Consider the following 89,678-nt stretch of genomic DNA (forward strand, 5'->3'; position numbering starts at 1 on the left):
TGGTACTGCTCGATCCCAGGCTCGGGCAGGGTCACGCTCCAGCCGAGCACGCCGAGGAAGGGCAGTACGTAGAACAAGATCAGAACCACCGGCAGCGGCAGCAGCAGGGCGCCCAGCTTGAGCCGCGAGGGGGCGTTATCGGCCATGACCTGCGCTCCGCGTCACTTGGAAATGTGGGTCAGGTACTGCTCCAGCGTCGCCCCGTAGTGGTCGGTGTACCACTCGTGGCTGAGCATCACCTGCTTGGGCAGGTTCGCAGGATCGGTGCAGTTCAGGTGCTTGCGGTCGTCCGGGATCAGCGCCGCGGCGGCGGGGTTGGCCGGGCCGTTGCCGAACATCTTGAACAGCTCCACCTGGGTTTGCGGGTCCTGGGCGTAGGCGATGAACTTCATGGCCGCCTCGGTACCTGCCGGGTTGCCCTTGAGCACGCCCCAGTTGCTGCAACCCAGCAGGGCGTTGTCGAAGGTCCACTTGATGCGGCCCTCGCTGTCCTCGGTGATCACCTGGGCGCGGGTGTTCCAGATGGCGCCCATGGACACCTCGCCCTCGATCAGCAGCTGCTGGGTTTCCGCGCCCGAGCCCCAGAAGGACAGCACGTGGGGCTTGAGCTCCTCGATCTTCTTCAGCGCGCGCGGCACATCCAGCGGGTAGAGCTTGTCCGGCGTGACGCCGTCGGCCAGCAGGGCGGCCTCCAGCATGCCGTTCATCCACTTGTAGAGGGTGCGCTTGCCGGGGAAGGTCTTCACGTCCCAGAAGTCCGCCCAGGTCCTGGGCGCCTTGTCGCCGAAGCGCTCGCTGTCGTAGGCGATCACGTAGCTGAGCATGTAGTCGGCGATGCCGTATTCGTAGGCAAAACCGGGCAGCACCTTGTCCTTGGACACCACGTTGTAGTCGATGGGCTGCACCAGGCCTTCCTTGCCGAGGATCTGCAGCACCGAGCTCTCCGCGTCTACTACGTCCCAGCTCACCCGGCCGCTGGACAGCTGGGTACGGATGGCGCCTTCGGTGGGGCCGCTGCCGTCGATCTTGGTGGGGATGCCGGTGGCCTTGGAGAAGCCCTCGGTCCAGGCCTTGCCGAACGCCTTGATGGCGTCGCCGCCCCAGTTCACCACCACCAGCGGCTTGTCGCCGGCGGCAAAGCTCACGCCGCTGCGCAAGGCCAGCGGCAGGGCGGCCATCAAGCCCATGCCCTTGAGGAAGGTGCGGCGGTCGATCTGCCCGCGACGGGTCTTTTCAATGAGGACTTCGATGCAGTCTTGCTGGTGCGGATTGAACTCTTTCGGATTGAACATGGAGGCAGCTCCCGGTCAGGTGGGATGGCGAAAAGGGGACGAACGCGTTCGGCGACTCAGGCGATCAGCAGGCTTTTTTCGATGGGCCAGCTCAGCCAGACCTTCGCGCCCTGTTCCAGACGCGAGGCCTGGTGGTCGGCGTGCACGGCCAGGCTCATCGGTTGCTTGCCCTCGGTGCCAGCCCCCAGGCACAACTCGGTGCTGGCGCCCTGGTAGGTCTTGGCGGTGAGCACGGCCTGAACCACGTTGTGGCCGTTCACCTGCGGCGGGGCGCTGTGCAGCTGCATGTGCTCCGGGCGCACCGCCAGCAGCGGCGCCTCGGCCTGCATGGCGCTGGAATAGCCGGCGCGCAGCTCGGCCTCGCCGAAGCGTCCGCAGGCCAGCTCCCCAGCGCGGCCCACCTGGCTGAGCGGGAACAGGTTCATCTTGCCGAGGAACTCGGCGACGAAACGGTTGCTCGGCTGGTTGTAGATGGTCTGTGGATCATCGACCTGGGCCAGTTGGCCGCGGTTGAAGATGGCGATGCGGGTGGACAGGGCGAGGGCTTCGTTCTGGTCGTGGGTGACGAAGACGAAGGTGGTGCCGACCTGGCGGTGGATGCGCTGCAGCTCGGCCTGCAGCTGCTCGCGCAGGTTCTTGTCCAGCGCCGAGAGCGGTTCGTCGAGCAGCAGCATGTCCGGTTCGAACACCAGGGCGCGGGCGATGGCCACGCGTTGCTGCTGGCCACCGGAAAGCTCGCCGGGGCGCTTGCCCAGGTGCTCGCCGAGGCCTACCACGTCGAGCATGTGGCGCACGCGGCGGTTGCGCTCTTCGGCCTTCACCCCACGGATCTTCAGCGGGAAGGCGACGTTATCCTCGATGCTCATGTGCGGGAACAGGGCATAGCCCTGGAACACCATGCCGAAGTTGCGCTTCTCGGCGGGGCGCCGGGTGATGTCGGCGCCGCCCTCTTCGAGCTTGCCGCGGGACGGGTCCTGGAAGCCGGCGAGGATCATCAGGAAGGTGGTCTTGCCGGAGCCCGAAGGCCCGAGGAGGGTGAGGAACTCGCCCTGCTGGATGTCGATGGACACGTTGTCCAGCGCGTTGAAACTTCCGTAGCTCTTGCCGATGCCGATGGCACGGAGTTGGGGCTGTCGCTCCACTGCACTTACCTCGATTTCTTGTTCTTGTTCGAGTGGCCGCCGGTGAGGATCGGGTAAAGATCAGCGGCCTTTTTTTAATGCAGTATTGTCAAATCCCTCTCCGCTTCAATCGCGTTTTTTCGCCCTTATTGTTCGAATTCATTCACCAATCACAGCGGTTCTTCCGCTGTGGCGGAACTGTTCGGACATCCGCAGTTCGGCCTTCATCCAGGCCTTGAAGGCCCGCACGTCAGGGCGCTCGGACTTGGCCGGGTCGGTGACGAAGTAGTAGCGGTTGGGCGGTTCGATGGCGACGTTGAACAGCCGCACCAGCTGTCCCTTGGCCATGGCGTCGCCGCTGACCAGCGCATCGCCCATGGCGACGCCCTGTCCGGCGATGGCCGCCGACTGGACCAGGTGCGCGTCGGAAAAGACGATGCCGTTGCGCACGTTGAGGTCGCGCACCCCCGCGGCAGCGGTCCATAGCAGCCAGTCGGAGTGATCGACCATATGCAGGAAGGGCAGGCTGGCGAGGTCCTCCGGCGAGTCCAGGCCACCCACCGAGTTGATCAGCGACGGGCTGCACACCGGGAAGGTGTCCAGGGTGGCGATCAGGTCGACGTGCAGGTCGGTCCAGTCGCCCACGCCGTAGGCGATGAACAGGTCGACGTCGCGGTCGCTGACGTCGTCGGGCACCCGTGGTGAGACAAGGTTCAGCTCGACCTGCGGATGGGCGCGCTGGAACTTGCCGATCTGGTGACACAGCCAGTAGGTGGCGAAGCCCGGCGTGCAGCTTACGCACAGGCGACCGGAGACTTCCTCGGCATTGGCGAAGCGTCGCGCCTCGTTGAGGATCGCCAGCGCGCGCTGGGTCTCGCGGGCGAAGCATTCGCCGTGGTAGGTCAGCGCGATGCCACGGCCGACCCGCTCGGTGAGAGGGATGCCCAGGCAGTCTTCCAGGCTGTGCAACTGGTGGCTGACGGCACTGCGGGTCAGGCTCAGCTCGCTGGCCGCACCGGACAGGCTGCCCAGGCGGGCGACGGCGTCCAGCACGCGCAGGGCGGTCATCGAGGGGAAACGCATGGCTCACTCCAACGGCGAAGTGGAGCCTTTATCCCTGAGCGCGGCGGTGGTGTCGAGTGGCTGCGGGTACGGGCGGAGAGGGTGGGTCTTGCGGGGCACAGTCTACAGATCAACTCGGGCGCTTGTGCATGCGCGGGAGCGGACTCTGTCCGCGATGTGTCTGCTTCGCACCTTTGTTTCCAGCGTCGCGCCAGAGTGCGCGTGGACTTCTTGTTTCGCCCCCTCGGGCGACCTACTTTGCCAAATGACGCAAAGTAGGCAAAGGTCTTGCCCCAATCATCCGGTTTTTCGCTTGGAGCGAAAAATACCCTCGTTGAAGCGCAGTTTCAGGGGCACGCCGCGAAGGGCCATCCCTGGCCCATCGCGGCTCTCGCGACATCCATGTCGCTCAACCCCTGAAACTGCGCTTCAACGAGGCCTCCTGAACGGGGCAGTTCGGAGTGCGCGGGTGTTCCTCTGGAAGACTTCAAGAGCCAGAGCCAGAGCACTGCTTTCCTGTAGGAGCGAGCTTGCTCGCGAATGGGCTCTGCGGCGGGGGCGGGTTTGCGAGCAAGACTAGGCGTCCCCCTCGGTCCTACGAAAAGCCGTGCCGTCGCTGATCCGAATGATCGTAGGGCGAATAACCCGGAACAGGTTATCCGCCGCTGCTCACGTCACGCATAACGCTGGCGCGTTATGCGCCCTATGCCAACCTCCGCATCGGACGCCTATCAGCGCAGCTTCTCCATCATCTGGTAGTACCACATGCCCGCCGCCAGCATCGGGTTGCCGAACACGTCGCCCATGGGCACGCGGATGTGCTTGCACTGGGCGAAGGTGTCGAACTTCTCCAGGTCTCCAGTCATCGCCGTGGCCATGATCTCGCCCATGATGTGGGTGGTCGCCACACCGTGGCCGGAATAGCCCTGGCAGTACCAGACGTTCTCCGACAGCTTGCCCAGCTGCGGGATGCGGTTCATCACGATGCCCATGGCGCAGCTCCACTGGAACTCGATGTCCACGCCCTTGAGCGCCGGGAAGGTGCGCTCGATGCACGGACGCAGCTCGCCAGCGATGTCGCGGGAATCGCGGCCGGAGTAGTTGGCGCCGCCGCCGAACAGCAGGCGGCCATCGCCGGTCAGGCGGTAGTAGTCGAGTACGAAACGGCAGTCGTAGACCGCCAGGTCCTGCGGGTTGATGCGCTTGGCCAGTTCGCCCAGTGGCTTGGTGGTGACGATGCCGCCCATGGCCGGGAAGATCATGCCCTTGAGCTGCTTGCGCTCCAGCTTGTGGTAGACGTCGCCGGCCAGCATCACCTGCGCGGCGTTGATCCGCCCGCCGGAGGTGACCACCGCCGGGCGCGGGCCATGGATGATGTCCAGCACTTCGGAGTGTTCGAAGATCAGCGCACCCAGGCTGGCGGCCGCCTTGGCTTCGCCGATGCACAGGTTGAGCGGGTGCAGATGCATGTTGCGGGTGTTCTTGATGGCGCCGCAGTACAGGTCGCTCTCCAGGTGCGCGCGCACGCCGGCGCCGTCCAGCAGGCTGATCTCGTCGCCCATGCCGCGACGCTTGGCGTCGTCGAAGGTGGCCTTCAGCTCGTCCATGTGCGAGGGCTTCATCGCCGCATGCAGGTGGCCGAACTTCAGGTCGCACTGGATACCGTACTTCTCCACGCGGCTCTTGATGATCTCGTGGCCGCGCCAGCGCAGGTGCCAGATGAAATCGTCGACATCGTCGCCCAGCCACTGGCGCATCTGTTTTTCCATGGCGGAGTCGCCCGAGAGGCTGCCGGTGACCTGCCCGCCGTTGCGCCCGCTGGCGCCCCAGCCGACCTTGTTGGTCTCGACGATGGCGACCTTGTAGCCGCGCTCGGCCAGCTCCACAGCGGTGGCGACGCCGGTGAAGCCGCCGCCGATGATGGCGATGTCGACGTTCACTTCGCCCTGCAACGTGGGATAGCGGGTCTCTTCGTTCAGGCTCGCGGAGTAATAGGACTTCGCGCGCTCGGGCGCGGGCGTGGCGGGGTTCAGTGCAGCGTTCATTCCGGTGTTCCTGTTGTTGTTCGGTTTCCCTCTCCCCAGCCCTCTCCCTGAAAGGAGAGGGAGCTGATCGGAGCGGGCAGAAAATTCGGTTTCATCCTGGGACTTCAGTGAGCGAAGAACTCGTCTCGGCACATTCGGCCCCCTCTTCCTCTGGGAGAGGGCTGGGGTGAGGGGCTCCCGAGTCTACGACTCAACAGGGCGCCCTCACGCCTGCGTCAGATACCAGCGCCAATCCTGCTCGCCGACCTCGCCCATGAACTGGCGGTACTCGGCCTGCTTGACCTTCAGGTAGACGCCGAGGAACTCATGCCCCAGCGCATCGCGCGCCCAGCTGGAACGCTCCAGCGCGCGCAGCGAGGTGAGCCAGTCGGTGGGCAGCAGTTCCTTGGCCTGGGCGTAGCCGTTGCCTTCCACCGGCGCGCCGGGGTCGATCTCCTCGCGGATGCCGCGATGGATGCCGGCGAGAATGCCGGCGGCGGCCAGGTAGGGGTTGGCGTCGGCACCGCAGATGCGGTGTTCGACATGCCGGGTATGCGCCGGACCGCCGGGCACGCGCAGGCTCACGGTGCGGTTGTCGCAGCCCCAGGTCGGCGCCAGCGGCGCATAGCTGTTGGCCTGGAAGCGGCGGTAGGAGTTGGCGTTGGGGCAGAACAGCAGCAGCGAGTCGAGCAGGCTTTTCAGCATGCCGCCCACAGACTGGCGCAGCAGGGGAGTGCCCGCCGGATCTTCGCTGGCGAACAGGTTGTTGCCCTCGGCATCGGCCAGGGACACGTGCATGTGCATGCCGGTGCCGGCCAGGTCATCGAACGGTTTGGCCATGAAGCACGCCTGCATGCCGTGCTTGTGCGCCACGCCCTTTACCAGACGCTTGTAGCGCACGGCCTGGTCCATGGCGAGCAGCGCGTCGCCGTGTTCCAGGGTGATTTCCACCTGGCCCGGCGCGTACTCGGAGATGGCCGTGCGCGCCGGAATGCCCTGGGCCTTGCAGGCGGCATAAAGGTCGGCGAGGAAGGGCTCGATCTGTTCCAGTTCGCGCAGGCCATAGACCTGGGTGGCGCGCGGGCGGCCGCCGTCGGCATCCAGCGCCGGCTGCGGACGGCCGTTGGCGTCGCGCTTGGCGTCCAGCAGGTAGAACTCCAGTTCGCAGGCCATCACGGGGTGGTAGCCGGCGGCTTTCAAGCCGTCGATCACATGGATCAGCACATGGCGCGGGTCGGCGATGTCCGCCGGCTTGCCTTCCACGGGGTGCATGCTGACCTGCACCGCCGCCGTGGGAATCTGCCGCCAGGGCAGGCGTACCAGGCTGCCGGCCAGCGGATAGGCACGGCAATCGATATCGCCGACGTCCCAGACCAGCCCGGAATCCTCCACATCCTCGCCATGGATCGTGAGGCCGAGGATGGTGCTGGGCAGCGGTCGGCCGGACTGGTACACGGCGAGCAGTTCCTCGCGGTGCAGCAGCTTGCCGCGCGGCACGCCGTTGGCGTCGAGGATGAACAGCTCGACCATCTCGATATCGGGGTTGTTGGCCAGGAAATCCTGGGCTTCTTGCACGGAGGCGAAATTCATGGGGCTCTCGATAGCATCCAGTCGGATGCGCTGACGACCTGCAGGCCAGGGCCGCACCGGGTGTGCGGGGATAAAGGCAGGCAAGCGATGCAACGGGCTACGTCTTGTTCGAGGAGCGCGTGGCCATCCTTGAGCGTAGTTCCGTCGATGGAGTTCGGGCGCGGTGGCCCGTCAGCGGCTGGCGCTATCCGGTGGACGCGCGTGGCGGCAATGCCAGAGCGCCCAGAAGGCCAGTTCGAGAGGCAGGGTCAGCGGTTGCAGTTCGAGCCAACGGGCATGTTTGCGCGGCAGACGGATAGCGCTGCCGGCCTTGAGGGCGGCGACGGTATCCAGCGGTGCGGGCGAAACGAGCAGGTGCATGTTGGGCGGGATGGCTGACGATGCAATCAGCCTCGCACAGGCTCATGAGTTTATTAAATGTGATTTTCAAGATGCTTGGATTTGAAAAATCGAAACTGAATGCTTGGGGTCTGCGCCGGGATCGCCGATCCAGAGGTGCTACAGGTGATTGAATGCAGCCGGTCGCGTGCGTCGATGGGGGATCGAGCCTCCCCTACACTGGGAACAACTTTCGTCAGAACCGGGCTCGCCCATGTGCCGTATCGTCTTCGCCCCCTCGATCCAGCGCCACGTAGTGCTGGAGGAGCGGGAGCTGTCGGCGCCGACGCTGAAGGTGGCGCTGGAGATGGTGTTTACCGAGGCACCGGCCCTGCGCGGTTACCTGCTGGACGACCAGGGCGGGTTGCGTCGGCACCTGACGATCTTCATCGACGGCCTGCGCCTGCGCGACCGTGTCTGCCTGAGCGACGCCCTGGCGGCCGATAGCGAGGTCTATGTGGTGCAGGCCCTGAGCGGCGGCTGAGGAGGCGGCTATGGACGATCGACTGCTGGTGGCGACCCGCAAGGGGTTGTTCACCTTTCTGCGCGATGTGAATGGCTGGCAGGAATCTCGCCGCGAATTTCTCGGGGAGCCGCTGAGCGTGGTGCTCGCCGACCCTCGCGACGATACCCTCTACGCCGCACTCAACCTCGGGCACTTCGGCTGCAAGCTGTGGCGCCAGCGCTCCGGAGAGGACTGGCAGGAAGTCGCCGTGCCGGTCTACCCGCCGCAGCCCGACCCGCTGCCGACGCCGAAGGACGGCGATGCCCCGCCCGCGCCCTGGAGCCTGCAGCAGATCTGGTGCCTGGAAACCGGCGGCGCCAGCGAGCCGGGCGTACTCTGGGCCGGGACCATTCCCGGCGGGCTGTTTCGCAGCGCTGACGGCGGCGACAGCTGGGCATTGAACCGCCCGCTGTGGGACCGCCCCGAGCGCGCCCGCTGGTTCGGCGGTGGCTACGACTGGCCGGGCATCCACTCGGTCAGCGTCGACCCGCGCGACAGCCAGCACCTCACGGTAGGCGTGTCTTGCGGCGGGGTCTGGCAGAGCGACGACGGCGGCGCCAGTTGGCGCAACACCACGGCAGGCATGTACGCCGACTATATGCCGCCGGAGCTGCGCGAAGATGGCGCCATCCAGGACCCGCACCGCCTGGTGCACTGCCCGGCGCAACCGGACCGCCTGTGGGTGCAGCACCACAACGGTATCTTCACCTCCACCGATGGCGGCGCGAGCTGGCACGACGTGCAGGTCGAGCCGTCCAGCTTCGGTTTTGCCGTGGCGGTGCACCCGACCCGACCGGACACTGCCTGGTTCGTGCCGGCGGTGCAGGATGTCTGCCGGGTGCCGGTGGACGGCCGCTTCGTGGTCACCCGCACCCGTGATGGCGGTGTCAGTTTCGAGGTACTGGACAGCGGTCTGCCGCAGGGCCCCGCCTTTGACCTCGTTTACCGCCACGGCCTGGCGGTGGACGACGAGGGCACCTGCGTGGCGATGGGGTCCACCACCGGCGGCCTGTGGCTGTCGGAGAACGGCGGCGACCACTGGCAGTGCCTGTCGGCCAACCTGCCGCCCATCTACTGCGTGCGTTTCGGTTAGGTTCCGCGTCCGGCATTGCAGCGCCAGGGCTGGGGAATGCCCGGCGCGGCCCGCATTAAAACCCACCGCTGATCTGATGGGCTGATACCGGGCTGGTCATGCTGTGAAAAACAATATATAAAAAGATAGATTGTTTATTTGTAGATCGTTGCCATGACTGCTACCACGCTCGACCCCGCCGACGCCCAGCGTCTGCATCAGTCCGCCGAATCCGCCTGCCAGTTGCTCAAGGCCCTGGCCAATGCGGACCGCCTGATGCTGCTCTGCCAACTGGCCCAGGGCGAGCTGAACGTCGGCGAGCTGGAAGCCCGCACCGGCATCAGCCAGCCAACGCTCTCGCAACAGCTGGCGGTGCTGCGCCGCGAGGAACTGGTGGAAACCCGCCGCGACGGCAAGCAGGTCTACTACCGCATCGCCAGCCACCAGGCGCTGGCGGTGATCGAAACCCTGTATCGCCTGTTCTGCGCGGAGGAAGCGAAATGATCGACTGGACTCACTTCACGCCTTGGAGCGCCCTGGCCGGCGGCGCGCTGATCGGGCTGTCGGCTGGGGTGTTCGCCATGTTCGATGGCCGCATCGCCGGTATCAGCGGCTTGCTCGGCGGGCTTTTCAAAGGCGCCGGCTGGCGGGGCGAGGCGCCGTTATTCCTGCTCGGCCTGCTGGCGGCACCCTTGCTGTGGGCGATGTTGCGGCCGTTGCCGGACATTCATTTCGAGGCGGGCTGGGCCGCCTTGCTGGTGGCGGGATTGCTGGTTGGCGCCGGCAGCCGTTTCGGTTCCGGCTGCACCAGTGGCCACGGCGTCTGCGGCCTGTCGCGGCTGTCCGGCCGTTCCCTGGTGGCAACCTTGTCGTTCATGGTCACCGGCTTCATCACCGTGTTCATCCTGCGTCACCTGCTGGGAGCCTGAGACATGGGCAAGATCGTCGCGTTTCTGGCCGGACTGCTGTTCGGCGCCGGCCTGCTGTTGTCGGGCCTGGCCAACCCGGAGAAGGTACTGGGTTTCCTCGATCTCGCCGGGGCCTGGGACCCGTCGCTGGCGCTGGTGATGGTCGCCGCCATTGGCGCGGGGATGCCATTCTTCAGCTGGGCGCGGCGGCATGATCGCGCGCTGCTGGGCGGCATCATGCAACTGCCCAAGCGCCGCGACCTGGACGGCCAACTGGTCGGCGGCAGCCTGCTGTTCGGCGTCGGCTGGGGCATCGCCGGAGTTTGCCCGGGACCGGCCCTGGTGACCCTCGCCGCCGGCTACTGGCAGGGTGCGCTGTTCTGCCTGGCCATGCTGGTGGGCATGGGCTTGCACGCCGCATACGAATGGCAGCGCGACGCGAAGAGGAAACCGGCATGAGCGCCACCATCCAACCCTTCTTCGATCCGGCCACGTCCACTTATAGCTATGTGGTGGCCGACCCGAATACCAGACGTTGCGCCATCATCGACCCGGTGCTGGACTACGATGCCGCCGCCGGGCGCCTTGGCTACGCCAACGCCGAACGCATCGCGACTTATGTGCGCGAGCAGGGCCTGAGGGTGGAATGGCTGCTGGAGACCCACCTGCATGCCGATCACCTGTCCGCCTCTGCCTGGCTCAAGGGCGAACTGGGCGGCCGGCTGGCCATCGGCGCGGCCATTGCGCCCGTGCAGCAGACCTTTGCCGGGTTGCTGAACCTGGGCGCGGAGTTTCCTTGCGACGGCAGCCAGTTCGACCACCTGTTCAATGACGGCGAACGCTTCTTCATCGGCGATCTGGAGGCCGAGGCGCTGCACACCCCGGGCCACACGCCGGCGTGCATGACCTATCGGATCGGGGATGCCGCCTTCGTCGGCGATACCCTGTTCATGCCCGACTACGGCACCGCCCGCTGCGACTTCCCCGGTGGCGATGCGCGGCAGTTGTACCGCTCGATCCAGCGGCTGTTTGCGTTGCCGGACGAGACGCGGCTGTACATGTGCCACGATTACCTGACCGCCAATCGCGACCAACACGAGCATGAAACCAGCGTGGCGCAGCAACGCAGGGAGAACGTGCACGTGCATGACGGCGTGGATGAAGAGACCTTCGTCGCCATGCGCCAACAGCGTGACGCGGGGCTGCATGCGCCCGCGCTGATCTGGCCGTCGATCCAGGTGAACATGCGTGGCGGCGAGTTGCCCGAGACGCAAGCCAACGGCGTGCGCTACCTGCGGATTCCTTTGGACCAGATGTAAAAAAGCTGCCCATCAAGGGCGGCAAGCACCGAGGAAGGTGGAGTTCCCCGCGCCAGGCGCGGGGAGGGTGGATCAGAAGCGCCAGTCCAGCGACAGGTTGCCCGACACCGAGTTGTAGCCGGTGCGGAACAGGTCGCTCGCGACCCCTGCGCCGATATCGACGTTCTCGCTGATCTGGTAGCGCACGCTGCCGCGCAGACCCATGGAGTCGCGGTCCATCACGGTGTTCTTGCTCTTGAACTTCACGCCCTGGTAGTTGGCGAAGGTCGCGTCCTGGATCAGGTTGGTGTCGAGCAGCTCATGGTTCCAGGTGATCTGGCCCTCGGCCTTGATGGCCTTGCCGCCATCGAGCGGGAAGTTCATGGCGCTGTTCAGGCCGATGCTGGAGCGCAGCGAATCGAACTGCTGGGACTTCAGCTTCAGGGTCGAGCCATCGGCGCCCTTCTCGTGGGTGCCGTCGCGCCACAGGCTGGTGTAGGTGAGGGTGGCGATCGGGCCGAGGCTGACGTTCTCGTTCAGCTTGAAGCGATAGCCACCGCCGCCGACCAGGGAAGCGCTCTTGCCGGTCCAGTCGGCCTTGTTCTCGGCGGAGTAGTCGGCGAAGTCGAGCTTGCGCTTGAGCTCGCCGGTCTCGTAGCCGATGCGGGCGCTGCCGAGCATGTAGCTGCCCGCCATCGGGTCCGCCGCATAGCGGGCGTGCACGCCCAGTTCCAGGGCCGTGGTATCGCCGTCGCCGTGCAGCGGATCCTTCAGGTTGACCTTCTGCTTGCTGGCCGCACCGTGCAGGCCGACGATCAGGTTGCCGTCGCTGGTGGCGGCGGTCTCGGCGCCGAAGATCACGCCGGAACTGTCGCTGTTGAAACCGACGGTGTGGCTGTCGCTGTTCTGCCGGGTGTTGCCGCCAAAGGGCTGGATAAAAGCTTGCCACTCATCGTCGCGCAGCTTGCCGGGCTCGCGGGCGCTGATGGCGTCGGCGACCTGCTGCTCGCGCTGCAGCGAGCTGGCCACCATGGCGCTGTAGGCTGACGGCGAGAGCTGTTCGAGGGCGTGGCCGATGGTGCTGCCGTCCGCTTCGGAGAAGTCCAGGGCGGTGTAGAGCTTCTGGCGGTCGGTGTCGCCGGCTTTGACCTGGGAGGCGGTTTCGCTCAGGGCCTCACCCACTTCGCGGCCGTTCTTGCTCAGGGCGTACTGGGCGTAGGCATCGCTGCTGCGCTCGAAGTTCAGCAGGTAGCTGCCGTCGGCCTTCGGGGTGGCCAGCAGGGACAGGGTGGGGGAAACCGGCAGGCTTTCTACCGTGTCGAAGCTGCCGGTGGTGCTGGTGCTCCTGAGCAGTTGGCTGGAGCTGACCGTCCACTGCGGCGAGTACCAGCCGCGCGCGGGCGCCACGGTCAGGCGACCGGCGAGATCGGCATTGCCCTTGACCACCAGGCTGTCGTGGGCGCCCTTGTCGTTCACCTCCACCAGCAACTGGCCGGTGCCGGTCTGGCGATAGTCGCCATCGACGGTGATGCGACCCAGCGAGTTGCCCGGCGCGACGGTGCCGCGGTTGACGAACTCGCCGTTGGGGTTGAGCTGGAACTGACCGTTGCCGCGCAGGGTGGCGCCTTCTTCGACGTTCACCGCGTAGAGCTGGTTGTTCTGGCTGTTGAGGCTGGTTTCGCCGCCGCGCAGGTTCAGCACCAGGCTGCGGATGCCCTGGATATCGCCGTCATAGGTCATGCGGAAGTTCGGGTCTGCCTGATCCAGGGCGCGGCCCTGGCCGTCGTTCAGCAGGCCGAAGTTCAGCTGCGTGAAGCGCTGCTCGATGCCTTGCCAGCGGTTGTAGTCCGAATGGATGCCGCCTTCCAGTTGAGCACCGGCCAGGATATTGATCTGGTTGACCAGTGCGGAGTCGTCGACCTGGATCGCTGCCGTCGAGCCGGCCAGACGGCCGCTGATGTTGACCGTGTCGACCAGCGCACCCATGAGTTCCGGCAAGGGAGTATCCAGGACCCTGTTACCCTGAAACTGGAAATAGGAGCCCCGGTACTCCGTGGCATTGCCCAGCAGGTTATTACCGAAGCTGAACTTGGCGCCGACGCCGTTTTCTCCCAAGGCCTCTATATCGCCGCGCTGGACGAAATCGTGGTCTTTGCCATAGGCAAACAGTACGCCGACGCCATTCAAACCGTTGGCATGGATGCGTGTCCCAGGCTCGACGACCAGGGTGTTGCCTTCGCCGTCGACGCGCACCCCGGCGGCGCCGGCACCTTGGGTCAGCAGGTCGGCCTGTTGGAAGATCAGGTTGTCGCTGCCGTAGACGTGCAGGCCGACACCAAGAGGCGTTTCGTTGTAGGCGCCGGCAAGGTAAGCGGTGCCAGTCTCGTTGCGCTTGAAGTAGCCGTTCTGGTTATAGAGCGTCTGGCCGTTGCCATAGATCGAATAACCGAAGGCGTTGCGCCGGTCGATCTGGTAACCCAGGTCCTGCAATACCGCCAGTTCCGCTTCCATGAAGGTGGTGTAGTTGCGGTAGTTCTGGTGGCTCATCAGGCTGTTCTTCAGCTCGATGTGGCTCATGTAGTCTTCATCTACGCCGCCTTCCACGTCCAGTATCTTCACTGGAATACCTGGCATGGCACCGGCCAGGACTTCTGTCACATGGTCGCCGGTGAAGTAGCCCTGATCCTTGCGGACATCGAAAGCGTTGCTGGAGTAATCATTCTTGCAACCCGTGCACAATACGTACTGACCCGGTTGCGCCGCATTGCCATTGTCATCCCGCAGATGTTGGGCCCATGTACCAATCTGGTTCGCATAGGCGGGAGTCGTTGCGCCGGATTTATTTTCGACCGAGTTCAGGACGCCCAGGCCGTGGGCCAGTTCGTGAATTGCTGTGGCAGTAAGATCAAATTTTCCCGTTCCGGGTTGTTGCAATGGTGTGTAGGGTGTGGTGTCGAAGTCCAGTTTTCCCAGGACGAACTGGCCATGCGAGCCAAAGCTGAGCTCTCCCGGATTCACCCCAAGAAAAGCAGCTTGTAATTGGGAGATGGTGAATGCTGAATCGTTTTTTACATTTTCGCTGGTTCCGCCCGCATTTTCATCGTTGAAGCTGCCCACATTGATGATGGCAGGGCTCATGCCTGGGGGAGGCTGGATTATTGAGGCCCAGTAACCTAGAGCGCTCTGAACTTTTTTCTTCTGATCTGCATTCAGGTTCCAGGTCGATGATATATCTTTCTCACCGTTATTCAGGAAGGGGCCGTCGCCGACATTGAAGTATCGTATTTCGAAGACTGGAGCGCCCTGTTGGTTATAGATGAAGTGGTTTTCCTGGGCCGATAGGGCGAAGCTGGCGGTAGCCAGGGATATTGCCAGTGAAACCTTGTTTCGGATGAAGGATCTTGATTGTTTCATTTTTAATCCTGTCAGCAGATGTCTGCCGAAAAATGTATTTCGGCAGGACTGTCGTGGTGTTCTCTCTCTTGCCAAAAGCCCCTGTTTAGACGCTGTTGGCTTGTCTGGAGAGCGAAAGCTGACTGGATTCTTGAGAAAGATCCATAAATAAATCAATTTCGATTTAACGATTTGCTGGGTAGGTGTTTTCCTGCCGGTTAATAGGTGTGAGTGATTTGGCTTAATGAGGTTATGCCTCTGCTTGAGGCCTATTATTTAGTGTTGAATGATAGAGTGCGCTGGTTTTTCTTGAACGCTGGATGGTCGGTTTTTTATCGGGATTCAGTTTTAGTGGAAGTTATATTGCCCGGTAGCATGAGGCGTACCGGGCAATATATTGGTTTTCAGAAAAGCAACTACAGTAAAAGACTTCGGATCTCCCCCAGCACTTCACCCAGCCGTCGGGTAAACCGCGCCGCCGCCGCACCATTGATGACGCGGTGGTCGTAAGACAGCGACAACGGCAGCATCAGCCGAGGCTGGAAGGCCTTGCCGTCCCACACCGGTTGCATCGTCGCCTTGCTCACACCGAGGATCGCCACCTCCGGCGCGTTGACGATGGGCGTGAAGCCGGTGCCACCGATGTGACCCAGGCTGGAAATGGTGAAGCAGGCGCCCTGCATGGCGTCGGCGGACAGCTTCTTGCTGCGTGCCTTTTCCGCCAGTTCGGCGGCTTCGGCGGCGAGTTGCAGCAGGCCTTTCCGGTCGACATCGCGGATCACCGGGACCAGCAGGCCATCCGGCGTATCCACGGCAAAGCCGATGTGCACGTAATGCTTGCGGATGAGTGCCTTGCCGCTGGGGGCCAGCGAGCTGTTGAACTCGGGCAGCTCGCGCAGCAGGTGGGCACAGGCCTTGAGCAGGATCGGCAGGATGGTCAGCTTGGTCCCGGCCTTCTCCGCCGCGGCCTTCTGGGCGATGCGGAAGGCTTCCACCTCGGTGATGTCGGCGGACTCGAACTGGGTGACGTGGGGTACGTTCAGCCAGCTTCGGTGCAGGTTGGCAGCGCCGACCTGCATCAGGCGGGTCATCGCCACTTCCTCGATTTCGCCGAATTTGCTGAAGTCGATTTCTGGAATCGGCGGAATGCCCAAGCCTGCGCTGGCGCCTGCTGCAGCGCCAGATTTGCCGCGCTGCAACTGTTCCTTCACGAACAGCTGTACGTCCTCCTTGAGGATGCGGCCCTTGGGACCGGTACCCTTCACCTCGGCAAGGTCGACGCCGAATTCGCGGGCAACCCTACGCACCGCCGGCCCGGCATGGACCTTGGTGCCGTCACGGCTGGGCGCGCCCACGGGGGCAGCTTCCAGTGCCTTCGGCTGCTCGGCTCTCGGGGCGGGTGTCGCAGCAGCGTTCCCCGTGCTTGGGGTTGGCGCTGATGGCGGCGCTGCGCCGCCTGCCACCTCCAGCTCAAGGATGTCATCGCCTTCCTTGAGGGTATCGCCGATCTTCACCTTGATCGCCTTCACCACACCGGCCTTGGGCGCGGGAATTTCCATGCTGGCCTTGTCCGATTCCAGCGTCAGCAGGCTCTGGTCGGCCGCGATGGAATCGCCGACCTTGACCATCAGTTCGATGATTTCGCCCTGGCCGTTGCCAATGTCCGGTACCTTGATGGTCTCTGTCCCGCTACCGCCTTTGCCTGGGGCGGGCTCAGCGGTGGAAGAGGGCGCCGTTTTCACGGGGGCTTCGGCAGCCGGCTCGGCCGGCTCCTCGGGTTCGGCTTGAGGACTGGCCTGCCCGGCGGCGCCTTCGGCCTCCAGCTCGAGGATCTCATCTCCCTCCTTGAGGGTGTCGCCGACCTTCACCTTGATGGCCTTCACCACGCCGGCTTTCGGCGCGGGAATTTCCATGCTGGCCTTGTCGGACTCCAGCGTCAGCAGGCTCTGCTCGGCTTCGATGCGGTCGCCAACCTTGACCAGCAGTTCGATGACTTCGCCCTGGCCGTTGCCGATGTCGGGTACGCGAATGGTCTCGCTCATCGTGCCTCTCCTCAGCAGTCCAGCGGGTTGGGTTTTTCCGGGTCGAGGCCGAATCGGGCGATGGCCTCGGCCACCACCTTCGGCTCGATGTCGCCGCGGTCGGCCAGGGCCTCCAGCGCCGCGAGCACCACCCAGTGACGATCCACTTCGAAGAAGTGGCGCAGTTTTGCGCGGGTGTCGCTGCGGCCGAATCCATCGGTGCCCAGAACCTTGTATTCCTTGCTCGGCACCCACTGGCGAATCTGCTCGGCGTAGACCTTCATGTAGTCGGTGGAGGCGATCACCGGTCCCCGGCGCCCGCCCAGGCATTCCTCGACATAGCTGGACCTGGGCTTCTGCCCCGGGTGCAGGCGGTTCCAGCGTTCCACTGCCAGGCCGTCGCGGCGCAATTCGTTGAAGCTGGGCACCGACCAGACGTCGGCGCCGATGCCGAAGTCCTCACGGAGGATTTTCGCGGCGGCTTCGACCTCGCGCAGGATGGTGCCCGAGCCGAGCAACTGTACGTGGTGCGCGGCCGAGCGGCGGTCCTCGTCGAGCAGGTACATGCCCTTGATGATCCCGGCCGCGGCGCCCTCGGGCAGCGGCGGGTGTGGGTAGTTCTCGTTCATCACGGTGATGTAGTAGAAGACGTCCTGCTGCTCCTCCATCATCTGCCGCACGCCTTCCTGGATGATCACCGCCAGCTCGTAGGAGTAGGTCGGGTCATAGGTGCGGCAGTTGGGGATGACCGAGGCCAGCACGTGGCTGTGGCCGTCCTCGTGCTGCAGGCCTTCGCCATTCAAGGTGGTGCGCCCGGCGGTGCCGCCGAGCAGGAAGCCGCGGGTCAGGCTGTCGCCGGCCGCCCAGGCCAGGTCGCCGATGCGCTGGAAGCCGAACATCGAATAGAAGATGTAGAACGGCAGCATCGGCTGGCGGTAGTTGCTGTAGGCGGTGCCGGCGGCGATGAAGGAGGACATGGCACCGGCCTCGGTGATGCCTTCCTCGAGGATCTGGCCCTTCTTGTCCTCGCGATAGAACATCAGCTGTTCCTTGTCGACCGGCTCGTACAACTGGCCCACCGAGGAGTAGATGCCGAGCTGGCGGAACATGCCCTCCATGCCGAAGGTACGGGCCTCGTCGGGGATGATCGGCACGATGCGCTGGCCCAGTTCCTTGTCCTTGACCAGCTGCGAGATGATCCGCACGAAGGCCATGGTGGTGGAAACCTCCCGGTCGCCGGACCCGTCGAGCAGCGCCTTGAGCGTCTCCAGCGGCGGTGCCGGGATGCGCTGGCTGTTGCCGTGGCGATGAGGCATGAAGCCGCCGAGGGAGGCGCGGCGCTCCTTCAGGTAGCGCGCCTCGGCGCTGCCTTCCTCGGGCCGATAGAAGGGCAGCTTGGCCAGGTCCGCGTCCTTGATCGGGATGTCGAAGCGGTCGCGGAAGGCGCGCAGGCTTTCGACGTCGATCTCGTGGATGTTGTGGGCAATGTTCTTCGCCTCGCCGGTGCCGGTGCCGTAGCCCTTGATGGTCTTGGCCAGCACCACGCTGGGCTGCCCCTTGTGGTTCACCGCCGCGTGGTAGGCGGCGTAGACCTTGTACGGGTCATGGCCGCCCCGGTTGAGCTTCCAGATTTCCTCGTCGGAGAGGTCCTTGACCATCTCCAGCAGCTCCGGCCGTGCGCCGAAGAAGTGTTCGCGAACATAGGCGCCGTCCTTGGCCTTGTAATTCTGGTAGTCGCCGTCCACCGCCTCGTCCATGCGCGCCTGCAACAGGCCGGCGTGGTCCTTGGCGAACAGCGGGTCCCAGAAGCGGCCCCAGATCACCTTGATCACATTCCAGTTGGCGCCGCGGAACACGCCTTCCAGCTCCTGGATGATCTTGCCGTTGCCGCGCACCGGGCCGTCCAGGCGCTGCAGGTTGCAGTTCACCACGAAGATCAGGTTGTCGAGCTTCTCGCGCCCGGCCAGGGAGATCGCGCCGAGGGATTCCGGCTCGTCGGTCTCGCCGTCACCCAGGAAGCACCAGACCTTCTGCTTGCCGGCGGGAATGAACCCGCGGCTCTCCAGGTACTTCATGAAGCGCGCCTGGTAGATCGCCTGGATCGGCCCCAGGCCCATGGACACCGTCGGGAATTGCCAGAACTTCGGCATGAGGCGCGGGTGCGGGTAGGAGGAGATGCCCTTGCCGTCCACCTCCTGGCGGAAGTTCTCCAGTTGCTCGTCGGTGAGCAGGCCCTCGATATAGGCGCGCGCGTAGAAGCCCGGCGAGGCGTGGCCCTGGAAGTAGATCAGGTCGCCGGCGTGCTCCTCGGTGGGGCCGTTGAAGAAGTAGTTGAAGCCGATGTCGTAGAGCGTTGCCGAGGAGGCGAAGGTAGAAATGTGCCCGCCCAGCGACGGGTCCTTGTGGTTGGCGCGCATCACCATGGCCAGCGCGTTCCAGCGCACCAGCGAGCGGATGCGTCGCTCCATGAACAGGTCGCCCGGCATGCGGGCCTCATGGCCCACGGGAATCGTGTTGCGGTAGGGCGTGGTGATGGCGTAGGGCAGTTGCGTGCCGGTGCGGCTGGCCAGCTCGCCTAAGCGAGTCATCAGGTAGTGGGCGCGCTCTTCGCCTTCTTTTTCCAGTACGGATTCCAGCGCGTCCAGCCATTCCTGGGTTTCGACGGGGTCGATATCGTGCATGGTCAGGGGTCCTGGTTACGGGGTCGGCTCTACGCAATGCCGGCTCCGGGCCAGGGGTTCCATCGGGTTGGCGCAGTGGGCGGCGTCCCTCGTGAGGCCGCCGCGCTGCCGCCGGCACGCGCGTGTGGCTATAGAGCTTAGTCAGCTCTGACGATGACGCCTGCCCGGATGGTCGAGTCAGGTCGTCGCAGCCGTGTCAGTGCGGTGGGTCACGTCGCAGGTCGTCGCCGCGGTTCCACTGCGCGGCCACCAGCCGGTCGCGCCCGGCCAGCTTGGCCTGGTAGAGCAGGCGGTCAACGGCCGCGACGAAGTCCAGCGGGCGGTCGCTGGAGGACGGCACGGCGGTGCCCACGCCCAGGCTGATGGTCAGCAGGTCGGATACGGCGGACTTCTCATGACAGATGCGCTGTTCGCGCAGCACGCTGCGGCAACGCTCGGCGACCTGCCGGGCGGCCTCGCTGTCGGTCTCCGGCAGCACCAGCACGAACTCCTCGCCGCCGAAGCGTGCGATGAAGTCCCTGGGCCGATGCAATGCACCGGCCAGCGCCTTGCCCACCGTGCGCAGGCAGTCGTCGCCCTGGATGTGCCCGTAGTGATCGTTGAACTGCTTGAAGTAGTCGATATCCAGCAGCACCAGGGACAGCGGCTGGCCGCTGCGCTGCGCGCTGCCCCATTCGGTGTCCAGCACCGAGTCGAACATGCGCCGGTTGGCCACGCCGGTCAGGCCGTCCTTGTACGAATACTCCTCCAGCTGGCGCTGCAGCATGATCAGCTGCTCTTCGGCACGCTTGCGCTCGCTGATATCGAACATGAAGCCGACCAGCGAATCCACCTCGCCGTTTTCGTCACGCACCACGTGCACCACATCGCGGATCCACACGTAGTCGCCGGATGAGGTGAGGGCGCGGTAATCCGCCTCGTGGTCGGTGCCTTCGCGGGACTGCGACACGCAGAAGTTCACCACGCGGTCGCGGTCCTCGGGGTGCATGCGTTCGGCCCAGTCGTTGGCGCTGACCCAGCTGGCCTGGCTCCAGCCCAGCAGCTCCTCGATCTGCGGGCCGATGTAGGCAAAGGTCATGGATCGCCAGTCGATTTTCCACGGGATGGCGCGGGTGGATTCGAGGAGGGTCTGGTAGACGGTATTTTCCGGGGAGGCGTCGTACGGCATGGCGGCGGCTCTCTGATGGCACTGTGCCGCTGTTTCTATCACGAAAGCGATGACGCCAACCCGGCCAAACGCGTCAGTTGGGCTCGCAAAAAGCGGCGGGGCGACAGACGGTCATTTCTGGCGGATACGGATTCTTCAGCAATTCATAACGGGTTCTTCACGAACGCGGCGATAGGGTTTGCTTGCCCGCCATCTGACAACCCGCAGTGCGATGGATACCCCAGGGATGGGTCGGGCCTTCCCTCTATCTGCAGTTCGGCCGAGCCCATGCCCATCCCGAAGTTCATCCGTTCCCTGTCTCGCGGTTGGCTGTCATTGCTGGCGATCCTCCCGCTCATAGCCTTGCTCAGCGGCTTCCTGCCCCTGGACTTCTCGCGTCCCGCACCGCTGGTGGGTGATGCCAAGCGCCAGGCCGAATTGCGCGAGCACTGGCAGAACGGCGACCTGATCGTGCTGGTGCGCCACGCCGAGCGTTGCGACCGCTCCAGCGCACCGTGTCTTGGCAATATCGACGGCATCACTGTGCGCGGCGGCCAAAGCGCCCACGCAATCGGCCAGGATTTCGCCGCGCTCGGGCTGGCCAACGCCGATATCCTCAGTAGCGAGCAGCTACGCGCCGTGCAGACCGCCACCTCGATGTTCGGCCAGGAACCGCAGGAAGAGGAGTGGTTGTACGACTGCGAAGGTTCGATGCTGAGCAAGGCGCTGCAGCACAAGGTGGCGCACCGCAACCTGATCCTGGTGACCCACAGCGAGTGCATCGAAGACCTGGAGCATTCGGTCAGCGTGAAGGACCCGGCGACTCCGGACTACGCCTCGACGCTCTTCGTCCTCAGTGAGACGGACCAGGCGCCGCGCCTGCTCGGTTACCTCGACGCGGACCAGTGGCCGCTGAACATCAGCGGGCGCTGATCTGGCTGGGCGTGGCGCCCAGCCGGTAGCGTTGCAGTTCCTGCGGAGTCAGCACGCGCATGCGCTGCGGATCGATGCTCTGCATGGTGTCGGCCAGCTCCGGCGGAATATCCATGTCACGCAAGTAGGTGCGCGCGTTGTAGCTGCCCGCCGCCTGGGACGAATCCCCAGCGGGGTAGTAAGGACGGTGCAGGCCGACGTAACCACGCACGGTGCGATGCTTGCCGGCGGCCAGCAGGTAGACGCACGAGCCCTGGCAGACGCTGTTGGTCGGCACCAGGGTTTCGAAGCCGGATTCGCGCAACAGGCGCCCCATCTTGATCGCTTCCGCGGCGCTGCCACCGATGCTGTCCAGCAGCGCCACCTTGCGGGCGAACTTGCCGGGGTTGGCGATCAGCCCCTTGAACAGGCGTTCGTAATCGCCCGGCGCAATATCCTCGCTGATCCGCACCGCCAGCACTTCCCCCACCTTGGAATGCTGCACCGGCTTCACCTCGACCTGGGCAAGGGCAAGGCTGGAAAACAGTACGGTGGCACAGAGCAGGGCGGCGCGAAGCATCGAGGCACGATTCCTGGGAAGGGTGTTGTAGGAAGGTGCTGAAGATACCCTGATGCGCGCCGTCCGTCAGCCCATCAGCCAGCCTTCAGGCACGAGCGCAGCAGGCGACGTACTGACTTGTTGATGTTGCGCTTGCGCGCCTCTTCGGGGGTGAACCAGCGGCAGTCGGCGATTTCGTTCAGCGGGGTGGGCTGTTGCGCCGGGTCGACCGGCGTCTCGAACACATAGTGCAGCGTCTGGTACAGCTCCAGCGGCGCCACGTAGTTCATCTGCTCGATGGCCAGCCCGGTTTCCTCGATCAGCTCGCGCATGGCGGCTTGGCCAGGGCGTTCGTCGGCCTCGATGCGGCCGCCGGGGAGGTTCCATTTCGACTTGGCCTTGCGGACGAACAGAATCTTGTCGTCGAGCCGGCAAATCACGGTTGCGCGCTCTTTAACGGTCCTGGCCATGGCGCTGGTTCCCCCACATGCTTCCTACAGTTTTCAGCTTAGACATTTAGCGAATATTTCCATTGGGAAGAACTGGTTACAGCAACAATGTCGACGGATGGTAAGGAACTGTCGCTGGATAGATCTGTAAGGGAAGTCTGAAGCGTGAGTCGTCATCATCCCTTCGCCAAATTCCTTCACCGTGGACCGGCAGAAGGAGTCCAAGTGCAATCTTTTTGTACCCGCGTACCGGACTCCATGTCCTACGCTTGTTTCCCGCCATTGCACCGGCTCACGCGCATGAACTGAGCGAGCACGCAGTACCGCTGACTCATTACCGGCCCGGCGCCGCACGCCGGGTGACCTTCATCCAGAGGAAACGCCATGAGCAAGCCCTATATCCGTCTCGACAAGACCCAGGCCGCCGTACTGCTGGTCGATCACCAGGCCGGTCTGCTCTCGCTGGTACGTGACATCGAACCGGACAAGTTCAAGAACAACGTCCTGGCCCTGGCCGACCTGGCCAAGTACTTCAAGCTGCCGACCATCCTCACCACCAGCTTCGAGAGCGGCCCCAACGGCCCGCTGGTGCCGGAGCTGAAGGACCTGTTCCCCGACGCGCCCTACATCGCCCGCCCGGGCAACATCAACGCCTGGGACAACGAGGACTTCGTGAAAGCGGTGAAGGCCACCGGCAAGAAGCAGTTGATCATTGCCGGCGTGGTCACCGAGGTCTGCGTGGCCTTCCCGGCGCTGTCGGCGCTGGAAGAGGGCTTCGACGTCTTCGTCGTCGCCGACGCCTCGGGCACCTTCAACGAAGTCACCCGTGACGCCGCCTGGCGCCGCATGGAAGCCGCCGGCGCGCAGATGATGACCTGGTTCGGCGTGGCCTGTGAGCTGCACCGCGACTGGCGCAACGACATCGAAGGCCTTGCCGCGCTGTTCTCCAATCACATCCCCGATTACCGCAACCTGATCACCAGCTACAGCACGCTCACGGCCAAGAAGTGAGGCACCGCTCGCCGGGCCGGCACTTCGGGCCGACCCGGTGGCGAAACTCACCCCTCCATCGGCCCCGCCTGGCAGCCGGGGCGCTCCAGGGCCAGCTCGTAGAGCTGGCGGGCCTCGCTGACCAGCGGGGCCAGAGCCGAGGCAAAGCGGGCGGTGGCGCGGATCAGGCCACTGTCGCTGTCGTCTTCCATCAGTTGCAGCAGGTCCTCGACCGCCGTGATGCGGCGCAGGGCGGCTTCGCGCAGGTGCTCGACCGGGGCCAGGGCGTTGATGAAGAGGACTTCCTCGCCGAACTGGCCGGTCAAGGCAACAGGGAGAAATTCACGCATGGGGCACCTCCGTGGGGAGGGTTGAATCCTGGCGTGATGAGGGGCGGTGCGCGGGGGAGAAAGGGGGATAGTTCATGTCGGCTCTCTTTAGGGATCGAGTAGCCGCCAATCGACCTTCCTACGGGTAGAGAGGCGGACCGTGCGAGGGTAGGAAACCCGTACAAAGGAGCCAAAAACGGGCAGGCCGAAGCCTCCTAACACGGCCGCCATAGAGGCACGAGTCACCAGACAACTTCCGTGAATCGTGGCTACAGAGCTACCGCTTTCTGACTCCTTACCGGGTTCCTACACCCGACCGCGATGACGCTGCGGCGAACCAGAGGCTAGGGACGGCGCTCGTAGGCCCGCAAGGCTAATGGCCCGTGAGATTTTTCGGTTGGTAACGGCGATCCCGAGGCAGGACGTTGCCGACAGAGTGAAATCTGCCTCATCTGGCTTCCCAATCTGTAGGAACGAGAGTGCTCACCTGTAGGGCGCTGGTGGTGTTTCGTAGGAGCGGACTCCGTCCGTGATGTGTTTGCCTCGTCTCAGGTTTTCCCCGCGCCGCTGCGGCGTGCGCGTTGACTTCTTGTTTCGCCCCCTCGGGCGACCTCCTTTGGAGAGACCCAAAGGAGGCAAAGGTCTCGCCCCAATCATCCGGTTTTTCGCTTAGGCGAAAAATTCCCTCGTTGAATTGAAGTTTCAGGGGCCCGCGGCGAAGGGCCGTCCCTGGCCCATCGCCGCTCTCGCGACATCCATGTCGCTCAACCCCCGAAACTCCAATTCAACGAGGCCTCCTGAACGGGGCACTCCGGAGTGGGCGGGTGTTTCTCTGGAAAACTTATCAAGTCAGAGCCGGAGCCGTGCGGTTGCTATTGGATTTCGCCTGTGCCCGGAGCTTCCATCCACCTCGAAATCACGGCGTGACAAGAACGTAGGATGGCGTGGAGCGCAGCGATACCCATCAATGCCCGCGCAAGTTCGCTCCTGCAAAGTTGCCGGCTCCGGTTCGCGCTGTGGCTTTTATGAGTCTTCCAGCGAAACATCCACGCACGCCCGAGCGGCGCAGAAACACCCAAGCCGAAGCAACAGACCAACACCGGCGCCGGCCCTGCCAGCGGATCGCGCAGGGCCCGCTCAGGCACTTCAGAGAATCGAGAAGTTGTAACTCGCGATCAGCCGCACCTCATCCACGTCACGCGCCGACTGTTCGTAGTTGGTGCGGTAGGTGGCATTGCGCAGGCGCAGGTTGAGGTCCTTGAAGGTGCCGGCCTGGATCACGTACTTGAACTCCACGTCGCGTTCCCATTCCTTGCCTTCGTCGCCGTTGGCCAGGGCGATGTGGTCGCCGTTGACGTAGCGGGTCATGAGGCTCAGGCCGGGCACGCCGACGCTGCGCAGGTCGAAGTCGTAGCGCAGTTGCCAGGAGCGCTCCCGGGCGTTGGCGAAGTCGTTCACCTGCACGTAGTTGGCGAGGTAGGGATTGCTGCCGTCGAGGTAGGGCATGGAGGTATCGCCGTTCATGCGCTGCCAGCCGGCGCTGAACACGTGGCCGCCCTGGGCGTAGGACAACAGCAGGCTCAAGGCGCGGTTGTCGATCGCGCCGGCGCGGGCCGAGCCGTCGTCGTCGCTGTCGAACCCGCGCAGGTCGGCGGTGAGCTGGCCGGCGCCCACCGCCTGCTTGCCGACGATGCCGACGTAGCGCTGGCGGTAGACGTTCTCCAGCCCGCCCTGGGCGTATTGCAGCAGGAGCTGGTCGTTGATCTGGTAATCCGCCTGGTAGGAGTCGAAGCGGTTGCCGGTGGTGTCGCAGGCGTAGCGCTTGTTCTTGCAGTTCAGGCGCACGTCCTGGGCATCGGTGGAGTCGCGCGCGGTGTAGCGCTCCAGGCGCGTGGCGGTGAGCTTGAGGTGGGCGATCTCCTCGCTGGTCAGCTGCGCGCCGTGGAACATGTTGGGCAGCAGGCGGCCGTCGTTGTACTTGAGCAGCGGCATGTCCGGCAGCATCGCGCCGTACCTGAACTGGGTATGGGAGACGCGCAGCTTGCCGGCGACGCCGGCCTTGGCGTACTGGTCGGCAGAGTGGCGCGGGTCGTGGCCGCTGGAGGGCAGCAGCCCGCTGTTGCTGTTCGCGGGGCTGGAGTCGAGCTTGACGCCGAGCATGGCCAGAGCGTCCACGCCGAAGCCGACGGTGCCTGCGGTGTAGCCCGATTGCAGATTCAGGATGAAGCCCTGCGCGCTTTCCTCGCGCTTGGAGGCACCCTGCGGATTGGACGAGCTGCCATCGCGGAAGTCGCGGTTGAAATAGAAGGTGCGCGATTCCAGGCGTGCGCTGCTGTCCTCCAGGAAGTCGGCGCTGGCCGGGGCGGCGATGCCGCCGAGCAGGGCGAGGGCGCTCAGGCGCGCGAGCGGGCTGGAGGAGAGAGGCGAGGGCATGCGGTGACTCCGGGGGTGCTAAAAAAGCGCGCGAAGGTGTCACAGATGAAGGCAGGGGTCTTTGCGACCATGGTCTAGAGTGCCGGCTTTCGCGGCGAGCATTCTCACCCTGCGCACCGCCCGGCAATCGGCTGAAACCTTCCCGCCGGCTTCGCGTCCACCGCAGGACATGGATCAACCCAGGAGGTGAGCATGAAAGGCCACGGTGAAATCAGAGAACGCCCGGGCGTTGCCCCTGAACGCTGGCCGGACAGGTCCGGCCCCGGCGACAAGCGCGGGTTGCCCGGTTACCCGCAGCGTCAGGTGCCCCTTGGCGGTTCGCGGCATATCGATCCGGAGCTGGGTTTCGACCCGGATTCGCCAGACCTCGCCGATCCGCAGATCGACCCGCCGCATCCGCCTCGCGCTCCCCATGGCGGCCCTGACCCGCAGGGCCAGCGGCGGGTGCCGGGGGACAAGTATCCGCCGTATTCGGGGCACTGAAGAGCGCCGTACAAGCTCTCGATTCGATGTGTCCGGCGAGCTGTTTGTAGGATGGGTGGAGCGCAGCGATACCCCTGCTGATGGTGCGAGGGGGCGATGGGTATCGCTGCGCTCCACCCATCCTACGCCCAGTTCAGCCGGCGAATGATCAGCGGCCCGGTGTTCGGGACACCCTCTACAGGATGGGGCCAGCGGGTGGGAGCTCAGCAGGCCTGTGGCATTTCCCCCCGCGCCAGGCGCGCATTGATATCGGCGATCACCGCCGGCAGGTCGACAATGGTGTCGATCAGGTAGTGCGGCCGCGAGCCTTCGAACATCTGCTCGATGCGGCGGCGCTCCTGCTCCAGCTTCCCGGCCGGCAACGCCTTGTACTGCTCGTAGGTCAGGCCCAGGGCGTTGCCCGAGCAGGTCAGCGCCACGGTCCACATGCCGGCGCTGCGGCCTTCGAGGATGCCCGGCCAGGTGTCGTCGACCTTCACGCAGGCGGCGACGTCATTGATGCCCAGGGCGATCACGTTGGCCAGCGCCTGCGCGGGGTGCGGGCGGCCGTTGGGCACTTCATCGGTGGCGACCACGTGGTCGGCGACAAAGCCGTTGGTCTTGGCCAGGGCGACGACCTTCTCCATCACCACCGCTGGGTAGCCGGAGCAGGAGCCGATCTTCAGCCCCTGTTTGCGCAGTGTGGCGATGGCGTCCAGCGCACCGGGGATCAGCGCCGAATGCTCGGCGATCTTCTCGATCTGCAGCGGCATGAAGCGTTCGTAGATGGCGGTGACGTCGTCATCGGTGGGCAGGTGGCCGAAGGCCGCGCGGTAGCGTTCGCCGATGGCGGGAATGTCGCACAGGGTGCGGATGTGGTCCCACTTGCCCATGCCCATCGGGCCACGGGCTTCTTCCAGGCTGACCTGCACGCCGAACTCGGCGAAGGCTTCGACGAAGATCTGGGTCGGCGCGAAGGAGCCGAAATCGACCACGGTGCCGGCCCAGTCGAGGATGGCCGCTTGCAGTTGCTGGGGTTGCTGGTAATGCATGGTGGTGCTCCTGTGAGGGGGATTTGTGAAAAGCAGCGTGAGCGCGGCCCGCCCGGCGTCGTGGCAGGCTCGCGGTTTCACGCAGTGTTCGGGGTGAGGATCAGACCGTGGTGTCGAACAGCTCGGCGATGATCGGCCGCTTGCGGCGGATGCCCAGGCAGCACAGGTAGTAGCTGATGTGGAACGGGTCCTCGGCGAAGGCGATGGAGCGCGTGCCCGGCCGGTCGGCGTATTCCACCGCCGAAACGAAGCCCACGCCGATGCCGTGCACCACCGCATGGACGATGGCCTCGCGGCTGTTCAGCTGCATCGCACAGTCCAGTTCCACGCCATGCCGGCGGCAGCCTTCTTCCACCAGCTGGCGGGTGCGCGAAGCCGGTTCGCGCAGGACCACGCGCTCCCTGGCGATCTCCTGCACGCTGACCGATGCCTGCTGCGCCCAGGGGTGATCGTCGCGCACCACCGCAAGGATCGGGCAGGTGCGGTAGAGCTGCGTGCTCAAGCGCTGGTCGAACTCCGAGAGGGCGAGGATCGCCACATCGATGTCGAAGTTGTACAGCCGTTCCAGGGTGCCGGCTTCGCTGGTGAAGGAGGTCTCCAGCTCGATGTGCGGGTAACGCTGCATCAGCGAGTAGGTCAGGCTCATGGCAATCGGCGGCGACACCGCACCGAGGCGCAGCATGCCCTGCTTGCGCTGCTGGAAGCTCTGCAGCAGTTGCAAGGCTTCGTCCTCCTGGCCGAACAGGCCCTGGGTGATCGCGTAGAGCTGTTGCCCGGCCGGGCTCAGCTCGATGAAGCGCCCGCGCCGGTGGAACAGCTCCACCGAGAAGCGCTTCTCCAGGCCGCTGACCTGCTCGCTGATGGTCGGCTGGCCAACGCTCAGCAACGCCGCCGCCTGGGTGAAGCTGCCAGTGCGGGCTACAGCGTGAAAGGAGCGCAACCACTTGTGGTACTGGTACATGAGGTCTCTCTATGACGAGGGCTTGCCACATGGCCATGCCCTCAGCGCCGGACGAACAGGGCGACCACCGCGCTGCACACGCAGGCCGCGGTGACCACGATGAAGATCAGGGAAGTATTGCCTGTCGTGTCCAGCATGCGACCGATCAGGGGTTCGGCCAGACCCGCGAAGAGGTAGGAGGAGAAGTTCATGATCCCGGTGGCGGTACCGGCGCGACGCGCGCCGACCAGGTCCGGGCAGAGCGCCCAGAAGCTCGACGCCGGGCCGTAGACGAAGAAGCCGCAGAGGAACAGCGCGAGCAGGCCGATGCTGCTGTGCGCCGGCAGGCTCCACATCCACAGGCTGGTGAGGGCACCGAGCACCATGTAGAGCATGATCGCGCGGTAGCGCTTGCTGCCGAACAGGCGGTCGGACACCCAGCCGTTGCTCAGGGCGCCCACGGCCATGCCGACCGGCAGGGCGATGGTGATCCACTTCGGGTCGATGAAGCTCTGGCCCTTCTGCCAGTCGGCGCCGAGGAAGTGCACCGGCACCCAGACGATCAGCCCGTAGCGCGCGGCGTTCTGGAAGCCCAGCGACAGCGCGGCGACCAGCAGGCGCGGGTTCTTCAGCACGGCGAGGTAGCGCTGGGTCGAGGTTTCCTCTTCACCGTGGGCTGCCTCGCTGGAGCGGTCTTCGGCATTCGCCACGCCGGTGTCGGCCAGCGGTTCGAAGCCCAGGTCCTGCGGGCGTTCGCGAGCGACGAGGTAGAAGACGATGCCGCCAGCGAGCATCAACAGTACCGGCAGGCGGAAGATCCAGCGCCATTCCAGGTGCAGCACGTCAATCACGACCACCGAGGTGACGTAGGACAGCACCGAGGCGCAACCGGCGGCGAATACGTAGAAGCCGTAGACCTTGCCGCGCTCGGCGGCGCTCCACCAGTTCGACAGCAGGCGACTTCCCGGCGCCCAGCCCAGGGCCTGGAAGTAGCCGTTGATGCTCCACGGCAGGATCAGGCTGCCGAAGCCGCTGGCGAAGCTGGCGACCCAGTTGGCGCCGCAGGACAGCACCGCACCCAGGCTCATGATGCGCCGGCCGCCGAATTTGTCGGCGAGGTTGCCGTTGATCGCCTGGCCGATGGCATACATCCAGAGCATGGCACTGGAGGCCCAGCCGAGGGTTTCCTTGCTCAGGCCGAACTCGGCCTGGATGCCGGGGATGGCGAATCCGAAGGTCTGGCGGCCGGTATAGAAGAACAGGTAGCAGAACATGGCGGCCAGCAGCATGCGCCATTGGGCAAGACGAAACGGGGTGACGGCTGAGACGGGACCAGACAGGGTTTGTGCACGGTTCATGGCGGTTTTCCTTCTTGTTCGCTCGCGCCGGCTGAAAGCTCGGCGTGTCGGCACTCTTGTTCGGTGCGATAGGTCTTCGGAGCAACAGGAAAAGGCGGCAGCCAGGACCGCCCGGTGAAGGACGGCGTCAGGCGGCCTGCGAGCCGATGAAGTTGCGCCCGCGGGCGCCCTGCATGGCGAAATCGATCATCGCTTCGGCTTCGGCGGCAGTCACGCCGTAGTCGCCGAACTCGGTCTTGACCCCGAGGCGATGGAGGAATTCGCGCAGGCGCTGCTGTGCGCCCTTCAGGTCGCTGCCGAAGACGCGTTGCAACACGCGGTCGCGGTCGGCGTCGCGGCCCCAGGCCAGCCCCAGCACCAGCGGCAGGGTGAAGGAGCAGGCGATGCCGTGGGGCAGGCCGTGGCGCAGGGTCATCTCGTAGGAGATGGAGTGGGCCAGTGCGGTCTTGGTGTTGGAGAAGGCCATGCCGGCCTTCAGCGCGGCCAGCGCCATGCGTGAGCGTAGTTCGCGGTTGCCGAGGTCCTGTTGCAGGCGCGGCAGGCAGTCGAGGATGTCCTCGATGGCAGAGAGGGCGAAGGTGTCGGAAATCGGGTTGGCGTTGTGGTTCCAGATCGATTCCAGCGCGTGGGACAAAGCGTCCAGCCCGGTGGACACCGTCACCCCGGCGGGCACGCTGAGCATCAGGTCCGGGTCGATCAGCGCGACCCTGGGCCAGGTGCAGTCCAGGTGCAGGGAGTACTTCTTCTGCTGCTCGGCGTCCCAGAGGGTGGCCCAGGGCGTCACTTCGCTGCCGGTGCCGGCGGTGGTCGGCGCGGCGATCAGTGTCTTGTGGCGTGCCGGGACGAAGGGCTTGCCGGCGGCCAGCAGGTCGAGCAGTTCGTCGAAGCGGCCGGAAGCGGTGCCCACGATCAGCGCCTTGGCGGTGTCGATGGCGCTGCCGCCGCCGAGAGCGAAGACGGTGGTGCAGTCGGCTGCTTCACGCCAGAAGCGCTCGTGCACGTCGCGCAGCCAGGCCACGTCGGGATTGGGCTGCACGTCGTTGATGACATGGGCGAGGCGGTCGCCGAGCAAGTCGCGAACACGGTCGATCAGCCCCAGTTGCGCGGCTTCGGGGAAGGTCACCAGGGCGACCTTGCCTTCGCACAGGTCGGCGATGCGCTCCAGGCTGCCGCCACCGAAAACGGTGGCGACCGGATTGTGGAATCGGGCAGGCATGGGCAGTTCCTTGTTGTTGTTTGAACGTGGGGCCATGCTCGGGGCCTCGTCGGTTTCGTTCCAATCGATTGTTCGCAGGTGGGCATCGGCCAGACCGATAACGGCGGGTGCGGGCATCCTGGGCAAACTCCGGGCATGCGCCTGCCAAGCGTGTGCCAGGCAGGCACACGCGGCAGGAGGCTGGGGCGGAAGGGGGAAAGGGCGGGGCCGGGTCGGTCAGTGCCGGCCGTTACCCTGGATGGCGTGGCGCAGGCGGTTGGAGAGCAGGTCGGCGAGCACCACCATGAGGGTGATGACGACGATGCAGGTAGCGGTCTCCTGGTACTTGAACAGCTTCAGGCTGCTGACCAGCTCGAAGCCCAGGCCGCCGGCACCGACCATGCCGAGCACGGTGGCCGAGCGCAGGTTGACCTCGAAGCGGTAGAGCACTACGGCGATCCAGGCGGTGATCACCTGCGGCAGCACGCCGAAGACGATCACTTGCAAGGGGCGTGCACCGGTGGCCTGCAGTGCCTCGATGGGGCCCTGGTCGATCTCCTCGATGCTCTCGGCGAAGAATTTGCCGAGCATGCCCACGCCGTGCAGCGCCAGGGCCAGCACGCCAGGGAAGGGCCCGAGACCGACCGCCGAGACGAACACCAGGGCGAGGATCAGCTCGTTGATGCTGCGGATGACGTTGAGCAACTGGCGCGTGGCCAGGTACAGCCAGCGGTTGCCGTGCAGGTTGCGCGCGGCGAGGAAGCCCAGCGGCACGGCCAGGACAATGCCCAGCAGGGTGCCCCAGAGGGCGATCTGCAGGGTCTCCAGCGCCGGGCCCCAGAGGCTCGGCAGGATGCTCAGGTCCGGCGGCAGCGAGCGGCTGAGGAAGTCGCCGATCTGTGGCAGGCCGCTGGCCAGTTCGCTCCAGCTCAGCTGCGCGCCCTCGGCGCTCCAGTGCAGCAGGTAGAGCACCGCCAGCACGGCGGCGCCGGTGGTCAGCCAGCCGCGTTTGGTTTGCGGTGTTTCGACCATCCAGTGGTGGCTGCGCAGGTTCATGCTCCGGCTCCTGTTTCGCTGGCGTAGACCGCGCGGGCGGCAGTCTGGTAGGCGGTCGCCTCGCTGCTCGGGCGTTGCTGGTAGATGCGTCGCAGGGCCGAGTCATCCAGTTGCTCGCGGGTGCCGTCGAACACCAGGCGACCGTTGGCGAGGCCGACGATGCGGTCGCCGAACTCGCGCGCCAGGTCCACCTGGTGCAGGTTGCACACCACGGTGATGCCCAGGGTGCGGGTGGCTTCGCGCAGGTAGTGCATGACCAGCTGCGCGGTCTTCGGGTCGAGGCTCGCTACCGGCTCGTCGGCGAGGATCACCTGCGGTCGCTGGGCCAGCGCGCGGGCGATGCCCACGCGCTGCATCTGCCCGCCGGACAGTGAGTCAGTGCGCGCCTCGGCCTTGTGCTCCAGTTCGACGCGGCGCAGGCATTCGCGGGCCAGGGCGACGTCCTCGCGGCTGAACAACTGCAGCACCGAGGCGAGGGTGCCGACGCAGCCCAGCCGCCCGGTGAGTACGTTCTTGAGCACCGACAGGCGCGGCACCACGTTGTGGTGCTGGAAGATCATCGCCACCCGCCGGCGCAGTTCGCGAGTATCGCGGGCCTGCATGGCGTCGACGCCGGCCACCTGCAATTCGCCGCCATCGGCCTGGGCCAGGCGGTTCATGCAGCGCAGCAGGGTGGACTTGCCGGCGCCGGACTGACCGAGGATCACCACGAACTCGCCGGCCTCGACGCGCAGGTCGATCCCGCGCAGCACCGGGTTGTCGCCGTAGCCCTTGGTCAACTGGGCGACGCGGATCATTTCAGGCTCCGAAGGTCGAGGTCGAGCACCTTGGCGGTGTCGCGCACGACGTTGTAGGCAGCATCGTTGGTGGGCTGGAAGCCATTGAGCATGCCCTGGTCGCCCCACGGCACATCCTTGATCGAGGCGAACGCGGCGACCAGCTTCTGCTGCAGCTGCGGGTCGAGGTTCTTGCGCCAGACCATGGGCGACTCGGGGATGTCGTCGGATTTCCAGACGACCTGGAAGTCGTCCTGCTGCACCTGTCCGGCACTGATAGCGCCGGCGAGGATGCGGTCGGCCACGGCGGCGGCATCCACCTTGCGGTTCTCCACGGCGAGGATGCTGGCGTCGTGGGAGCCGGAGAAGATCACCCGCGAGAACAGGACCTTCGGGTCATGGCCGGATTGTTCCAGGCCGGCCTTGGGGAACAGGTGGCCGGAGGCGGAGCTGGGATCGACGAAGGCGAAGGTATGGCCCTTGAGATCGTCCAGGCTGCGGATGCCGCTGTCCTTACGGGCGATGATCAGGCTGTGGTAGGCGCTGGTGCCGGTCTTCTTGGTCACCGCCACGGCGAAGGCGTCGGCGCCGGCGACCTGGTTCGCCAGCACGTAGGAGAACGGACCGAGGTAGGCGACGTCCAGCTTGCCGGCGCGCAGCGCTTCGATCACGCCGTTGTAGTCGGTGGCCACGAAAGGCTTCACCGGCATGCCCAGGCGCTCCTGCAGCTGGTCGAGCACCAGCTGGCTGCTCTTGATCATGGCCTGGGAGTCCTCGGAAGGGATCAGGCCGACAGTGAGGGCGTCCTGCGCCTGGGCGCTCGGCAGCAGGGCAGAGGCGAAGGCGAGCGGCAGCACGGCGCAGCGGAGCAGTCTGGTCAGCGAAGTCATGGCGTTACCCGGAGGTTGTGTTCGGTAGCGCCCAAGCTAGGGCTGTCATGTGACAGTCACGCCATCAAATCAATATGGGTTTTCCGGGAAAACCATTGATAGGAGCTATGGATGTCCACCGCCCGCCTGCGTACCTTCCTCGCCGTGGCCCGCCACGCCAGCTTCAGCGCCGGGGCGCGGGCCATCGGCCTCAGCCAGCCGACGGCGACCACGCAGGTGCAGGGCCTGGAGCGCGAATTCAACGTCGAGCTGTTCCATCGTCGTGGCCGGCGCATCGAGTTGACCGCCGTGGGTCGCGCGTTGCTGCCTATCGCCCAGCAGATGTCGAGGCTCGAATCCGAGGCGACCAACCTGCTGCGCGATTCCGGGCAGCTCAACCGGGGGCAGTTGAAAGTCGGCGCGGTGGGGCCATTCCATGTGATCGAGATGGTCGACCTGTACCGCCGTGACTACCCACAGATCGACGTGTCGATCCGCATCGGCAACTCCGCCTCGGTGCTCGCCGACCTGGAAAACTACGTCACCGACGTTGGCGTGCTGGCCGGGCTGCATGACGACCCGGCCTTCGTCGCGCAGCTGTATGCACGGCACCCGGTGATCCTCTTCGCCCATGTCGACCACCCCTTCGCGCGCCACGACGAAGTCCGCCTGCAAGCCTTGCAGGGCCAGCCGCTGCTGCGCCGCGAGCAGGGTTCGACTACGCGCGTGGCGCTGGAGCGCGAGCTGGACAAGGCCGATGTCACGCCGCGCATCGCCATGGAGATCGGCAGCCGCGAGGCCCTGCGCGAGGCGGCGATCCGTGGCATCGGCATCGGTGTGGTGTCCGAGGCAGAGTACATCGCCGACCCGCGCCTGAAGGCCATCCGCATCAGCGGTGACCCGGTGTGCACCGAGACCTACCTGTACTACCTGGCCGAGCGCCGCAGCAGCCAGGTGATTGCCTCCTTTCTGCGCTCGCTCGCGCAATAGCACAGCTCGCGGCGTCGGCGTAAGGCTTGTCCTGCGGGGCGGGGCGCGGGTTATCCTGCGGCCCCGTCTTTGTCACGAGGCTGTCATGTCGTCCGCTTACGCGCCTGCCCTGCAGCGAGCCGACCGGGATTCGCGCAACTCCGCCCAGGTGCTCAGCCTGTGCCTGCCCGCCGACGTGCTGCTGTACCTGCTGCTGCCGATGTACGCGGCGGACTTTGGCGTGACCCTGGTGGAAGCGGGTATCCTGCTGGCGGCTAATCGTCTGGTGCGCATCGTGGGTTACGGTTGGGTGGTTCGTTTCTACGCCCGCCATGGCGATCGAGCCGCCTGCAGCCTCGCCGCGCTGGCGACGGCAGCCTGCGCGCTGGCCTCGGCGACGCTCTCCGGATTTGCCACGCTGCTGGTGTTCCGGCTGGTCTGGGGCTTGTGCTTCGCCACGTTCAACCTCAGCACCCAGACCCTCGCTACCGCCGAGGCGCAAGGCGCCGCGCGCCGCGCCGGACGCTCGCGGGCGACCCTTTCCATCGGACCGATGCTGGCGCTGCCGCTGGGGGCGGTGATGGCCCAGGCGTTCGGGCCGCGCAGCGTATTCTTCGTGCTCTTTGTGGCGGCCCTTTGCGGCCTGTGGCGCGCCCGCGCTTTACCCGCAACGGGCCATGATATTCCGGTCAGCAGCGGCCGCCGCCTGCGCCTGCCGGACAGCATTGCTACCTGGTCCTTCATCGAAGGCGTGACCCTCGACGGTCTGTTCGTGTTCGGCCTTTCGCTCTACGCGCAGACTCACCTGGGTGCTACCGGCGTATTGGTGGCGGGCATCCTGATGGCAGTGCGTTATCTCAGCGAGATGCTCTTCAGCCCGTTCGGCGGTCGCCTGGCGGATCGCTTCGGTGCATTGCGCATGCTGGTCGTGCTGTCGCTGGCCACCTCGCTGGCGCTGCTGATGTTCGGCAGCTACTGGCTGTTCATCGGCGCGTTCTTCGTGCTGGTGTTGCGGGCACTGCAACTGCCGCTGGTGGTGACGCTGGTGGCGCAGCGCAATCCGCAGGCGCGCATCCAGGCTCTGGCGGGCAATGCCGTTTGGCGTGATATCGGAGCAGGGCTCGGGCCTATCCTGGCCGGCGTGCTGCTGCCGCAGGTGCCGGCGCTCTGGGCCTATGCGGGGGCGGCAGCGATACTGGCGCTCAGCGCACTGGGGTGTGCCTGGCGGCGCTGACTGAATCAGGATTGATAGGCACGGCAAGGAAGCAGGAAAGTGAAAGCATTGTTCATCGCTCTGACCGGGGGTCTTTTGCTCGCACAGATGACGCCAGCCCTGGCGGATAACCTCAACGGCAAGAACCTCTTTACCCAGCGCTGTGCGGTCTGCCACGGCGCGGACATGAAGGCGACCGGGCCGCTGGCCCACAAGAGCAGCCCGCCCACGCCCGACCTTACGACGACCGCTTTCAGGAAGCGCCTGAGCGATTATCCGGGCGTCATCGTGTCGTCGGTGGTGCTGCGCCCCAACGGCAGCCTGATCCCCAGGACACTGCGCGAGAACGGCGTGAAAATTCCGCCGCACGCCTGGAGCCTCGATGATCTGCGCGATCTGAACCAGTACATGGTCGGGGTGATTTCGAAGAGTCGCTGAGGCTGCCCTTGGGACGCGGAAATCCGCACGCGATGGCAGAGCCGAATGCGCGGATTGTTCAAGCGCGGCTGACGGCCTGGCAGGAAAACTGGCGGCTCTCACTGCACCGGAGCTGCCCCATGCGCTATCTCTACGCCCCCGCGTTCTTCCTCGGCTTCATCGGCCTGGCCCTGTACCTGGTCGGTGAAGGCGTATCGCTGTTGTGCCTGCCGGCGCTGTTGCCGCTGGCGATCCTGCTGGCCTTCCTCGCCGAGCGGCTCTGGCCCTATCGAGCGGGTTGGAACGAGAGCCATGGCGATGGCGCCCGCGATCTCCTCCATGCGCTGGTCAACGAGACGCTGAACGCCCTGGGCATTGCAGCGATTCCGGTGATAGCCCTGTGGCTGCCGCATTTCGCGCTGTGGCCAGTGGATTGGCCGCTGGCGCTGCAACTGCTGATAGCGCTGCTGATCGCCGACCTCGGTATCACCCTGGTGCACTATGCCAGCCACCGTTCGCCGCTGTTGTGGCGCCTGCATGCGGTGCACCACAGCGTCACGCGCATGTATGGGTTCAACGGGCTGATGAAGCATCCGTTGCACCAGATGCTGGAAGCGCTGGGCGGCACGTTGCCCTTGCTGTTGCTGGGGATTCCCGTGGAGGTTGCCGCGCTGCTGGCGTTCGCCATCGCCATCCAGTTGCTGCTGCAGCACAGCAATGTGGACATGCGTATCGGCGTGCTGCGCCACCTGTTCGCCTGGGCGCCGCTGCACCGCCTGCATCACCTGAAATACGGCACGGCGGGGGACGTGAATTTCGCGCTGTTCTTCAGCTTCTGGGACCGCCTGCTGGGCACGGCGCTGCACCTGCCGGACTACGCGCTGGCGGAAGATGACCTGGGCATAGGTGACCGCCCCGACTACCCGGTGGCGTACCTGGATCAGCTGGCTGAGCCGTTCCGCCACATCGATTCAGCGCATCCGCCGGCACCGTTGCCCATGGAGCTGCGCCGCCTGTTAGTCGAGTAGGCGCAGCTTCAATTGGCGCAGCGTGAGGTCGGCGCGGATGCCGAACTGGCTGCGCACGCTGCGGGAGAAGTGCGCGGAATCGGCGAAGCCCGCCGTGATGGCGGCGCTGGTCAGGCTCTCGCCCGCCATGGCCAGCCGCAGCGCCTGGCGCAGCCGTTGCCAGAGCACCAGGCGGCGCACCGACAGGCCCAGCGTGCCGCTGAACAGCCGTTCCAGCTGGCTCAGCGAGAGCGAGGCTTCCTCTGCCAGGGCGTGGGCGGGCAGGGCGCTGTCGTCCAGCGCGCGGATGCGCTGCAGGGCTTTCTCCAGGCGCGGGTCGAGCTGTCGGCGCGGCAGTTCGCGCAGGCCTGATGCGAGCCGTTGCAGGTCTGGCCCGACCTGCCGGCAAAGCCACTCGAGATCGGCCAGCTCGAACGCCAGCGGCTCGGCGAACAGGGTGACGGCGCGCTGGTCGCTGTCGAGGATCGCGTGGCGCTGGTTGGAGGCAATCACCAGCAGCCCCGCCTGCTGCGGCTGTTCGTCGATCAGCGCGCTCACCTCGCCCTCACGGGCCATCAGCAGCTGGTGCGCATAGTGGGCGTGGGTGCGCGCGTGGCCGGTGGTGCCGACGACCAGGCAGCAGTCCGCGCCCAGCCAGAGTTCGCCCTGCCAGGCCTGCTCAGTCGTCTGCATGGCGTGCCAGCCACTCTTCCCGCGTCAGCTCCCAGGTTTCCCGCGGCAGCACGCCGCTGACGAAGTGTCCTTCGTCGCGGCCCACCAGGCGCATGCCCTCGCGTTCGGAGATGCGCCGCGAACCTTGGTTGGGCACGGCCTTGGGCACCTGCATCAGCGGCCGGCCCAGGGTCAGGAACCAGAAGCGGCTGATCGCTTCGCAGGCCTCGCTCATGTAGCCCTGGCCCTGCCAGGCGGGCGCCAGCCAGAAGCCGCGGTGATTGCCCGGCTGATCGAACAGCGAGATGTTGCCGATGGCCTCCTCGGGCGCGCTGGCCAGGCGGATCATCCAGTGCCATTCCTCGCCACGGGCCATGGCCGGCAGCACCACGTCGCGTACATAGACCAGTGCGCCATCGGCCGGGTAGGGCCAGGGCACGCGGCGGTCCAGGTAGCGCACCACTTCCCAGTGCGGGAACAGGCGCTGGATGGTCGGTGCGTCGGTGAGTTGCACCGGCGTGAGCAGCAGGCGTTCGGTGCGCAGGATGGGTGGGCTTTGGCTATCCATGTCGGCTCCTGATTCTTCCGCGACAGTCTGCCGTTTCCCGGCGGTGGCTGGCCAGCCTTGCGCAAGAACGGCCTGCAGCGGCTGCACAGCCTCGGACCAGACGCCCGAACGCGGCGATGGCGAGATAGTCGTCACGGTCCGAGGCGGGCCGCAAGGCCACGGCTGCCCGGTCGCAATGCCGGGCGCCCGTGCTGGCGACCGGTCGGCTGGTCCGCCCCTTCGCCGACAAGGGCCTGGAATACTCCCTGACCCAGGCCTGTTACGTGGTCTACCGCCCCGAGTGCGCCGAGCTGCCCAAGGCGCGGGCATTGCGCGACTGGCTGTTGGCCGAAGCGGGCGGTGAGGCGCCTCGCTCAGGGGGGGCCCGATTGCCAGGGGGGGCCGCCGGCGAACTGCTGCTCGATCCAGGCCTTGAACGCTTCGCTGGCGGCCGAGCTGTAGCGCGCCGAAGGGCGCACGAAATAGATACCGGCGGAGGCGTCCAGTTGCCAATCCGGCAGTACCCGCACCAGGCGGCCGGCGTCCAGATCGTGCTTCATCAGCCATTCGCCGCCGGCGAGGATGCCCACGCCCAGGCGCGCCGCCGAGAGCAGGGCCTCGTTGTCGTTACTGTGCAGGTTGCCGCTGACGCGGACCGTCTGTTGCTTGCCACGGCTGGCCAGTTTCCAGTCCGGCCAGGAGTTCAGGCCGGTGAAGCCCAGGCAGTTGTGTTCGGCCAGCTCCGTCGGAGCGCGGGGCGCGCCGTGGCGTTCGAGATAGGCGGGTGCGGCGCAGAGGATACGCCGCAGGTCGCAGAGCCGCCGTGCCAGCAGGCGGCTGTCGGCCAGCTCGCCGATGCGGATGGCCGCATCGAAGCCTTCGCCGACGATATCGACGAAGCGCTCCGAGTACTCCACCTCCAGCGTCACCTGCGGGTGCTCGAGGACGAAGCGCGAGAGGATCGGGCTCAGCCACAGTCGCCCCATGGCCGCCGGCACGGCGAGCTTCAGGCGGCCCTGGACAAGGGCCGCGCTGCGGCTGGCTTCGTCCTGGGCCTCGGCGATCAGGCTGGCGGCCTGGCGCAGACGCTCCACCAGCCGTTGGCCTTCGTCGCTGAAGCGCAGGTGCCGGGTGGTGCGCTCCACCAGCCGTACGCCCAGGCGCTGCTCGAGCGCGCCGAGGCGCTTGGACAGCACCGAAGGGTGGCGTTGCAGGGCGCGGCCGGCGGCGGCGAAGGAGCCGTGCTCGGCCAGCGCCAGGAGGGCGGCGAGTTCGTCGGCCTGGCGACTATCGAACAGATCCATAGGGCTCCCAATTCGGCGAATCCACTCGCCCGGCGGTGGTTCATGGTGTGAGGACGATGGCCCCTTCTGAGCGGCCTTCCTGCAGGTCGGCATGGGCCCGGGCGACTTCCGCCAAGGGATAGCGACGCCATACCCGCGGCTGGATGATACCGTCCGCGACGGCCTGCAGGACGTCCTTCGCGCGCTGCTGGTATTCCTCGGCCGTGGCGGTGTGCGCGGCGAGCGACGGGCGGGTGAGGAACAGCGAGCCCTTGGCGTTCAGCGTGGCGACCTCGACAGCGGGCGGCGCGCCGGAAGCCATGCCGAAGCTCACCAGCAGGCCGCGCGGGCGCAGGCAGTCCAGCGAGGCTTCGAAGGTGGCGCGACCGATGGGGTCGTAGACCACATCGACCTGGTGCCCGCCGGTGAGCTCGCGGACCTGATCGGCCAGCGTCGCTGCATCGAATACCAGCACCTCGTCGCAGCCGGCGGCACGAGCACGCTCTACGCTCTGCGGCTTCGACACCACGCCGATGACGAAGGCGCCCAGGTGCCGGGCCCAGGGCACCATCAGTTGTCCCAGCGCGCCAGCGGCGCCGTAGATCAGCACGCGCGAGCCGGGGCCGACCGGCCAGGTGGACTTGAGCAGGTATTGCGCGGTGATGCCCTTGAACAGTACAGCGGCAGCATCTTCAAAGCTGACGGAGTCCGGCAGCTTCACCAGGCGCTCTGCCGGGTACAGGCGGCCGCTGGCATAGGCGCCGAGCGGCCCGGTGGCGTAGGCGACGCGGTCGCCGACCTGAACACTGCTCACGCCTTCGCCGATAGCGGTTACGCTACCCGCGCCCTCCAGGCCGAGCGAGGAGGGCAGCTGCACCTTCACCGCACCGGAGCGCTGGCTCAGGTCCAGCGGGTTGACGCCGATGGCGGCCTGTTTCAGCCACACTTCGCCGGGGCCGGGTTGCGGTGCCTGGGTCTGTTCGAGACGGAGGACTTCCGGGCCGCCGAAGGCGTGGAGCGATATGCGGGTGATCATGGTTTTTCCCTGGCTGGTGATGATGTTCGCCAGTCTAGGGACAGGGTTGCGATGCACCAGACAGGGCGGGTGCAGGACATAGCTGCACGCAGTGCAGCAATCCGCAGGGCCCGCTCAGGCCGAGGTGTACTGGGCGAAGGCCAGGTGGTAGCCGTTGCAATCGCGTATGCCGAACTCGCGCGAGCCGTAGGGCATGTCCTGCAGAGGCCAGGCGATCTGCGCCTGGTCTTTCACGGCGGCGAAGTAGCGCGCGACGTCGGCGAGTTGCAGGTAGATCGTGCCCGAGCAACCCACCTCGCGGCCCCACAGATCATGTGCTGTGAACAGCAGGCGGCAGTGCTCCAGTTGCACGGTGAGCGTCCCTTCGGCGGAATCGGTCACGGCGAAGCCCAGCGTGTCGCGGTAATACTCGCGGGTGAGGTCCAGGTCGTGGCAGCGCAGCAGCAGGGTGAGCGGCATGGAGGCTCCGGAGAGAGGCGCGGAGCCGCGATCATGTCACAGGCTTCAGCGCAGAATCACCCGCAACAGTGAAACCAGTGCCGCACCGAACACCGGCGAAATCCAGATGCCGAAGGTCTGCAGGACGAATTGCCGAGCGTAGGCCAGCAGGTCCTGTTCCGGGAAGGGCACGCCCAGGCTGTGCCGGCAGTACGCCAGGATGGCGACGATGAAGCAGGTGCCGGCGAGCACCCCGGCCGACCGCCAAGCCATGCCGCGCTCGCTGGAGTAGGCCAGCAGCGCGCCGCACAGGATGCCGCTCAGGGCCACCAGAATCTCGAAGGTAAATTCAGGCTCGGCGAACCAGCGATTGCCGTTCAGCCCGATGGTGTCGCCGATCTGCCAGCCGGCGAGGCTGCCCAGCGTCAGTGCCATGGCCAACCAGGGCAGGAAACGCAAAACGGTACTGTTCTGCATCACGATTGCCTCCCGGACTCGTCGATGATGGCGAAGGAGCAGTATAGCCGCCGGTCGGGGATTCGTTTACCTGGGGATGGAAGGTTGCAGCGGTCATTTACGCAGGATGTAGATCCGCACCCCGTCCACGCCGGGGATCACGTTGTAGTGACGGATCTGCGAAAAGCCCAGGCGCTGGAACTCTCGCTCCAGGGCGCGGGCGCTGGCGAAGTCGGGGCCAACGGGATGCGGGTCGGCCCCGCATGGGCAGGACTGGGTATCCTTCACCGACGTCGGATGGCCGACGCGGGCGAACAGGATCACGCTGTCGCGAGTCACCGGAATCCACTCATTGAGCAATCGGATGTTCGGCATGTTGCAGGCGGTCCGCGGGACTTCCGGCAGCAACAGGCAATCGACCGAGCCCTTGCTCAGTTCGGTGTGCTCCTGGGGGGCCGGCAGTTCTTTGATCCGGCGCTTCATGGCTTCGGGCAATTTCTGGTGGGCCTCCACCAGCGAGTCGGCGGACGGGCAGGTGGCCACGATGATGCGGTTGCCGTGTTCCAGCAGCACCGGCCACGCAGAGCCGGGGGATTGCGAGACCTCGAGCACCAGGATCGGCTCTTCGGCCATGCGCAGGGCGAGGCGCAGCAGGCGCTTCTCCCGCCATTGGCGCATCCGCAGGCAGACGCCGCTGCCGAATGAATTGCCGGCAGCGGCATCGTTCTCGCGGTGAGGAGCGGTGGCGAACAGGCGTTGGGGTTCGTTCATGGGGGCGGACTCGTCAATTACGGCCATTGTCGAGTTGTGCGATCAAGGACTCGTCAAGGGCTTGTGAAAAAGACGTGGAACAGGACTTTTCAGACGCCGATACCGTGAAGCTGATCTGCGCCGGCACGGAAGTGCCGGCGCAGATCGACGACCCGCTGGTGGGCCGGGCGATCAGCTACTACCAGTCGGCGGGCTACGGTTTCACCCATCAGCGGCTGGACTGGACACCGGCGGCGGGCAATGAGCCCCCAGCTGGCAGGTATCGCACAACGCGATACCTGCCAGCGCGAAATACGCCACGTGCCGATGCGGCGCCTGGGTATAAATCGCCCATGCGCTACCGACGTCTGGACCTCAACCTGCTGGTCGCCCTGGATGTGCTGCTCGAAGAGGGCAGCGTCAGCCGGGCGGCGCAGCGCCTCAACCTCGGCCAGTCGGCCACCAGCGCCGCGCTGGGCCGGCTGCGCGAGCATTTCCAGGACCCGTTGCTGGTGCCGCTGGGGCGGGGCCTGGAGCGGACTGCGCTGGCGCGGCAGTTGGCGCCCAAGGTGCGCGAGGTGCTCAGTTTGGCCGGCGAAGTGGTGGAGACTTCCACCGCCTTCGACCCCGCCCGCTGTGATCGGCGATTCACTCTGGTGGCTTCGGACTATGTGGCCGCGACCCTGTTGCCGGCTGCCAGCCGTGAACTGGCGCGCCAGGCCCCCGGTGCTTCGCTGGTGCTGCGTGACCTGCCGTTGCCGCGCGACGGCGATGTGGTGGCCGAGGCGCTGGAGTACCGGCGCAGCGACCTGGTGATAGTGCCGCAGCGGCGGATCAACCCGCGCTATCCCCACGAGGCGTTGCTCAGCGATGAACTGTGCTGCATCGTCTGCGCGGCTCACCCTGCACACGAAGATTCGTTGAGCCTTGGCGCTTATTGCGCGGCCGGGCATGTGGTGCGCGAGTTCACCGATGGCCCAGATATCGATGTCTCTCTCGCTCTGGGCTTTGCCGAAGGCCAGGTGGGTGTGGACGTCCACCAGCCCGGGCATGACGAAGTCACCCTGGACTTCGCGGTCACCCGCTGCCGGGCGCGACATCGGCTACGGGCAGATGGAGAAGCTTGCCAACCTCGAGCAACTGCCTGACCACGGCTTCCTGGTCAGTTGCTTCCCCTACAAGATCCGCCACGCCTCCGCCGGTTTCGTGCGCGCCGTGGCAATCCTTGAGTGACTGCCTGGCGTTGACTCTCCCCCCAGGGGGAGGCTTTAGGCTCGACTCGCTTTCACAAGGAGTCGAGCACCATGCACCAGAAACGGATTCTCCTGATCCTCGGGCACCCCAGCGACGATAGCTTCTGTGGCGCCATTGCCGAGCGCTATCGGCAAGCAGCCAGCGGCGCGGGGCATGAAGTCAGATTGCTGCGCCTGAGCGAGCTGGCCTTCGACCCGCTATTGCGCGGCGGCTACACCGCCGGCCAGCCGCTGGAACCGGACCTGCTGCAGGCGCAGCAGGCGATTGCCTGGGCCGATCACCTGGCGCTGGTGTTTCCGGTTTGGTGGGGCGGGGTACCCGCGCTGCTCAAGGGCTTTCTCGACCGGACATTCCTGCCCGGTTTCGCCTTCCGTTACCGCAAGGGGTCGCCCTTTCCGGAAAAGCTGCTCAAGGGCCGCACCGCTCACCTGCTGGCGACCATGGACACGCCGCCCTGGTACTTCCGCTGGTTCCAGCGCATGCCCGCGCTGCAGCAGATGCGCAGGACCACCCTGGAGTTCTGCGGTATCCGCCCGACCGGCACGCTCCTGTTCGGGCCGATCATCCACTCGGCTGCGCAGCGGCGCGAGGGCTGGTTGCGGCAGGTGCAGTCGCTCGCCGGCAGATGATCCGCAGGCTGGGATTTTCGCCGCGGCTGCCCCATGCTGGACGCCATCTGTGCAGGAGTGGTTCACATGTATATCGGGAAGGTTGCCGAGCTGTCCGGCGCCACGGTCAAGTGCATTCGTCACTATGAGGAGATCGGCCTGCTGCCCACGCCGCGTCGGGAGGGCAAGTACCGCGTCTATACCCAGGAGACGGTCGAGTTGCTGGTGTTCATCAAGTGCGCCCAGCAGCTGGGCTTCCGCCTCAGGGAGATGCAGGACATCTTCCTGCGCGGCGGTGAGCTGGCGCGCTGGGACCTTGTGCGCGAAGCGATTGCGGCGAAGAAGCAGGAGCTGAGTCGGCGCATCGAGGAACTGCAAAGCCATTACAACGGCCTCGAGGACTTCGAGAAGAGCCTGCTGGACTCCACCGCGCTCTGCAATCTGGAGCACCTGCCAGCCGTGGGCTGAGCGACCCTTTGTCGCCTCGCTTCGAGCGGCGCCATGCAGCGTCTTTACTGGCACAGAGACCCTGTCGTTCAGCGAGGCATGCGTGATGAACAGCCTGGAGGTGGCACCCGAGACTCGGGGCGTGACGGTGGAGCTGCTGTCCTCGGTCGACCTCGGCCCGGAAATCGAAGGCATGGCGGGCCGCCAGCTGCGGATGCGCCGGGTAACCATCGCGCCCGGCGGCGTCTTCGGGCCGCTGCATGACCACGTGGACCGCCCCGGCACGGTGTTCATCCTGCAGGGCACCATCACCGACCATCGCAACGGTATCGCCACCGACTACGGGCCGGGCGCCGGCTGGCCCGAGGACCACAACACCAGCCACTGGCTGGAGAACCGCGGCAGCGTTACCGCCGTGGAGATTTCGGTCGATATCGTCCGGCTGGGCTGAGCCCGGCGGGATGCATTGCCTCGCACATCACCTGCCAGCGCTCACTCAATGGCACAGACGAGGGACGACGAGCCGCGCTCGCCGATCAGGAGGGAAGCGATGGACAAAGCCGAGAAGGGCACCTGGCAACGGGTGCTGGAACCGATCGACCGTATCACCGAAGTGATTTTCGGCCTGTTGATGGCCATGACCTTCATCGGCTCGCTGAGCGTGGCGACCTCGGGGCGGGAGGAGGTGCGCACCATGCTGATCGCCGCCCTGGGCTGCAACCTCGCCTGGGGCCTGGCCGACGCCGTGATCTACCTGATGCGCACCTGGACCGAGCGCACCCGCAACCGCACGCTGATGCAGCGCTTGCAGGGCAGCGCCGACCCGCGCAATGGCCAGGGGCTCATCGCCGCCGAACTGCCACCGCGCATCGCCACGGCGCTCAGCACGGAGGGGTTGGAGATGCTGCGCCTGCACCTGCTGCGAGAGGCCGCTGGAGCTCCGGCTCCGGCGCGCATCGGCTGGGGAGATATCAAGGGTGCGCTGGCGACTTTCCTGCTGGTGGTGCTGGCGACCTTCCCGCTGGTCATTCCCTTCCTGCTGATCGACCAGACCGGCCCGGCCATCCGTGCCTCCAACGCGGTGGCGCTGGTGATGCTGTTCGTTTCCGGCTGGATGCTCGCCCGCTATTCCGGTGGCTCGCCGTGGGCCGGCGGGATTGCGCTGGCGGTGGTGGGCACGGCGCTGCTGTTCGCCATCATCGCGCTGGGTGGCTGATCGCCAACCTTTGCCCGCCGGCTGCAACTGCATTGCGAGGTGAGGGGAGGGCAGTCTCCCTCACCGGACCATCGGGTATTGACCTCGGAAGTCAGCCTTCAGCCATGGCGCAGGAGCTCGGCGCGCGATCGCTCGTGGGGGTTGACCTCAACCTGGGCTCAGGTCCTGGAGTCCGTTCGGCCCGGGTTTGCCGCTGGTAGGCGACGGCTGAGGGTATTCGGAGCACGCCCGCACAAGGGCCCGGTAGGGACCTTCACGCTTCACTGAAGATTTTCCAGGCCACCTGCTGCCTGGGGTTCAGCCACTGGCTGAACATCGCGCGGGTCAACAACCTGCACGCATTCCCAAGCTCCGTCGCGGCGGTCCGCGCGACCAGGGCGATGACGCCGCCGCGCCAACCGCCTGCGATCGATTTCCCCTTGCTGGCGCCTGCGCTGTCATCACCTGCGCTGCATCGCCCGGCGCTGCTCGTCGTCGTCCTACTGGAGGTCATCGCCACGCTCGCGGCCTGCACCTTCATCGGTCAGCCGCGAGTTCCAGTAACCCGCAACGCCGATGGACACCATGGTGCAATGTCCGCATGGGTGGCCTGCGTGTTGTCATGCGAGGCAAGGGCAAACCGGCGAGGGTTCCGGCAGCCCGAACGTGCATGGCTCAGGCGATGCACGCTCTTCCCACTTGGCGAGCCCGTCGAATCGCGAGGTTTTTATGCTCCTACCCCTGTGCACCTGGTCCGAAATCGAGCAGTTCCTTGGCCGCAGCCGGACCATTGTCATCCCGATAGGCTCCAACGAGCAGCACGGCCCCATCGGATTGCTGGGGACCGACTGGATGTGCCCGGAGATCATCGCCCACGAAGCGCAGAAGTCGGCCGATATCCTTATCGCGCCGACCTTCAACATCGGCATGGCGCAGCACCACCTGGGCTTCCCCGGCACCATCACGCTGCGCCCCTCGACCTTCATCGCTGCCATCTGCGACTGGGTGAATTCCCTGGCCGCCCACGGCTTCGAGAAAATCCTCTTCCTCAATGGCCACGGCGGCAACGTGGCCTCCATCGAGGCCGCGTTCTCCGAACTCTACGCCCAGGCCAGCTTCGCGCGGCGCCCGGCGGGGTTCGCCCTGAAACTGTGCAACTGGTGGGACCTGGAAGGCGTCGGCGAGCTGGCCAACCGGCAGTTCCCCAAGGGGCACGGCATCCATGCCACGCCGTCGGAGATCGCCGTCACCCAGTGGGCCTACCCGCAGCACATCAAGTCGGCCGAGTACTCGCCAGCGATCGCCAACTGGGGGCCGATCCGCGAGGCGGCAGATTTCCGCGCGCGCCATCCGGACGGCCGCATGGGCTCCGATCCCGGTCTCGCCACGCCGGAAAAAGGCCGCGAACTGGTGATGCTGGCCGCCCAGGGACTGGTGCAGGCGGTCGAGGCCTTCAGCGCTGAACTGTCGCCGTTCTGAGCGCTACCGCCGCAGCGTTGCCCTTCACGAAACCCGAGCCTTGCTCGGGTTTTTTGTGCGCTGCAGGTCGCCCTCCGGGGGCCAGCTAACAAGAGCTAACAGCAGATAACTGGCCCGATAGCGCGCTCCTTGCCACGCTGGCAGCCGGGAGTCATTGGCTAACCAGGGAGGCCTCCATGACCCAGCATGACGGCTGCATGAATCTGGCGGGGCGGCGCAGCAATGCGGAGTTCCGTGTGTTGGTCCTCGGCGCTGGCGAGCCGGCGGGCATCGCCTCGCGACAGCTGTACATGGCCTTGCTGCCGCTGCTCATCGCCTTCTTCGAGGGCCAGGTGCAGGCCGGCCGCATCGGCCAACCGGCCATGGGCGACCTGGTTCGCGCCACCTTGCGCGAGGTCGAGCGGCAGCGTGCAGCCTTCGACCCGGCCATTCCCTTTCGCGCCTGGCTGCTGGAGCTGGCTCGCCAGGAGCTGAGTGCCTACCGCAGTACGGTGCGCGCCGAGTCTGCCGTTGCGAGTCCGTCGAACGTGTCCGCGCGAAGCAGGCGCGCCGCCGCCGCGCACTGATTTCACGCCGTCAGAGATGTACCCATGCAGTCGATCGAGAAGGTTCTCTACACCGCCCGGGTACGCACCCGAGGTGGCCGCGATGGCGAAGCGCGCAGTGACGACGGTCGCCTGCAGGTTCGCCTGACGCCGCCAGGCGCGCCGGGGGAGGGCAGTAACCCCGAGCAGTTGTTCGCCGCGGCGTGGTCCGCCTGTTTCATCGGCGCGCTGCGCCACGCGGCCCATGCGCGCAAGCTGGAGTTCCCCGCGGAGACGGCGGTGGACAGCCAGGTGGAGCTGATGCATGGCGAGCACGGCTTCTTCCTGCGCGCGCATCTGGCGATCGAACTGCCTGGGCTGGAGCCGGAACTGGCGCAGTGCCTGGTGGACGCGGCGCGGCACAGCTGTCCCTATACCAAAGCGCTGCGCGGCCATATTGCCGTCACCCTGAGCCTGCGTTGAGCCCGGTCGCCGCCGATTCAGCGTGACAGCACACATAAACGGCCGCGCGCAAGGCTTGATCGTGCGCTCGAAACTCCTATCCTGCTAGGACTTGCGGGCCAGCCTCGCGCCCACTCCCACTTCCGGAAGAAACGCCCCGTGGAGTCTGCAGCGGACGATCTGTCCCCCTCAGCGATAGCGCCGATCGAATTCGGCCCGTTCCGGGTGATACCCGGTAAACGCCTGCTCACCCGTGATGCGCAGCCGATGGACATCGGCGGGCGCGCCTTCGACCTGCTCCTGGCGCTGCTGGAAAAGCCCGGACGGGTGCTTTCCAAGCGCGAACTGCTCAAACGTGTGTGGCCCGACATGGTGGTGGAAGAGGGCAGCCTGCGCTTTCACATGAACGGCCTGCGCCGCGCCCTGGGCGATGGCGAGGGTGGCGCGCGCTACATCGCCACCCAGGTCGGCGTCGGCTATGCATTCGTCGCGCCCGTGAGCCGCAGGGCCGATGCGGCGCCGGCAGCGTTGCCGGCGCTGCCCGTGGCCGACGGCGTTGGCAGCCTGCCGCCGCGGGTGAAGCTGATCGGCCGCGAGGCCGACGTGCAGATGATCCTGCAGCGCCTGCGCGAGCCGCGCCTGCTCACCATCGTCGGCACTGGCGGGGTGGGCAAGACCAGCCTGGTCGTCGAAGTCGGCCATCGCCTGCTTGCCGAGCGCCGGCAAACCGTGCGCTTCATCGACCTGGCCCAGGTGGAGGACGAGCATCTGGTCGCCTCGGCGCTGGCCGCCGCGCTGGGGGTGCCAGTGCAGGCCGAAGACCCGCTGGCGGTGCTGCTGGCGCACCTCAAGGGCCAGGCGCTGCTGCTGCTCGTCGACAACTGCGAACATGTGGTCGACGTCGTATCCGCGCTGGCCGAGCGCATCCGCGACGTCGCTCCCGGCGTCGGCCTGCTGGCCACCAGCCGCGAACCGTTGCGAGCGCGGGACGAAGAGGCGCACTGGCTCGGCCCGCTGGAGTTTCCCGAGCAGCCGCACGGCCTGCCTGTCGAGACATTGCTGGCGTACCCTGCCGTGCGGCTGTTCGTGGAGCGCGCCGAGGCGGCCAACGCTGCGCTGCAATGGCAGGAGGGCGACCCCGCCCTGATCGCCGACATGTGCCGACGCCTGGGCGGCATGGCCTTGCCCATCGAACTGGCGGCGGTACGGGTGGCGCTCCACGGCGCCAAGGCCACCCATGCACTGCTGGGTGAGCGTTTTTCCCTGGGCTGGTCCGGTCGGCGCACGGCGCAGCCGCGCCACCAGACGTTGCGCGCCATGCTGGACTGGAGTTACGCGCTGCTCGCCGAGAACGAACGCCTGGTGTTCGATCGTCTGTCGGTGTTCGTCGGGCCCTTCTCCCAGGAGGCGGCCGCGCAGGTCGTCGCGGACGCGCGCATCAATGGATTGGAGGCCGCCGCCATCCTCGATGAACTGACGTCCAAGGGGCTGGTGGCGGTGGACCGCAGCGAGGCCGCTTCGGCGTATCGCCTGCTGGAGATGACCCGCGCCTTCGCCCGTGAAAAAGCTGCTGGCCATGGCTTTGATGAGGCGCATGCCCTGGCTTTCCGTCATGCCGCTTATTACCTGTGGGTACTGGAGCAACTGGGTAGCGTGCCCGAGGTGATCTACGAGGGCTGCGCGCGTCTGGCCAACCAGCTGGGCAACGTGCGCAGCGCGCTGGAGTGGAGCTTCGGCCCGCAGGGCGACCCCGGCCTGGCGCTGCCGCTGGCGGCTGCCAGTGCGCCGTTGTTCCTGCACTATTCGCTGCAGGTGGAATGCCGCACCTGGTGCGCGCGGGCCACCGAGTTGCTGGAACTGGGCTATTTCGGCAGCCCCACCGAAATGGAACTGCAATCGGCCCTCGGGCTGGTGCTGATGTTCACCCGCGGCAACAGCGAGGCGGCCGGCAAGGCCCTGCTGCGTGCGCTGGAAATCGCCGTGGCACTCGCCGACCACTGGGCCGAATTGCGCGTGCTGGGGCGCCTGCAGATCTTCTACGAACGCATCGGCGACTTCGCCTCGTCGCTGGCCTGGGCGGAGCGCGCGGTGGTGGTCGGCGACACCCTGGGCGAACCGGAAGCGGTGGCGGTGGCCGCCTCGCTGGCAGGTATCTCCCATCACCTGCTGGGCGATCAGCGGCGCGCGCGCGAGGAGCTGGAAAAGTCCCTGCGCAACAGCTTGCCCTCGGAACGCAGCCGCACACTGCACTATGGCTTCGACCACCACAACCGCACCGGCCTGGCCCTGGCGCGCACGCTCTGGCTGCTCGGTTGCGCCGACCAGTCGCGGCGCTGGGCGGACCAGGTAGAGGCCGAGGCGGCGGAACTCAACCATCCCGCGACCCACTGCATCGCCCTGGTGTGGACGCTCTGCATCCACATCTGGACCGGTGAGCTGGACAAGGCCGACCGCAGCCTGGCGACCTTCAGCCGCATTGCCGAAGCCAATGCCTTCGCGCCGTACCAGGCTGCCACTCAGGGGTTCCACGCCGCCATCGCCATTCGCCGTGAACAGCCCGGCGACGCGGTGCGCCAGTTGGAGGAGAGCCTCACGCGCCTCCACGGCATGCGCTACGAGTTGCTGACCACGTCCTTCGAGATAGCCCTCGCCGAAGGCCTCATCCTCGCTGGCGAACACCGCCGCGCGCTGGGCGTTGCGCGGCGCTGCATCGCCCATTGCCGCGGCAGTGGCGACGCCTATGCGTTGCCGGAGCTGATGCGCATCGAGGCAAAGATCATCGGCGCCTTGGGCGAAGAGGGCGATCAGGCGGTTGAACGGTTGCTGCAGGACTCACTGGCGATGGCGCGCGAGCAAGGCGCTCGCGCTTGGATGCTGCGTTCGAGCCTGGACCTGGCGTGGCTGCGCGCGAGACAGGGCGACGAAGTCGCAGCGCTGGCGCTGCTGGACGCCTGCCGGCTCGAGGAAGGCTTCGACACGCTGGACGTGCGTCTGCTGGAGGATCGGCGACGCGCGCTGGGCGCCACCTGAGTCGCGCTCAGCGGCTCCGGGCCGGCACGATCGCCAGCAGCGCCGCCATGTTCACCAGGTCCGGCAGGGTGCGCGCCTGCATCTTGCGCATGACCCGGCCGCGGTGCGCCTTCACGGTAATCTCGCTGATGCCCAGGTCGGCCGCGATCTGCTTGTTCAAGCGCCCGGCCACCACCATTTCCAGCACTTCCCGCTCGCGGCTGGTGAGCAGCGCATAGGCCTGGCGCAGGGCATCGAGCCGGCTTTGCTGGCCGAGCGCGGCGCGGCTGTGCTGCAGCGCGTCGGCGATGGCCTGCAGCAGGATGTCGCTGTCGAACGGCTTGGTGAGGAATTCCACCGCGCCGGCCTTCATTGCGCGCACGGTCAACGGCACGTCGCCATAGCCGGTGATGAAGATGATCGGCATCGCCGGGCGGGCACCGGCCACGCTGCTTTGCAGGTCGAGGCCGTTGAGATCCGGTAGGTTGACGTCAAGCACCAGGCAGCTGGGCGCGACGCTGGCCGGCTCGTCGAGGAAGGCCGTGGCGGCGTCGAACAGCACCGGTCGCCAGCCGGCCGAGCGGATCAGCAGTTCCAGTGATTCACGCACCGAGATGTCGTCGTCGACGACGTAGACGATGGGCGTCGGCTCTTGCATCGGCAGGCGTTCCATTCGCTGGGCTGGGCCGGGATGGGCGGGATAGTGATGCAACATGCCATGTCCTCCGAGTGGCGTCGACCAGGCTGTCAGCTGACCGGCAGGGCGGCACTGAGTGCCTTGAGCAATTCCGCTTCGCTGAACGGTTTGAGCAGGCAGTCCACCGCTCCCTGGGCGATCAGCCGCGGTCGGGTGGCCGCGTCGCTGTGGGCGGTGATGAAGATGATCGGTATGGCAATTGCGCGCAGTGTCAGTTCCTTCTGCAACTGCGGCCCGCTCATCCCCGGCATCGACACGTCGAGGATCAGGCAGCGGGTGCGCTGCAGCGCGTCCGAAGCGAGGAAGTCTTCGGCACTGGAGAAGGCGCAGACCTGGAAGCCGAACTCGCGCAGCAGGTCCGGCAGGGATTCGCGCACCGATTCGTCGTCATCGACCACCGACACGAGCAGGGGCGTGGCCATCAGCGGATCTCCGTCGGTTGGTCGAGGGTGGTTTGCGCATGGGGCAGCGCGAAGATGAAGGTAGCGCCCGGCCCGTCGTGGGTGGTGGCCCAGATACGGCCGGCGTGGTGCTCGACGATGGAGCGGCTGACCCACAGACCGATGCCCATGCCCGCCTGCTTGGTACTGAAGAAGGCGTCGAACAGGCGGCCGGCGTCTGCTGGCGCGAAGCCCGCGCCATTGTCGCGCACGGCGAGGAAGATGCTCGCGTCCGGGTCGAGGCCGCTGCTGATGCGCAACTGCCGGGGGCGGTCATGCACGTCGCCCAGCGCATCGATGGCGTTGAGGATGAGGTTGAGGATCACCTGCTGCAGTTGCACCCGATCACCGCTCACGGCGGGCAGGTCTTGCTGCAGCGTCGGCAGAACGGTCACGCCGTGACGCTGCAGTTCGTTGTGCAGCATGGCGATCACTTCCCGCGCCGCCTCGTTGAGGTCGACCGGTTCGCTGACCGCCTCGTGGCGGGCGAACAGGGCACGCAGGCGCTTGATCACGTCCGCCGCGCGGTTGCCGTCGCGGATGGTGCGCCGGGCGGTTTCCCGCGCGCCTTCCAGGTTCGGCGTTGGCGCCCCCAGCATGCGCAGGCAGGTGCTGGCGTTGGTGATGATGCCGGCCAGCGGCTGGTTGACCTCGTGGGCGATGGACGCGGTCAGTGCGCCCAGGCTGGCCACGCGGGCGACGTGGGCCAGTTCGGCACGGGTTCGGTGCAGGGTTTCCTCGGCCAGCCGGCGCTGGGTGACGTCCTGCGCCGTGGCGATGTACAGCAGCGCACCGTCGGCCTCGCGGGTGGCCTGGGCGACCAGGTGGACATGGCGCACGGAGCCGCAGGGAAGCAGCAGTCGATGTTCGTGCTCGAAGTCGCAGCCGTCGCGGCGCTGGCGCTTGAGGAGCGCTTGCACGGTGGCGCGGTCTTCGGGGTGGATGCGCGAGAAGATCAGCTCGAAGCTCGGCGTCAGGCCCGGCTGGAGGTCGAGAAGCCGGTAGATTTCCTCCGACCAGGCGATCTCGTCATTGTCCACGCGCCAGGAGAAGGTGCCGGTCAGGCTGATGCGCTGGGCCTTGGCCAGGAAGGCTTCGCTCTGGCGCAGGGCCGCTTCGCTGCGCGCGCGGTCGATGGCGATGCTGGCGAGGTGGGTGAACTGCGAGACAAGCGCGCACTGGGTTTCGTCCGGCGCATGGGGCTGGGTGAAATAGACCGAGAGGATACCGCTGACCTCGCCTTGGTTGGACACCACCGGTATTGCCGCCAGCGCTCGCAGCCCGCAAGCCCGTGCCTGTTGCCGCCAGTCGGGCCAGCGGGTTTCGCCGTCCAGGTCATTGACCTGAACCCTGGCCTTTTCCAGTGCGGCCTGGGCTTGCGGGCTGCTGAGGGCCTCCACTGGCTGGCCGTCCGCGCCGCCGTACAGCGAAGCCGGCAGATGGGGAGCGGCGCCGGCCTGCAGACGCAGCGTCGCTTCCGGCGAGCAGCCATGGCGGGGCGTGACCAGGGTGATGGCGCACCGGCTGTCTTCGAGGTTGGCTTCCACCAGTTCGCAAAGGGTCGCCAGTACCTGCGGCAGGGCACAACCGCCGGCCATCAGGCCGAGCAGGCGTTTCTCGCCGGCCAGCAGCAGCTCGGCGCGCTTGCGCTCATGGATATCGGTGTTGCCGCCATACCATTTCAGCACGCACCCGGCCGCGTCGAGCTGCGGCACCGCGCGGATCAGGAACCAGCGGTAGCTGCCGTCGAAGCGCCGCAGCCGTGCCTCGAATTCGCCAGCGCGACCGGCGTCCAACAGGCCCTGCCAGTAGGCACCCAGCGCCGGCGCGTCCTCGGGGTGCAGGGCGCTCATCCAGCCGACGCCGGCAGCGCCTTCCGCGCTCATGCCGGTGTAGTCGAACCAGCGCTGGTTCAAGAATTCCACGCTGCCATCGGGGTCGGTGCGCCAGACGAAACCCGGCACGGCGTCGATCAGCGTGCGCAGGCGGTCTTCAGAAGCACGGACCTCGTCCAGCGCCAGGGCCAGCGACTCCCGCGCCTGGGCAATGAGCGCCCGGTCACGCTTCTGTTCGTCGATGTCCACCTTGAGCACGAACCAGCGCTGGATGCGTCCTGCGGCATCGCGGTGGGGCAGGGCGCGTACATGGAACCAGCGGTAGACGCCGTCCGCGCCGCGCACCCGGTGCTGGACGTTGTACGGCTCGCCGCTGGCGACGGAGTGCTGCCACGCCTTCAGCGCCTGGGGCAGGTCGTCGGGATGGAGCGTGCTGGAGCCTGTCCAGCCGCGCAGCTCCTCGAGGCCGGCGCCGAGGTAGTCGCTGTTGTGGCGATTGACGCATTCCAGCTCGCCGTCGGGCGTCATCAGCGAGATCAGGCCGGGAATGCTGTCGATGATCTCCTGGGTGTCCTGGGTGATGGCAGCCGGTGCGGCGGCCAGCAGGTCGTCGATATCGATGTTCTGGCCGCACCAGCCAACCAGTGCGCCATCGTCGTCGGTGAGTGCGCGGGCGCGCAGCAGGAAGCGCCGGTAGATCCCGTCGTGCCGGCGCAGGCGCGCCTGCAGGTCGTGGGGCGTGCCGGACTGGCGGATGGCACTCCAGCCCTGCTGCACCGCGGGCAGGTCCGCAGGGTGCACCAGCGTCTGCCAGATGTCGTCGCCATGGGTATCCCGGTCCCGGCCGGCATAGCGGCGCCAGGCCTGGTTGACGCTTTCCAGACGGCCTTCGAGGTTGGCGGTCCACGCCATGTCGGGCAGTTTGTCGAAGGCTTCGTTGTGCATTCCGATCCTCTCCCGGCGCTAGCCGTGGGGCGATCATGCGCCTTGCCGGCGGGGCTGCCAATGATACCTAGGTGTCGGCTGCGACACCGCACGCGGGGCGCGCGCGAGCCCCGATACCAAGGTATCGACCGACACCATGGTGCAATCGCCGCATCTGCCGGGCTTTGTTGAGATCGCTGCAGGCCGCCGATCCGCCGGCCAGTGAACCAGGGAGATCGACCATGCCAGCCGCCTCGTTATCGCCTCTTCTTCGTCGTCGCTTCAGCCGTTCGCTCATGGCCACCGCCGTGGGGCTGTTCCTGCTCGGCGACGGCCAGCATCACCTGCTGCAACAGGCGTTCGCCGCGAACGCCAGCAGCACGGCGAACGCCGATGACAGCGTGCGCCCGTTCCGCATTCAGGTGCCCCAGGAGCAACTGGACGACCTGCGCCGGCGCATTGCCGCCACGCGCTGGCCGGACCGCGAGACGGTGAGCGATGTCTCGCAGGGCATCCAGCTGGAGAAGGTCCGCGCGCTGGTGGACTACTGGGGCAAGGACTACGACTGGCGCCGCGCCGAAGCCAGGCTCAACGCGCTGCCGCAGTTCGTCACCAGCATCGATGGCATGGACATCCAGTTCATCCACGTGCGTTCGAAAGAGCCGCATGCCATGCCGCTGGTCCTCACCCATGGCTGGCCAGGCTCGCCGCTGGAGTTCCTCAAGACCATCGGCCCGCTGACCGACCCGGTGGCCTATGGAGGACGTGCGGAAGACGCCTTCGACGTGGTGATCCCGGCCATCCCCGGCCACGGTTTTTCCGGCAAGCCGACCGCCACCGGCTGGGGCCCGGACCGGGTGGCCCGCGCCTGGGACGTGCTGATGAAGCGCCTGGGCTACAGCCACTATGTGTCCCAGGGCGGCGACCATGGCTCGGTAATCTCCGATGCGCTCGGCCGCCTGGCCCCGCCCGGCCTGCTCGGCATCCACCTGAACATGCCGGCGACGGTGCCGCCGGAGCTGGTCGGGCCGATCAACAGTGGCGCCCCGGCACCCGCCGGGCTGGGCGCTGATGAGCGCCGCGCCTTCGATGCGCTGAGCATCTTCTTCGGCCGCAACGCCGCCTACGGCGCGATGATGGTGACCCGCCCGCAGACCATCGGCTATTCCCTGGCCGATTCACCGGCCGGCATGGCCGCCTGGATGTACGAGAAGTTCGCCGCCTGGACCGACAGCGGCGGCGAGCCCGAGCGCGTGCTGAGCCGCGACGAGATGCTCGACGACATCTCGCTCTACTGGCTGACCAACACCGGCGCTTCCTCTTCGCGCTTCTACTGGGAAAACAACAACAACAACTTCAGCGCCGCGGCGCAGAAGACCTCGCAGATCAAGGTGCCGGTGGCCATCACCGTATTCCCCGGCGAGATCTACCGCGCGCCGAAAAGCTGGGCGCAGCGCGCCTATCCGTCGCTGGACTACTTCCATGCGGTGGACAAGGGCGGCCACTTCGCCGCCTGGGAACAGCCGCAGCTGTTCAGCGAAGAACTGCGCGCGGCGTTCCGCCCCCTGCGATCCAGCCTGAACAACCACTAGAACCCGCCGCTTGCCGGCAACCACCGGGTAGGCCGCGCGTCTGCCCTGGAGACCTGCAATGAACCTGTTCAAGTCCCCGCAATTCGGCGCCTCGGCGCTGGCCATCGCCCTTGCGCCCTTCACCTGTGGCGCAATGGCGCAAGCGGCCACCGACCCGGCCTTCGGCGCGCTCAAGCACGTCGATGCCGGCCTGCTCAACGTCGCCTACGCAGAAGCCGGCCCGGCCGATGGCCCGGTGGTGATCCTGCTGCACGGCTGGCCCTACGACATACACAGCTATGCCGAGGTGGCGCCGCAGTTGGCAGCCAAGGGCTACCACGTGCTGGTTCCCTACGCCCGTGGCTATGGCGAAACCCGCTTCCTTTCCGCGTCCACCCGGCGCAACGGTGAGCCCGCCGCACTGGCGGTGGACGTCATCGACTTCATGGATGCGTTGAAGATCAAGCGCGCGGTGCTCGCCGGTTACGACTGGGGAGCACGCTCGGCGGACATCGTCGCGGCGCTCTGGCCCGAGCGGGTGAAGGCGCTGGTGTCGGTCAGCGGCTATTTGATCGGCAGCCAGGAGGCGGGCAAGGCGCCGCTGCCACCGGCCGCCGAGCTGCAGTGGTGGTACCAGTTCTACTTCGCCACCGAGCGCGGCAAGGTCGGCTACGACCAGTACCGCCACGAGTTCGCCAGGCTGACCTGGCAACTGGCTTCGCCGCAGTGGAAGTTCGACGACGCCACCTTCGAGCGCAGCGCCCAGGCCCTGGACAATCCCGACCAGGGGCCGATCGCCATCCACAACTACCGCTGGCGCCTGAATCTGGCCGAAGGCGAGCCGCGCTATGCCGAGCTGGAGAAGAAGCTCGCAGCCTTCCCGACCATCCGGGTGCCGACCATTACCCTCGAAGGCGATGCCAATGGCGCGCCGCACCCGCCGGCCGAGGCCTACTCCAAGCGCTTTGGCGGCAAGTACGAGTACCGGCTGATCACCGGCGGCATTGGCCACAACCTGCCGCAGGAGGCGCCTGCCGCCTTCGTCAAGGCGGTGATCGACGCCGATCATCTGTGAGCCGGAGAGCCGCCATGACCATCGCAGCGACCGCATTGCGCCACATCGCCCTCGCCGGTTTCGCCCTGTTGGCGGCGACAGGCGCCAGGGCCGACGGGGAGGCTTCGCCGATCTACGGCGTGCGCATGCCCGAGGGCTACCGCAACTGGCAATTGGTGGCGCCCGCCCAGGAGGCGGCGCCGCTGAACGAACTGCGTGCCGTACTGGGCAACGACATTGCCATGCGGGCCTACCGTACCGGGACCTTGCCGTTCCCCGACGGCAGCGTACTGGCCAAGCTCGCCTGGAAACACGTGCAGTCGCCGGAGTTCGAACCGGCGTCGATCCCTGGCGCGGCCACCACCGTGCAATTCATGGTCAAGGATTCGAAGAAGTACGCGGCCAGCGGTGGCTGGGGCTTTGCCCGCTTCATCGACGGCAAGCCCGCCGACGAGGCCCAGCACCAGACCTGTTTCGCCTGCCACCAGGCGCGGGTGAAGGACCATGACCTGGTCTTTACCCGCTACGCACCCTGACAGCTGCACCTTGAGCGCTACACCTTGAGAGAAGGGGAGGTTCCCATGAACCAACGATGGCTGATCACCGGTTGCTCCCGCGGGCTGGGCCGCGCGCTGGCCGAAGCCGTGTTGCAGGCAGGCCACCGCCTGCTGGCCACCGCCCGCGACCCGGACGCCCTGGCGGACCTCGCCCGGCTCTACCCGCAGACGCTGCGCCTGGCTCCGCTGGACGTCACCGACCCGGCGGCCGCGCAGGACGCCGTGGCGCAGATGGTCGAGGAGTTCGGCGGGCTCGACGTGCTGGTCAACAACGCAGGCTTTGGCAATGTCAACTCGGTGGAAGACACCTCGCTGGAGGACTTCCGCCGGGAGATCGAGACCAACCTGTTCGGCACCATCATCGTCACCAAGGCGGCGATTCCTCTTCTGCGCCGGCAGCGCAGCGGCCACATCATCCAGCTGTCGTCGGTGGGTGGACGCATCGGCGCGCCGGGGCGGGCGCCCTATTCGGCGGCGAAGTGGGGTGTCGAGGGCTTCTCCGAAGTCCTGGCACGCGAAATGGCGCAGGTTGGCGTGCGGGTGACGATCATCGAGCCCGGCGGCTTGCGCACCGATTTTGCCGGCACCTCGACGACGCTCAGCGAAGGACGCTTCGAATACGACGCCGTGGTCGGCGCCGTGGCACGCCGGCAGCGGGCCTACGACGGCAAGCAGCCGGGCGACCCGCAGCGAGCCGCGCAGGCGATTCTCGCAGTGGCCTGGATGGATCGTCCGCCGTTGCGCCTGGCCCTGGGCAGCGATGCGCTGCTGGCCATCGAGAACGCCGACAAGGCACGCCTGGCGGAGCTGCGCCTGTGGCGCGAGCTAAGCCAAACCAGTGACTTTCCCCGCTCGCCATGAGCGCTCCCCGCACGGATTGTGATTCCCCCGGATCGCCGTGCGGGGCTTTTTATTCCTCAAATCCTCAGCAAGGAGATCCACCATGAAGAAGACCCTTACTGCCCTGGCGCTCGCTAGCGGCCTGCTGGCGAGCGGCGCTTTCGCGGCGGAGGTGAAACCGACCGTGGTGCTGGTGCATGGCGCCTTCGCCGATGCCTCCAGCTGGAACGGCGTGACGCGCATCCTCGAAAAAGACGGCTACAGCGTGATCGCCGCCGCCAACCCCTTGCGCGGGGTGGCCAGCGATGGCGCCTACATCGGCAACATCATCGGCAGCGTCAAGGGACCGGTGGTGCTGGTGGGCCATTCCTACGGCGGCAACGTGATCAGCGCGGCGGCCAGCGACCGGCCCAACGTCAAGGCGCTGGTCTATGTCGCCGCCTTCGCCCCGCAGAAGGGGGAGAGCGCCGCCGGGCTGGCCGGCAAATTCCCCGGCAGCACCCTCGGCCCGACCCTGGCCGCCCCAGTGCCGTTGGTCGATGGTGGCAAGGACCTGTACATCCAGCAGGACAGGTTTCACGATCAGTTCGCCGCCGATGTACCCGCCAGCGAAGCTGCGTTGATGGCGGCGGCGCAGCGTCCGGTCACCGAGGCGGCCTTGAACGAAAAAGCCGGCGCAGCGGCCTGGACGGCGATCCCCTCCTGGTTCGTCTATGGCGACCAGGACCGCAACATTCCGCCGCAGGCCATGGCTTTCATGGCGCAGCGCGCCAAGGCGAGGGACGTTGAAGTGGTCAGCGGAGCATCCCATGTGGTCATGGTTTCGCACCCCGATGCGGTTGCGCGAACCATCGAAAAGGCCGCGGTCGGTTACTGATCTGTCGTGCCGGGCAGGGGCGAACGTCCCGGCCCGGCAGTCAGCGCTTCACGCAGACGAACAACCCATTGCCTGAATGGCCTGTCCACGGCGTGATGCGTTCGTAGTCGTGCTCGAAGACCTGTACCTCGAACAGTGGCTGCAGCAGGCCCAGCAGCTCGGCGAAGGTCAGCGCGACCATCGCGTGTTCGTCCTGCCAGGTCAGGGTCTCGCCGGCAGTGGTCTTCTCGATGCTCAGGCGCAACGCCTGGCGCTCACCCTCGCCGCTGTAGTACCAGCCCGAACCGAAGCCGAACTGGCTGCCGTCGTGCTCCACGCTGTGGCGTACGAAGGAGCGGTTGTCGATCAGCGCCTTGTCGACGCTGTTGAAGCAGAACACACCACCGTCGGCGAGGGCGTTGTGCACGCTCGCCAGGCACGCCTGCAGCTGCTCGATACCAGGGTTGTAGTGGATCGAGTAGAGGAAGCAGGTGATCAGGTCCAGCGGCTCCTCGACCTGGAAGCTCGCCATGTCCTGCCGGCTGAAATGCGCCTCGGGGCAACGTTGCTGGGCGATGTCCAGCATCGGCGGATTGATGTCCAGGCCCGCGCTCCCATAGCCGAAATCGAGGAAGTGGCGCACGTGCGGCCCGGTCCCGCAGGCGAGGTCCAGGTGCCGCCGCCCCTGGTTGCCGAACAGCTGGTGCAGGCGGCGCACGCAGTGGCTCTGCGCCTGATAGTCGATGTCGGCGCACATCAGGTCGTAGTAGCAGGACAGGTCGGTGTAGAGCGCGTTGGAGGACATAGGCAGCCAGGCAGGGGTTCGCCGCGGGTTTCGGCGCGGCATGGTACATCAGCCTCGGGCATTCGCCGCTGAAATCGGACTGGCGCGCAGGTCGCCTGTGTCCGGTCGCCCGCCAGGGGACAGGAAAAAGGGCCGATCGGTCCTGGTGCCCGGCCATTTTTTTCATTGGGCTCGAACATATTTTTACTAATTTTCCTCGGCGGCGAGCTGAAGCACCATGCGGCCCGATTCGAACAACTGCGTCCTTCGAGGCGGCCCACAGGAGCGCCTCACGCCGTTCCAGTCCCACGGGCGCCCGTCGCTCGCCGTCCAAGAGTTCGCCATGAAAAAAACAACAAGCGTGTCCGATACTTCCTTGCCTGCCCATCAATCTCACGTGCCGTCCTCGCGGTCATTCCGCAAATCGCTGGGCATTCCCGCCCTGGTGCTGTTCGGCCTGGCCTACATGGTGCCCCTGGCGGTGTTCACCACCTACGGGCTGGTTACCCGCATGAGCAAGGGCCACCTGCCGGCGGCCTACCTCTTCACCCTGGCGGCCATGCTGCTGACCGCCTACAGCTACGGGCGCATGGTGCAGGCGCACCCGTATTCGGGATCGGTCTACAGCTACACGCGCAAGACCTTCGGCGCGGCGTTCGGCTTCCTGGCCGGCTGGACGCTGCTGCTGGACTACATCTTCCTGCCGCTCTTGAGCTACCTGCTGATCGGCATCTACATGACCGACTATTTCCCGTCGGTGCCGCTGTCGGTATGGATCCTCGGCTCCATCGTGCTGGTGACGCTGCTCAACCTCGTCGGCATCGAATCCATCACCCGCGTCAACTGGGTGCTGATCGTCGCGCAGATGGTCTTCGTGGTGGTGTTCATCGCGCTGTCGCTGAGCCACCTGGGTGCCCAGGCGGAGCCGGTGCCGCTGGTCCAGCCGTTCTATGACGAGCACTTCAGCCTGCCGCTGGTGATGTCCGGCGCGGCGGTGCTGTGCCTGTCGTTCCTCGGCTTCGACGCCGTGTCGACCATGGCCGAGGAGACCCCGGAGCCGCGCCGGCAGATCCCTGCGGCGATCATGCTGGTGACCCTGATCGGCGGCGTACTGTTCATCGTCATGGCCTACTTCGGCCAGCTGGTGTTCCCCGAGTGGCAGGCGCTCACCGATGCCGACTCCGCGTCGCTCGATGTGCTGCGCCGTATCGGCGGCGAATGGCTGGTGACCTTCTTTACCGCCACCTACGTGGCCGGCTGCTTCGCCTCGGCGATGGTGTCCCAGGCCAGCGTGTCCCGCGTGCTGTTCGCCATGGGCCGGGACGGCGCGATTCCCCGCGTGTTCGGCAAGCTGGTGACGAAGAAGCGAGTGCCGGCCAATGCGATCCTCCTGATCAGCCTGCTCTCGCTGATCGCGCTGTTCGTCACCCTGGATACCGTGGCCAACATGATCAGCTTCGGCGCGCTCTTCGCCTTCTCGGCGGTGAACCTGGCGGTGATCAAGCACTACCTGATCGATGAGCGTCTCACCGGCCGGGGCAACTACCTGCGCTACGGTGCGCTGCCAGCGGTGGGCTTCCTCAGCACCATCTGGCTCTGGTCCAGCCTGTCGGGCATGTCCTTCCTGATCGGCTTCGCCTGGATGTGCCTGGGCTTTGTCTGTCTGCTCAGCGCGACCCGGATGTTCCAGCAGCAACTGCCGGACCTGAACATGGCGGAGTGATCGCCGCGTGGAGGGAAGCCGGGGCTGCCCCCGGCTTCTTTTCAGGGCGGGCCGATACTGGTTAAGGTGGCGCGAATTCGAGGAACGAGCCGGATTTCGTCATGAAACTGCATCAGTTGCGCGCCCTGCGCACCATCGCCGAGAGCGGCAGCCTGCAGGAGGCGGCGCGGCTGCTGGAGGTCACCCAGCCGTCGTTGTCCAAGGCGGTGAAGGAGCTGGAAGAGGAGCTCGGCGTCCCCCTGCTGGTGCGCTCGAATCGTGGCGTGACGGTCACGGCCTATGGCGAGCGGCTGGTGAGCATGGCCCGGCTGGTCACCGAAGAGGTGCGCCGCGCACGTGAAGAGATCGACACCCTCAAGGGCGAGATGGCCGGTCGCGTGGCGATCGGCGTGTCGCCGGTGACGCCCAACCGCGCCTTCGCCTACTGCTTCAAGCGTTACCGCGCGCTGTACCCGAACGTGCAGTTGCAGATATTCGAGCTGCGCTCGGTGCAGCTGTTCGAAGGGTTGAAGGAGGGCCGCCTGGACCTGGTGTTGACCACCCAGCCGTTGCAGCAAGCCACGCAAGAGCAGGTCTGGTACGAGCTGGCGCCGCAACCTTCGGCGTTGGCAGTGCGCAGGGGGCACCCCCTGGCGGGAGCTCGCTCTCTGCAGGAGTTGCTGGACCTGGAGTGGCTGTTGTCCGATCCGCTGGAGGTCGCCCTGGCGGGCCAGTTCTTCCGCGAACGCCAGGTGCCGCCGCCGCAGCGCATCACCGAGTGCTCCTCGTCTGTGCTTTACCTCGAGCTGGCGGCCAGCACCGATGCGGTGAGCTTCTGGTCGCAGCGCATGCTCCAGCTGCCGATGGTGGCCCAGGTACTGGTGCCCCTGCAGATTGCCGAGGCCACGCCGGTAGCGAGCCTGTCCATGGTCACCCGGCCGCAGGAACTGATGACCCGCGAGGCCCTGTTGCTGGCCGAGGAAATGGTGGCGGCATTCAACGCGGAGCAGGCGCCGCTGGCATAACCAGCCTCAATGCTCATGTGTAGAGATCATTACTCCGCGTTTTCGCGCTGATGCATCCTGCCGGCCGCCAGATGTTCCTCGAAACGGCCGGAGTCGCCATGAATGCATCGTCGTACTTTTCCCAGAGCTACGCCCAGGCGCGCAGCAAGTTCCTCGACGCCTGCGCAGCCGCCGGCTTGCCGGTGGAGTCCCACGTGCATCCATTGGCCGGACGCGACGGCGAGACGCTGGCGGTGGATGTCGCCCGCGCGGGACCGACCGATGCGCAGCGCCTGCTGGTCATCAGCAGCGGCTGCCATGGCGTCGAAGGCTTCTGCGGCTCGGGCGTGCAGAGCGCGCTGCTCGCCGACAGCGCATGGCGCGAGCACGCGCGCCGCAACGATTGCGCAGTGCTCTACCTGCACGCCGCCAATCCCTATGGCTTTTCCTGGTGGCGTCGCTGGACCCAGGAGAACGTCGACCTCAACCGCAACTTCCGCGACTTCACCCAGGCAGCGCCGGAGAACCCCGGTTACGCCCAGCTGGATCCGGTGCTCGCGCCACGGCGCTGGCCCAGCCCGCTGGGGCGCCTGCGCCTGCTCGGCTATGCGCTGCGCCATGGCCGCTGGGAGTTGCAGCGGGCCATTTCCTCCGGCCAGGCCAGCCATCCCGACGGCCTGTTCTTTTCCGGCCTGCAGCCGACCTGGAGCAACCGCACCGTGCGCGAAGTGCTGCGCCAACATGGTCGGCAGTGCCGCGAGATGGCCTGGATCGACGTACACACCGGCCTCGGTCCGAGCGGCTACGGCGAGTACATCTACTCCGGCGACCCGCGTCCCGAAGCGCTGGTGCGCGCCCGTGCCTGGTGGGGCGACGAGGTGCGCTCCACGGAGGAGGGCAACAGCGTGTCGGTGAAGCTCAGCGGCAAGCTGGTCCATGCAGCGCTCGAGGAGTGCCCGCAGGCATTGCTGATCTCCATGAGCCTGGAGTTCGGCACCGTGCCCGGTCCGCAGGTCCTCGAAGCGCTGCGCGCGGACCAGTGGCTGCAGCGCACGCCCGACGCACCGGCGGCGAAGGTGCGACGCATCAAGCAGCAACTGCGCGATGCCTTCTACGTCGACACGGAGCAGTGGAAGCAGGCCGTGCTGACCCGCGCGCGGGAAGCTGCCTGGAGAGCGGTGGAGGGGTTGAACAGCGAGATTCCGACGGCGCTGGCCTGAGTCTGCGGGTCAACCCTGCAGCGAAGTGCGCTGCTCCTCGAACCAGTCGAGCACCGGCTGGCAGGCGGGGTGGGCGGCGCCGCTGTCACGCAGCCACAGTGCATAACGGCCGCCGGTTTTCAGTGCTTCGCCAAAGGGCACGACAAGGTCGCCGCGCTGCAGGGCGTCGTGGGCCAGCATGCGGTCGGTCATGGCGACGCCAAGGCCTCGCGTCGCGGCGTCCAGTGCCAGGTCGTCGAGGTTGAACAGCATGTGCTTGAACTGCGCAGGCGGCGGGGCGGCCTGGGCGCGCAGCCACTGCGGCCATTCCAGGCCGCCGCTGGAAGCGTGGATCAGCGGATGGCGCGCCAGTTCCTCCAGCGAGCGCGGCGGCTCCTGGCCGTCGTCCAGGCGCGGGGCGCAGACCGGGACCAGGTATTCGTCGTACAGCGGCATCAGCACGCGGCCCTGCGGGTCGCTGCCGCTGGGCAGGTAGAGCACGTAGGCGTCGCAGTCGCCGCCGTCGTCCACCACTTCACCGCCCACCGTCTCGATGGACAGGCACAGCTCCGGGTGTCGCGAGTAGAAGGAGCTCAGGCGCGGCAGCAGCCAGCGCACCGCCAGCGAAACGAAGATGCGGATGCGGAAGGGGCGCTCCGCCGAGGCCGGTGCCAGGCGCTCTTCCAGGCGCAGCAATTGCTGGAGCATGCCCTCGGCCACCGCGTAGACCTCGCGACCGGCGTCGGTCAGCGCCACCTTGCGGCTGGTGCGGTCGAACAGGGGAACGCGGTAGTACTCCTCCAGCTGTTGGACCTGCCGGCTGATGGCGCTCTGGGTCAGGTGCAGCTGTTGCGCGGCCGCCGTGAAGCTGCCGGAGTCGGCGACCTGCACCAGAGCCTGGAGTGCCTGCAGCGAGGGAACGCGCAGCAGTTTGTCCATGATGCTTCCCCTCTGCAATCTATGCGTTTTGAGAATACCAGGATGAAAAATGAGCGTTGGTGCGTCCAGCGCAACTGCCCGTAGATTCTGGTCATGACGCGCCAATTGGGAAATCGCCTGGATACGCCCGGCGCATGGATTGTGAAGGAGTGACGGGCAATGGACAATCACTGCGGCTGGATCGCCCTGGCGGGCGAGCTGCCTGCGCGGCCGACGTTGAGCGGCACTCAACGGGCGGACTGGCTGATCATCGGTGGCGGTATCACCGGGTTGTCCGCCGCCCACGCGCTGGCGGCGCGCTTCCCCCAGCAGCGCATCGTCCTGCTGGAGCGCCAGCGCATCGCCCAGGGCGCCTCCGCGCGCAACTCCGGTTTCGTCGTCGCCCATGAGCTGCCTGCCGCCGGCGAACGCCTCGGGCAGCCCGGCCATGCGGCCTACCAGGTCGCTTCGCGCATTGGTATCGCGGCGGCGCAGGAAGTCCGCCAGCGGATCGCAGGGTTGGGCATCGACTGCGAGCTTTTCGAGGACGGCTATCACTTCGCTGCGCATCGCCCCGAGCACCTGGGCGATATCGACGGCATCCTCGCTACCCTGGCATCGGTGGGCGCCAACGCGCGCTACTACGAAGGCTCGGCGCTGGAACAACGCCTGGGCAGTGGCTTCTATGCGCGGGCCATTCATTGCGCCGGCGGCAATGCGCTGCTGCAACCGGCGCGCTATGTGAAAGGACTCGCTGACAGCCTGCCGACGTCGGTAGAGGTCTTCGAGCAGAGCAATGTGACCGACCTGCGCCGCAACGGCCAGGGTTGGATGGCGCGCACCGCGCAGGGCGAGGTGCAGGCACCGCAGGTTCTGGTCTGCCTTGGCGCCTTCATCGCCCGCGCCGGCTTGCGCGACAGCGGTGCCTTCCCCTTGGAGCTGAGCGCCAGCATCACCCGTGCGCTGGACGAGCCGCGCTGGCAGTCGCTGTTCGGTGAGCGCCAGTGGGGCGTGCTCGCGCCGCTACCGGGCGGCGGCACCGTACGCCTGCTGCCGGGTCGCCGGCTGCTGATCCGCAACACCGTCGAATACCGCCATCGCGACCTCGACGGCCACGCGCTGATCGAGCGCCGCCGCCGTCATCTGGGCGGCCTGCAGAAACGCTTCCCCGGCATCGTCGATACCGACATCGCCTACACCTGGACCGGCCACCTGAGCGGCACCCGCTCCGGCGAGCCGTACTTCGCCCGCGTCGACCAGGGCCTGCATGCCGTCGCTGGCTGCAATGGCTCGGGCGTGGCGCGCGGCACCCTGTGGGGGCGCCTGCTGGCGGAAATGGCCACCGGCGACAGCTCGCCCGCACTGGCCGATGTGCTGGCGCAGGCCAGCCCCGGTTACCTGCCGCCCAGACCGTTCTTCGATATCGGTGCCTCGCTGCGCATGGCCTGGGAAGTGCGCCGTGCGCGCGCCGAGGCCTGATCCACCGCTTTACCCACGCACGACGATCCATCACGACCATCCCCGAAAACAAAAACCGAGGGCAGCATGATCATCCGTCCCATGACCCTGGCAGGCCTGGTCCTGTCGCTGTTGGCCGGCACCACCCAGGCGGCGCAGACCGTCACCATCGCCAACTGGAGCAGCTACATCGCCGACGATACCCTGGCGAACTTCACGCGGCAGACCGGCATCCAGACCACCTACGACCTGGTGGACAGCAACGAGACCACCGAAGCCAAGCTGATGACCGGCGCCAGCGGCTACGACCTGGCCAGTCCGTCCAACCACTTCCTGCCGCGACTGATCAAGGCCGGCGCCATCCAGGAACTGGACAAGGGCAAGCTGCCCAACTGGAACAACCTCGACCCCAAGCTGATGAAGATCCTCGAGGTCAGCGACCCGGGTAACCGCTACGCCATTCCCTACCTCTGGGTGACGGTCGGCATCGGCTACAACGAGGACAGGATCAAGGCCATCTTCGGCAACACCGACGTCACCCGCAGCTGGCAGCTGCTGTTCGATCCGAAGAACGCGGAAAAGCTCGCCCAGTGCGGCATCGCGGTGATCGACAACGCCACCCAGATGGTGCCCATCACCCTCAAGGTGCTCGGCCGCGATCCGGCCAGCCAGAACCCGGACGACTTCAAGGCCGCCGAAGCGGCGTTGCAGGCGATCCGCCCGTCGATCCGCTATTTCCACCAGTCCAAGTACGTCAGCGACCTGGCCAACGGCAACATCTGCGTCGCCATCGGCTTCAGCGGCGACGTGCTGCAGGCCATGACCACCGCCCAGCAGGCCGGCAACGGCGTGAAGATCGGCTACAGCCTGCCGCGCGAAGGCAGCACCATCGCGGTGGACACCGTGGTGATTCCCAAGGGCGCGCCGCACCTGGACAACGCCTACGCCTACATGAACTACCTGCTGCAGCCGGAAGTGATCGCCAACATCACCAACGCCGTGCAGTACCCCAACGGCAATGCCGCCGCGACCTCGTACGTGAAGCCGGAACTGCGCGCCAACCCGGCCGTGTATCCACCCCAGGAAGTGCTCGACACCCTGTTCCCGATCAAGACCCTGTCGCCGTCCGGGATGCGCATGAGCACCCGCCTGTGGACCCGCGTGATGAGCGGCAAATGACCCAGCCCAACGACCTGCGCCGCCACGCCCTGGTGGTCGGCGCCGGCGTGGTCGGCCTGGCCACGGCGCTGCAACTGCAACGCCGCGACTTCCGCGTGACCCTGCTGGACCGCAACCCGCCGGGCCTCGCCACCTCGTTCGGCAACGCCTGTACCTTCGCCACTTACTCGGTGGAGCCGGTGGCCACGCCGGGCATCTGGCGCAAGGCACCGGGCATGCTGCTGCGCCCGGACAGCCCGTTGGCGATCCGCCCGGCGTACCTGCCGCGCATCGCGCCCTGGCTGCTGCGGTTCCTGGCAGCTTCGCGGCGGGATCGCGTGGAAGCCATCGGCCACGACCTCAACACCCTGCTGCGCCCCTGCATGGGGGCGTGGCAGGGACTGTTCGACGAGGCCGGCGCCAACGACCTGATCCGTCATGACGGCTCGCTGTACCTCTTCGAGGAGCATGAACGCCGCGACGCGCAGGCGATGGTGGATTACCACCGGCGCTTTGACGTGCCGATCCGCTTCGTTGAAGGGGGCGAGTTGCGCGAGCAGGAACCGGCGCTCAACACCCGCGCGAGCTGCGCGGTGGAGCTGCCCGGCGTGAGCCGCACGCTCGATCCGTACGCATTGAGCCTGCGTCTGTTCGAACGCTTCCTCGCCATGGGCGGCGAGTTTCGCCGTGGCGAGCTGCTGGGCCTGGAACCGGCCGGGCAGGGCAGGGACGCGGTGCAGGCGCGGCTGGCGAGCGGCGAGCGCCTGGCTGCCGACCGTGTGGCGCTGTGCACCGGCGCCTGGTCGCGCACGCTTGTGGATCAGTTGGGCGATGCGGTGCCGCAGGATACGGAGCGTGGTTACCACGTGCTCTTCGGGCATGCCGGCCAGGTGCTCAATCGCCCGGTGTGCTGGGGTGCCGGCGGCTTCTACATGACACCCATGGCGCAGGGCCTGCGGGTGGCCGGCACGGTGGAATTCGCCGGGCTGGAGGCGCTGCCGAGCCCGGCGCGCTACCGCTACCTGACCCGTGGCGCGCGGCGCTTCCTGCGCTTGCAGCACGAGCCGGTGTCGCAGTGGATGGGCTTTCGCTCCTCGGTGCCGGACAGCATGCCGGTGCTCGGCCCATCGCGGCGCCTGCCGCAGGTCTTCTACAACTTCGGCCACGGCCACATCGGCCTGACGCTGGGCGCCATCACCGGGCAACTGCTTGCCGAGCAGGCCTGCGATGTCGTCACCAGCGTGCCAGTGAAGCCGTTTCTCGCCAGCCGCTTCAGCTCGCGCTGAAGCCTTGGCGGCGCATCCTACCACCCTCGGAACAGGAGATCACGACATGCCCCAGCTGACCCTCGTCGCCCCCCGCAGCCATGCCATGCGCAGCGTGGGCCTGATGCTGTTGTCGATGTTCTGTTTCGCCGTGGTGGATGCGCTGGCCAAGGTGGTGGCACTGAAATACCCGGCCAACGAGGTGACCTTCTTCCGCATGGCCTTCGGCGTGCTGCCGGCGTTTCTCCTCTGCCTGCGCGGCCGGCCGCTGGTTGAGCGTTGGCGGCAGCTGGACGTGCGCGGGCAGAGCATCCGTGCGGTGACGCTGCTGGGTTCTTCGGCGCTGTTCTTCGCCGGGTTGCCCTACGTGCCGCTGAGCGAGGCGATTTCCATCGCCTATTCCGAGGCGCTGCTGGTGATAGTGCTGGCGCCGCTGCTACTGGGTGAACGCCTGCTGCCGCGCAACGCGCTGGCGGCGGTGCTGGGCTTCATCGGTGTGCTGATGGTGGTCAAGCCGGACAACGCCGAGGCCAGCCTGCTCGGGCCGGGCCTGCTGGTGGCCAGCGCGTTCTTCGGCGCGCTGTCGATGATCCAGATCCGCCGCATCCGCGCGAGCGACGATTCCACCACAACGGTGCTGTATTTCACCGTGGTCGGCACCCTGGTCACCGGCGCTACGCTGCCGTTTTCCTGGAGTACGCCGAGCCTGCCGGACCTCGGCTTCATGCTTGCCCTGGGCCTGCTCGCCACGGTCGGCCAACTGCTGTTCACCATCGCGGTGCGCCGTGCCCATGCCGCCACGCTGGCACCGTACACCTACACCAGCATCATCTGGGCAAGCCTGCTCGGTTACCTGATCTGGGGCGAGGTGCTCGGCCTGCTGTCGCTGGTCGGCATCGTGCTGATCGTCGGCAGCGCCGTGGTCGTGGCGGTGCTGGAGCAGCCGCCGGAAGGCTCGGTGGTCTGATGTTCTTCGCCGCGAATCTCGCCCGCAATCCTGGGCTGGCCGGGTGCCAAGGCGGGCCAATCGCGGACGGAGTCCGCTCCTACGCGAGGGCATGCCTCGGGGGCCGGGGGCTGCATTGATCCAGCAGCGATCCGGCGGGTAGAGGCGTTTCCACAATTGCATCAGGCTTCGTAGGAGCGGACTCCGTCCGCGATTGCCATCATCCCGCAGAGGACTACCAGGAGCGCACCTGATGGCGCCGACTTCAGGCATCGGGCCGGTGCCTCGAATGTCGGTCGGAATCCGGCCGGCCAGTCTGCTACCATGCCGCGCCGGCAGGCCCGCTGGCGCGTGATTGCTCCGCGCCTGGTGGCGCCGGTTTGCCCGTTCCTACTCCGCTGCAAACAGGCCGCATCGATCGGAAAGCTTCCCTGCCCGGCAGGGGCGAAAACACTTTCCGCCCGGTCGATGGGGACCTTCTGGAATCCCGATGCACGATCCAATCAAACTCAAGGACCACCAGCAGGAATCGAAGCTGGTCAACCGCCGGCTGATCGCCTGCGGCGCGCTGGTGGCCCTGATGAGCGTGACCCTGGTGGCAAGGATGTATTTCCTCCAGGTCACCGACTACGCGACCAACGCCACGGTCTCCGAGAACAACCGCATCCACGTCCTGCCGATCCCCCCGGAACGCGGGCTGATCTTCGACCGCAACGGCAAGGTACTTGCCGAGAACCTGCCCAGCTTCAACCTCACCCTGACCCGCGAGCGCGCCGGCAACTCCCAGGCGGTGCTCGACCAGGTGACCGATATCCTGCAGCTGAGCCCCGAACAGCGCCTGCAGTGCGACAAGGCGCTGAAGAAAAGCCGCCATCCCTTCGAGCCGGTCACTCTCCTGCATGACCTGAGCGAGGAGCAGATCGCCCTCATCGAGGTCAATCGCTACAAGCTGCCGGGCATCGACGTGGATGCCGAGTTCGTCCGTCACTACCCCTACGGTGAGCACTTCGCCCACTCGGTCGGCTTCGTCGGACGGATCAACGAACGCGAGGCGGCGCGGCTGGACAGCACCGAGTACCGGGGCACCGAGTACATCGGCAAGACCGGCATCGAGCACTTCTACGAGCCGCAGCTGCACGGCCACGTGGGCTATGAGGAAGTCGAAACCAACGCCCAGGGGCGCGTCATGCGCGTGCTGAAGAAGGTGCCGCCGGTGGCCGGCGAGAACATCGTGCTCGGCCTGGACGTGGACCTGCAGGTCGCCGCCGAAAAGGCCCTCGGGGACCGCCGCGGCTCCGTGGTGGCGCTGGACCCGAATACCGGGCAGGTGCTGGCGATGGTCAGCAACCCGAGCTTCGACCCGAACCTGTTCGTCAACGGCATCAGCTCGGCGCAGTACGCGCAGCTGCGCGACTCCATCGACCGGCCGCTGTTCAACCGGGCGCTGCGCGGGCTGTACTCGCCGGGCTCGACCATCAAGCCGGTGGTGGCCATCGCCGGGCTGGATACCGGCACCATCACACCGGCCACGCGGGTGTTCGATCCGGGGTACTTCCAACTGCCCAACTACGACCACAAGTACCGCAACTGGAACCATAGCGGCGATGGCTGGGTGGACCTGGACACGGCCATCAAGCGTTCCAACGACACCTACTTCTACGACGTCGCGCACAAGCTCGGCATCGATCGCATGCACGACTACCTGACCCGCTTCGGGCTGGGCAGCAAGGTGTCCATCGACATGGCCGAGGAGTCTCCCGGGCTGATGCCGTCCCGCGAGTGGAAGCGTGCGACGCGGCGCCAGGCCTGGTTCCCCGGCGAAACGGTGATCCTCGGCATCGGCCAGGGCTACATGCAGGTGACGCCGCTGCAGCTTGCCGAAGCGACCTCGCTGATCGCCAGCAAGGGGGCCTGGCACCGGCCGCGGCTGGCCGAATCGGTGGGTGGCGAAGACGTGGTCGATGCCAACCCCATGCCCGATATCCACCTGAGCAATCCCCGTGACTGGGATGCGGTGAACTACGGCATGCAGCTGGTCATGCACGATCCGGGTGGCGGCGCGCGGGCCGCGGGGCAGGGCGCGCAATACCGGATTGCCGGCAAGAGCGGCACCGCGCAGATCGTCGCGATCCGTCAGGGCGAGCGCTACAACCGCCTGAAGACCAAGGAGCGTCACCGCGACAACGCGCTGTTCGTGGGCTTTGCCCCGGCGGCCGAACCTTCCATCGTGGTCTCGGTGACCATCGAGAACGGCGAGGCCGGCGGCCGCGTGGCCGGACCGGTGGTGCGCGAGATCATGGATGCCTGGCTGCTCGACCAGGACGGCAAGCTCAAGCCGCAGTATGCCGTACCGGCCGAGACGACCTCAGGCAAGCACGTCTGAGGTCCTGCGGAGCTCGGCTAGGCCTGGGCCGCCGGCTCCGCCAGTGCCGCCCGCACCAGGGCGTGCAGCTCGTCGCCCGGGTTCTTCTCCTGCCAATCGCTGAGATCGCGGCGCATGGCCGGCGTCCAGAAGTTCTGCAGGTGCTGCTGCACGCCGCGTACCGCCAGGTCGTGGTCCGGCTCGCTGGCGAAGTACAGGCCGATCTGGTTGGCCATCTTGATCAGGTTCTCGATGCTCATCGACGGACCTCGGCTTTTTCCTGGTGGCGGCGCTCCTTGAGCAAACGCCGCTGTTCATCGCTGAACGCCTGGTAGCGCTTCTGCCATTCCGAAGGCTGGAACACGCGCACCACTTCCACCGCCGTGACCTTGTATTCCGGGCAGTTGGTGGCCCAGTCGGAGTTGTCGGTGGTGATCACATTGGCTCCCGATTCGGGGAAGTGGAAGGTCGTGTAGACCACTCCCGGCGCCACGCGCTCGCTGACCTTGGCGCGCAGCACCGTCTGCCCGGCGCGGCTGCCCACGCCGACCCAGTCGCCGTCGCCGATGCCACGGCTTTCGGCGTCGCTGGCGTGGATTTCCAGGCGGTCCTCTTCATGCCAGGCGACGTTGTCGGTGCGCCGGGTCTGCGCGCCGACGTTGTACTGGCTGAGGATACGCCCGGTGGTGAGCAGCAGCGGGTAGCGTGCGTTGACCTTCTCCTCGGTGGGCACGTACCCGGTGAGCATGAAGCGTCCCTTGCCGCGCACGAACTGCTCGATGTACATGGTCGGGGTGCCGTCGGGCGCTGCGTCGTTGCACGGCCATTGCAGGCTGCCGTGGCGGTCCAGTTCGGCGTAGCTGACGCGGGCGAAGGTCGGCGTCAGGCGGGCGATCTCGTCCATGATCTGCGACGGGTGGGTGTAGTTCATCGGGTAGCCCAGGGCATTGGCCAGGGCCACGGTGCCTTCCCAGTCGGCCTTGCCGCCCAGTGGCTCCATCACCTTGCGTACGCGGGAGATACGCCGCTCGGCGTTGGTGAAGGTGCCGTCCTTCTCGAGGAAGGAGCTGCCCGGCAGGAACACGTGGGCAAACTTGGCGGTTTCATTGAGGAAGATGTCCTGCACCACCACGCACTCCATGGCGGAGAGGGCCGCGGTGACGTGCTGGGTGTTGGGGTCGCTCTGGGCGATGTCCTCGCCCTGGCAGTACAGCGCCTTGAAAGTGCCGCCCAGGGCCGCCTCGAACATGTTGGGGATACGCAGGCCCGGGTCGGGCTGCAGGGTCACGCCCCAGGCCTGTTCGAACTGCGCGCGCACGGCCTCGTTGGAGACGTGGCGATAGCCCGGCAGCTCGTGGGGGAAGGAACCCATGTCGCACGAGCCCTGCACGTTGTTCTGGCCGCGCAGCGGGTTCACCCCGACGCCCTCGCGGCCGACGTTGCCGGTGGCCATGGCGAGGTTGGCGATGCCCATCACTGCGGTGCTGCCCTGGCTGTGCTCGGTGACGCCCAGGCCGTAGTAGATGGCCGCGTTGCCGCCGGTGGCGTAGAGGCGGGCGGCGGCGCGGATCTCTTCGGCGGGCACGCCGCAGACCGGGCCGAGCACTTCCGGGGCGTTCTCCGGCAGGCTGACGAAATCGCGCCAGCGGATGAAGTCGCTGGCCTCGCAGCGCGCATCGACGAAGTCCTGCTTGACCAGCCCCTCGGTGACGATGACGTGGGCCAGCGCGTTGAGCATGGCGACGTTGGTGCCGGGGCGCAGTTGCAGGTGCAGTTCGGCGCGGGCGTGGGGCGAATCGACCAGGTCGATGCGGCGCGGGTCGATGACGATCAATTGCGCGCCCTCGCGCAGGCGGCGCTTGAGCTGCGAGCCGAACACGGGGTGGGCGTCGGTGGGGTTGGCGCCCATCACCAGCACCACATCGGATTGCATCACCGAGTCGAAACTCTGGGTGCCGGCGGATTCGCCCAGGGTCTGCTTGAGGCCGTAGCCGGTGGGCGAGTGGCAGACCCGCGCACAGGTGTCGACGTTGTTGTTGCCGAACGCCGCGCGCACCAGTTTCTGCACCAGGTAGGTTTCTTCGTTGGTGCAGCGGCTGGAGGTGATGCCGCCGATGGAGTCGCGTCCGTACTTCTGCTGGATGCGGCGGAACTCGCTGGCGGCATAGGTGACCGCCTCGTCCCAGCTGACTTCCTGCCAGGGGTCGCTGATGTGCTGGCGGATCATCGGCCTGGTGATGCGATCCGGGTGGGTGGCGTAGCCCCAGGCGAAGCGGCCCTTGACGCAGGAGTGGCCGTGGTTGGCCTGGCCGTTCTTGTCCGGGACCATGCGTACCAGCTGGTCGCCCTTCATCTCCGCGCGGAAGGAGCAGCCTACTCCACAGTAGGCGCAGGTGGTGATGACGGCGCGTTCCGGCTGGCCGATCTCGACCACGCTCTTTTCCATCAGCGTGGCGGTGGGGCAGGCCTGCACGCAGGCGCCGCAGGAGACGCATTCGGAATCGAGGAAGTTCTCGCCGCCGGCCGCCGCCACTCGGGATTCGAAGCCGCGCCCCTCGATGGTCAGGGCGAAGGTGCCCTGGGTTTCCTCGCAGGCGCGCACGCAGCGGTTGCAGACGATGCACTTGCTCGGGTCGTAGTCGAAATAGGGGTTGGAGACGTCCTTCGCATCGCTCAGGTGGTTGGCGCCTTCATAGCCGTAGCGCACCTCGCGCAGGCCGACCTGGCCGGCCACCGTCTGCAGTTCGCAGTTGCCGTTGGCCGGGCAGGTCAGGCAGTCCAGCGGGTGGTCGGAGATGTACAGCTCCATGACGTTGCGCCGCAGGCTCGCCAGTTTCGGCGTCTGCGTGCGCACCACCATGCCTTCGCTGACCGGCGTGGTGCAGGAGGCCGGGTAGCCGCGCATGCCGTCGATTTCCACCAGGCACATGCGGCACGAGCCGAAGGCTTCCAGGCTTTCGGTGGCGCAGAGTTTCGGGATGGTGGTGCCCAGCAGGGCGGCGGCGCGCATCACCGAGGTACCGGCAGGGACGCTGATCTCGCGGCCGTCGATGCTCAGGCTGACCTGCACGTCGCTGTCGCGGGCCGGCGTGCCGAAATCGAGGTCGCTGGTGTTGCCAGCGGTGGACGTGGAGGGATCGAAATAGTTGATCACTGGTCGGCCTCCGAAGTCGCCAGACCGAAGTCGGCGGGGAAGTGCTTGAGGGCGCTGGCCACGGGGAAGGCGGTCATCCCGCCGAGGGCGCAGAGCGAGCCGTATTGCATGGTGTCGCAGAGGTCGGTGAGCAGCCGCGCCTGCTCTTCGCGGGCGCTGATGTCGGTGGCGGCGATCAGCCGGTCCACCACCTCCACGCCACGGGTCGAGCCGATGCGGCAGGGCGTGCATTTGCCGCAGGATTCCTCGGCGCAGAACTGCAGGGCGAAGCGGGCCATGCGCGCCATGTCCAGGCTGTCGTCGGCGACCACCACGCCGCCGTGGCCGAGCATGGCGCCGACGGCAGCGAAGGCCTCGTAATCCAGCGGCGTATCGAACTGCGCCGGCGGCACCCAGGCGCCCAGCGGGCCGCCGACCTGCGCGGCCTTCAACGGGCGGCCACTGGCGGTGCCGCCACCGTAGCCTTCCACCAGCTCGCGCAGGGTCAGGCCGAAGGCGCGTTCCACCAGCCCGCCATGGCGGACGTTGCCGGCCAGCTGGAAGGGCATGGTGCCCAGCGAGCGGCCCATGCCGAAGTCGCGGTAGAACTGCGCACCCTTGGCCATGATCACCGGGACCGAGGCGAGGGTGAGCACGTTGTGCACCAGCGTCGGCAGGCCGAACAGGCCTTGCAGCGCGGGCAGCGGCGGCTTGGCGCGGACCACGCCGCGCTTGCCTTCGAGCGAGTCCAGCAGGGCGGTTTCCTCGCCGCAGATGTAGGCGCCGGCGCCAACCCGTACTTCCAGTTCGAAGGCGCGGCCACTGCCGCAGACGTCTTCACCGAGGTAGCCGGCGTCGCGGGCGATTTTCACCGCCTGGTTGAGGGTGGCGATGGAATCCGGGTACTCCGAGCGCACATAGAGGTAGCCCATGCTCGCGCCGACGGCGAGGCCGGCGATGGCCATGCCCTCGATCAGCAGGAAGGGGTCGCCCTCCATCAGCATGCGGTCGGCGAAGGTGCCGGAGTCGCCTTCGTCGGCGTTGCACACCACGTACTTCCGCGGGCCTGCGGCGTCGCGAACGGTGCGCCACTTGATGCCGGCAGGGAAGGCTGCGCCACCACGGCCGCGCAGGCCGGAGTCGAGCACCGCGGCAACCACGTCGGCGCCGTCCATCGCGATGGCGCGGGCCAGGCCTTCGAAGCCGCCGTGGGCGCGATAGTCGTCCAGCGACAGCGGCCGGGTGATGCCGGCACGGGCGAACAGCAGGCGCTGCTGACTCTTCAGGTAAGGAATCTCTTCCACCGGCCCCAGGGACAGCGGGTGGCTGGCGGGATCGCTGGAAAGGGCGTCGAGCAGGGCGGGAACGTCACCCATCGTGAGCGGCCCGAAGCCCAGCCGGCCGTCCGCGCTTTCCAGTTCCACCAGCGGCTCCAGCCAGTAGAGGCCACGGGAGCTGGTGCGCTGGATCTGCACCGGTAACTGGCGGCGCTCGGCCTCGGTGACCAGGGCATCGGCCACTTCGTCGGCGCCCACCGCGCAGGCCACCGAGTCGCAGGGAACGAACAGCTTCAGCATGCGGCGTCCTCCCGGCATCCATTCACCAGCGCACGCAAGCGTTCGGGAGTGAGACGGGCGTGCACCCGGCCGTCCAGCTCCAGCGCCGGCGAGCAGGCACAGGCGCCCAGGCAGTACACCGGGCGCAGGGCGATGCCGCCGTCGGCGCTGGTGCCGTGGTCGTCCAGCCCCAGCTGTTCGCGCAGCTGCGCGGCCAGGGCTTCGGCGCCACGGCTCTGGCACGACTCGGCGCGGCACAGGCGCAGCGTATGGCGGGCCGGGGGCGCAGTGCGGAAGTCGTGGTAGAAGCTGATCACCCCGCGCACTTCGGCGACGCTGAGGTTCAGCGCGTGGGCGATCTCGGGAAGGGCATGGTCGGGGATGTAGCCGACGCAGTCCTGGATGGCGTGGAGCACCGGCAGCAGCGCGCCGGGGGTGGCCTTGAGACGTTCCAGCACGTCGTGGATCAGGGGCAGGTGAAGCGAATCATCAGGCATACAGCACACCTCGACATCGCAGGCGCCTCCCTCGGGCGGCGACCCGGAATCCTTCGGCTGCGGCGCGCCGCCCACGTCACGGTTGGCGTGGCTCTGCGGAGCGCCATTGTTGTTATTGTTGCAGTCCGGCCAGGCGTCTGTGCGCGCCCGGTCCTCGACAGTCTGGAAGATTGCCATCCCTCTGGATTAGGGATAGCACTCGAACGACCCTGCGTATCCTGAAACCGACAGGGAGCGCGAATGGCACCTTGTCCGCTCAGAGCCCCCTTGTTGGCCGGCAAAGCCCTCGGGCAGGACCGGCCGTCGACTTAACCTGCCCTCTGCCCATGACAACAAGAATCCGCGCCGCGGTTAAAAGAGGGGAGCCCCATGCCGAAACCCGCGACACCCTGGCCGCCGTTCGCCTTGCTGGCCCTGCTCGGCCTTGCCGGCTGTGGCGACGACACCGCGCCCAGCGCTACCCGCTCCGCCGCCACCCTGGCTCCCTCGGACCCGGCCCTGGCGAAAATCTATGACAACAGTTGCAAGCTGTGCCACGCCAACCCAGCCTCCGGAGCGCCGCAGGCGGGCGATGCGCAGGCCTGGCAACCACGCATAGCCCAGGGCACCGACAGCCTGCTGGACCACAGCATCAATGGCTTCAAGGGCATGCCGCCGATGGGCATGTGCATGCAGTGCTCGGAGGAAGAGTTCCTCGCGCTGATTTCCTTCATGTCCGGCCAGCCGGTCCAGTAGGGAGCGCCACTCGATGCCCATTCATCTCACCCGACGCCAACTCCTGCAGAACGCCGGTATTGCCGGTGCGTTCGTGGCGCTTTCCAGCAGCCCGCTGGCGGCCGAACTGGCCCGCGCGCCACGCCTTATCCCTTGGCGCAATTGGTCCGGCGGGCAGAGTTGCCTGCCGCAGGCGCGCCTGGCGCCGCAGAGTCTCGACGAACTGGTCCAGGTCATCCGCCAGGCCGAGGGCAAGGTGCGTCCGGTCGGCTCGGCGCATTCCTTCAGCGCCCTGGTGCCCACCGACGGCACGCTGGTCTCGCTGGCCTACTTCAACGGCCTGCTCGGCCACGACGCCGACACCTTGCAGGCGGAGTTCGCCGCCGGCACGCCCATGTCGCTCATGGGACCGGCACTGAAGGAGATCGGCCAGGCCCTGCCGAACATGGCGGACATCGACTACCAGACGCTGGCCGGGGCGATCTCCACCTCGACCCACGGCACTGGTGTCGGCTTCGGTTCCTATTCCACCCGCGTGACCGGCCTGCAACTGGTGACTGCCAGTGGCGAGGTGCTGGACTGCGACGCCCAGCGGCATCCCGAGGTGTTCAATGCCGCGCGGGTGTCCCTGGGCGCCTTCGGTGTTGCTACGCGAGTGCGCTTGCAGAACCGCCAGGCCTTTCGCCTGCGCGAACGGCAGTGGATAGCCAGCACCGAGGAGCTGCTGGAGGACGTGGAGAAGAACACCCGCGAGAACCAGCACTGGGAAATGCAGGTGCTCACCCATTCCGACTACGCGCTGGCCATCGCCCTGAACGAGACCGAGGACCCGGCCACGCCGCCGCTGGACCCGGCCGAGGAGGGCGGCAACGGCTATGTCGGCATCATCGAGAACCTCGACAAGTACGGCAGCGACTTCCCCGCCGCGCGGCGCTTCCTGCTCAACAGCCTGCGCCATGTCGCCAGCTTCGACGACCGGGTCGGCGACTCCTACGACATCTTTGCCAACGTGCGCAACGTGCGCTTCAACGAGATGGAATACTCGGTGCCGGCCGAGCACGGCCCGGCCTGCCTGCGCGAGATACTCAAGCTGATCAACGACAAGGACCTGCGCACCTGGTTCCCCATCGAGTACCGCTACGTGAAGGCCGACGATATTCCCCTGAGCATGTTCGAGGGGCGCGACAGCTGCTCGATCTCCGTGCACCAGCACTACAGCATGGACCACCACAACTTCTTCGCCGCCGTTGAGCCGATCTTCTGGAAGTACGCCGGCCGGCCGCACTGGGGCAAGCTGCACACGCTGAATGCACGCACGCTGCAACCGCTTTATCCGCGCTGGAAGGAATTCACCGAGGTGCGCCGCGAGCTGGACCCGCAGGGCAAGTTCCTCAATGCCCACCTGTCATCGATCCTGGGCGTGGCCTGACAAGGAAGAGAACCCATGAAACGACGCAATTTCCTCGCGGGCGCGGCAGGCGCCGGCGTCCTGCTCGCCGGTGCCGGCGCCTGGCTGCGGCCGGGCGACCACGGCGCCCCGTACGACGACTACTTCACCCAACTGAACCGCGAACTGCGCGAGCACGGGCCGATGCGCCCGGTGATGCTGATCGACCTCGACCGACTCGACCACAACGTCGACGTGGTCATGCAGTCGGTAGCCCGCACCGGCAAGCACCTGCGCGTGGTGGAGAAGTCCCTGCCATCGCCGCGATTGCTCGACTACATCGCCAAGCGTGCCGGCACCCGGCGGATGATGTCGTTCCACCAGCCCTTCCTCAATCACGATGCAGAACGCTTCCCCGATTCGGACCTGCTGCTGGGCAAGCCCCTGCCGGTGGGTTCGGCGCAGCAGTTCTACGAGAACCTTCGCGGATCGTTCGACCCGACGACCCAGCTGCAATGGCTGCTCGACACCCCCGAGCGCCTGCAGCAGTACCTGGCGCTGGCGCAAGGGCGCAGCACCCGGTTGCGGATCAATATCGAACTGGACGTGGGACTTCACCGGGGTGGTGTGGCCGACCACGACACCCTGGAGCGGATGCTCACGATCATCGGCGCCAACCCGCAGCACCTGGAGTTCGTCGGCTTCATGGGCTACGACCCCTTCGTCGGCATGGGCGTGCCGGAAGTCCTGGGTTCCTCGGAAGAGCTGTTCGCCAGGGTCATGCAGCTTTATGACGGCTTCGTCGATTACGCGCGCACCCGCCATGCGCCGCTGTGGAAGCCGGGGCTGACGCTCAATACCGCCGGTAGTCCGAGTTACCGGATGCATGAGAACGAGCGCACCAGCACCGAGGTGTCGGTGGGCTCGGCGCTGGTCAAGCCGACGCACTATGACCTGCCATCCCTGGTGGACCACCAGCCGGCTGCCTTCATCGCCACGCCGGTGATCAAGAGCACCGGCGCGGTGCGGATTCCGGCGCTGGACGACAAGTCGGCGATCTTCTCCTGGTGGGACCCGAACCAGCGGCAGACCTTCTTCGTCTATGGCGGCAACTGGATGGCCGAGCCCGAGTCGCCCAGGGGACTGCAGTTCAATGGCCTGTACGGGCGCAGCTCGAACCAGGAAATGGTCAACGGTTCCAGCGCCGTCGGCCTGAAGGTGGACGACCAGGTATTCCTGCGGCCGACCCAGTCCGAGTCGATCCTCCTGCAGTTCGGCGACCTGCTCGCGGTGCGGCAGGGGCGCATCGTCGAACAGTGGCCGGTTTACCGTTGAGGACGGCAGTGCGGTAGCGGAAAGCCCGGGCCGTGCGGCCTGGGCTTTTTCTTCCGGGTTTCCGGCGATGCCGTCCTTCGAAATATTCTGTTACGCCGTGTCTTGGCTTGTGAACGAACGCGTTATGATGGCTCCGCCGCGCGCCAGCCATAGAAGAACAAATCCAGGCGTGCCGTTCGAGAGCCGCCTCCATGTCCAACACCCTCCTCGATGCCCATTTCGACCTGGCCCAGGTTTCGCCCTTCCTGTTGCAGACCCTTGCCGAGGTCGCCGAGGAGAAGGGTGTGAGCAGCGAACGCCTGTGCCGTGGGTTGGGGTTCACCGCTGAGGAGTTGCAGGACCCGGCGCAGCGCGTTTCCCACCGGCAGACGGTGGCGATGATCCAGCGAGCCCTTGCGGCCCTGCCCGAGCGCGGCCTGGGATTGTGGGTCGGGCACCGCAACGTGCTCGGCACCCTCGGCCTGCTCGGCCATGTGCTGTCGCTGAGCAAGACCCTGCGCGATGCCTTCGAGCTCGGCCGGCGCTTCCAGCACACCACGGGCGGCATCGCCGTCTGCAACCTGCTGGAGGGGCCGCGGGAGAGCTTCATCGAAGTGGAGTGCCTGTTGCCGTTCGCCGATGTGCAGGTGTTCGCGGTAGAGGAGTTCTTCGCCAGCCTGCTGGTCTACAACCGCGCACTGATCGGTGACGAGTTCCAGCCGCTGCGCTTCGAGTTCACCCATGCCGCGCCCAGCTACGAGGCCGAGTACCGGCGCCTGCTGGGGCCGAACCTGCGCTTCGGCTGCCTGCACAACCGGGTGGCCATCGACACCCACTGGCTGGACCGGCAACTGCCGAGCCACCAGCCCGTGGCCCTGCGCCAGGCGCTCAATCTGCTGGAAGCGGAGTACAGCCAGGCGCCGCAGAAGGCCGGCCTGCTGGAGACGGTGGAGCGCGCCATCCTGCGCGACCTGCCGCACGGCAGCCCCATCGACAAGGTGGCCGGCGACCTCAACATGAGCAGCCGCACCCTGCGCCGCCGCCTGAGCGAGTACGGCACCACCTTCGAAGCCCTCCAGGAGCAAGTGCGCCGGGCGCGCGCCATGAGCCTGCTGAGCAACCCGGAGATGCCCATCGAGCGCATCGCCGAAGCCCTCGGCTATAGCGACGTGCGCGGCTTCCGCCGGGCCTTCAAGCGCTGGACGGGACAGAGTCCGTCCGCCTGTCGCGACGAGGTGGCGCAGGCGCATTGAAGCGGAGCCTGACGTTACCTTGACGCGGCACAAAGGTGTTCCCGGTCCTGGCGGGTATGGTTGTTCTGCCAATCAACCAGGAGAACACCATGTACGAACACGTACTGGCCGCCGTCGACGGCAGCCCTGTTTCCTTCCTCGCGCTGGCCGAAGGCGCGCGTCTGGTCCGCATGAGCGGTGGTGAGCTGCATGTCATCACCATCGTCGACCGCCCGCTGGGGCACATGCCTTACTACGCCAAGTACTACGACGCGCAGGCATTGCAAGTCGCTGCGGTCAAGGCCGCCGATGACATCCTGAACAAGGCGCGGGAGGTGGTCGCCGAGTATGCCGTGCCCGCCACTTTCCAGCAGGTCGCGATGGAAACCACCGGGGAGGAGGTCGCCGACCGCATCGAGATCGAGGCGGACGCGGTCAAGGCCGACGCCATCGTCATGGGGACGCACAGCCGCCATGGCCTGCACCGTCTCGTGCTGGGCAGCGTGGCAGAAGGGGTGCTGCAGTCGAGCAAGCGCCCGGTATTGCTGGTGCGTGCGCGCTGAATCTGTCGGGCCGGCTGCGGGGCTGCAGGCATCCGTTGTCGCGGCCGGAGCTGCCTTTCGTCGAGCAGTGCGGCGAACCCTGCGCCGCCATCGGCAAGGCGTCGGGAAATCGGCTGTACTGAAGAATCTCCATTCTGTGTTGCAGAAGGTGGCGCCATGACCCGTTCCCTGTTCACTGCGTTGGTGGCGGCGGCCTTCTTCGTCGCCTCGATCGGCACCGCCTGGGCCACCGAGCAGGGCAACCAGCGTCGCCAGGCGCGGGACGTGCGCCAGGAAACCCGCCAGGACGCGCGGCAGACCAAGCAGGATTGCCGCGCCGCCGACCAGCAATACAATGCCCAGTGCCGGCAGGATAAAAGACAGACCAAGCAGCAGGGGCGCGAGCGCGCGCGAGACATCAAGTACTGAATCGCCAGACAGACAAGTGCCGCACGGCGAATCGCCCTGCAACTGCTACGCTCGGTGGATTCACGCTGCCACGAAGGATCGTCATGCGCGCGCTCGCCCTCCCGTTTGTCCTTGCCCTGCTCGCCGGCTGCGCCGGTCCCGGCCATTTCGAGGCCGTTCCACCCGGCAGCCCTTCCAAGGCAGTGCTCTACCTGTACCGACCGGCTGCCGACAACCCTGGCCGCGAGCCGCTGCGCTTTTCCTACCCTGACGTGCTGATCGACGAGCAGAGCGTCGGCACGCTCAAGTTCAACGCCTACCGTCGTGTCGAGTTGGCGCCGGGCACTCACCAGATTCGCGTGACCGGCCTGACGCGTGCGGCCAGCTGGGAGCCGCGCGACATCAAGCAGAGCTTTTCCGTCGCGCCGGGTGAGATCAAGTACCTGAAGCTCGACGTGTGCTTCAACCTCAACGAGATGATGCTCGGCAATCCCGGCCCCAGCTACCTGATCCGCCTGACGCCGATGCGCGCCGACGATGCCGTCTACGAAATCCGCGAAACCAGTCCGCAAACACCCTGACGCAAGGAGTCGCCCGATGAGTGTGTCCCGTTGGATCTGCCTGTCCCTGGCCGCTGGTGTGCTCGTCGGCTGCCAGAGCCAGAAGAATGATGAACTCAGTTACCAGTACGACAGCACCGAGTCGGTTGCCAAGGGCGTGCCGGGTGGCACGATGACCGAAACGGAAGAGGTGCAGGCCAGCGTCAGCGCCATCGACCGTGGCAAACGCACCTTCACGCTCAAGGATGACCAGGGCAACACACGCACCCTGCAGGCCCCGTCGGAGATGCGCAATTTCGACCAGCTCAAGGTCGGCGACCGGGTACGGGCCATCGTCGCGCTCGAGCGACTGGTCTACCTGCGCGAACCCGGCCAGGAGAGCGGTGGCGGTGCGGCCGGATTGCTGGCGACCGGACAACCGGGTAGCAAGCCGGGCATGCTCGCGGCCGATACGGTGGAGATCACCGCCACGGTCAAATCCTTGGACACCGCCCGGCGTACCGCGACCCTGCAATTCGCCGATGGCAGCCAGCATACCGTCAACGTCCGCCCTGACGTGGTGATGAAGCAGGAGTACGTGGGCCGCCAGCTGGTGATGCGGGTGACTTCCGCCATTGCCGTCAGCGTGCAGCCGCAGTAGCGAATCTGCCCATGCCTGTCGGGGTTGGCGCTCCGGCAGCGGCAAACTCCCGGTTCGCGGGACGCTCGCTCCCGCAGATCAGCCGCTCTTGCGCACCTTCCGGATCCGAAATCAGAGGATAGGGCGGCTGTTCTCATGGGCTTCCGCCAGGCGCAGGGGGCTCTCGTAGGAGCAACTGGAACCCCGTTCCGGCGATTTCCCCTCTCCCTAACCCTCTCCCCGAAAGGCGAGGGGACCGTATGGGGCAAGGCGTCAGCTGGTACGGGCGGGTTCCTCTCCCTTTGGAGCGGGGCGCGCAGCCAGGGCGGGGGAGAAGGCCGGTCCCAGCAGAGGACTATTCCAGTAGGAGCGGTCTGGCTTGGTGCAGGCGCTCGCCATGTGCGCAGCGCGTCAGTGACCAACAGCCATGCGACACGCCTCCAGGCACCGCCGCGCCCGGAGCTGGTCCGGCAGTTCGAAGCCTTCGGTGAAATGCCGGCAGACCGGTTCCAGCCATTGCTGCGCGGCTTCCGCTTTACCCTGCGCGCTCCACAGCTCCGCCAGGCAGGTGGCCGAGCGTAGCTCCCAGGCCCGCGCGCCTTGCTGTTGCGCCAAGGCAAGCGCTCGCTTCAACAGCGTCTCGGCGCCCATGAGGGAGTCGCGGTCGCCTCGTTCGATCAGGGCGGCGGCGTGGTTGCGCAGGATTTCCGGCGCGCACCAGCCTGCCGCGCCGGTTCGTGCGCGCATCAGCTGCGCCTGATCGAAGGGCAGGGGACGACCACCCAGGGTCTGCACGATGTCGCGGACCAGGCCGACGGCGGGTGCCGGGGCGGCGGCCGAGTCGTCGAGCCGCATGGCCCACGCATAGTGCCGCGCCCAGTCGGTGAACAGCGGCACGCGATGGCGCTCGGCGACCTCAATCATCTGCTGCACGCGGCCATGCGCCTTGTCCAACTCGCCGTTGTAGAAGGCGATGACACAGCCAGCCGCCGCGAGGCTGTAGGCGATGGAGGCGCTGTGATCCATCTCGCAGGCCAGTTCGATGGCCTGTGTCGCCATGCGCTCGGCCTGTTCCGGCAGGCCGCGCAACCAGAGCGTGCGTGCCTGCGTGGCGAGGGAGGCGACCTGCTGGTCGTACTGCACGCCCAGGCAAGGGGCGAAGCGGTTGCCCTGGCGTTGCTCCTGCAGACGTCGCAGCACTTCTTCACCAACGGCCTGGGCGCGTACCTGGTCGCCCGAGTAATGCAATGCCAGCACCTTCAGGCGCAGCGCGCTGGTGGCGAGCATTTCGCCCTGGCCGTCGCTCAGACGGTCGAAATGCCGGCTCTGTTCGGCCGCCTTCTGGTACTGGCCGGCCCACAGCAGCACGGCCAGGCCGCCGGACAGCGCGGTGAGTTCACCGTTGAGGTCGCCGATCTGCTGGGCGAGGTAGCGGGCGCTCTGGAAGGCTTCGTCCGCCTGGCTGTTGCGCACGTCGTGGTAGGTCGTGTTGCCCAGTGCCAGTTCCAGGCGCATGGCCAGTGGCAGCGACGAAGCGGATTCGGTGCTGAGCAGGCCAAGTGCCGCGCTCACATAGGGACCGTATTCATGCAGCAGTGACAGCTCCTGCCAGAGCGGCGCCGAGCAGGCCGCGAGGTGGATTGCCTGGGCGTGCCGAACGTCCGCATGCAGGCCCCAGTCGAGGGCTGCGCGAACGTCTGCGAGCCACGGCGAATGTTGCTGGAGCCAGCCCAGCGAGGCAGACCGTTCCCATTCATCCTGGGCGGTTTGCATCGCGCCCTGGCAGAGCTGCAGGTGGCGTTCCCGGGCCTCGTGCAGTTCGCCGGCGGCCTGGAGCTTCTCCAGCGCGTAGACGCGGGTAGGTTCGAGCAGCCGGTAGGTGACCTGGTCGCTGCGGATTTCGGTGGTCAGCAAGGATTTGGCGGTCAGCTGGTTCACCAGCACGAAGGCCGCGCCGAGGTCCGCGGGCTGGCTGAGGACGGCGGCGATGGCATCCAGCGTGAAGCTGCCGCGGAACACGCTCAGGCGGCGCAGGCAGGATTGCTCCGCTGGGCGCAGCAACGCATAGCTCCAATCGAGCATCGCGCGAAGGTGTTCGTGGCGGTTGGGCGACTCATCGGACTGCAGCGCAAGGTCCAGGAAGCCGTCCCGCAGCAGCGCATCGATGCTGCCGTCGGCCTGGCCCAGGTGGCCGGCAGCCAGTTCCAGGGCCAGCGGAATGCCTTCCAGGCGCCGACAGATTTCGCCGACGCGGGGCAGGTCTTCAGGGCGGAGCTCGAAGTCCTCGTGGGTTTCCTTCGTCCGCTCGACGAGCAGCGCGACGGCGGGGTAGGCGAGGGCGTCCTCGACGCTGCCGACCTGCACCGGCGGGCAACCGAGCGGCCGTAGCGGCAGGATGTACTCGCCGGTGGCGCGCAGGCTTTCACGGCTGGTGGCGAGGATGTGGATCTGCGGCGCGTGGCGCAGCAGGCACTCGACCAGATGCGCGGCCGCCTCGATCAGGTGCTCGCAGTTGTCGATGAGCAGCAGCATCCGCCGATCGGCGACCTGGGTGCAGAGATGTTCCAGCGATTCGCCCGCCAGCCCCGGAATGCCCAGCGCGCAGGCGAGCGTACTGTTCAGCGGCCGCGCGTCCTGCAACTGGGTAAGGTCGAGCATGCGGATGCCGTGGGGGTATTGGCCGATGAAGCGCTCGGCGGCCTGCAGGGCGAGGCTGGTCTTGCCGATGCCGCCACAGCCCACCAGGCTGACGCAGCGACGTCGCGGCAACTCGGCGACCAGGCGCGCAAGCTCGGCTTCGCGGCCCAGCAGGCGATTGCGCCGGGGCGGCAGGTTGTGGTCCGCCGACGGGCCGTCCTGGGGGGCGGGCGTCGCCTGCGCCGAAACGATCAGCGGCTCGACGAAGCTGTAGCCGCGCAGCGCGATGGTGACGATGAAGCGCCGGCCGTTCTGGCCATCGCCCAGCGCCTTGCGCAGGGCGGTCATGTGCACCCGCAGGTTGCCTTCGTCGATGTCCTGGTCGGGCCAGGCGCGGGCCAGCAGCTCGCGCTTGCTGACCACTTCGCCTGCGCGCTCCAGCAGTGCCAGGAGGATGTCCAGCGCGCGCTGGCCAAGGCGCAGCGGGCGGCCCGCCTCGAGGATCACGCGGGACGCGGGGTAGATCTGGTAGGGGCCGAAATGAAGCACGGTTTCGACCCCTGCCATGGGCTCGGGAGTCATCGTCTGGTCGTCGCTTTCGCACGCTGGGGGCAGGTTTCGTGCCGGGGCGGGTGTCAGCCCGGCGGGCACATGTCCATCGACTCTGCGGTCGATTGGCCATTCATGGGAGATCGAACATCAGGGTAAACGACGCTTCAACGTTCAGCCATCCCGCCCCGGGCGGCTTTGCTCGGGCGGTGTGCTTAATATCGATTAACGCCGGCCACGATTCGGCATTGCCAACCGCCCCTGCAGCGGTTGTGCCGTGTCGCCTGCTTTTTGACTGCATGCCGCGCCGTGCAAGGCTTTGCACGGAGCTGACAGTCGCTTGCCGAGTGTGGCGCGCGCGACGCGGCCATTGCCCTTGCCGTCCGGCCATCGCTGCTTTCCCGGCTCCATGGGTTAATGCGGTTTAACCAGCTTTAACTCGCCGCCACCCCTGCGCCCGCAAAAAATGGTCTGCAGATCGCAGGGGAGGGACCAGCATGCTTCAGAGACTTATCAGCCAGATTCCAGTAAGCGCTCCCAAGCGCGACCTGGCCCCCTGGCAGAAGGAGCGCGCCCAGGCGCTGTTGCTCCAGCATCTGGACAGCGGCATCACAGTCAGTGACCTGGCCGCCGCCTGTGCGCTGTCGCGCAGCGATTTCACCCGCAAGTTCAAAGTCACCACCGGGTATTCGCCCCAGGCCTGGATGCGAATCCAGCGGGTGGAAAAGGCCAAGCAACTGATGCGCGAATCGTCCTTCCCGCTGGCCGAGATCGGCCTGCAATGCGGCTTCTGCGACCAGGCGCACTTCTGTCGGATCTTCTACCGCATCGAAGGCCTCACGCCCCTGAGCTGGCAGCGGCGCTTCCTCAATGCGGAGCGCGAATCCACCTGGCGACACGCGGGCTAGCCCGATCCACTCGGCGCACCTTTACGGGTGGTCGTTCTGAAAATAGAACGCTAGAGGCAATTTTTGCCGTCTGGTGCACCAAGGGTGTCGAAATTAATCTTTGTTCCATGCAGTGACGCGCTGCAAGACGAGTCCAAAACCTTTCCGGCCCAGCCGGCACCCACTGAAAGCAAATCGAGGATTTCACCATGACCAACGCCACCTACAATCGCCTGGACAAAGACAACGCCGCCGTACTGCTGGTCGACCACCAGGCCGGCCTGCTCTCGCTGGTCCGCGACATCGACCCGGACAAGTTCAAGAACAACGTGCTGGCGCTGGGCGACCTGGCGAAGTTCTTCAACCTGCCGACCATCCTCACCACCAGCTTCGAAACCGGCCCCAACGGCCCGCTGGTTCCCGAGCTGAAGGCCC

Annotated in this window: 83 protein-coding genes and 4 pseudogenes (1 of these 87 running past the window's edge); 48 read left to right on the plus strand and 39 right to left on the minus strand. The window is 66.6% G+C overall.

All coding sequences use genetic code 11. The features are described from left to right. The 7 genes from MJ122_RS24795 to MJ122_RS24825 form a co-directional block, all read right to left on the minus strand. A protein-coding gene (locus MJ122_RS24795; RefSeq protein ID WP_239746360.1) for an ABC transporter permease crosses the window boundary here: on the minus strand, window positions 1–146 show its 5' end (the start). The gene continues 691 nt to the left of window position 1, outside the view; 146 of the gene's 837 nt are visible here — the first part of the coding sequence; the start codon lies at window positions 144–146; its stop codon lies off the left edge, out of view. Window positions 147–161: 15 nt separating this feature from the next. Then, window positions 162–1,292, minus strand: a complete 1,131-nt coding sequence (locus MJ122_RS24800) for an ABC transporter substrate-binding protein (protein ID WP_088420926.1) — start codon at window positions 1,290–1,292, stop codon at window positions 162–164. A gap of 56 nt (window positions 1,293–1,348) precedes the next feature. Next, a complete protein-coding gene (locus tag MJ122_RS24805; protein WP_239746362.1) occupies window positions 1,349–2,434 on the minus strand; it encodes an ABC transporter ATP-binding protein in 1,086 nt (361 codons plus the stop codon). A 138-nt stretch (window positions 2,435–2,572) separates the two neighbouring features. Further along, window positions 2,573–3,496, minus strand: coding sequence for a LysR substrate-binding domain-containing protein (locus MJ122_RS24810; RefSeq protein ID WP_088420928.1), 924 nt, complete (start codon window positions 3,494–3,496; stop codon window positions 2,573–2,575). Window positions 3,497–4,206: 710 nt separating this feature from the next. Then, the gene (locus tag MJ122_RS24815; protein ID WP_239746364.1) at window positions 4,207–5,520 is read right to left on the minus strand and encodes an FAD-binding oxidoreductase; all 1,314 of its coding nucleotides are present in this window, start codon (window positions 5,518–5,520) and stop codon (window positions 4,207–4,209) included. Window positions 5,521–5,724: 204 nt separating this feature from the next. After that, on the minus strand, window positions 5,725–7,089 hold the full coding sequence (locus MJ122_RS24820) for a glutamine synthetase family protein (protein ID WP_239746365.1): 1,365 nt from the start codon (window positions 7,087–7,089) through the stop codon (window positions 5,725–5,727). 171 nt (window positions 7,090–7,260) lie between these two features. Then, a complete protein-coding gene (locus MJ122_RS24825) occupies window positions 7,261–7,449 on the minus strand; it encodes a hypothetical protein (RefSeq protein WP_239746366.1) in 189 nt (62 codons plus the stop codon). Between the two features lie 232 nt (window positions 7,450–7,681). On the opposite strand from MJ122_RS24825, the gene MJ122_RS24830 reads away from it, so the two are divergent. The 6 genes from MJ122_RS24830 (at window position 7,682) to MJ122_RS24855 (ending at window position 11,271) form a co-directional block, all read left to right on the plus strand. Continuing rightward, window positions 7,682–7,951, plus strand: a complete 270-nt coding sequence (locus MJ122_RS24830) for a MoaD/ThiS family protein (protein WP_239746367.1) — start codon at window positions 7,682–7,684, stop codon at window positions 7,949–7,951. A 10-nt stretch (window positions 7,952–7,961) separates the two neighbouring features. Then, window positions 7,962–9,065 (plus strand): exo-alpha-sialidase, encoded by a 1,104-nt coding sequence (locus MJ122_RS24835; protein ID WP_239746368.1) that lies wholly within the window; start codon window positions 7,962–7,964, stop codon window positions 9,063–9,065. A 153-nt stretch (window positions 9,066–9,218) separates the two neighbouring features. Then, window positions 9,219–9,548, plus strand: coding sequence for a metalloregulator ArsR/SmtB family transcription factor (locus tag MJ122_RS24840; RefSeq protein ID WP_239746370.1), 330 nt, complete (start codon window positions 9,219–9,221; stop codon window positions 9,546–9,548). Further along, entirely contained in the window at window positions 9,545–9,973 is a 429-nt protein-coding gene (locus MJ122_RS24845) for a YeeE/YedE family protein (protein ID WP_239746372.1), read from the plus strand. Before MJ122_RS24840 ends, MJ122_RS24845 begins: the two co-directional genes overlap by 4 nt. Before the next feature lie 3 nt (window positions 9,974–9,976). Beyond that, window positions 9,977–10,411 (plus strand): DUF6691 family protein, encoded by a 435-nt coding sequence (locus MJ122_RS24850; RefSeq protein ID WP_088420935.1) that lies wholly within the window; start codon window positions 9,977–9,979, stop codon window positions 10,409–10,411. Further along, a complete protein-coding gene (locus MJ122_RS24855) occupies window positions 10,408–11,271 on the plus strand; it encodes an MBL fold metallo-hydrolase (protein WP_239746374.1) in 864 nt (287 codons plus the stop codon). Before MJ122_RS24850 ends, MJ122_RS24855 begins: the two co-directional genes overlap by 4 nt. A 72-nt stretch (window positions 11,272–11,343) precedes the next feature. Here the strand turns inward: MJ122_RS24855 and MJ122_RS24860 are convergent, their stop codons facing one another. Beyond that, a complete protein-coding gene (locus MJ122_RS24860; RefSeq protein WP_239746377.1) occupies window positions 11,344–13,869 on the minus strand; it encodes an autotransporter outer membrane beta-barrel domain-containing protein in 2,526 nt (841 codons plus the stop codon). 39 nt (window positions 13,870–13,908) lie between these two features. Between MJ122_RS24860 and MJ122_RS24865 the strand changes: the two genes are divergently transcribed. Continuing rightward, window positions 13,909–14,289, plus strand: coding sequence for a hypothetical protein (locus MJ122_RS24865; protein ID WP_239746379.1), 381 nt, complete (start codon window positions 13,909–13,911; stop codon window positions 14,287–14,289). Between the two features lie 770 nt (window positions 14,290–15,059). Here MJ122_RS24865 and aceF read toward each other — a convergent pair. From aceF to MJ122_RS24880, 3 genes are all read right to left on the minus strand, one after another. After that, window positions 15,060–16,685, minus strand: a complete 1,626-nt coding sequence (gene aceF / locus MJ122_RS24870) for a dihydrolipoyllysine-residue acetyltransferase (RefSeq protein ID WP_239746381.1) — start codon at window positions 16,683–16,685, stop codon at window positions 15,060–15,062. An 11-nt stretch (window positions 16,686–16,696) separates the two neighbouring features. Then, window positions 16,697–19,345: a pyruvate dehydrogenase (acetyl-transferring), homodimeric type gene (aceE, locus tag MJ122_RS24875; protein ID WP_239746382.1), complete on the minus strand. Its 2,649-nt coding sequence runs from the start codon at window positions 19,343–19,345 to the stop codon at window positions 16,697–16,699. 196 nt (window positions 19,346–19,541) lie between these two features. After that, window positions 19,542–20,513 (minus strand): sensor domain-containing diguanylate cyclase, encoded by a 972-nt coding sequence (locus MJ122_RS24880; protein WP_239746384.1) that lies wholly within the window; start codon window positions 20,511–20,513, stop codon window positions 19,542–19,544. 267 nt (window positions 20,514–20,780) lie between these two features. Here MJ122_RS24880 and MJ122_RS24885 point away from each other — a divergent pair, with 267 nt between their 5' ends. Next, entirely contained in the window at window positions 20,781–21,425 is a 645-nt protein-coding gene (locus MJ122_RS24885; RefSeq protein ID WP_037006125.1) for a histidine phosphatase family protein, read from the plus strand. Here the strand turns inward: MJ122_RS24885 and MJ122_RS24890 are convergent. Both MJ122_RS24890 and MJ122_RS24895 read right to left on the minus strand, forming a co-directional pair. After that, window positions 21,412–21,984 carry a hypothetical protein gene (locus tag MJ122_RS24890; RefSeq protein WP_239746386.1) on the minus strand — a complete coding sequence of 191 codons (573 nt, stop codon included), beginning with the start codon at window positions 21,982–21,984 and terminating at the stop codon, window positions 21,412–21,414. The genes MJ122_RS24885 and MJ122_RS24890 overlap by 14 nt on opposite strands. Window positions 21,985–22,058: 74 nt before the next feature. Beyond that, window positions 22,059–22,433: an NUDIX domain-containing protein gene (locus tag MJ122_RS24895; protein WP_088420942.1), complete on the minus strand. Its 375-nt coding sequence runs from the start codon at window positions 22,431–22,433 to the stop codon at window positions 22,059–22,061. A 363-nt stretch (window positions 22,434–22,796) separates the two neighbouring features. Here MJ122_RS24895 and ycaC point away from each other — a divergent pair, with 363 nt between their 5' ends. Continuing rightward, the gene (ycaC, locus tag MJ122_RS24900) at window positions 22,797–23,423 is read left to right on the plus strand and encodes an isochorismate family cysteine hydrolase YcaC (protein ID WP_088420943.1); all 627 of its coding nucleotides are present in this window, start codon (window positions 22,797–22,799) and stop codon (window positions 23,421–23,423) included. 47 nt (window positions 23,424–23,470) lie between these two features. Here ycaC and MJ122_RS24905 read toward each other — a convergent pair whose 3' ends face one another. Continuing rightward, on the minus strand, window positions 23,471–23,752 hold the full coding sequence (locus MJ122_RS24905; protein WP_088420944.1) for a hypothetical protein: 282 nt from the start codon (window positions 23,750–23,752) through the stop codon (window positions 23,471–23,473). Window positions 23,753–24,877: 1,125 nt separating this feature from the next. Continuing rightward, window positions 24,878–26,164 carry an OprD family porin gene (locus tag MJ122_RS24910; RefSeq protein WP_239746389.1) on the minus strand — a complete coding sequence of 429 codons (1,287 nt, stop codon included), beginning with the start codon at window positions 26,162–26,164 and terminating at the stop codon, window positions 24,878–24,880. 303 nt (window positions 26,165–26,467) lie between these two features. Here MJ122_RS24910 and MJ122_RS24915 point away from each other — a divergent pair, with 303 nt between their 5' ends. Further along, window positions 26,468–26,647 carry a DUF6021 family protein gene (locus MJ122_RS24915; protein WP_239746471.1) on the plus strand — a complete coding sequence of 60 codons (180 nt, stop codon included), beginning with the start codon at window positions 26,468–26,470 and terminating at the stop codon, window positions 26,645–26,647. Window positions 26,648–26,850: 203 nt separating this feature from the next. Here MJ122_RS24915 and phnX read toward each other — a convergent pair whose 3' ends face one another. From phnX to phnD, 7 genes are all read right to left on the minus strand, one after another. Beyond that, window positions 26,851–27,678, minus strand: coding sequence for a phosphonoacetaldehyde hydrolase (gene phnX / locus MJ122_RS24920; RefSeq protein WP_239746390.1), 828 nt, complete (start codon window positions 27,676–27,678; stop codon window positions 26,851–26,853). A gap of 100 nt (window positions 27,679–27,778) precedes the next feature. After that, the gene (locus MJ122_RS24925) at window positions 27,779–28,639 is read right to left on the minus strand and encodes a LysR substrate-binding domain-containing protein (RefSeq protein WP_239746391.1); all 861 of its coding nucleotides are present in this window, start codon (window positions 28,637–28,639) and stop codon (window positions 27,779–27,781) included. Between the two features lie 41 nt (window positions 28,640–28,680). Continuing rightward, entirely contained in the window at window positions 28,681–29,976 is a 1,296-nt protein-coding gene (locus MJ122_RS24930; protein WP_088420949.1) for an MFS transporter, read from the minus strand. Window positions 29,977–30,103: 127 nt separating this feature from the next. After that, window positions 30,104–31,192: an iron-containing alcohol dehydrogenase PsrA gene (gene psrA, locus MJ122_RS24935; protein ID WP_239746392.1), complete on the minus strand. Its 1,089-nt coding sequence runs from the start codon at window positions 31,190–31,192 to the stop codon at window positions 30,104–30,106. A gap of 216 nt (window positions 31,193–31,408) precedes the next feature. Beyond that, window positions 31,409–32,227, minus strand: coding sequence for a phosphonate ABC transporter, permease protein PhnE (gene phnE / locus MJ122_RS24940; protein ID WP_088420950.1), 819 nt, complete (start codon window positions 32,225–32,227; stop codon window positions 31,409–31,411). Continuing rightward, a complete protein-coding gene (gene phnC, locus MJ122_RS24945; protein ID WP_239746393.1) occupies window positions 32,224–33,024 on the minus strand; it encodes a phosphonate ABC transporter ATP-binding protein in 801 nt (266 codons plus the stop codon). Before phnC ends, phnE begins: the two co-directional genes overlap by 4 nt. Continuing rightward, window positions 33,021–33,893 (minus strand): phosphonate ABC transporter substrate-binding protein, encoded by an 873-nt coding sequence (phnD, locus tag MJ122_RS24950; protein ID WP_239746394.1) that lies wholly within the window; start codon window positions 33,891–33,893, stop codon window positions 33,021–33,023. Before phnD ends, phnC begins: the two co-directional genes overlap by 4 nt. 111 nt (window positions 33,894–34,004) lie before the next feature. On the opposite strand from phnD, the gene MJ122_RS24955 reads away from it, so the two are divergent. The 4 genes from MJ122_RS24955 (at window position 34,005) to MJ122_RS24970 (ending at window position 37,499) form a co-directional block, all read left to right on the plus strand. Beyond that, window positions 34,005–34,862, plus strand: coding sequence for a LysR substrate-binding domain-containing protein (locus MJ122_RS24955; protein WP_239746395.1), 858 nt, complete (start codon window positions 34,005–34,007; stop codon window positions 34,860–34,862). Window positions 34,863–34,947: 85 nt separating this feature from the next. Continuing rightward, window positions 34,948–36,075, plus strand: a complete 1,128-nt coding sequence (locus tag MJ122_RS24960; RefSeq protein WP_239746396.1) for an MFS transporter — start codon at window positions 34,948–34,950, stop codon at window positions 36,073–36,075. Between the two features lie 39 nt (window positions 36,076–36,114). Continuing rightward, window positions 36,115–36,492 (plus strand): c-type cytochrome, encoded by a 378-nt coding sequence (locus MJ122_RS24965; protein WP_239746397.1) that lies wholly within the window; start codon window positions 36,115–36,117, stop codon window positions 36,490–36,492. A gap of 119 nt (window positions 36,493–36,611) precedes the next feature. Then, entirely contained in the window at window positions 36,612–37,499 is an 888-nt protein-coding gene (locus MJ122_RS24970; protein ID WP_239746398.1) for a sterol desaturase family protein, read from the plus strand. Here MJ122_RS24970 and MJ122_RS24975 read toward each other — a convergent pair. The 7 genes from MJ122_RS24975 to MJ122_RS25005 all read right to left on the minus strand — a co-directional run bounded on the left by MJ122_RS24975 (window position 37,488) and on the right by MJ122_RS25005 (window position 42,681). Continuing rightward, a complete protein-coding gene (locus MJ122_RS24975) occupies window positions 37,488–38,171 on the minus strand; it encodes an AraC family transcriptional regulator (RefSeq protein WP_239746399.1) in 684 nt (227 codons plus the stop codon). The two genes, MJ122_RS24970 and MJ122_RS24975, sit on opposite strands and share 12 nt — an antisense overlap. Beyond that, on the minus strand, window positions 38,158–38,718 hold the full coding sequence (locus tag MJ122_RS24980) for a GNAT family N-acetyltransferase (protein WP_088420957.1): 561 nt from the start codon (window positions 38,716–38,718) through the stop codon (window positions 38,158–38,160). Before MJ122_RS24980 ends, MJ122_RS24975 begins: the two co-directional genes overlap by 14 nt. Window positions 38,719–39,071: 353 nt before the next feature. Then, window positions 39,072–40,001, minus strand: a complete 930-nt coding sequence (locus MJ122_RS24985; RefSeq protein ID WP_239746400.1) for a LysR family transcriptional regulator — start codon at window positions 39,999–40,001, stop codon at window positions 39,072–39,074. 40 nt (window positions 40,002–40,041) lie between these two features. After that, entirely contained in the window at window positions 40,042–41,016 is a 975-nt protein-coding gene (locus tag MJ122_RS24990; RefSeq protein WP_239746401.1) for a quinone oxidoreductase, read from the minus strand. Between the two features lie 114 nt (window positions 41,017–41,130). After that, on the minus strand, window positions 41,131–41,475 hold the full coding sequence (locus tag MJ122_RS24995; RefSeq protein ID WP_239746402.1) for a VOC family protein: 345 nt from the start codon (window positions 41,473–41,475) through the stop codon (window positions 41,131–41,133). A gap of 45 nt (window positions 41,476–41,520) precedes the next feature. Continuing rightward, a complete protein-coding gene (locus tag MJ122_RS25000) occupies window positions 41,521–41,931 on the minus strand; it encodes a hypothetical protein (RefSeq protein WP_239746403.1) in 411 nt (136 codons plus the stop codon). 93 nt (window positions 41,932–42,024) lie between these two features. After that, a complete protein-coding gene (locus MJ122_RS25005; protein ID WP_239746404.1) occupies window positions 42,025–42,681 on the minus strand; it encodes a hypothetical protein in 657 nt (218 codons plus the stop codon). 332 nt (window positions 42,682–43,013) lie between these two features. Here MJ122_RS25005 and MJ122_RS30200 point away from each other — a divergent pair. From MJ122_RS30200 to MJ122_RS25060, 11 genes and pseudogenes are all read left to right on the plus strand, one after another. Beyond that, a pseudogene (locus MJ122_RS30200) lies at window positions 43,014–43,199 on the plus strand (LysR family transcriptional regulator); the annotation flags it as partial. A 547-nt stretch (window positions 43,200–43,746) separates the two neighbouring features. After that, window positions 43,747–43,893 (plus strand): annotated as a pseudogene (locus tag MJ122_RS25015) (cyclase family protein); the annotation flags it as partial. A gap of 71 nt (window positions 43,894–43,964) precedes the next feature. After that, on the plus strand, window positions 43,965–44,543 hold the full coding sequence (locus MJ122_RS25020; protein ID WP_239746406.1) for an NAD(P)H-dependent oxidoreductase: 579 nt from the start codon (window positions 43,965–43,967) through the stop codon (window positions 44,541–44,543). A gap of 66 nt (window positions 44,544–44,609) precedes the next feature. Further along, window positions 44,610–44,990: a MerR family transcriptional regulator gene (locus MJ122_RS25025; protein WP_239746407.1), complete on the plus strand. Its 381-nt coding sequence runs from the start codon at window positions 44,610–44,612 to the stop codon at window positions 44,988–44,990. An 85-nt stretch (window positions 44,991–45,075) separates the two neighbouring features. Beyond that, window positions 45,076–45,420, plus strand: coding sequence for a cupin domain-containing protein (locus MJ122_RS25030; RefSeq protein WP_088420981.1), 345 nt, complete (start codon window positions 45,076–45,078; stop codon window positions 45,418–45,420). A gap of 99 nt (window positions 45,421–45,519) precedes the next feature. Beyond that, a complete protein-coding gene (locus tag MJ122_RS25035; RefSeq protein ID WP_239746408.1) occupies window positions 45,520–46,185 on the plus strand; it encodes a VIT1/CCC1 transporter family protein in 666 nt (221 codons plus the stop codon). A 314-nt stretch (window positions 46,186–46,499) separates the two neighbouring features. After that, window positions 46,500–46,637, plus strand: a pseudogene (locus MJ122_RS25040) (hypothetical protein); the annotation flags it as partial. A 256-nt stretch (window positions 46,638–46,893) separates the two neighbouring features. Then, window positions 46,894–47,643: a creatininase family protein gene (locus tag MJ122_RS25045; RefSeq protein WP_088420983.1), complete on the plus strand. Its 750-nt coding sequence runs from the start codon at window positions 46,894–46,896 to the stop codon at window positions 47,641–47,643. A 176-nt stretch (window positions 47,644–47,819) separates the two neighbouring features. After that, on the plus strand, window positions 47,820–48,209 hold the full coding sequence (locus MJ122_RS25050; RefSeq protein ID WP_239746410.1) for a hypothetical protein: 390 nt from the start codon (window positions 47,820–47,822) through the stop codon (window positions 48,207–48,209). A 24-nt stretch (window positions 48,210–48,233) separates the two neighbouring features. Beyond that, the gene (locus tag MJ122_RS25055) at window positions 48,234–48,650 is read left to right on the plus strand and encodes an organic hydroperoxide resistance protein (protein WP_239746412.1); all 417 of its coding nucleotides are present in this window, start codon (window positions 48,234–48,236) and stop codon (window positions 48,648–48,650) included. Window positions 48,651–48,788: 138 nt separating this feature from the next. Next, on the plus strand, window positions 48,789–51,659 hold the full coding sequence (locus tag MJ122_RS25060) for a winged helix-turn-helix domain-containing protein (RefSeq protein WP_239746413.1): 2,871 nt from the start codon (window positions 48,789–48,791) through the stop codon (window positions 51,657–51,659). A gap of 7 nt (window positions 51,660–51,666) precedes the next feature. Here MJ122_RS25060 and MJ122_RS25065 read toward each other — a convergent pair whose 3' ends face one another. From MJ122_RS25065 to MJ122_RS25075, 3 genes are read right to left on the minus strand one after another with little or no spacing between them, the layout of a single operon-like run. Beyond that, entirely contained in the window at window positions 51,667–52,353 is a 687-nt protein-coding gene (locus MJ122_RS25065) for a response regulator (RefSeq protein WP_239746415.1), read from the minus strand. Between the two features lie 32 nt (window positions 52,354–52,385). Continuing rightward, window positions 52,386–52,757, minus strand: a complete 372-nt coding sequence (locus MJ122_RS25070; RefSeq protein ID WP_239746417.1) for a response regulator — start codon at window positions 52,755–52,757, stop codon at window positions 52,386–52,388. Beyond that, window positions 52,757–55,555, minus strand: a complete 2,799-nt coding sequence (locus MJ122_RS25075) for a PAS domain-containing protein (RefSeq protein ID WP_239746419.1) — start codon at window positions 55,553–55,555, stop codon at window positions 52,757–52,759. Before MJ122_RS25075 ends, MJ122_RS25070 begins: the two co-directional genes overlap by 1 nt. Before the next feature lie 221 nt (window positions 55,556–55,776). On the opposite strand from MJ122_RS25075, the gene MJ122_RS25080 reads away from it, so the two are divergent. The 5 genes from MJ122_RS25080 (at window position 55,777) to MJ122_RS25100 (ending at window position 60,433) form a co-directional block, all read left to right on the plus strand. After that, complete coding sequence (locus tag MJ122_RS25080) at window positions 55,777–57,126, plus strand: epoxide hydrolase family protein (protein WP_239746422.1); 1,350 nt, start codon at window positions 55,777–55,779, stop codon at window positions 57,124–57,126. A 58-nt stretch (window positions 57,127–57,184) separates the two neighbouring features. Next, window positions 57,185–58,180: an alpha/beta hydrolase gene (locus MJ122_RS25085; RefSeq protein ID WP_239746423.1), complete on the plus strand. Its 996-nt coding sequence runs from the start codon at window positions 57,185–57,187 to the stop codon at window positions 58,178–58,180. 14 nt (window positions 58,181–58,194) lie between these two features. Continuing rightward, window positions 58,195–58,695 carry a cytochrome P460 family protein gene (locus MJ122_RS25090; protein WP_088420992.1) on the plus strand — a complete coding sequence of 167 codons (501 nt, stop codon included), beginning with the start codon at window positions 58,195–58,197 and terminating at the stop codon, window positions 58,693–58,695. A 45-nt stretch (window positions 58,696–58,740) separates the two neighbouring features. Continuing rightward, entirely contained in the window at window positions 58,741–59,577 is an 837-nt protein-coding gene (locus MJ122_RS25095) for an oxidoreductase (protein WP_088420993.1), read from the plus strand. 82 nt (window positions 59,578–59,659) lie between these two features. Beyond that, window positions 59,660–60,433, plus strand: a complete 774-nt coding sequence (locus tag MJ122_RS25100) for an alpha/beta hydrolase (RefSeq protein WP_239746425.1) — start codon at window positions 59,660–59,662, stop codon at window positions 60,431–60,433. 40 nt (window positions 60,434–60,473) lie between these two features. Here MJ122_RS25100 and MJ122_RS25105 read toward each other — a convergent pair whose 3' ends face one another. Further along, a complete protein-coding gene (locus MJ122_RS25105; protein WP_239746473.1) occupies window positions 60,474–61,217 on the minus strand; it encodes a class I SAM-dependent methyltransferase in 744 nt (247 codons plus the stop codon). Between the two features lie 322 nt (window positions 61,218–61,539). Here MJ122_RS25105 and MJ122_RS25110 point away from each other — a divergent pair, with 322 nt between their 5' ends. The 3 genes from MJ122_RS25110 (at window position 61,540) to MJ122_RS25120 (ending at window position 65,122) form a co-directional block, all read left to right on the plus strand. After that, the gene (locus tag MJ122_RS25110) at window positions 61,540–62,919 is read left to right on the plus strand and encodes an APC family permease (protein WP_088420996.1); all 1,380 of its coding nucleotides are present in this window, start codon (window positions 61,540–61,542) and stop codon (window positions 62,917–62,919) included. 101 nt (window positions 62,920–63,020) lie between these two features. Continuing rightward, a complete protein-coding gene (locus MJ122_RS25115; RefSeq protein ID WP_239746427.1) occupies window positions 63,021–63,923 on the plus strand; it encodes a LysR substrate-binding domain-containing protein in 903 nt (300 codons plus the stop codon). A gap of 98 nt (window positions 63,924–64,021) precedes the next feature. Further along, window positions 64,022–65,122, plus strand: coding sequence for a M14 family metallopeptidase (locus tag MJ122_RS25120; RefSeq protein WP_239746429.1), 1,101 nt, complete (start codon window positions 64,022–64,024; stop codon window positions 65,120–65,122). 9 nt (window positions 65,123–65,131) lie between these two features. Here the strand turns inward: MJ122_RS25120 and MJ122_RS25125 are convergent, their stop codons facing one another. Then, window positions 65,132–66,040 carry a LysR substrate-binding domain-containing protein gene (locus MJ122_RS25125; protein ID WP_239746430.1) on the minus strand — a complete coding sequence of 303 codons (909 nt, stop codon included), beginning with the start codon at window positions 66,038–66,040 and terminating at the stop codon, window positions 65,132–65,134. A 159-nt stretch (window positions 66,041–66,199) separates the two neighbouring features. On the opposite strand from MJ122_RS25125, the gene MJ122_RS25130 reads away from it, so the two are divergent. The 5 genes from MJ122_RS25130 to mrdA all read left to right on the plus strand — a co-directional run bounded on the left by MJ122_RS25130 (window position 66,200) and on the right by mrdA (window position 73,229). Beyond that, on the plus strand, window positions 66,200–67,498 hold the full coding sequence (locus MJ122_RS25130; RefSeq protein WP_239746432.1) for an FAD-binding oxidoreductase: 1,299 nt from the start codon (window positions 66,200–66,202) through the stop codon (window positions 67,496–67,498). A gap of 66 nt (window positions 67,499–67,564) precedes the next feature. Continuing rightward, on the plus strand, window positions 67,565–68,656 hold the full coding sequence (locus MJ122_RS25135; RefSeq protein ID WP_239746434.1) for a polyamine ABC transporter substrate-binding protein: 1,092 nt from the start codon (window positions 67,565–67,567) through the stop codon (window positions 68,654–68,656). After that, complete coding sequence (locus tag MJ122_RS25140) at window positions 68,653–69,921, plus strand: FAD-dependent oxidoreductase (RefSeq protein ID WP_239746436.1); 1,269 nt, start codon at window positions 68,653–68,655, stop codon at window positions 69,919–69,921. The genes MJ122_RS25135 and MJ122_RS25140 overlap by 4 nt, the downstream gene beginning before the upstream one ends. Before the next feature lie 46 nt (window positions 69,922–69,967). Then, window positions 69,968–70,867 (plus strand): DMT family transporter, encoded by a 900-nt coding sequence (locus MJ122_RS25145; protein ID WP_239746438.1) that lies wholly within the window; start codon window positions 69,968–69,970, stop codon window positions 70,865–70,867. Between the two features lie 469 nt (window positions 70,868–71,336). After that, the gene (mrdA, locus tag MJ122_RS25150; protein ID WP_239746440.1) at window positions 71,337–73,229 is read left to right on the plus strand and encodes a penicillin-binding protein 2; all 1,893 of its coding nucleotides are present in this window, start codon (window positions 71,337–71,339) and stop codon (window positions 73,227–73,229) included. Between the two features lie 17 nt (window positions 73,230–73,246). Here the strand turns inward: mrdA and MJ122_RS25155 are convergent, their stop codons facing one another. The 4 genes from MJ122_RS25155 to MJ122_RS25170 are packed head-to-tail and all read right to left on the minus strand — an operon-like array spanning window position 73,247 to window position 78,394. Continuing rightward, window positions 73,247–73,468, minus strand: a complete 222-nt coding sequence (locus MJ122_RS25155) for a formate dehydrogenase subunit delta (protein ID WP_088421005.1) — start codon at window positions 73,466–73,468, stop codon at window positions 73,247–73,249. Next, window positions 73,465–76,362, minus strand: coding sequence for a formate dehydrogenase subunit alpha (gene fdhF / locus MJ122_RS25160; RefSeq protein WP_239746441.1), 2,898 nt, complete (start codon window positions 76,360–76,362; stop codon window positions 73,465–73,467). The genes MJ122_RS25155 and fdhF overlap by 4 nt, the downstream gene beginning before the upstream one ends. After that, window positions 76,359–77,918: an NADH-quinone oxidoreductase subunit NuoF gene (locus MJ122_RS25165; protein ID WP_239746442.1), complete on the minus strand. Its 1,560-nt coding sequence runs from the start codon at window positions 77,916–77,918 to the stop codon at window positions 76,359–76,361. Before MJ122_RS25165 ends, fdhF begins: the two co-directional genes overlap by 4 nt. Further along, window positions 77,912–78,394, minus strand: a complete 483-nt coding sequence (locus MJ122_RS25170) for a formate dehydrogenase subunit gamma (RefSeq protein ID WP_088421120.1) — start codon at window positions 78,392–78,394, stop codon at window positions 77,912–77,914. The genes MJ122_RS25165 and MJ122_RS25170 overlap by 7 nt, the downstream gene beginning before the upstream one ends. A gap of 369 nt (window positions 78,395–78,763) precedes the next feature. Here MJ122_RS25170 and MJ122_RS25175 point away from each other — a divergent pair, with 369 nt between their 5' ends. The 8 genes from MJ122_RS25175 to MJ122_RS25210 all read left to right on the plus strand — a co-directional run bounded on the left by MJ122_RS25175 (window position 78,764) and on the right by MJ122_RS25210 (window position 85,191). After that, window positions 78,764–79,129, plus strand: coding sequence for a c-type cytochrome (locus MJ122_RS25175; RefSeq protein ID WP_239746443.1), 366 nt, complete (start codon window positions 78,764–78,766; stop codon window positions 79,127–79,129). A 13-nt stretch (window positions 79,130–79,142) separates the two neighbouring features. Next, complete coding sequence (locus MJ122_RS25180; protein ID WP_239746446.1) at window positions 79,143–80,537, plus strand: D-arabinono-1,4-lactone oxidase; 1,395 nt, start codon at window positions 79,143–79,145, stop codon at window positions 80,535–80,537. Window positions 80,538–80,552: 15 nt separating this feature from the next. Then, complete coding sequence (locus MJ122_RS25185) at window positions 80,553–81,830, plus strand: DSD1 family PLP-dependent enzyme (protein WP_239746448.1); 1,278 nt, start codon at window positions 80,553–80,555, stop codon at window positions 81,828–81,830. 191 nt (window positions 81,831–82,021) lie between these two features. Continuing rightward, complete coding sequence (locus MJ122_RS25190) at window positions 82,022–83,062, plus strand: AraC family transcriptional regulator (RefSeq protein WP_239746450.1); 1,041 nt, start codon at window positions 82,022–82,024, stop codon at window positions 83,060–83,062. 89 nt (window positions 83,063–83,151) lie between these two features. Next, complete coding sequence (locus tag MJ122_RS25195) at window positions 83,152–83,604, plus strand: universal stress protein (protein WP_017518540.1); 453 nt, start codon at window positions 83,152–83,154, stop codon at window positions 83,602–83,604. Window positions 83,605–83,760: 156 nt separating this feature from the next. Further along, window positions 83,761–84,012 (plus strand): hypothetical protein, encoded by a 252-nt coding sequence (locus tag MJ122_RS25200; protein ID WP_088421012.1) that lies wholly within the window; start codon window positions 83,761–83,763, stop codon window positions 84,010–84,012. Between the two features lie 83 nt (window positions 84,013–84,095). Beyond that, window positions 84,096–84,572, plus strand: a complete 477-nt coding sequence (locus tag MJ122_RS25205) for a DUF2846 domain-containing protein (RefSeq protein ID WP_239746452.1) — start codon at window positions 84,096–84,098, stop codon at window positions 84,570–84,572. A gap of 16 nt (window positions 84,573–84,588) precedes the next feature. Beyond that, a complete protein-coding gene (locus MJ122_RS25210) occupies window positions 84,589–85,191 on the plus strand; it encodes a hypothetical protein (RefSeq protein WP_239746454.1) in 603 nt (200 codons plus the stop codon). 390 nt (window positions 85,192–85,581) lie between these two features. Here MJ122_RS25210 and MJ122_RS25215 read toward each other — a convergent pair whose 3' ends face one another. Further along, window positions 85,582–88,356 carry a winged helix-turn-helix domain-containing protein gene (locus tag MJ122_RS25215; protein ID WP_345772985.1) on the minus strand — a complete coding sequence of 925 codons (2,775 nt, stop codon included), beginning with the start codon at window positions 88,354–88,356 and terminating at the stop codon, window positions 85,582–85,584. 497 nt (window positions 88,357–88,853) lie between these two features. Between MJ122_RS25215 and MJ122_RS25220 the strand changes: the two genes are divergently transcribed. Beyond that, a complete protein-coding gene (locus MJ122_RS25220) occupies window positions 88,854–89,264 on the plus strand; it encodes an AraC family transcriptional regulator (protein WP_239746456.1) in 411 nt (136 codons plus the stop codon). Window positions 89,265–89,452: 188 nt separating this feature from the next. Continuing rightward, window positions 89,453–89,678: pseudogene (locus MJ122_RS25225) on the plus strand (hydrolase); the annotation flags it as partial.

This window comes from Pseudomonas sp. DP-17, from assembly GCF_022380625.1.
GTDB lineage: Bacteria > Pseudomonadota > Gammaproteobacteria > Pseudomonadales > Pseudomonadaceae > Pseudomonas > Pseudomonas nitroreducens_A.

Bases quoted from the DNA above. Each gene is read 5' to 3' on its own strand.
- MJ122_RS24800 (WP_088420926.1), bottom strand. From the start codon at position 1,292: ATGTTCAATCCGAAAGAGTTCAATCCGCACCAGCAAGACTGCATCGAA.
- MJ122_RS24810 (WP_088420928.1), bottom strand. From the start codon at position 3,496: ATGCGTTTCCCCTCGATGACCGCCCTGCGCGTGCTGGACGCCGTCGCC.
- MJ122_RS24815 (WP_239746364.1), bottom strand. From the start codon at position 5,520: ATGAACGCTGCACTGAACCCCGCCACGCCCGCGCCCGAGCGCGCGAAG.
- MJ122_RS24820 (WP_239746365.1), bottom strand. From the start codon at position 7,089: ATGAATTTCGCCTCCGTGCAAGAAGCCCAGGATTTCCTGGCCAACAAC.
- MJ122_RS24825 (WP_239746366.1), bottom strand. From the start codon at position 7,449: ATGCACCTGCTCGTTTCGCCCGCACCGCTGGATACCGTCGCCGCCCTC.
- MJ122_RS24830 (WP_239746367.1), top strand. From the start codon at position 7,682: ATGTGCCGTATCGTCTTCGCCCCCTCGATCCAGCGCCACGTAGTGCTG.
- MJ122_RS24835 (WP_239746368.1), top strand. From the start codon at position 7,962: ATGGACGATCGACTGCTGGTGGCGACCCGCAAGGGGTTGTTCACCTTT.
- MJ122_RS24840 (WP_239746370.1), top strand. From the start codon at position 9,219: ATGACTGCTACCACGCTCGACCCCGCCGACGCCCAGCGTCTGCATCAG.
- MJ122_RS24845 (WP_239746372.1), top strand. From the start codon at position 9,545: ATGATCGACTGGACTCACTTCACGCCTTGGAGCGCCCTGGCCGGCGGC.
- MJ122_RS24850 (WP_088420935.1), top strand. From the start codon at position 9,977: ATGGGCAAGATCGTCGCGTTTCTGGCCGGACTGCTGTTCGGCGCCGGC.
- MJ122_RS24855 (WP_239746374.1), top strand. From the start codon at position 10,408: ATGAGCGCCACCATCCAACCCTTCTTCGATCCGGCCACGTCCACTTAT.
- MJ122_RS24865 (WP_239746379.1), top strand. From the start codon at position 13,909: ATGGTCGCCGGTGAAGTAGCCCTGATCCTTGCGGACATCGAAAGCGTT.
- aceF (WP_239746381.1), bottom strand. From the start codon at position 16,685: ATGAGCGAGACCATTCGCGTACCCGACATCGGCAACGGCCAGGGCGAA.
- aceE (WP_239746382.1), bottom strand. From the start codon at position 19,345: ATGCACGATATCGACCCCGTCGAAACCCAGGAATGGCTGGACGCGCTG.
- MJ122_RS24880 (WP_239746384.1), bottom strand. From the start codon at position 20,513: ATGCCGTACGACGCCTCCCCGGAAAATACCGTCTACCAGACCCTCCTC.
- MJ122_RS24885 (WP_037006125.1), top strand. From the start codon at position 20,781: ATGCCCATCCCGAAGTTCATCCGTTCCCTGTCTCGCGGTTGGCTGTCA.
- MJ122_RS24890 (WP_239746386.1), bottom strand. From the start codon at position 21,984: ATGCTTCGCGCCGCCCTGCTCTGTGCCACCGTACTGTTTTCCAGCCTT.
- MJ122_RS24895 (WP_088420942.1), bottom strand. From the start codon at position 22,433: ATGGCCAGGACCGTTAAAGAGCGCGCAACCGTGATTTGCCGGCTCGAC.
- ycaC (WP_088420943.1), top strand. From the start codon at position 22,797: ATGAGCAAGCCCTATATCCGTCTCGACAAGACCCAGGCCGCCGTACTG.
- MJ122_RS24905 (WP_088420944.1), bottom strand. From the start codon at position 23,752: ATGCGTGAATTTCTCCCTGTTGCCTTGACCGGCCAGTTCGGCGAGGAA.
- MJ122_RS24910 (WP_239746389.1), bottom strand. From the start codon at position 26,164: ATGCCCTCGCCTCTCTCCTCCAGCCCGCTCGCGCGCCTGAGCGCCCTC.
- phnX (WP_239746390.1), bottom strand. From the start codon at position 27,678: ATGCATTACCAGCAACCCCAGCAACTGCAAGCGGCCATCCTCGACTGG.
- MJ122_RS24925 (WP_239746391.1), bottom strand. From the start codon at position 28,639: ATGTACCAGTACCACAAGTGGTTGCGCTCCTTTCACGCTGTAGCCCGC.
- MJ122_RS24930 (WP_088420949.1), bottom strand. From the start codon at position 29,976: ATGAACCGTGCACAAACCCTGTCTGGTCCCGTCTCAGCCGTCACCCCG.
- psrA (WP_239746392.1), bottom strand. From the start codon at position 31,192: ATGCCTGCCCGATTCCACAATCCGGTCGCCACCGTTTTCGGTGGCGGC.
- phnE (WP_088420950.1), bottom strand. From the start codon at position 32,227: ATGAACCTGCGCAGCCACCACTGGATGGTCGAAACACCGCAAACCAAA.
- phnC (WP_239746393.1), bottom strand. From the start codon at position 33,024: ATGATCCGCGTCGCCCAGTTGACCAAGGGCTACGGCGACAACCCGGTG.
- phnD (WP_239746394.1), bottom strand. From the start codon at position 33,893: ATGACTTCGCTGACCAGACTGCTCCGCTGCGCCGTGCTGCCGCTCGCC.
- MJ122_RS24955 (WP_239746395.1), top strand. From the start codon at position 34,005: ATGTCCACCGCCCGCCTGCGTACCTTCCTCGCCGTGGCCCGCCACGCC.
- MJ122_RS24960 (WP_239746396.1), top strand. From the start codon at position 34,948: ATGTCGTCCGCTTACGCGCCTGCCCTGCAGCGAGCCGACCGGGATTCG.
- MJ122_RS24970 (WP_239746398.1), top strand. From the start codon at position 36,612: ATGCGCTATCTCTACGCCCCCGCGTTCTTCCTCGGCTTCATCGGCCTG.
- MJ122_RS24975 (WP_239746399.1), bottom strand. From the start codon at position 38,171: ATGCAGACGACTGAGCAGGCCTGGCAGGGCGAACTCTGGCTGGGCGCG.
- MJ122_RS24980 (WP_088420957.1), bottom strand. From the start codon at position 38,718: ATGGATAGCCAAAGCCCACCCATCCTGCGCACCGAACGCCTGCTGCTC.
- MJ122_RS24985 (WP_239746400.1), bottom strand. From the start codon at position 40,001: ATGGATCTGTTCGATAGTCGCCAGGCCGACGAACTCGCCGCCCTCCTG.
- MJ122_RS24990 (WP_239746401.1), bottom strand. From the start codon at position 41,016: ATGATCACCCGCATATCGCTCCACGCCTTCGGCGGCCCGGAAGTCCTC.
- MJ122_RS24995 (WP_239746402.1), bottom strand. From the start codon at position 41,475: ATGCCGCTCACCCTGCTGCTGCGCTGCCACGACCTGGACCTCACCCGC.
- MJ122_RS25000 (WP_239746403.1), bottom strand. From the start codon at position 41,931: ATGCAGAACAGTACCGTTTTGCGTTTCCTGCCCTGGTTGGCCATGGCA.
- MJ122_RS25005 (WP_239746404.1), bottom strand. From the start codon at position 42,681: ATGAACGAACCCCAACGCCTGTTCGCCACCGCTCCTCACCGCGAGAAC.
- MJ122_RS25020 (WP_239746406.1), top strand. From the start codon at position 43,965: ATGCACCAGAAACGGATTCTCCTGATCCTCGGGCACCCCAGCGACGAT.
- MJ122_RS25025 (WP_239746407.1), top strand. From the start codon at position 44,610: ATGTATATCGGGAAGGTTGCCGAGCTGTCCGGCGCCACGGTCAAGTGC.
- MJ122_RS25030 (WP_088420981.1), top strand. From the start codon at position 45,076: ATGAACAGCCTGGAGGTGGCACCCGAGACTCGGGGCGTGACGGTGGAG.
- MJ122_RS25035 (WP_239746408.1), top strand. From the start codon at position 45,520: ATGGACAAAGCCGAGAAGGGCACCTGGCAACGGGTGCTGGAACCGATC.
- MJ122_RS25045 (WP_088420983.1), top strand. From the start codon at position 46,894: ATGCTCCTACCCCTGTGCACCTGGTCCGAAATCGAGCAGTTCCTTGGC.
- MJ122_RS25050 (WP_239746410.1), top strand. From the start codon at position 47,820: ATGACCCAGCATGACGGCTGCATGAATCTGGCGGGGCGGCGCAGCAAT.
- MJ122_RS25055 (WP_239746412.1), top strand. From the start codon at position 48,234: ATGCAGTCGATCGAGAAGGTTCTCTACACCGCCCGGGTACGCACCCGA.
- MJ122_RS25065 (WP_239746415.1), bottom strand. From the start codon at position 52,353: ATGTTGCATCACTATCCCGCCCATCCCGGCCCAGCCCAGCGAATGGAA.
- MJ122_RS25070 (WP_239746417.1), bottom strand. From the start codon at position 52,757: ATGGCCACGCCCCTGCTCGTGTCGGTGGTCGATGACGACGAATCGGTG.
- MJ122_RS25075 (WP_239746419.1), bottom strand. From the start codon at position 55,555: ATGCACAACGAAGCCTTCGACAAACTGCCCGACATGGCGTGGACCGCC.
- MJ122_RS25080 (WP_239746422.1), top strand. From the start codon at position 55,777: ATGCCAGCCGCCTCGTTATCGCCTCTTCTTCGTCGTCGCTTCAGCCGT.
- MJ122_RS25085 (WP_239746423.1), top strand. From the start codon at position 57,185: ATGAACCTGTTCAAGTCCCCGCAATTCGGCGCCTCGGCGCTGGCCATC.
- MJ122_RS25090 (WP_088420992.1), top strand. From the start codon at position 58,195: ATGACCATCGCAGCGACCGCATTGCGCCACATCGCCCTCGCCGGTTTC.
- MJ122_RS25095 (WP_088420993.1), top strand. From the start codon at position 58,741: ATGAACCAACGATGGCTGATCACCGGTTGCTCCCGCGGGCTGGGCCGC.
- MJ122_RS25100 (WP_239746425.1), top strand. From the start codon at position 59,660: ATGAAGAAGACCCTTACTGCCCTGGCGCTCGCTAGCGGCCTGCTGGCG.
- MJ122_RS25105 (WP_239746473.1), bottom strand. From the start codon at position 61,217: ATGTCCTCCAACGCGCTCTACACCGACCTGTCCTGCTACTACGACCTG.
- MJ122_RS25110 (WP_088420996.1), top strand. From the start codon at position 61,540: ATGAAAAAAACAACAAGCGTGTCCGATACTTCCTTGCCTGCCCATCAA.
- MJ122_RS25115 (WP_239746427.1), top strand. From the start codon at position 63,021: ATGAAACTGCATCAGTTGCGCGCCCTGCGCACCATCGCCGAGAGCGGC.
- MJ122_RS25120 (WP_239746429.1), top strand. From the start codon at position 64,022: ATGAATGCATCGTCGTACTTTTCCCAGAGCTACGCCCAGGCGCGCAGC.
- MJ122_RS25125 (WP_239746430.1), bottom strand. From the start codon at position 66,040: ATGGACAAACTGCTGCGCGTTCCCTCGCTGCAGGCACTCCAGGCTCTG.
- MJ122_RS25130 (WP_239746432.1), top strand. From the start codon at position 66,200: ATGGACAATCACTGCGGCTGGATCGCCCTGGCGGGCGAGCTGCCTGCG.
- MJ122_RS25135 (WP_239746434.1), top strand. From the start codon at position 67,565: ATGATCATCCGTCCCATGACCCTGGCAGGCCTGGTCCTGTCGCTGTTG.
- MJ122_RS25140 (WP_239746436.1), top strand. From the start codon at position 68,653: ATGACCCAGCCCAACGACCTGCGCCGCCACGCCCTGGTGGTCGGCGCC.
- MJ122_RS25145 (WP_239746438.1), top strand. From the start codon at position 69,968: ATGCCCCAGCTGACCCTCGTCGCCCCCCGCAGCCATGCCATGCGCAGC.
- mrdA (WP_239746440.1), top strand. From the start codon at position 71,337: ATGCACGATCCAATCAAACTCAAGGACCACCAGCAGGAATCGAAGCTG.
- MJ122_RS25155 (WP_088421005.1), bottom strand. From the start codon at position 73,468: ATGAGCATCGAGAACCTGATCAAGATGGCCAACCAGATCGGCCTGTAC.
- MJ122_RS25165 (WP_239746442.1), bottom strand. From the start codon at position 77,918: ATGCTGAAGCTGTTCGTTCCCTGCGACTCGGTGGCCTGCGCGGTGGGC.
- MJ122_RS25170 (WP_088421120.1), bottom strand. From the start codon at position 78,394: ATGCCTGATGATTCGCTTCACCTGCCCCTGATCCACGACGTGCTGGAA.
- MJ122_RS25175 (WP_239746443.1), top strand. From the start codon at position 78,764: ATGCCGAAACCCGCGACACCCTGGCCGCCGTTCGCCTTGCTGGCCCTG.
- MJ122_RS25180 (WP_239746446.1), top strand. From the start codon at position 79,143: ATGCCCATTCATCTCACCCGACGCCAACTCCTGCAGAACGCCGGTATT.
- MJ122_RS25185 (WP_239746448.1), top strand. From the start codon at position 80,553: ATGAAACGACGCAATTTCCTCGCGGGCGCGGCAGGCGCCGGCGTCCTG.
- MJ122_RS25190 (WP_239746450.1), top strand. From the start codon at position 82,022: ATGTCCAACACCCTCCTCGATGCCCATTTCGACCTGGCCCAGGTTTCG.
- MJ122_RS25195 (WP_017518540.1), top strand. From the start codon at position 83,152: ATGTACGAACACGTACTGGCCGCCGTCGACGGCAGCCCTGTTTCCTTC.
- MJ122_RS25200 (WP_088421012.1), top strand. From the start codon at position 83,761: ATGACCCGTTCCCTGTTCACTGCGTTGGTGGCGGCGGCCTTCTTCGTC.
- MJ122_RS25205 (WP_239746452.1), top strand. From the start codon at position 84,096: ATGCGCGCGCTCGCCCTCCCGTTTGTCCTTGCCCTGCTCGCCGGCTGC.
- MJ122_RS25210 (WP_239746454.1), top strand. From the start codon at position 84,589: ATGAGTGTGTCCCGTTGGATCTGCCTGTCCCTGGCCGCTGGTGTGCTC.
- MJ122_RS25220 (WP_239746456.1), top strand. From the start codon at position 88,854: ATGCTTCAGAGACTTATCAGCCAGATTCCAGTAAGCGCTCCCAAGCGC.